Source organism: Pseudomonas laurentiana (assembly GCF_014648275.1).
GTDB lineage: Bacteria > Pseudomonadota > Gammaproteobacteria > Pseudomonadales > Pseudomonadaceae > Aquipseudomonas > Aquipseudomonas laurentiana.
The window spans coordinates 1-115,343 of record NZ_BMQU01000010.1 but is presented as its reverse complement, the minus strand read 5'-3'; the positions used below and the strand labels follow the sequence as shown (position 1 = coordinate 115,343).

The following is a 115,343-nucleotide window of genomic DNA, read 5'->3' as shown; positions in this document are numbered from 1 at the left end:
AGCTCTCTGGTGGCCAACAGCAACGTGTGGCAATTGCGCGCGCACTGTCGATGGACCCGATCGTCATGCTGTTCGACGAACCGACCTCGGCACTGGATCCGGAGATGGTCAACGAGGTGCTGGACGTCATGGTAGAGCTGGCACACGAAGGCATGACCATGATGTGCGTCACCCATGAGATGGGTTTTGCTCGCAAGGTTGCCAACCGGGTGATCTTCATGGACCAGGGCCGAATCATCGAGGACTGCCAGAAAGAAGAGTTCTTCGGTAATACCGATGCGCGCCACGAGCGCACACAGCACTTCCTCAGCAAGATCCTGCAACACTAATGCACCAATGCTGCCTGTCCGGTGTTCACCGGGCAGGCAGCGCTGGTCGTACCAAGGCCACTGTGATGAAATGCGACCCTACGCTCTTTCGCCCAGCCAAGCCTGCACTTGCCGTGAAACCTCGTCTGATCCGTCAACTGTTCCTGCCACCACTGATCCTCCTGATGATGATCGGCCTGGGCGTGGCTGGCTTCATGATCAGCGAACACAATGGCATCCGCACCTTGAGCGAAACCGGCGAGCGCCAGCTTGAGCTGCATGCGCGAGCGGTCGAGAGCGAGATCAGCAAGTACACCTACCTGCCGAGCCTGCTTGAACTGGAACACAGTGTTTCCAGCCTGCTGAACGAGCCGGATGGCGAGCATCGCCAGGCCGTCAATGAATACCTCGAAGGCCTGAACCGGCGCAGCCGCAGTCGGGCCATCTATGTCCTGGACACTACCGGTCGGGTCCAGGCCACCAGCAACTGGCGCGATGTCGACAGTTACCTGGGTGAAGACCTGTCCTTCCGCGCCTACTTCCAGGATGCCGTGCGCGGCCAGCCTGGGCGTTTCTATGGTATTGGCAGCACCACGGGCGAGCCCGGTTACTATCTGGCCCATGGCTTGGAAGAGCATGGCAAGATCATTGGTGTTGCGGTGATCAAGGTACGCCTGGAAGCCCTCGAAGAACGCTGGCAACGGGCGCGCCTGGAGGCTTTCGTCAGTGATGAAAACGGCATCATCATCCTGTCCAGCGACCCCGCACGGCGCCTGAAGTCCGTACGTCCGCTGACACCGGAAACCAAGGAACGCCTGGCTCGCAGTCTTCAGTACTACTGGTGGCCGCTGAACGAGCTGCAGCCGCTGGCGCGCGAGAAGCTGGGCGACGGCGTGGAAAAACTGAGTTTCCCAGCCAATGCTGAACTCGGTGACGGTCACCATGAAGTGGCCTATCTGGCCCAGACCCGCGGTCTGAGCGATACCCCTTGGCACTTTACCCTGCTGACACCACTTCAAGACCTGCGCCGCGAGTCCATCGTTCAGGGCGTACTGGCGGCTGTGGCCTTTGCCCTGCTGGCCATCCTCCTGATTGCCTGGAACGAACGGCGGAAAGTGATCGCCACTCGCCTGGCCGCCCGGGAAGCCCTGGAAGAAGCCAATAGCCAACTGGAACGCAAGATCGCTGAACGAACGGCTGACCTGCGCGCCAGCAACGAGCGCCTCAAGGGCCAGATCCGCGAGCGCCGCCATGCCGAACAGACACTGCGCCATGCTCAGGACGAACTGGTTCAGGCCGGAAAACTGGCGGCCATCGGCCAGATGTCAACCAGCATTGCCCACGAACTCAACCAACCACTGGCGGCACTGCGCACACTGTCAGGCAACACCGTACGCTTCCTCGAACGTGGTGCACTGGAAACCGCCAGTACCAACCTGTTGACCATGAACGACCTGATCGACCGCATGGGTCGCATCACTGCCAGCCTGCGTTCCTTTGCCCGCCGCGCGGATGACGGCGGTCAGGCATCCTTGAGCAAGGCGGTGGAGGCAAGCCTGCAGGTGCTGGGCAACCGTATCGCGAGCTGCCAATTGCAGGTCCACAATGCGTTCGACAATCAGCAATTGGCCATCGACCAGACGCGGCTGGAGCAGATTCTGGTCAACCTGATCGGCAATGCCCTGGATGCCATGGCCGCACAGCCGCAGCCACAGCTCTGGCTGGAGGGCGAACTGTTGAATGACAAGTACCGACTGCGCGTGCGCGATAACGGCCACGGCATTGACGACGAAGCACGTAAGCACCTGTTCGAACCTTTCTTCACCACCAAACCCGGAGAGCATGGCCTGGGACTGGGCCTGACCTTGTCCGCCAGCCTTGCTGCCGCTGCCGGTGGCAGCCTGAGTGTCGAGCATCCCGCCAGTGGCGGCACCGCGTTTGTCCTCAGCCTGCCCCTGGTAGCCGCCTCCACAGAACCTGCCGAGTCCTTATGAACCAAGCGCCACTTACCGTACTGATCGTCGAAGATGACCCGCATGTGTTGCTCGGTTGCCAGCAGGCATTGGCGCTGGAAGACATTGCCAGTGAAGGCGTTGGCAGTGCTGAAGAGGCGTTGCAACGGATCGGCGATGACTTCGCTGGAATCGTCGTCAGTGATATCCGTCTGCCGGGTATCGACGGCCTGGAGCTGCTCAGCCGGCTCAAGGCGCGCGACCGCAGCCTGCCCGTGGTACTGATCACTGGCCACGGTGATATCGACATGGCGGTGGGCGCCATGCGTAACGGTGCCTATGATTTCATGGAGAAGCCCTTCTCACCGGAACGTCTGGTCGACGTGGTGCGTCGTGCCCTTGAACAACGCGGGTTGGCCCGTGAGGTGTTTGCCCTGCGCCGCCAACTCGCGGAGCAAAGCACGCTGGAAGGACGGATCATTGGCCGCTCACCGGCCATGCAGGAACTGCGTGAGCTGATTGCCAACGTGGCCGACACCTCCGCCAACGTGCTGATCGAAGGCGAGACCGGTACCGGCAAGGAGCTGGTTGCGCGCTGCCTGCACGACTTCAGCCGCCGTCAGGACCAACCTTTCGTGGCCCTCAACTGTGGTGGCCTGCCAGAGAACCTGTTTGAAAGCGAAATCTTCGGCCATGAAGCCAACGCGTTCACCGGTGCCGGCAAACGCCGAATCGGCAAGATTGAACACGCCAATGGTGGAACACTGTTCCTCGATGAAGTCGAGAGCATGCCCATCAACCTGCAGATCAAACTGCTGCGAGTCCTTCAGGAACGAACCCTGGAACGCCTGGGCTCGAACCAGAGCATTGCTGTAGATTGCCGGGTCATTGCCGCAACCAAAGCCGACCTTGACGCCCTTGGTCAATCCGGCCAGTTCCGGAGTGACCTGTACTACCGTTTGAATGTGGTGACGCTGGAACTGCCGCCACTGCGTGAACGCCGCGAAGACATCCTGCAGTTGTTTGAGCACTTCCTGCTGCAGTCCTCACTGCGTTTTGACCGCGAAGTTCCGGAGCTCGACAGTCAGACGCTGTCGCGCCTGATGGCGCACGACTGGCCGGGTAACGTTCGCGAATTGCGCAACGTCGCCGAGCGCTATGCCCTGGGCCTGCCAGCGTTCAAAAAAGCCGGCGCCAGCCCCGCCCAGGGCCTGGGCTTTTCCGAGGCCGTCGAGGCATTCGAACGCAACCTGCTCAGCGACGCCCTGCAACGCACCGGTGGCAACCTCAGCCAGGCCAGCCAGGAATTGGGCATGGCCAAAACCACCCTGTTCGACAAGGTCAAGAAGTACGGCCTGGGCTGATGCCCCCCTGATTAGAGAATCAACGTGGACCTGCTACTCAAAGCCTGCCTGGGCGCCGCTGTCGTGGTGATACTCGCGGCCCTGGCCAAAACCCGCAACTACTACATCGCCGGGCTCGTACCGCTGTTCCCTACCTTCGCCCTGATCGCCCATTACATCGTCGGCAAGGGCCGCTCCGTGGACGATCTGAAGACCACCATCCTGTTTGGCATGTGGTCGATCATCCCCTACTTCGTCTACCTTGCCACGCTCTACCTGCTGGTAGACCGCCTGCGTCTTGAAGCCTCACTGGCCCTGGCCGCTGTTGCCTGGCTGATTGCAGCAACGGTACTGGTGAGCGTCTGGGTGCGCTTTCACTAAAGCTGAGCCCAGTGGCTGAGGTCTTCGCGATGCTGACGCAGATAAGGCAATACGGCCTCTAGCAAAGGCGCCTTGAACGGCTCCTGAAACCGGTGAGCCAGGCCAGGAATCAAACGCAACTGGCTACCCTGAATGTGCGCCGCCAGGTGCACGCCATGCATCACTGGCAGCAGTGGATCAGCGGTGCCATGCACGACCAGCGTCGGTAGCCGCAAGCGGTTGAGCAGTTCGACACGGCTGGGTTCGGCGAGAATCGCCATGATCTGCCGCTTGACCCCCTCAGGGTTGAAGGCACGGTCGTAGGATGCCGCTGCCTGCTGCAACAATACCTGTCGGTTGTCGATCACCTGCGGGCTACCCAAGGCGGCAAGCAAATCAGCTTGCTGCTCAATGGCGGCATCCCGATTAGGTGCTCCGCGCCGGGCCAGTTGCTCCACCAGTGCCGGGTTCGGCGCAGGCAACCCGGAAGCACCGGAGCTGGACATGATCAGCGTCAGGCTTTCTACCCGCTGCGGCGCGAGGTCAGCCAGGTGTTGAGCGATCATTCCGCCCATGCTCACACCCAGGACGTGAAAGCGCCTGACCTGCAACGCATCCATCAAACCCAGGCCATCCTCGGCCATGTCCGTCAGGGTGTACGGCGCCGACACCGGCAACCCGAGTTTGTAGCGCAGTGCTTCATAGGTCAGGTTGGCGCTGACCGGCAACTGATTCCAGGTCGACAACCCGACATCACGGTTGTCGTAGCGAATCACACGAAAGCCCTGCTCGCACAACGCAACCACGACCTCATCCGGCCAGTGGATCAGTTGCCCGCCCAGGCCCATGACCAACAGCAGCGCAGGGTCGGAGCGACGCCCGATACTTTGATAGGCCAGGCTGACCTGAGCCAGTTCAACCCGTTCAGTCGGCACGTTGACGTCACAGCGTGACGCGGCGAAGGCCGGAACGCCGCACACCAGTGCGACAAAAAAGAAAAATGCCCGCATGACAGAAGCACCAGAATGCAGATCCCCAGTAGAACGCGAGTCTGATGACTTTCATTCGGGCGCGCTGCCACAAAACCGTGACCGTTTCATGACAATCGCCAAGTGGTCGGACCTGCGGCGATCGCCGCAGGCCCAGCGCCTCACGCAAGCTGGCTACGCAACTGCCGTGCCGCTGCCACCATGTTCACCAAGGCCGCCTCGGTTTCCGGCCAAGCACGTGTCTTCAGGCCGCAATCGGGGTTTACCCAGAGGCGCTTGGCCGGAATACGCTTGGCTGCGTTGCTGATGAGCTTGACCATCTCGGCGGTGTCTGGCACCCGTGGCGAGTGAATGTCATAGACCCCGGGGCCAATGTCGTTGGGGTAGTCGAACGCTTCAAAGGCATCCAGCAGCTCCATGTCCGAGCGCGATGTCTCGATCGTGATGACGTCGGCATCCATCGCCGCAATCGCCTCGATCACATCATTGAACTCGCTGTAGCACATATGCGTGTGGATCTGGGTATCGTCACGTACACCACTGGAACACAGCCGGAAGGCCTCTACCGCCCAGTCGAGGTAGCCCTGCCATTGCGCCTGACGCAGCGGCAGGCCTTCGCGGAAAGCAGCCTCGTCGATCTGGACGATCTTGATGCCGGCCTTTTCCAGATCCTGCACTTCATCACGAATCGCCAGAGCCAATTGCTGTGCCTGAACCTTGCGCGAGACATCCTCACGCGGGAAGGACCACATCAACATCGTGACCGGGCCTGTCAGCATGCCTTTCATGACCTTGTCGGTCTGGCGTTGAGCGTACGCGATCCAGGCCACGGTCATGGCCTGCGGCCGACTCAGGTCACCGTAAATGATCGCCGGTTTGACGCAACGCGAACCATAGCTCTGCACCCAGCCGAAACGGGTAAATACGTAGCCATCCAGTTGCTCGGCAAAATACTCGACCATGTCGTTACGCTCGGCTTCACCATGCACCAGCACATCCAGCCCCAGGCGCTCTTGCACCTGTACCGCATGACGAATTTCGCTGTGCATGGCATCGGTGTAGTCGCTGGCCGATAGCTTGCCTTGCTTATAGGCCTGACGTGCCAGTCGAATCGCCGACGTCTGCGGGAACGAACCAATGGTGGTGGTCGGGAAGGCGGGCAAATTCAAACGCTGCCGCTGCGCGTCGATTCGTTGGGCAAAGGGTGACTGACGCTGACTGTCGCGGGCACTCACCGCTGCGACTCGCGCCTGAACCTGCGGCTTGTGAATACGTGACGATTGCGCCCGGCTGTGTTTCACCGCGCGGCTGTTGCTCAAGGCGGCCTGCACGTCAGCGTCCTGCAGATTGTTCAGCGCCTTGGCCAGCACGGCGATTTCACCGCACTTTTGTACGGCAAAGGCCAGCCAGCTTTTCAACTCGGCATCGAGCTTGTCCTCCCGTGCCAGGTCCACCGGGCTGTGCAGCAGCGAGCAGGAACCGGCCACCCAGAGGTTATTGCCAAAGCGCTGACGCGCCTGCTGCAGTTGCTCCAGCGCCTGGTCCAGGTCGCAACGCCAGACGTTACGGCCATTGACCACCCCCAATGACAGCACCTTGTAGCTCGGCAGGCGATCAAGCACGGCCGGAAGTTGTTCCGGCGCACGTACCAGGTCGACGTGCAGGCCCTCCACCGGCAGGCTGACGGCCAGCCCGAGGTTGTCTTCCAAAGCGCCGAAGTAGGTCGCAATCAGCTTTTTCAAGGGTGAGTACTGAAGGATGTGATAAGCGCGCTCAAAGGCGTTCTTCCACGCCTGCGGCAGATCCAGGCACAAAATCGGCTCGTCGATCTGCACCCACTCCACGCCTTGGCGAGCCAGGCGGCTGAGAATCTCACCGTACACCGGCAGCAGTCGCTCAAGCAGATCGAGCTTGTCGAAGGCCTCGCCCTTGGCCTTGCCCAGCCACAAGTAGGTCAATGGACCGATCAGGACCGGCTTGACCGCATGACCCAGCGCTTGGGCTTCAGCAACCTCATCGAACAATTGCTCCCAACTGAGCAAGAAACGCTGATCGGCGCTGAACTCCGGCACCAGGTAGTGATAGTTGGTGTCGAACCATTTGGTCAGTTCCTGAGCGTACTGGGCTTGCCCCTGCGAACTGCCACAGCAGGTCGTGGCACCACGCGCCATGGCAAACACGGTATCAAGGGTTGGCAGGCCGTCGGCCCCTCTGGTCGCGGCAAAACGCTCGGGAATCGCTCCAAAGGCTACCGAGTGCGCCAGTACCTGGTCGTACCAGGCGAAGTCACCGACCGGCAGCAGTTCGATACCCGCGTCTTTCTGAACCTGCCAATGGCGTGCACGCAGCTCACGGCCAACCGCCAACAGCCCGGCCTGATCCAGGTCGCCCTTCCAATAGGCCTCCAGGGCTTTTTTCAATTCACGGTCAGCGCCGATGCGCGGAAAACCAAGGTTGTGGGCCAGTGCCATGACAAAACGTGCTCCCTGTAAAAGATGACGCTATTGTCGACAGCCGAGGCAACTTGAGACAAACTCAATAAATTCGTGTTCATCTCAAAGTTTACTCATGGAGCCTTCCGGTGCTTGAAATTCGTCACCTGAAAACCCTGCACGCCTTGCGCGAGGCCGACAGCCTGGTAGAGGCAGCAGAACGCCTGCACCTGACCCAATCGGCGCTATCGCATCAATTCAAGGAGCTGGAAGAGCGCCTGGGCATGCAACTGTTCATGCGCAAGACCAAACCCTTGCGCTTCACCAGTGCCGGCCTGCGCCTGCTGCAACTGGCCGACGCTACCCTGCCCTTGCTGCGCAGCGCCGAGCGCGATATCGCACGTCTGGCCGGCGGCACGGCGGGTCGCTTGCACATGGCCATTGAATGCCATAGCTGCTTTCAGTGGTTGATGCCGACCATTGACCAATTCCGCGACGCCTGGCCGGAGGTCGAACTTGACCTGGCTTCGGGCTTCGCCTTTGCCCCGCTGCCCGCGCTGGCACGTGGCGACCTGGACCTGGTGGTGACCTCCGACCCGCTGGAGTTGGCCGGGATCACCTATGTTCCGCTGTTCACTTACGAGGCCATGCTGGCCGTCGCCAACCAGCACCCTCTGGCGAGCAAGAGCTATGTCGTCCCTGAAGACCTGTCCAGCGAAACCCTGATCACCTACCCGGTAGAACGCGACCGCCTGGATATCTTCACCCGCTTTCTGGAGCCGGCCGACATTGAGCCAGCGCAGGTGCGCACCGCAGAACTGACGGTCATGATGATGCAGTTGGTCGCGAGCGGCCGCGGCGTCTGCGGCATGCCGCACTGGGCGCTGCACGAGTACAGTTCACGTGGGTATGTGAAGGGCAAGCGCCTGGGTGAGAAGGGCCTGTTCGCCACGCTGTACGCGGCAGTGCGTACCGATATGCTCGACGCACCCTACATGCGCGACTTCCTGCTGACCGCCAAGGACACCTCCTTCTCCACCCTCGACGGCGTCAGCGCGGTGCGTTGAGGGATCAGGCAGGACCGTGGGTCAACGTTCTGTAGAGGGGCAGAATCCAGTCCCGGGTCAAGGGGGCCAATTCAAGGTTGACGGTAGCGCTCGCATCGACCCAGACAGCCTCCTCGATTTCTGCTGCAGGTTCGACACACGCATGGGTGTGAACCCGAAACAGCTCCGCCTGCACCTCAAACCCAGGCTCATTGGCCGCGGGTGCGCTGAACGAGCCAAGGTAGCCTGCTTGCAAGGGGTCGATCTGCAAGCCCAGCTCCTCGTGCAGTTCACGGGCCAAGGCATCGACAGGTCGCTCATGGGCTTCAATCTTGCCGCCTGGCTGCATGAACGCCTGTGTACCACGCTTGCGCACGAGAAGGGTTTGCCCCTGCGGGTCGATCAACAGGGCAGCAGCTATACGAATGATCTGGGTCATGGTCGGCTCATCTCGGGGAACGCGCAATGATACACCCAAGCCCCGCAGCGGCTGACCGTAGGCTGGCATTTGAATCCTGAACCGGGCTATGGTCCAGGATTGCCAGGCCCTGAGCCTGACCGAGCCATCGCAAGGACCCCGTATGAGCCTGTCACTTCTCAGCCGCTATGCCTTTTTTGTCTGCTGTGTACTGTTCACCCTCGCCAGTCTGCCGTTTCTTGGGAACGACGGACTATGGCCCTTTACCCTGACCACGTGCGTACTCAGCATTATCGGCCTGGTCGATTTGCTGCAAAGCCGCCATGCCGTCAGGCGCAACTACCCCATTCTGGGCAACATCCGCTATCTGGTCGAAGGCATTCGCCCGGAAATCCGCCAGTACCTGCTGGAGGCCGACAGCGATGCCCTGCCGTTCTCACGCGCGCAGCGTTCACTGGTGTATGCACGCGCCAAGAACGAAGCCTCGGACAAGCCTTTCGGTACGCTGATCGATGTCTACCAATCGGGCTTTGAGTTCATTGGCCACTCCATGCGCCCGGCGCCACTGAGCGACCCGAACAGCTTTCGGGTCATGGTCGGTGGCCCGCAATGCACGCAACCGTATTCAGCCTCGGTGTTCAACATCTCGGCCATGAGCTTTGGCGCACTCAGCGCCAACGCTATCCGCGCGCTGAACCAGGGCGCCAAACTCGGCAACTTCGCCCACGACACTGGCGAAGGCAGTATCAGTCCCTATCACCGCGAGCATGGTGGCGACCTGACGTGGGAACTGGGCAGCGGCTACTTCGGTTGCCGTACCGCGGATGGCCGATTCGACCCTGAGCGTTTCGCTGAACAGGCCCGTAATCCGCAAGTACGAATGATCGAGATCAAGATGAGCCAAGGCGCCAAGCCGGGCCACGGCGGCATCCTGCCCAAGCATAAGGTCACCCCCGAAATCGCCGAAACCCGTGGCGTACCGATGGGCGAAGACTGCATCTCGCCGTCGCGACACAGTGCGTTCTCAACCCCAATCGAGCTGATGCACTTCATTGCTCAGTTGCGTGAACTCTCCGGCGGCAAGCCAGTCGGCTTCAAGTTCTGCCTGGGTCACCCGTGGGAGTTCATGGGGATTGCCAAGGCCATGCTGGAAACGGGCATTTTGCCGGACTTTATCGTCATCGACGGCAAGGAAGGTGGTACGGGCGCAGCGCCCGTGGAGTTTACCGACCATATCGGCGTGCCCATGCGTGAAGGCCTGCTGTTCGTACACAACACATTGGTCGGCCTGAACCTGCGCGACAAAATCAAGCTGGGCGCCAGCGGCAAGATCGTCAGCGCCTTTGACATTGCCAGTGTCCTGGCCATCGGGGCCGACTGGGCCAACTCGGCGCGCGGCTTCATGTTCGCCATCGGCTGCATCCAGTCACAGAGCTGCCACACCAACAAGTGCCCAACCGGTGTCGCAACCCAAGACCCACTGCGCCAGCGCGCCCTGGTGGTTCCTGACAAAGCCCAGCGGGTGTTCCACTTCCACCGCAACACCCTCAAGGCCCTCGCCGAAATGCTCGCGGCTGCAGGCCTCGATCACCCCTCACAACTGCAAGCCAAACACCTGGTACGGCGTATGTCCGCGACCGAGATCAAACTGTTCTCGCAACTGCATGTATTCCTCAAGCCCGGGGAACTGCTGACCGGTGAAGTCAGCGGCGAGTTCTACCAGCGTATGTGGCGCATGGCCCGTGCAGACAGTTTTGACGCGCAGACAGACGTAGCCTGACTCAACGGGCAAAACCGCTGGCTTAAAAAACGAACCCCCGCTAAAAAGCGGGGGTTCGTCAGCAGCCTGATCCGGCCAATGTGCCGGTTCTTCGTATCAGGACGCGGAACGCGCCACGGCCACACCGTCCTCTTTCGGGGACAGCTTGAACACGTAGTACAGCACCGTCAGCAGCACCAGGAAGGCTGGGCCGACGTACAGCGCAATACGGGTTTCCTCAAAGTACGCCATCAGGCCTACCACCAGGATCAGGAACGCCAGCGCCAGGTAGGAGCTCAGCGGCCACAGCCACATGCGGAACTGCAGGCGATCACGTTCGGCCTTGGACAAGCCGGCACGGAACTTCAGTTGCGCCAGCAGGATCATGACCCAGGTCCAGATCGCACCGAAGGTGGCGATAGCGGTAACCCAGACGAACACTTTTTCCGGTACCAGGTAGTTGAGCAGTACACCCAGCAGCAATGCCGCGATCGACAGCAGCAGGGCATTGCGCGGTACGCCGTTGCTCGAGGTACGGGCAAAGGAAGCAGGTGCCTGGCCGTTCTGAGCAAGGCTGTAGAGCATACGACCCGTACTGAAGATACCGCCGTTGCAAGACGACAGTGCCGCAGTGATCACGACGAAGTTGATGATACCGGCAGCGGTCTTGATGCCCAGACGTTCAAAGGTCATCACGAACGGGCTGCCCTGGCTGCCAATTTCGTTCCATGGGTAGATCGACAGGATCACGAACAGTGCGCCGACGTAGAACAGCAGGATCCGCCAGAACACCGAGCCAATGGCATGCGGGATGGTCTTTTGCGGGTTACGTGCTTCGCCTGCAGTCAGGCCGATCATTTCTACGCCCAGGTAGGCGAACATCACCATTTGCAGCGACATCAGCACGCCAGTCACGCCATTAGGCATGAAGCCGCCATTGCTCCAGAGGTTGGAGATGCCCAGTGCGACGCCATTGTTACCGAAGCCGAAGGCGATCACGCCGATACCGCCCAGTACCATCGCGATGATGGTGACGATCTTGATCAGGGCAAACCAGAACTCGAACTCGCCGAAGGCCTTGACCGCGATCAGGTTGACCCCACCCATGCTTGCCAGGGCCGCCAAGGCCCAGATCCAGCGTGGTACATCCGGGAACCAGATGCCCATGTAAATGGCCACCGCGGTGATCTCAGCAACACAGGTCACCAACCACAGGAACCAGTAGTTCCAACCGGTCAGGAAACCTGCCAATGGGCCGAGGTAGTCTTGTGCGTAACGGCTGAAGGAGCCGGCGACCGGGTTGTGGACGGCCATTTCACCGAGGGCACGCATGATCACCAGGATCGCCAGACCGCCGATGATGTACGACAGCATGATCGCAGGCCCGGCCATTTCGATGGCCTTTGCCGACCCCAGGAACAGGCCGACACCGATACAGGCACCCAGTGCCATCAGGCGGATGTGACGCTCTCCGAGTTCTCGCTTGAGTGGACCGCCTTGGGCGGTCTCACCGTGAGAAGGGTGGTTGCCGACTGACATAGAAATACAACCTCATTTTGTTATTGGATATAAACCGATCGTGCTGGCATGGCACCGCCGATAGGCAGGTACGAAGCCTTGCCGGGCCTACCTTTTGGGTGGACCCGTCAGCCCGCAAAACAACACGTGGGCTGAGCAAAAGGGGCGAGCAGTATAAAAAGGCCATCGCAGGTCTTTTCACTATAAAAACCAGGATCTTTGGCGAGAAGTCTCGGCAAAATCCGCTTATACGGAGTGGCATTCCCCGTACTTACCCCTCCCTCAAAAACAGGGCGGCTAAAATAGCACCAAACCAGGGCATTACAACCACAACCAAAGGCGCATGTTCCTATTCCACCAAGAGAAATACCGGACAAGCCTCTACAAATTTTTCACCCAGGCTGCTCAGCGTCTAAGCTTCAGGCAAGCAAGACGAATACACGTAGCCGAGCTAAAGACTATGGGCGCACTGTGGCAATCGGAACCAACAACGACAGAAGCCCCTTCTGAACGTCTGGAAGACGTGCCCCCACCAAAGAGCCCTCGCAAGCGCCGCGTCTGGTGGCGGCTGCTATGGCCCCTGTGGCTGTTGCTGCTGATTGCCCTGATCGTATTGGGCTATGCGATCGCTGAAGAAATGCAGACTTCGCGTTTGCAATCACGTGAGTTCAGCCACTTTGCAGCGACACTCAGTTACTCGATGCAAAAGGGCCCAAGTGATGCCGTGATCTATCCGGGCGACGGCCCATTCGACAAACGCCTGGGCTACAGCGCACTGGGCGACTTCTTGCCTCGCCTGCTGAAGCGCGACTACCTCATCAGTGAGCAAACGCGCTTTTCCCCCGAACTGATGAACTATGCCAAGCACGGCTTTTTCGTGCCTTACACCGAAAAAATTCAAGCTGGGCTGTCGATCACTGACTGCAAGGGCGACGCGCTTTATCAGTATCACTACCCACAACACCTCTACCCTGACTTCGCCTCGATCCCGCCGGTGATCGTCCACAGTTTGCTGTTCATTGAAAACCGCGACCTGCTTGACCCCAACGATCCCAATGCAAACCCGGCAGTCGACTGGCCACGCTTCGCCAAAGCGGCTTATACCCAGGTGGCCAAGTACCTTGCCCTTCCCGGCCAGTCGGCGGGTGGCAGTACCTTGGCCACTCAACTGGAAAAGTACCGGCACTCTCCTGACGGGCTGACCGTGTCTGGCAGCGAGAAAATCCGGCAGATGATTTCAGCCAGTGTCCGCGCCTATCAGGGCGGCCCGCAAACCCTTGAAGCCCGGCAACGTATCGTGCGCGACTACCTCAACAGTGTTCCGCTGTCGGCAGTCCCCGGGCACGGTGAAGTGCATGGCATGGCCGAAGGCTTGAGGGTCTGGTACGGCGCAGACTTCGCTCAGGTCAACCAGTTGCTGTCCTCCACTGACAATGACCCGGCCAGCCTCGCTGCACGGGGATTGGCGCTGCGTCAGGTGCTCTCCTTGATGATCGCCCAACGTCGGCCATCATACTTTTTGTCCAAGGGCCGCAACGACCTGGCAGAGTTGGCCGACAGTCACGTGCGACTGCTTGCGGCGAACAACATCATTGATCGCTCATTGGCTGATGCGGCACTGGCCAGCAAAGCGATCTACCGTGACTGGGTTGCCCAGCCGACCATCGTGCCCATCGTCACCAACAAGGGCATCAGCCTGGCTCGCGCACGGCTGTCGGCGATGCTCAATCGCCCCCTGTACGACCTGGACCGGCTTGATCTCTCAGTAACCAGTACGCTGCAGTCCAGCCTGCAAGATCAGATCAGCGAATACCTCAAAAACCTCGCTGACCCGGCCTTCGCGGAAAAGATCGGGCTATTTGGTGAACGCCTGCTGACCCCCACTACCACAACCCAGGTACGTTACAGCTTCACCCTCTTTGAACGGACCCCGGACGGCGCACGGGTGCGGGTGCAAACCGACAGCACAGACCAGCCCTTCGACATCAACGAAGGCAGCAAGCTGGAACTGGGTTCGACTGCCAAACTCCGGGTACTGACTACGTACCTGGAGATCGTTACCGAACTGCATGATCGCTATGCCGACAAAACCCCGGCCGAGCTGAAAAAAGTCGAGGTGCCCGAATTGGACCGCATTACCGGCTGGGCAGTGGACTACCTGATTCAGAACAAGGACCGCAACCTCAGCGCGATGCTCGATGCCGCACTGGAACGCAAGTACTCCGCGAACCCAGGCGAAGCCTTCTTTACCGGTGGTGGCCTGCACGTGTTCAACAACTTCCGCCGCGAAGACAATGGACGCCTGCCGAGCCTCAAGGATGCGTTGCGCGAGTCGATCAACCTGCCCTTCATTCGCCTGATGCGCGACCTGGTGCGCTACAGCACGTACCAGTCACCGAACAACAGCGGCCAACTGCTCAAGGACGATGCCGACCCGCGTCGCCAAGAGTATCTGGCGCGTTTTGCCGACCGCGAAGGCACCGACTACCTCAAACGGTTCTGGAAAAAGTATCAGCGCAAAACGTCCCAGGAGCGCCTCGACACCTTCCTCGACAGCCTGAATGTCACCCCCATTCGTTTGGCCGCCGTGCACCGTTATCTGTTTCCCGAAGCAGACCAGGCAACCTTCAACGCCTTCGTACAGGCTCACCTGAAGAAAGACACTTCAGCCGACAAACGCAAGAAAGACGCACTGACCGATAAGCGTCTGGAAGAAATGTACATCAACTACGGACCGGGCCGTTACGACCTCCCCGATCAGGGCTACATCGCCCGGGTGCACCCACTGGACATGTGGCTGCTGGGCTACCTGCTGAAAAACCCCGGCGCGCAATTCAAGGATGCCGTAACAGCCAGCCATTTCGAGCGCCAGGAAGTCTACAGCTGGCTGTTCAAGAGTCGGCACAAAGGCGCCCGCGACAGCCGCATCCGGACCCTCGTGGAAATCGAAGCGTTCCTCGACATCCATCAGCGCTGGAAACGTGTCGGCTATCCCTTCGACCATCTGGTGCCATCGCTGGCCACCGCCATCGGCAGCTCCGGCGACCGCCCTGCTGCACTGGCCGAGCTCATGGGCATCATCTTGAACGACGGCGTACGCATGCCCACCTTGCGTATCGACACCCTGCACTTCGCCGCCAACACGCCTTATGAAACCCTCCTGATCAGTGACCCGGATCGCGGCGAACGGGTGTTGCCGGCCGAGGTCGCCAAGGCCCTGCGCGGAGCACTCTCCCAAGTGGTCGATGCCGGTACGGCACGTCGGGTATCGGGTAGTTTCAAACTGCCTGACGGTACACCGCTGGTCATGGGTGGCAAGACCGGCACCGGCGACAACCGAATAGAAAGCTTCGGAGCAGGCGGACGCATCCTCGGATCGCGGTCACTGAACCGTACTGCGACATTCGTGTTCTACATCGGCGACAGCCATTTCGGCACCCTGACCGCCTTCGTCCCAGGGCGAGCCGCCGAATCGTTCAAGTTCACCTCAGCCTTGCCGGTACAAGTGCTCAAGGGCATGGCGCCACTTCTGATGCCCTACCTTGTGCCGGGCACCCATACGTTGTGCAACATACCCACGCTCACCGCTCGGCAAGGCGCAATGACTCAGTGACCGTGAAAGCGCTTGGCTGTGGTGAAACTCTTGCGCCAGTAGCGATTGCTTAACGAATCGATACGAATCGCCTTGCCGCTGCTTGGCGCATGAATGAACCGTCCCTCGCCAATGTACAAGCCGACATGGCCAATACGACCTTGGCCGTTGCGATTAAAGAACACCGCATCACCGCGCTTGAGTTGCGGCGGGCTTACGGTCTTGCCCTGCCCTTTGAGCATGGATGAGGTGGTACGAGGCAAGCTGATACCCACCTCACTGCGATACAAGTAGACCAACAAGCCGCTGCAATCAAACCCACCCTTTTCCGACATTCCCCCCCAACGGTAAGGCACGCCGATGAGTTCATGGGCACGCTCGACCAGCCGGTCGAGGTTCGCCTCGAGAGCCTGGCGGGCCACGTAATCGTGCCCACCCTTAGGGGTAACCAAATGAACATTCGCCTGGGCAAAAAATGAAAGCCCCCAGAGCAGGCCTACACGCAAGAAAAAACCAACCACGTCATATACCCCTGAAGGGTGAGAGAAACGCGGCAGATCTTAGAGGCCACACGGGCAAGCAGGAATAAAGGTAATCCGAGGGTTATGTAAGAAAAACCCTAGGACCACCTGCGCAATTCCCCCTGCCAAAAAGCAGTGCGAGCACACCGACCGCTTGCATTAAGATATATCTTGAGTAGTATCTAAAAGCCTATCTCAAGATATATCTCAAAACAGGACACCTCCTATGCGTGATCATCCCCCCCACCGTGAACACGGTGACCGCCATGACGGATTTGAACGTCGCGGCGGTCGCGAACGTGGCGAGCGAGGCCCGCGAATCTTTGCCCCCGGCGACCTCAAACTACTGCTGCTGTCGATGCTCGCTGAACAGCCTTGCCATGGTTATGACCTGATTCGCCGAATCGAAGCCCTGTTCGACGGTCGCTACAGCCCAAGCCCAGGCGTCATCTACCCCACCCTGACCTTCCTAGAAGAGAGTGAGTGGATCATCGGCCAGGCCGAGGGCAGCAAAAAGCGTTACAGCGCTACGGCAGCAGGCCTCCAGGCCTTGGCCGAGCAAGCCATTGCCCTGGACGGCGTGCGCATGCGCCTTGAGGTCAGCAAGCGCTCCATCGGTGTGCATGACCGCCCTCAGGAAATCCACGAAGCCGTACACAACCTGCGCCACGCCCTGCAAATGCACAGCGGACGCTGGAGTCCCGAAGAAATCGTGCGAGTGCGCAATCTGCTCAACGACACCGCCAAAGCGATTGTTGCCGGCCCGGCAATGACCCCACAGGAGAGAACCGAATGACGGATAACCCCAACGCCACGATTCACCGCGTCAACCACGAAATCAAACGCCGTTGCCTGCAGGTACTGCGTGTCACCGACCTGACCCCGCGTATGCGCCGTATTACTTTGGGCGGCCCTGAACTTTCGGGTTTTCTCAGCATGGCCAGCGATGACCACATCAAATTGCTGTTTGCCTGCTCGCCGCAAGAACAGGCCGCACTGAACAATCCCGGACTCGATCCGAGCGGCGTCAAACCGACCATGCGCGAATACACCCCGCGCCGTATCGACGACGTGGCAGGCGAGCTGGATATCGACTTCGTGTTGCATGGCGACGGCCCGGCCTCTACCTGGGCGGCTCAGGCAACAGTGGGCCAGACGCTGAACATCGCAGGGCCACGCAGCTCCATGGTGGTGCCGGACATATTCGACAGTTACCTGTTGATCGGTGACGAAACCGCCATTCCGGCAATTGCCCGACGCCTTGAAGAACTACCGGCCACGCGTAACGCACTGGTGGTCATTGAAGTGGAAAATGCGCTGGAACAACAACCACTGACAAGCCCGGCAAACCTGCAGATCATCTGGGTTCAGCGTCACCAGCAGGACCTGCTTGAGGTCCTGAAACACCTGCCCCTGCCCGCAGGTGAACTGTACACCTGGGTTGCCCTGGAAAAGGCACTGACCCGCCAGGCGAAACGCCTGCTGGTGGAAGACAAAGGGGTACAGGAAGACCGACTCAAAGCGGTTGCCTACTGGCGCCTGAACGAAGACGATAACGACAACGCGTAATACCGTGGCATCAGGGTTGCGCTCTGGCTGCTGCCAGACGCCTGCCCTGCCATTGATCGAGGTTCACCAACAGCAGCCCTAGCGCAACAAAGCCCAGCAGAATCGCCAGTGCATTGAGCATCACCTGGGCATACCCCAGTGTGGCGACATCAATGAACGGATAGGGATAGACGCCAATTTCGTGCCCACGCAGCAGCACATAGGCAAAGTAACCCAGCGGGTAAAGCAACCACTGTAAAATCTGTATTGCCCGCAAACTGCCCTTGGGTACACAACACCACCAATACCCCAGGTACAACAGCGGCATGACATCATGCAGCAGTTCATCGACCAGCCATTGCCAGCCTTGCGGCTGCCACAGGTGGCGCAACAACAGGCTGTATGCCACCCCCACCAACGCAATGCTGACTGCAACCGCTGAACTCACCGAGGGCCGCAGAAAGAACTGCCGCGCCGGACCTTCCCTGCCAAACGCCGCCTGGCTGAGCACCACGGCAACCAAGGTGTTGCTGAGTACGGTGAAGTAGCTGAAGACATTCACCAGCCCGCCTATCAGGCTGGCCTGCGCCTGCCAGCGCCCCCACAACACCAGGTACATCTGAATGGCCAGTGCAGCCCACCCCAAACAGGCCAGCAGCCCTACCCAGGGCACTCGCTGCTCCAGGCGCATCGGTTAGCGACCGCGCTGCATCTTGACGTACAACTGCTCGACCCTTTCCCGCGCCCAGGGCGTGCGCCGCAGGAATGTCAGGCTCGACTTGATACTGGGATCGCTCTTGAAACAGCGCAAATCAATACGCTGAGCCAGCCCTTCCCATTGGTAACGCGCAACAAGGGCATTGAGGATTTGTTCCAGGGTCACGCCATGCAGAGGATTTTGATTACCGGCAGTCATGCCTGTGCTCCAGCCAACGAAAGGTGCGCACCTTAGCCGAGCCTTGGCTCCACGTCTGCTTTTTCAGCAGTGCGCTCACTCAAACCTCGACCTGTATCCGACAGTCTAGTGCGCTGGAACGTTCTGACGTACATCGCCTCAAACTCAGCCAGCAGGGCGCTGTATGGAAGTCGATCTGTACACACCGCCCCCCTGCTGAAGGACTTTTACAGAAGCGGCAACAGTACCTCACGCTGATTGGACTTTTTTTCTTACACATTCATCTATATCCTGCCCGCCGCACGCTGAAACGCTTCACTTTCCCTTATTAGCAGTTTTGTCTCCGGTGATAGAGCACATTCGGAGGCGTTGCCGTTTTTCCAACAATCAAAAGATAGCGCTATCTCATGCCTCAGTTTTCACCTTCCCGTCTTTCTTCCTGCGTACTGCTGACAGGTCTGACACTTGCCGCAATCGCCCCGCACAGCTGCGCCGCGATGCTGGACAGTGACTCACCCTGGATGCTTGGCGACTGGGGCGGCACCCGCACAGAACTGGCCGAGCGCGGCTACGATTTCACCTTGGGTTACGTCGGCGAGATGGGCAGCAACCTGCAGGGTGGCTACGATCACAACAATACCGCCCGCTACAGCGACCAGTTCACGCTGGGTACCCACCTGGACCTGCAGAAGATCCTCGGCTGGAATGCCGCCGAGTTTCAACTGACCGTCACCGAGCGCCACGGTGACAACATCAGCAACGACCGCATCAATGACCCCCGCGTAGGTGGCTTCACCTCGGCACAGGAAGTCTGGGGCCGCGGCGAGACCTGGCGACTGACCCAACTATGGGTCAAGCAACAGTATTTCGATGGCGCACTGGATGTGAAGGTGGGCCGCTTCGGCGAAGGCGAGGACTTCAACAGCTTTCCCTGCGACTTTCAGAACCTGGCGTTTTGTGGCTCCCAGGTCGGTAACTGGGTGGGAGGCATCTGGTACAACTGGCCAGTCAGCCAATGGGCCATGCGGGTCAAGTTCCGACTCAGCCCTGAACTCTATGCACAGGTTGGTGCTTACGAGCAGAACCCCTCCAGCCTTGAAAGCGGCAATGGCTTCAAGCTCAGCGGCAGCGGCACCCAAGGCGCAGTGCTGCCAGTAGAACTGGTCTGGACCCCTACTTTCAGCGGCCTGAAAGGGGAATATCGCGCTGGTTACTACTACAGTAGTGCCAAGGCAACCGATGTTTATAAAGACAGCAACGATCAACCGGCAGCACTCAGCGGCCAGGCCTATCGCAGCAGTTCGAGCAAGCATGGCTTCTGGTTGGGTGCGCAGCAACAGGTGACGTCGCTGGCCAGCGACCACTCCCGTGGCTTGAGCGTTTTCGCCAACGCTACGCTGCATGACAAGAAGACCAATGCCATCGACAACTATGTTCAGGCAGGTGTGGTGTACAAGGGCCCGTTTGATGCCCGTGCCAAGGACGATATTGGTTTCGCCCTTGCGCGCGTGCACGCCAACCCCGCCTACCGCAAGAACGCCCAGGCCAGCAACGCGGCCCAGGGACTGGATGACTACGACAACCCCGCCTTCCTGCCAGTTCAGGACACCGAGTACAGCGCCGAACTGTACTACGGCATTCACTTGGCCAACTGGCTCACCGTGCGCCCGAACCTGCAGTACATCCGCCACCCCGGCGGTGTCGGGCAGGTCGACGATGCGCTGATAGGCGGTCTGAAAATCCAGAGCAGCTTCTGAACATGAACCACCCCGAATTTTATCCGAGCTGCGGCTCGAACTGTTTCCACTGTACGGAGAACACACGATGAGCACTGACGGTGCCTTGAGTAGAACCCGCTGGCTGCCGAGACTGCTCGGCATTCTGCTGTTGCTGATGGGCCTGGCACTACTGGCCGGTGGCATCAAGCTAAGCCAGCTTGGCGGCTCGCTGTATTACCTGATTGCCGGTATCGGCTTTGCCCTGTCCGGCATTCTGTTGCTGGCGTTACGCCGCAATGCACTCGGCCTGTACGGCCTGGTTCTGCTGGGTAGCACCCTCTGGGCACTGTGGGAAGTGGGCCTGGATTGGTGGCAACTGGTACCGCGTCTGGCCCTGTGGTTCGCCCTTGGGGTTGTCTTGCTGCTGCCATGGGCACGCCGGCCTCTGCGTGGCCAACCGGGCAAAGTGAACACCGGCTTGTTGAGCCTGGCTGTCGTGTTGTCGGGTGCTACGGCCATCGCCAGCCAATTCACCCACCCGGGTGAAATCAACGGCAAGCTGGGCCGCGACAGCAGCGACATGGCCAGCACCGCGCCGCAAATGCCGGACGGTGAATGGCAGTCCTATGGACGCACTGAGTATGGTGACCGTTACTCGCCCCTACGCCAGATCACGCCCTACAATATTCACAAGTTGCAAGAAGCCTGGCGCATCCGTACCGGCGATCTGCCCACCGACAACGATCCGGTGGAACTGACCAACCAGAACACCCCGCTCAAGGCCAACGGCATGCTCTATGCCTGCACCGCCCACAGCAAAGTACTGGCCCTGGACCCGGACACCGGCGCGGAAATCTGGCGTTTCGACCCGCAGATCAAAAGCCCGGTCGGCTTCAAGGGTTTCGCCCACATGACCTGCCGGGGTGTGTCGTATTACGACGAGAACAACTACGTCAACATGGACGGCAGCCCGGCGCCAAAGATCTCCGAAGCCGGCATGGCCGTCGTCCGCGCCTGCCCTCGCCGCCTTTACCTGCCCACCGCCGATGCGCGCCTGATCGCACTGAACGCTGATAACGGCAAAATCTGTGAAGGCTTCGGCAACCAGGGTGTCATCGACCTGACCACCGGTATCGGTCCGTTCACCGCTGGCGGTTACTACTCAACCTCACCTGCAGCCATCACCCGCCAACTGGTGATCATTGGCGGCCACGTCACCGACAACGAGTCGACCAACGAGCCGTCCGGCGTCATCCGCGCTTACGACGTACACGACGGGCACCTGGTCTGGAACTGGGACGCCGGCAACCCTGAGGCCACTGCGCCACTGCCTGCGGGCAAGTTCTACACCCGCAACTCACCCAACATGTGGTCGTTGGCCAGCGTCGATGAAAAGCTCAACATGGTCTACCTGCCACTGGGCAACCAGACGCCAGACCAATGGGGCGCCGACCGCACCCCAGGCGCAGAAAAATTCAGTGCGGGCATCGTTGCCCTGGACCTGAGCACCGGCAAGGTACGCTGGAATTACCAGTTCACCCACCATGACCTGTGGGACATGGACGTCGGCAGCCAGCCGACCCTGCTCGACATGACCAGCGCCGATGGCGTCAAACCGGCCCTGATCGCACCAACCAAACAGGGCAGCCTGTATGTCCTCGATCGTCGTGACGGCACGCCAATCATACCGATCCAGGAAGTCCCGGTACCTCAAGGTGCGGTCGAAGGCGATCACACTTCGCCCACCCAGGCACGTTCGGACCTCAACCTGCTGGGTCCTGACCTGACCGAACAAGCCATGTGGGGCGCCAGTCCATTTGACCAGATGCTTTGCCGCATCCAGTTCCGCGAACTGCGCTACGAAGGTCAGTACACCCCACCATCGCTGCAAGGCAGCCTGGTCTACCCTGGCAACGTAGGCGTGTTCAACTGGGGCAGCGTCTCGGTTGATCCGGTTCGCCAACTGCTGTTCACCAGCCCGAACTACATGGCCTTCGTCTCCAAGCTGGTGCCACGCGCCGATGTTGCCGCTGGCAGCAAGCGCGAAAGCGAGACCAGCGGCGTGCAACCCAACACCGGCGCGCCGTATGCCGTGATCATGCACCCCTTCATGTCGCCGCTCGGCATCCCCTGCCAGGCACCTGCCTGGGGTTACGTTGCCGGTATCGACCTGAACAAAGGCAAAGTGGTGTGGAAACACAAGAACGGCACCAGCCGCGACAGCTCACCGCTGCCCATTGGCCTGCCGATCGGTGTACCGAGCATGGGCGGCTCAATCGTGACGGCCGGTGGCCTGGGCTTCCTAAGCGGCACGCTTGACCAGTACCTGCGCGCCTACGACGTCAACACCGGCAAAGAGTTGTGGAAGTCGCGCCTGCCGGCAGGTGGTCAGGCAACCCCGATGACCTACACCGGCAAAGACGGTAAACAGTACGTGCTGGTAACGGCTGGCGGCCATGGCTCGCTGGGCACCAAGATGGGTGACTACGTAATTGCTTACAAATTGGCCGACTGATGCCAATTGAGAGCGCCCCGCGCAAACCGGGCACTTTCATGTGATTGAACGGCTACCCTTTAGGTGGCCGTTTTTTTTGCAAGGTGCCGGCACAGCCAGCGCCATTGAAACCGCCGTTCACCCGCCCCATCTAAGCACCATAGTCATTTACGCAGGTGCCCCATGAGCGACCAGCAGGATCTCCCGGAAACTCCCAAGGAACACGCCGAAGTCGAACATATCGAAGCCAGCCACAGTGGCCGCACCCACCTTGCATTGCCCGGCCAGCAACTGCCGGACAAGGTCTACATCATCCCGATTCACAATCGGCCGTTCTTCCCGGCACAAGTACTGCCGGTCATCGTCAATGAAGAACCCTGGGCAGAAACCCTCGATCTGGTGGCCAAGACACCCCATCACGCGTTGGCGCTGTTCTTCATGGACACGCCACCTGATGACCCTCGGCACTTCGATACATCGACGCTGCCGACCTACGGCACCCTGGTCAAGATCCATCACGCCAGTCGCGAAAACGGCAAACTGCAATTCGTTGCCCAAGGCCTGAGCCGTGTGCGTATCCGAGGCTGGCTCAAGCACCATCGACCGCCCTATCTGGTCGAAGTAGATTATCCCCATCAGCCCAGCGCGCCCACCGACGAGGTGAAGGCCTATGGTATGGCGCTGATCAACGGGATCAAGGAGCTGTTGCCGCTCAACCCGCTGTACAGCGAAGAACTGAAGAACTACCTCAACCGGTTCAGCCCCAACGACCCGTCCCCCCTCACCGATTTCGCCGCCGCACTGACCTCGGCCACCGGTAACCAACTGCAGGAAGTGCTCGATTGTGTGCCCATGCTCAAGCGCATGGAGAAGGTCCTGCCGATGTTGCGCAAGGAGGTCGAAGTCGCGCGCCTGCAGAACGAGATTTCCGCCGAAGTGAACCGCCAGATCGGTGAGCATCAGCGAGAGTTCTTCCTCAAGGAACAACTCAAGGTCATCCAGCAGGAACTGGGGCTGACCAAGGACGACCGCAGTGCCGACCTCGAACAGTTCAAACAGCGCCTGGAAGGCAAAACCCTGCCAAACGCCACGCAGAAGCGTATCGATGAAGAACTGGGCAAGCTGTCGATCCTTGAGACCGGCTCACCGGAGTATGCCGTCACCCGCAACTACCTGGACTGGGCAACTGCCTTACCCTGGGGCGTTTACGGCAAAGACAAGCTTGACCTCAAGCATGCGCGCAAAGTGCTGGACCTTCACCATGCCGGCCTTGACGACATCAAGGAGCGAATCCTCGAATTTCTTGCGGTGGGTGCCTACAAGGGCGAAATAAGCGGTTCGATTGTCCTGCTCGTCGGCCCGCCAGGCGTCGGCAAGACCAGCATCGGAAAATCTATTGCAGAATCCCTGGGACGACCGTTCTACCGCTTCAGCGTTGGCGGCATGCGTGACGAAGCCGAGATCAAGGGCCACCGGCGCACCTACATCGGTGCCCAACCGGGCAAACTGGTGCAGGCCTTGAAGGACGTCGGCGTCATGAACCCCGTCATCATGCTCGACGAGATCGACAAGATGGGCCAGAGCTACCAGGGCGACCCCGCCTCGGCCCTGCTGGAAACCCTCGACCCGGAACAGAACGTCGACTTCCTCGACCATTACCTGGACCTGCGCCTGGACCTCTCCAAGGTGTTGTTCGTCTGCACCGCCAACACCCTCGACTCGATTCCAGGGCCATTGCTCGACCGTATGGAGGTGATCCGCCTTTCCGGCTACATCACCGAAGAAAAAGTGGCTATCGCCAAGCGCCATTTGTGGCCCAAGCAACTGCAGAAAGCCGGGGTCGCCAAAACCAGCCTGAGTATTACCGACAGCGCCCTGCGCGCGGTCATCGAGGGCTATGCTCGCGAAGCCGGCGTACGCCAGCTTGAAAAGCAATTGGGCAAACTGGTGCGTAAAGCCGTGGTGCAGTTACTGGAACATCCCGACACGACCATCAAGATTGGCGCGAAGGACCTCGAAGCCTCACTGGGCATGCCGGTGTTTCGCAGTGAACAGGTGTTGGCGGGAAAAGGCGTCATCACCGGCCTGGCCTGGACCAGCATGGGGGGCGCGACCTTGCCAATCGAGGCGACACTGATCCATACCCTGAACCGCGGCTTCAAACTGACCGGTCAGTTGGGCGATGTCATGAAGGAGTCCGCCGAGATCGCCTACAGCTATGTCAGCTCGCACCTGAAGCAGTTCGGTGGCGACCCGACATTCTTCAACGAAGCCTTTATCCACCTGCATGTGCCGGAAGGCGCAACCCCCAAGGACGGCCCAAGTGCGGGCGTGACCATGGCCAGTGCCTTGCTATCCCTGGCCCGCGACCAGGCACCGAAGAAAGGCGTGGCCATGACTGGCGAACTGACGCTGACCGGGCATGTACTGCCCATTGGCGGCGTACGCGAGAAGGTGATTGCTGCACGCCGCCAGAAAATCTTTGAACTGATCCTGCCCGAGGCCAACCGTGGCGATTTTGAAGAGTTGCCGGACTACCTCAAACAAGGTCTGACCGTGCACTTTGCCAAGCGTTTCAGCGACGTTGCCAACGTGTTGTTCTGAACACTGCGACGTCTGTGGGGGCCAGCCTTGCCGGCAGTGATAGCGATGCAATGCCGCGTGCTGCGCGGTGCCTGCATCGCTGGTGAGGCAGGCTCCTACATGTGTGGGCGCTTCGGTTATGCTGCGTCTTCGTCGTTCATTCGGAGCCATCATGACCCTTGCCCGCCTGCTCGTTCCCGTGAGCCTCGCCCTGCTCAGCGCCTGTGCCCAACAACCACGGCAAAACATCACGCTGGAAAAAACGGGGGACTGCCCCGTCCAGCTGCGAACGGATCAAACCCTCACCCTGACGCTGCCCAGCAATCCCACCACGGGCTACCGCTGGTTGCTGCAAAACCCTGCCGCCAGCATCCTCCGCAGCCTGGGCCCTGAGGTCTACAGCAACCCCGAAGGCACTGGGCTGGTCGGTAGCGCCGGACAGTCGGTGTGGCGCTTCCAGGCGAAGGCTGCTGGCGAGGGTCACTTGATACTGGTCTATCAACAACCCTGGGCACCGGAAGTACACCCCGCACAGACCTTTGACTGTGCAATTACGGTGAAGTGAGGCGCACTTGTCAGCCGGCCATGCATACCGCTGCCAGTTTGGCTAAAATGCCGGCCCTTTACCGCTGAACGCCTGGACTGCCCGTGAGCAAAGAACCCGACCGCCTATTCGCCCAGCCGCTTGGCCAGGTGCCCGACTTCGCCTTCAACGAAGACGTGGTCCGAGTGTTCCCGGACATGATCAAGCGTTCAGTCCCCGGCTACCCGACCATTGTCGAGAACCTCGGCGTGCTGGCTGCGCAGTTTGCTCAACCGCATACCGCCCTGTACGACCTCGGTAGCTCGTTGGGCGCTGTTACCCAGGCACTGCGTCGGCATGTACGCCAGGACGGCTGCCGCGTCATCGCTGTGGACAACTCCGCAGCCATGGTCGAGCGCTGCCGTCAGTACCTCACGGCCCAAGACTCAATGTTCCAGGAGCTGCTGCCGGTCGAGGTGATCGAAGGCGACATCCTGGCCCTTGAGTTCCAGCCCGCCTCGGTGGTCGCGATGAACTTCACCCTGCAGTTCATCGCACCTGAGCAACGCCTCGCCCTGCTGTCACGCATTCGCCAGGCCTTGCTGCCCGGTGGCGCCCTGATCCTCTCGGAAAAACTGCGCTTCAACGACCCTCAGGAACACGCCCTGCTCACCGACCTGCATGTCGCGTTCAAGCGCGCCAATGGCTACAGCGAACTGGAAATTGCCCAGAAACGCAGTGCCATCGAAAACGTGATGAAGCCCGACAGCCTGGAAGAACACCGTGAGCGTCTACTCGCAGCGGGCTTTTCCAAGGTCGTGCCGTGGTTCCAGTGCCTTAACTTCGCCTCGCTGATTGCCCTGCCATGATTGATCTTTCCCCTCTGGTCCGCCGCCTGGCGGGCACCCCTCTGGCTGAATGGTCCCAGGGCCTGCAGGCACAACTCGATGCCAAGCTGGAAAAAGGCCATGGCGATCTGGAACGTTGGCAAGCGGCGCTCGATGCCCTGCCCGCGCTCGTACCTGAGCAGGTCGACCTGCTCAACGGCCTGCGCCTGGACTGCGACTGCGAGCCTGCTGTTCGTGAGCAGATGCGCACCGCACTGATGGGCTTGTCGCCATGGCGCAAGGGCCCGTTCGACCTGTTCGGTGTTCATGTCGACACCGAATGGCGTTCGGACTGGAAATGGGAGCGGGTCGCACCGCACCTGGACTTACGCGGAAAACGTGTATTGGATGTCGGCTGCGGCAATGGCTACTACCAGTGGCGCATGCTCGGTGCCGGTGCCGACAGCGTCATTGGCGTCGATCCCAACTGGCTGTTCTTCTGCCAGTTCCAAGCCGTGCAACGTTACCTGCCGGAACTGCCGGCCTGGCACTTGCCGTTCGCCCTGGAAGACCTGCCAGCGAACCTCGAAGGCTTCGATACCGTATTTTCCATGGGTGTGTTCTACCATCGGCGCTCGCCAATCGAGCACCTGCTGGCGCTCAAGGACTGCCTGGTCAAAGGTGGCGAGTTGGTGCTGGAAACCCTGGTTATCGAAGGTGATGAACAGCAGGTACTGGTACCTGAAGACCGCTACGCACAGATGCGCAACGTCTGGTTCCTGCCTTCGGTACCGGCGCTGGAACGCTGGCTGCGTCGCGCCGGGTTCAGCGACGTGCGCTGCGTAGATGTCAGCGTCACCAGCATCGAGGAACAGCGCAGCACCGAGTGGATGCGTTATCAGTCGCTCAGCGACTTCCTCGACCCCAACGATCACAGCCGCACCATCGAAGGTCTGCCTGCACCACGCCGTGCGGTGCTGGTCGCGCGCAAGTAACGCTCAATGCTGCGCCACCGACCCGGTTACCGGGTCTGCGGCGCACATTGACCGCCGGCGGGTCAGCCGCGGCTGGCGGCCAGAATCAGCGACTTCATCTCGGCCACCGCCGACTTGAAGCCGACGAACAGGGCATGGGCGACCAGCGCGTGCCCGATGTTCAGCTCATTGATACCCTTGATTGCCGCAACCGCTTCGACGTTGTGGTAGTGCAAGCCGTGCCCAGCGTTCACGATCAGGCCCTGAGCAACACCAAAAGCCACGCCGTCGGCGATGCGCTTGAGCTCTTCAGCCACTTCAGCGGGTGTTTCGGCATCGGCGTAACGACCGGTATGCAGTTCAATGGCCGGGGCACCGACACGGCGAGAGGCCTCGATCTGGCGCTCGTCAGCATCGATGAACAAGGACACTTCCGAGCCGAGGCGCGACAGGCGTTCGACAGCGGCCTTGATCCGCGCTTCCTGACCAGCAACATCCAGACCACCCTCGGTGGTCAGCTCCTGGCGGGTTTCAGGCACCAGGCAGATATGCGCCGGGCGAATACGCTCGGCGAATGCCATCATTTCCTCGGTAACGCCCATCTCGAAGTTCATCCGCGTTTGCAGCACGTCCTTGAGCAGCAGGACGTCGCGCTCCTGGATGTGACGGCGGTCTTCACGCAAATGGACGGTGATGCCATCGGCACCGGCTTCCTCGGCATCCAGCGCGGCCTTGACCGGGTCCGGGTAACGCGTGCCACGGGCCTGGCGCAGGGTCGCCACGTGGTCGATGTTCACGCCGAGAAGAATGCGGTTGCTGTGGGTCACGAAGAAACTCTCCTGAAAATTGAGCCTCACAGCATACGACGAGCTTACGGCTTGCGAAACAGTTCGCGACTGACCAATGGCTTTCCACCCAAATGAACAGCCAATGCCTGACGCATCAAACGCTTGGCCGCACTCAAGGCGCCAGGTACGCTCCAGTCGGCCTCAGCCATGGCGGCCAGCTCCACGCCGTTGAACAGGCCCGGCTGGAACAGATAAACGCGTTCAAGGCCCGCATCCACCTGCAACCGATACAAGCCATCGGCAGCCAGCGGCTCACCCGCAAGGTCCCGATCCAACTCGAAGGCATACCCCAGCTCATCCAGCAGGCGCCACTCGAACGAGCGCAACAACGGCTCCAGGGCGCGCCCGGCGGCCAATGCCTGCAACGTTGCGGTGTAGTGCTCGAACAGCAGCGGGTGTGGATCTTCCGCTGGCAACAAGCGGGTCATCAATTCATTGAGGTAGAGGCCACTGAACAGGGCATCACCATGCAACCAGACGCCGATGCCGTTACTTTCCATGCGCCCGACGTTCTTCAGTTCACCCCGACCACGGAATTCGACCTCCAGCGGTACGAAGGGGCGCGCCAAGGTTCCGGCCTTGCCACGTGCGCGACGCAGCACTGCGCGCATTCGGCCCTGAGGCGTAAGGAAGTCCACCAGTGCACTGGTTTCGCGGTAGGCCCGACTGTGCAGGACATAGGCCGGTTGGCCGACGGATAGTTCCATGAATTGAACTTCAGAAAGGAGTCGGCCCGACACCGGACGGTATCGGGCCTGAAGGCTTACAGGTCGCCGTAACCCAGCGAGCGCAGGGCGCGCTCATCATCGGACCAGCCGCCTTTGACCTTGACCCAGAGGTTGAGCATGATCTTGGCGTCGAACAGCAACTCCATGTCCTTGCGCGCCTCGGAGCCAATGCGTTTGATCCGCTCGCCCTTGTCGCCAATGATGATCTTCTTCTGACCATCACGCTCGACCAGAATCAAGGCATGGATATGCAGGATCTTGCCCTGCTGCTTGAACTCTTCGATTTCCACGGTGATCTGGTACGGCAACTCGGCACCGAGTTGACGCATGATCTTCTCGCGCACCAGTTCAGCGGCCAGGAAACGGCTGCTGCGGTCGGTGATCTGGTCTTCCGGGAAAAAGTGCTCGTTTTCCGGCAAGTGCTTGGCGATCAGAGCTTCCAGTGCATCGAGGTTGTGCCCCTGCTGCGCGGAAATCGGCACGATCTCGGCATTCGGCAGTTGCTCCTGCAACCACTGCAGGTGCGGGATCAGCTCGGCCTTTTCTTCGATACGGTCAGTCTTGTTGATGGCCAGGATCACCGGGCCCTGCACGTACTGCACGCGCTCCAGCACCAGTTGGTCTTCATCGGTCCAGCGGGTGCGATCCACCACGAAGATAACCACATCAACATCTTTCAAGGCCGCCGAAGCGGTCTTGTTCATGTAGCGGTTGAGCGCCTTCTCGTTGCTCTTGTGCATGCCGGGGGTATCGACGTAGATCGCCTGGATATCACCCTCGGTCTTGATCCCGAGCATGTTGTGACGCGTGGTCTGCGGCTTGCGCGATGTAATCGCCAGCTTTTGGCCAAGGATGTGGTTAAGCAACGTCGATTTGCCCACGTTGGGGCGGCCGACGATGGCGACATAGCCGCAACGGGTAGTATTCGTATCAGTCATTGCCATTCTCCACGCCCAGGGCGATCAGGGCTGCCGCCGCGGCGACCTGCTCGGCAATACGCCGGCTTACGCCCTGCCCTCGGCTTTTTTCAGTCAACAGGGCCACTTCACACTCGACGAAAAACGTCCGGCAATGCGGTTCACCCTGGATATCCACCACTTCATAGCGGGGCAGTTCGCAGGCCCGTGACTGCAAGAACTCCTGCAGGCGGGTTTTCGGATCCTTGTTGGTATCGACCAGCGTGAGGCTCTCGAACTCACCGGTCAGCCAGTCCAGCACCCGATCACGCGCAGTGTGCATGTCCGAATCGAGGTAGATCGCGCCGATCAGCGCTTCGAGCGCGTCGGCCAGTATCGACTCACGACGGAAACCACCGCTTTTCAGCTCGCCGGACCCCAGACGCAGGTACTCGCCGAGGTCGAAACCACGCGCCAGTACGGCCAGGGTCTCGCCCTTGACCAGCCGTGCACGCAAGCGCGACAGCTGGCCTTCACGGGCTTGCGGGAAACGCTCGAACAGCGCCTCGCCAGCAACAAAGTTGAGAATGGCATCGCCCAGAAACTCCAGGCGCTCATTGTTACGCCCGGCGTAACTGCGATGCGTAAGGGCCAGCAGCATCAGCTCCTGGTTCTTGAAGGTGTAGCCGAGCTTGCGCTCGAGGCGGCTCAAGGAAACGCTCACAGTGTACCCACGCTCGGTTTGTGGCCGATTTTCTGCGCCTGGGACTCAGCCCGGCACCCACACTTATCGGATTGGCTCGTGGCCGTCAGGTTTAACGCGTTGTTCAAATCCGGATCCTGAAAGACTATTTGGCTTCATGCCCTTCCGACCCAGTGATTCGGGGATGTCCAAAGACACCCTGAACACAGCCTATGCCAGAAAAGCATTCGGCGCTGTCCCAGGACAGCGCCGTTTAGGTGTTACTTGATCAGCCCAACCCGCGAAAGGCTCGGCAAATGACTCAATTTCGGCTCAGGCCAACTCATCCAGACAGCGAAGGCCTTGCCGACGATGTTCTTGTCCGGAACCATGCCGTGCAGTTCTCTTGGGATGTTGGGGTCATCCCAATAGCGGCTGTCGTTAGAGTTGTCGCGGTTGTCGCCCATCATGAAATAGTGCCCGGCCGGGACTACCCACTGTTGGTCCGGCGGCATCCGGTAGCGGCCCATTTCCTTGCGGATCAGGTGCTCCACCTCACCCAGCTTTTCCTTGTACAGCTCGGCGCTGCCCAAGGTGCCCGGCTCGGTGCCCACCAGTTGCTCGGCAATCGGCTGACCATTGACGAACAGCTTCTTGTCGCTGGTGTAACGGATCTGGTCACCTGGCAGGCCAACCACCCGCTTGATGTAGTTGACGTTCGGGTCGCTCGGGTAGCGGAACACCATCACATCGCCGCGCTGCGGGTCACCTACTTCGATGACCTTCTTGTCGATCACCGGCAGACGAATGCCATAGGAGAACTTGTTCACCAGAATGAAATCGCCCACTTCAAGGGTCGGTTTCATCGACCCCGAAGGGATCTGGAACGGCTCCACCAGGAACGAGCGCAACACCAGTACGATGAACAGCACCGGGAAGAACGACTTGCCGTATTCAACCAGCAACGGTTCCTTGTTGAGCTGCTCAAGTACCGACATATCGGGCTGGCTGACGCTGCCCTGATAGTTGCTGATCGCTGCCCGCCGGCGCGGAGCCAGAAACAGCAGATCAAGCAAGGCCAGCAGACCGCAAACGGCAACGGCGATGACTAACAACAGCGGGAAATTTAGCGACATAGGACCTAGCTATCCAACCTGAGCACGGCCAGGAAGGCTTCTTGTGGAATTTCCACGTTGCCGACCTGCTTCATGCGTTTCTTACCGGCCTTCTGTTTTTCCAACAGCTTGCGCTTACGGCTCACGTCGCCACCGTAACATTTAGCCAGTACGTTCTTTCTGAGCGCCTTGACAGTAGTCCGTGCGACGATCTGCCCGCCAATGGCGGCCTGGATGGCCACATCGAACATCTGCCGAGGAATCAGTTCTTTCATCTTCTCGGTCAATGCACGACCTTTGTAGTGCGCATTGTCACGGTGCACGATCAGGGCCAGGGCGTCGACCTTGTCGCCGTTGATCAGCACGTCGAGTTTTACCAGGTTCGCCGACTGATAACGGTCGAAGTGATAGTCCAGCGACGCATAACCACGGCTGGTGGACTTCAAGCGGTCGAAGAAGTCCAGAACCACTTCGTTCATCGGCAAATCGTAGCGCACTTGTACTTGCGAACCGAGGAACTGCATGTCGCGCTGTACGCCGCGCTTCTCGATGCACAGGGTAATGACGTTACCCAGGTGCTCCTGAGGCACGAGGATGGTCGCCTGCACGATCGGCTCACGGAAATCCTCGACTGCAGAGATATCCGGCAGTTTCGACGGGTTATCAACGTAGATCGTTTCGCCGGTCTTGAGTTTGACCTCGAAGATTACGCTTGGCGCGGTGGTGATCAGATCCAGGTCGTATTCGCGCTCCAGGCGCTCCTGGATGATCTCCATGTGCAGCATGCCAAGGAAGCCGCAACGGAAGCCGAAGCCCAGTGCATCGGAGCTTTCCGGCGAGTACTGCAGCGACGAGTCGTTCAGGGTCAGCTTCTGCAATGCATCTCGAAAATCTTCGAAATCATCGGAACTGACCGGGAACAGGCCAGCATAAACCTGTGGCTGAACCCGTTTGAAACCTGGCAGCACCTCAACCTCAGGGGTTGAGCTCAGGGTCAGGGTATCGCCCACTGGCGCACCATGAATGTCCTTGATGCTGGCGATGATGAAGCCCACTTCACCGGCCTTGAGGTCGACGGTCTGGGTATGTTTCGGGGTAAATACACCGACGCTGTCCACCAGGTGGACCTTGCCGGTCGACTTGACCAGAATCTTGTCGCCTTTCTTCACACGACCGTGGCGTACACGCACCAGGGACACAACGCCCAGGTAGTTGTCGAACCAGGAGTCGATGATCAGGGCTTGCAGCGGTGCTTCGATATCACCGGTCGGTGCAGGAATGGTGTGCACCAGGCGCTCAAGCACCTCTTCCACACCCAGACCGCTCTTGGCACTGCAGGCAACGGCGTCGGTAGCGTCGATACCGATGATCTTCTCGATTTCTTCCTTGACCCGCTCCGGGTCAGCCTGAGGCAGGTCCATCTTGTTCAGGACCGGCATGACCTCAAGGCCCTGCTCGATGGCGGTGTAGCAGTTGGCAACCGACTGGGCTTCCACGCCCTGGCCAGCATCGACCACCAGCAAGGCACCTTCACAGGCGGCCAGCGAACGGCTGACCTCATAGGTGAAGTCGACGTGGCCAGGGGTATCAATGAAGTTCAGTTGATAAGTGACACCGTCCTTTGCCTTGTAGTGCAACGTGACGCTGTGAGCCTTGATGGTGATCCCGCGCTCGCGCTCCAGGTCCATGGAATCGAGTACCTGGGCTTCCATCTCACGCGCGGACAGGCCGCCGCACATTTGGATGAAGCGGTCGGCCAGCGTCGACTTGCCATGGTCAATGTGGGCGATGATGGAGAAATTGCGGATATGACTCAAATCACTCACGGGTCAACACTCAAAAAGGCTGCGGAACGAGGCCCGCCGAAAAATAGCCGGGAATTGTACCTGATGCTCGGCATGGGCGTCACGTGAACAACGATTTTGCGCTGTAGGAACACCCCCCGCCGGCGATGCGTTTTATGCCCAAAAGGCGACGGTATGCACCGCCATCGCCGGCCAGACAGGCGACTACAGAGGGCTTGAGCCTTGCCAAAGACACAAAAAAGGGCGGCCAGGCCGCCCTTTTCGATCAACCGGGCTTACTCAGCCAACTTGAAGGTGATGAAACTGGCACGGCCCTGACGCAGCACGCGCATGGACACCGAACGGTTCTTCGGCAGTTCCTTGGCAATTTCAGTGAAGCTCTTGGCCGACATGATCGCCTGGTTGTTCAGATGGGTAATCACATCCCCCGGACGCAGACCAATCATTGCAGCCGGACCGTCCTGAACCTCCTTGATGACGACACCGCCCTTCAGGTCCAGCGCCTTCTTCTGCTCGGCATTCAGGTCCGCCACGGAAACCCCCAGGCGGTTGCTGCTACGCTCGACGCCACCGTTGGCACTGGCAACAACTTCCTGATCATCATCCGGCAGTGCACCAATGGTAACGTCCAGGTTACGACGCTTACCGTCACGGACCACTTCCAGGCTGGCCTTGGCACCCTCTTTCAGGCCACCCACCAAGTGCGGCAGATCAGCGGACATGATGATCGGCTGACCGTTCAGGCTCAGGATAACGTCACCCACCTGCAGGCCACCCTTGGCGGCCGGGCCATCCTCAAGCACTTGGGCAACCAGCGCACCGGCCGGTTTGTCCAGGCCGAACGACTCTGCCAGATCCTTGTTGACCTCCTGAATGACCACGCCCAACCAGCCACGGCTGACTTTGCCGTCTTTCTTCAACTGGTTGGAGACATCCAGTGCCACATCGATCGGGATCGCGAACGACAGGCCCATGAAACCACCGGAGCGGGTGAAGATCTGCGAGTTGATCCCGACCACCTCGCCATTCATGTTGAACAGCGGACCACCGGAGTTGCCCGGGTTGATGGCCACGTCAGTCTGAATGAACGGTACATAGGTGTCGTTAGGCAGCGTACGCCCCTTGGCACTGACGATACCCTTGGTCACCGAATGGTCGAAGCCGAACGGCGAACCAATAGCCAGTACCCACTCACCGACCTTGAGCTTCTCCGAGTCACCCAGCTTGACGGTTGGCAGGTTCTTGCCATCGATTTTCAAGAGCGCAACATCGGTACGCGGGTCGGTGCCCACAACTTTGGCCTGGAACTCACTGCGGTCTGACAGACGAACCATGATCTCGTCGGCATCGGCCACTACGTGATTGTTAGTCAGTACATAGCCATCGCTGGAGATAATGAAGCCCGACCCCAGCGACTGCGCTTCGCGCTGGCGATCGCCGCGCGGCGAGCGAGGCCCCTGGGGCATGTTGCGCTCAAAGAAATCACGGAACATCGGCGGCAAGCCTTCCAGATCGGGCATCTGCCCACCGGCGAGCTGACGATCCGGCATTTTCTGCCGGGTACTGATATTGACCACCGCCGGCGAAGCTTGCTCGACCAGGGTAGTGAAATCCGGCAGAGCTTCAGCCTGTGCGGTGACCACCTGACCGAGCATCAGCACGGCGGCGAACAACGATAGGTACGATTTCAAGCGTGGTATTGACATACGGCTCCCGTCACAACAAGCGTGGTTAAGCAGTAGGGACCTGCGAACGCAAGAAGCCCGGCGGCACCCGCGAAGGCGACGGACAGGCTGGATGCATAGGCATTCTTGATGCTGCAACAGCAGAAAAGGCCAGACCCCGAAAGGTCTGACCTATAGAAAATTCCATCAGATTTTGCAAACTGCAAAGCTTACCAATCATGTCAGTCCCTGGTCGTTGCGCCACTCATCCTTGTACATCCAAGAACGTGATCATTGCTTGGCCTGGGCCTCCTGCGCACGCATCGACAACGCCACGCGCTCCGCCGTGCCAATAGGGATTTCACCGACAACGGTCACGGCCATATCCCCCTTGGGTGTCGTCAAGCGACGCGAAACAGCGACCGTCGGCCCAAGCTGGGTGCGCGCATCGACAGCGCCACCCTCGCCAGAAGGCTCGACAAACACCGAGAAGCGCGCCAGCCCATCGTCATACATAAGGCTACTGACGGTTCTTTTTCCGTTCTGGCTTTTACGTACCGAGCTGTTGACCAGTTCAAACCCTGGCGGCAACCAGTCCGAGCGCCAGCCTGTCGCACGCTCGACAGCCTCTACAGAAGCCTGCTCAACCGGTTTGCAGTTATCACTGGGCTGCAACTGAGTGTCACTCGGCCCATTGGCAGTGTCCAGATGCGTGAACTGGAAACGCTCCAGCAACTGCCCCTTGTCATTGATCATCAATGATTTGAGAGGCAAGCCGGTGTCCCGATCAAGGTGAAGTTCAAACGCATAACGATGCTGATCACGCGGACTGAGAGTCACGATGGTGACGTCATGGCCGGCGACACGCGAATGGCCAGCAATGCCCAGGTCATACCAGTTCATCAGCTTCAGCGGATCAAGCACGCGACCGGGCACGGCCGGCACACTGCTCACTTCCGCCAGCAAGGCCCCGCTCACGCAGCGGGTGATGCCGTCAACACGCACGACTTCCTGAGCCGCCCCATCGAGCTGCACCAAACGCTCACTGACCTTGCCATCCTGAACGCGGTGCCAGACCTCGTGGGTAGAGAAACTGCCGTTACGTTCGTAGACGAAGGTGCCCTGATAACTCTGTCGTTGCTCGGCTTTCGCCAAGCGACTCAGCCAGTCGGCAGCCTCCGTGGAGGAATTGGCGGCAAACGCCGGGCCCGTCAACCATACACCGAGCAGGAGCGGTATGAGAGGTAGCGCGCGCATGATCCTCCTTACTTACTTAGCGATTTTCCAGGCTGGCCGCACGGGCATAAGGCAAGGCGCTTTCAGTACCCTTCAGGGCTGCTTCCTGGGCATGCTGACGCAAGTATCCTGGCAAACGTTGATCCTGCCAGCCGGCTTGCCCCTGCAACACACCATTGGCCATCGGCCCTGGCTGATCGGCACTTTCACTATAGCCTGCCAAAACAGCAGGACCCTGCACTTGTGGCACAGAAAGGCCTTGCTGAGGTTGCTGGGCCGCCAATTGGGCACCGGTGATCTCGTCCTGGTTGTAAAGACGAACACCTGCCAGCACGGCAACTGTTACCGAGGCAGCAACCGCAAGACGCCCCAGACTGCGCCATGGGCTACGAGAAACCTTGATTGGCGTCGCTTCGTCGGCCAGCGCTGCCGACACGGCAGCAGCGATATCCAGCTGCGGCACCAACAATTCCTTGTGCATGGCTGCGCGAGCAACCTGATACCGCGACCAGGTGGCACGGGCTTCGGAATCGTCGACGGCATTCAATACCCGACGCAACTCCAACTCGTCCGCTTCGTTATCCATTACCGCGGACAGCGATTCCTGCAAAGCTTCACGACTCATGGCGGTTCCTCTCTTGGCTGTCGCCGCTGTCTCAGGTTTCCTGCAGCAAAGGCTGCAGGGCTTTATCTATGGCCTCCCGAGCGCGGAATATTCGGGAGCGCACGGTACCCACAGGACACTGCATGACACTCGCAATGTCCTCGTAACTCAGACCATCGAATTCACGTAAAGTTAACGCTGTACGCAAATCTTCTGGCAGTTGCTGGATGGTTCGATGAACAGTGTCTTCGATCTCATCACGCAACAACGAGCGTTCTGGGGACTCGAGATCCTTGAGACCATGATCGCCGTCGTAAAATTCCGCATCCTCGGAACTTACATCGCTGTCTGGTGGCCGCCGACCGCGCGACACCAGGTAATTCTTTGCCGTGTTGATGGCAATGCGGTAAAGCCAGGTATAGAACGCACTGTCACCACGAAAATTGCCCAGTGCCCGATACGCCTTGATGAACGCTTCCTGGGCCACATCCTGGGCTTCATGGGTGTCGTGCACAAAACGCACGATCAACCCGAGAATCTTGTGCTGATACTTCAGCACCAACAGATCGAAGGCTCGCCTGTCGCCGCGCTGTACGCGCTCGACAAGTTGCTGATCCTCTTCCTGGGTTAGCATGAATACTCCTCGGTGGACCTGGAGGAGTGCTGCAACAGCCATCGCTCAGGCTTGCAAACATAGACTCGGGCTTTTCGCAAAAGTTCTCCCCCTCCAAGCAAGTTTCCTGCAGCCTGTCGTCAGCCCGCACGAAAAACGCCGCACGGTCGTCGCCGGCTGCGTCGGTAGTCTGGTCGTCGAAGACATGGGCAAAGCGGCTAACCCAAGCCCTGCCTGCCATCGACGCGGCGCCCTGTGATGCAGGCAGCCTTCTATGGATATCCGAAATTCAAGGAAAGTTCCCGCTGCCGACTGGGATACCTCATACGCAAAATCGGCAGATAGCATGGAAAAACCGGGTATTGGGCTGTTATAAAGACTGCCCATTTCGATTCACGATAGTTTCACAATGCCATAAAAGCCTGACTATTGTGCCGATCCCCCTCTTTATATACTAGGGGGCACCCACGCCCTCTTGGTCGCCCCGCGCGGAAGTTCCAGACATGAGCCAACAGTTTCAACATGACGTCCTAGTGATTGGCAGCGGCGCTGCCGGCCTGAGCCTGGCACTCACCCTGCCAGCGCACTTGCGCATTGCCGTTCTCAGTAAAGGCGAGCTCGCCAACGGCTCGACGTTCTGGGCCCAAGGCGGTGTAGCCGCCGTGCTCGACGACACCGATACCGTGCAGTCTCATGTTGAGGACACTCTCAACGCTGGCGGCGGGCTGTGCCATGAAGATGCCGTGCGTTTCACGGTCGAACACAGCCGCGAAGCCATCCAGTGGCTGATCGATCAAGGCGTACCTTTCACTCGTGACGAGCATGCCGGCGTCGACGACGGCGGTTTCGAGTTTCACCTCACCCGTGAAGGCGGCCACAGCCACCGCCGCATCATTCATGCCGCCGACGCTACCGGCGCAGCAATCTTTACCACCCTGCTCGCCCAGGCCCGGTTGCGCCCCAACATCGAGCTGCTTGAGCAGCGGGTCGCGGTTGACCTGATCACCGAGCGGCGCCTGGGCCAGGACGGTGATCGCTGCCTGGGCGCCTACGTCCTGAACCGTTCGACAGGCGAAGTCGACACCTACGGCGCACGCTTTACCGTGCTGGCTACCGGGGGCGCCGCCAAGGTCTACCTCTACACCAGCAACCCCGATGGTGCCTGCGGCGACGGTATCGCCATGGCTTGGCGGGCGGGCTGCCGAGTCGCCAACCTTGAGTTCAACCAGTTCCACCCGACCTGCCTGTATCACCCGCAGGCCAAGAGCTTCCTGATTACCGAAGCGCTACGTGGCGAAGGCGCACTGCTCAAACTGCCCAACGGTGAGCGCTTCATGCCGCGCTTCGACCCACGCGCCGAACTGGCGCCACGGGATATCGTCGCCCGCGCCATCGACCATGAGATGAAACGCCTCGGGGCAGACTGTGTCTACCTGGACATCAGCCACAAACCCGCCGAGTTCGTCAAAAGCCACTTCCCCACCGTTTACGAACGCTGCCTGACCTTTGGCATCGACATCACCACCCAGGCGATCCCGGTAGTCCCGGCCGCTCACTACACCTGCGGCGGCGTACTGGTCGACCAACAGGGCCATACGGATGTACCTGGCCTCTACGCCATTGGCGAGACCAGTTTCACCGGCCTGCACGGCGCCAACCGCATGGCCAGCAACTCGCTGCTCGAGTGTTTCGTGTATGGGCGCTCGGCCGCCGCCGACATCATCAGCAAGCTGGGCCAGGTAAGCATGCCGGCAGCATTGCCGTGCTGGGATGCCAGCCAGGTCACCGACTCGGACGAAGATGTGATCATTGCGCACAACTGGGACGAATTGCGGCGATTCATGTGGGACTACGTCGGCATCGTGCGCACCAACAAGCGCCTGCAGCGCGCCGAACACCGGGTGCGTCTACTGCTCGACGAAATCGATGAGTTCTACAGCAACTACAAGGTCAGCCGCGACCTGATCGAACTGCGCAACCTGGCCCAGGTCGCCGAGCTGATGATTCGCTCGGCCATGCAACGCAAGGAAAGCCGTGGCCTGCATTACACACTGGACTATCCAGAGATGCTGAAGGACGCCCGCGACACTATTCTGCTGCCGCCCACCTACGCCGACTGAACTTCAGTCGCACGCGCAGGCGCCGGTGCTGAACCGGCTCCAGCGCGTCGAAGGGAATGCACAGGCTTTCCGTCCAGCGGCGCCCTCTGCGCCTGAAGCGCAGCAGCACCAAACCCGGCAACGCCAGGCTGTCACGGCACAACTGCACCGACTGCCAGCCCTGCGCCGGGCTCCACAAATGCCAGCCATGGGTATCCCGACGCAGCCGGGTGAAGGCACTGGGGTGATTCAATACGACATGTCGCGGCAATACCCAGACGCCATGCAACACGCACAAGGCCGCACCGAGTAGGCGCACGATAACGGGAAGGTCCAGCAGAATCAGGGCAAGCAGCGCCGACAGCTGGCCGAACACGTAGGCCGCCAGCAACCCTCGGGAGGCTTGCCAGCGACACTCGAAGCGGTCACTTGGGCTGGACACGGTCCAGAATCATGCGAACCATACGCTGCAGCTCAGGGTCTTCGGACTCGGTGCGTTCCATGAACCAGCCGAACATGTCCTGATCTTCGCAAGCCAGCAGATTGCGGTAGCACTCGCGGTCCGCTTCGCTCAGGGTCGCATAGACCTCCTGGGTAAACGGCACCAGCAGTACGTCCAGCTCAAGCATGCCACGGCGGCTGTGCCAAAAGAGCCGGTTGAGTTCAGATTGTTCGACCATGGAGCCCTCCTCAAATAGGCCGCCAGTATACAAGGGTAGCCAACACCCGGCACAAGGCATTGGTCTAGTTCACCTACCTATTTTCCCAACGGCGCTCTATGATGAGCCCCAGTCTTATCACCCTGCGATGACCCATGGCCGATTCAGCTTTTTTCTGCACTCTGTCTCATGAGGGCGTCCTCGCCGTCCGCGGCTCGGACGCCGGCAAGTTCCTGCAAGGGCAACTGACCTGCAACATCAATTATCTCAATGAACACACGTCCAGCCTGGGTGCCCGCTGCATGCAGAAGGGCCGCATGCAATCGAGCTTCCGCATCCTGCCACACGGTGACGGTTATGTACTGGCCATGGCCAGCGAACTGATCGAGCCGCAGTTGGCGGACCTCAAGAAATACGCGGTGTTCTCCAAAGCCAGGCTCACTGACGAAAGCGCCGACTGGGTTCGCTTCGGCCTGAGCCACGGCGAACAGGCCCTGCAAGAGCTTGGCATTACCGCGCCAGCCAAGACCGACGAAATCGTTGCCCATGACGAGCTTCTGGCGATTGCCATCTCGGAAGGCCGCATTGAACTCTGGTGCCCGGCCACACGCGCCGATCAGGTCCGCAATCACCTGACCGCTCATCTGGCAGCAGGCGACCTGAACGACTGGTTGCTCGGCCAGGTACGCGCCGGTATTGGCCAGGTCATGGCACAGACCCGTGAGCTGTTCATTCCACAGATGATCAACCTGCAAGCCGTAGGTGGCGTCAGCTTCAAGAAAGGCTGCTACACCGGCCAGGAAATCGTCGCGCGCATGCAGTATCTGGGCAAGCTCAAGCGCCGCCTGTACCGCCTGGCACTGAATGACGGCCCATTGCCAGAGCCTGGCAGTGCACTGTTTTCTCCGGTACACGCCTCGTCCGTAGGCGAGGTGGTGCTGGCAGCCCATAGCGAGCATGGCGCTGAACTGCTGGCAGTCCTTCAGGCCGATGCTGCTGAAGACGGTAACCTGCACCTGAACAGCCTTGAAGGCCCCAGCCTGCAGTTGCTGTCATTACCTTATGAACTGGACCGCGACCGCGAAATCCAGCGTTGAGCCAGCCCAGCCCTGCCGACCTGAACGACAGGGCCATCATTGAATGCGGTAGAGAATCACGATGAACACGCTGGCCAAGACGGTTGAAGCCCAATTGCTCACCGCCATCGACAATGACGACCTGGTGCTGCCGACGCTGCCAGAAGTGGCCCTGAGCATTCGCGAAGCGGCCGAAGACAGCGAGATCAGCGTCAGCACCCTGAGCAAGGTGATCCGCCGTGACGCAGCCCTGTCGGCGCGCCTGATCAAGGTGGTCAACAGCCCGTTGCTGCGTGCGTCCTGCGAAGTCACCGACTTGCAGGCAGCGATCACCCGGCTAGGCATCAACTACAGCTGCAACCTGGCCATTGGCCTGGTGATCGAACAGATCTTCCACGCACGCTCAGAAGTCGTCGAACAGAAAATGCGGGAAATCTGGGCAAAAAGCCTGGAAGTTGCGGGCATCAGCTACGAGATATGCGTGCGCTTCACCAACCTGAAGCCAGATCAGGGCGCCCTTGCCGGGCTGGTTCACCAGATAGGCGTGCTGCCCATCCTCACCTATGCCGAAGAACACAACGAACTGTTGTCCGATCCGGTCTGCCTGAATCACATCATCGAGCAGATTCATCCAGTGCTCGGCGACAAGATCCTCAGCGTATGGGAGTTTCCCGAGCAACTGGCCAGGTTGCCAAGCCTGGCCCAGGACCTCGACCGCCGCACCCCGCAGATTGATTACGTCGACATCGTCCAGATTGCTCGTGCCATTAGCGACACCAGCGGTCGCGAGCGTCCCCTGGCCAGCCTGCCGGCCTTCAGCCACCTGCAACTGCCAGCCAATACCCAATTGCTGAGCGCCGACCTGCTGAGTGCTCGGCACATGTTCCGCTAACCTGGGGTAAAACTGACGCGCACTTTCAAGCCACCTCCCGCACCATCGTGCAGGCTGATGTGGGCGAGGTGCGCACGGCAGATTTCACCGACGATTGCCAACCCCAGCCCGGTGCCTTGCGCACCACGCCGGTAGAACCGCTCAAACACCCGTTCACGCTCTGCCGCCGGGATTCCAGGGCCGTCATCCTCGACTTCCAACACCCCAGGCGCCATGACCCGCAGAATCACATTGCCGCCAGACGGCGTATGGGCCAAAGCGTTGTCTAACAGGTTGTTCAGCAGCTCGCTGAGCAATGTGGGTTCGCCACGCAACTGCACGGGAACCGGCGCCTCAAGTGCCAGCGCCACACCACGGGCATGCGCCAATGGCGCCATGGCCATGCCCAGTTCGCGCGCCAACTGACTGAGATCGAGCAACTGTGCCCCGCCTTCGGCAATCGCCCGGGCACCATTCTCCACCCGCGCCAAGGACAGTAACTGATTGGCCAGATGGGTCAGCTTGTCAGTACTCTGAGCTGATGCTTCCAGGGTGTCACGCCACACCTGTGGCTCCTGGGCGCGCAACCCCAATTCGACCCTTGCCTTCAACGCTGCCAGCGGTGTGCGCAGCTCATGGGCCGCCTCGGCAATGAACTGCGCCTGGCGCTCGAACTGCCCGCGCAGGCGCTCAGTGAAGTGGTTCAAGGCGCGAACCAGCGGTCCCAGCTCTCGCTGCACCTGTACCTGTGGCAGTGGTCGCAGGTCGTCCGGCTGGCGCTCTTCCACCGCGCGACGCAAACGCTCCAGCGGACGAAGTGCAGCACTCACCGCAAACCACACCAGAAACAGGGCACCGATTGCCAGCATGCCCAGCCGCAACAACGTGTCGGCCATCAGGCTGCGGGCCATGCGCACCCGTGCCTCTTCAGTTTCCGCGACCCGAATCTCGGCCATGCCATTCATGTTCGGCTCGCTCACGGCCTTGAGCAGGCTGACCACACGCACATCCTGCCCCAGGTACTGGGCATCGTAAAAACGCGCAAGCGCCGGATAGTCATCGGTGCGCGGAGTACCCGGCGGCGGTGGTGGCAGGTTTTCGTAACCGGAGATCAAACGCTGATGAATATCGTTGACCTGATAGTAAATACGCCCGGCACTGTCATAGGCAAAGGTGTCCAACGCCACATAAGGCACATCGGCGCTCAACGTGCCATCACGCTGGGACAGGCCGGCAGCAATGGTTCGGGCCGACGCCAACAGCGTGCGGTCATAGGCCGTGTCGGCAGCCTCGCGACCGTTCCAATAGGCACTCAGGCCGCTGGCCAGCATCAACACCACCAGCAGCAGTGCCAGGTTCCACAACAGCCGCCCGCGCAGGCTGCCCGTGTCACGCATCGCGATGCTCGAGCAGATAGCCGAGCCCCCTGAAGGTCACAATGGCCACTGGCTGCCCATCAAGCTTCTTGCGCAGGCGGTGCACGTAGATTTCGATGGCGTCAGCACTGGCCTCCTCGTCCAGACCAAACACCTGCGCCGCCAGTTGCTCCTTGCTCATGACCCGCCCCGGTCGGGCGATCAACGCTTCAAGCACTGCCTGCTCGCGGGAGGTCAGCGTCAACAACTCATCGCCCAGGGTGAAGCGCCGGGTGTCCAGGTCATAGACCAGAGGCCCGCAGCGCTGTTGGCGCTCGCCCCCCAATACCGTGCGACGCAGCAGCGCCTTCACCCGCGCTTCCAGCTCACTCAACTCAAACGGCTTGGCCAGGTAATCATCGGCGCCCAGGTTCAGGCCATGCACCCGATCCTTGACGTCACTGCGCGCCGTCAGCATCAGCACCGGCAGGTTCTTGCCGCGCGCGCGCAGGCGCGCCAGTACGTCAAAACCATCCATGCGCGGCAAGCCGACATCAAGCACGGCCACCGCGTACTCCTCACTGGCCAGGGCCAGGTCAGCGGCCACGCCATCGTGCAAAACATCGACGGTCAAGCCGATGCCCTTAAGCGCCTGGGCCACGCTTTCAGCCAGTTGCAGATGGTCTTCGACCAGTAGAACACGCATCGATTTCTCCCCGGTTGCGTCGCGGTCAATGGCGCGGAGTGTACAGCCGAGACAGCGACTGTGAAGCCATCGATGCAATGAAAGTGCATTGAAAGGTTAGTGAAAGCTTCAGGTCATAGCATCCTTTCACGGCCCTCTCTGGAAGCCGAAAAGCGAACTTTAAAGCTCGCACTAATAAGAACAATAACGGAGTGTTCCTCAATGCTGTCGATGCAGCTGCAGGCGTTCGCGCCTACCCGTCATTTGCGTACCCGTCCTACCGCCGTTGCCAGCGCACTTGCCCTTGCCGGCGTTGCACCGCTGAGCCAGGCCGCGTTCATCGAAGACAGCAGTGCCAGCTTCGAAACACGCAACATGTACTTCAACCGTGACTTTCGCGATGGCACCAGCGCCCAGCAATCCAAACGCGACGAATGGGCCCAGGGCTTCATGCTCAACCTGGAGTCCGGTTACACCGAAGGGACCGTAGGCTTTGGCATCGATGCACTCGGCATGCTCGGTATCAAGCTCGACTCAAGCCCCGACCGCACCGGCACCGGCCTGCTGCCCACCCACGATAATGGCTATGCTGCCGATGAGTACTCCAAGCTCGGCCTGACCGCCAAGGTGAAAATCTCCGCCACGGAGCTCAAGCTCGGCACGCTGATTCCCGAACTGCCGACCCTGCAGCCCAATGACGGGCGCATCCTGCCGCAAACCTTCGAGGGTGGCCTGCTGTCCTCCAGGGAAATCAAGAACCTGACCTTCACTGGCGGCCGTCTGGAAAAGGCCAAGGACCGCGACGACACCAACAAGGAAGATATCGCCCTCAACAACAAGAACGGTCGCTTTCTCGGCACCGTCGCCGGCAACCACTTCGACCTGGCCGGCCTGGACTACAAACTCACCGACCGGATCACCGGCAGCTACCACTACGCCCAACTCGACGATGTGTACCGCCAGCACTTCGTCGGCATGCTCGCCAGCCAGCCGATGGGCCCAGGTACGTTCGGCGCCGACCTGCGCATGGCCTTCAGCGATGACCAAGGCCAGGCCCGTGGTGGCAAGATCGACAACACCGCACTCAATGGCCTGCTCAGCTATGCCCTGAACGGTCATAAACTCAGCGCCGCCTACCAGCACATGTCAGGCGACAGTGCGTTCCCGTATGTCGACGGCTCCGACCCGTACCTGGTGAACTTCGTCCAGATCAACGACTTCGCCGGCGCCGATGAACGCTCCTGGCAGGTGCGCTACGACTATGACTTCGCCAAACTTGGGGTTCCTGGCCTGACCTTCATGAGTCGCTATGTCAACGGCGACAATGTCAGCCTGGCCAACGGGGGCGAGGGCAAGGAATGGGAGCGCAACAGCGAGTTCAAGTACGTGGTCCAGAGCGGCACCTTCAAGAACGTCGCCATACGCCTGCGCAATGCCACCTATCGTTCGTCTTTCGCCCGTGACGCCGACGAAGTGCGGCTGCTGGTGAGCTACAACGTGGCGCTGTGGTAAGTCCAATAACAACAATGTTCGAGGAGAATGACAATGACCTTTTCCCTGCGCCGTATCGCCCTTGCCACTAGCTGCCTGTTACTGGCCGGCCACGTCCTGGCTGGCGAACCGAAACGTCCTGAATGCATCGCCCCGGCTTCGCCCGGTGGCGGTTTCGACCTGACCTGCAAGCTGGTACAGAGCGCGCTGGTCAACGAGAAAATCCTCACTAAACCGATGCGTGTGACCTACATGCCCGGTGGCGTCGGCGCGGTGGCCTACAACGCCGTGGTTGCCCAGCGCCCCGCCGATGCTGGCACCCTGGTTGCCTGGTCCAGCGGCTCGCTGCTGAACCTGGCCCAGGGAAAATTCGGTCGTTTCGATGAGAACGCCGTGCGCTGGCTGGCAGCGGTCGGCACCAGCTATGGCGCCATCGCGGTGAAAAGCGACTCCCCCTACAAGACCCTCGACGACCTGGTCGCGGCACTGAAGAAAGACCCGAGCAAAGTGGTCATCGGCTCGGGCGGTACCGTCGGCAGCCAGGACTGGATGCAGACCGCACTGATCGCCAAGGCGGCCGGAATCAACCCGCGGGACCTGCGTTACGTGGCACTGGAAGGTGGTGGTGAAATCGCCACGGCCCTGCTCGGCGGGCACATTCAGGTCGGCAGTACGGACATCTCCGACTCCATGCCGCACATCCAGAGCGGCAACATGCGGTTGCTGGCGGTATTTGCCGAAAAACGCCTGGACGAGCCGGAAATGAAAGACATCCCGACGGCCAGGGAACAGGGCTACGACATTGTCTGGCCCGTAGTACGCGGCTTCTACCTGGGGCCGAAGGTCACTGACGAAGAATATGCCTGGTGGAAGGACGCCTTCGACAAACTGCTGGCCTCTGAAGACTTCGCCACGTTGCGTGATCAGCGCGAACTCTTCCCCTTCGCCCTGACGGGCAATGAACTGGACACCTACGTGAAGAAACAGGTGGCGGACTACAAGGCCCTGGCCAAGGAATTCGGCCTGGTTCAGTAACCCGTTTATCCAGAAAGCGTATCGCTGGCAAGGCGCCTGCACCACCGCCCATGGGCGCCAGCGTTGCCAGCGATCCCCTGCCTGCCCCAAAGAGGATTCACCATGATCCTGCAACGACTCTTCGCCTTCGTTTTGTTGGCGGTGTGCGCCGCCCTGGCCGTGATGGCCTGGCCTTACCAGGCCGCCTTTTCGTACGAACCGGTCGGCCCTCGCGCCTATCCGTTGCTGATGCTTGGCCTGATGAGCGCCGCACTGCTCTACCTGCTGTTTCGCCCCACACCCATTGTGCACAGTGACGATGAACCGGCGCTGGATCACGCCACGCTGACCAAGATAGGCGTCTGCGTGCTGCTGTTGCTGGTCTTCGCCGCCACCTTCGAGCCGCTGGGTTTCATCCTCAGCAGCCTCCTGATTGGTGTCCCCATGGCGCGCCTGTACGGAGGCCGCTGGCTGCCCAGCGTCGCCATCATCGGTGTGATGAGCATTGCCCTGTACGTGTTGTTCGACCGGGTAATGGATGTACCGCTGCCCCTTGGCCTGCTCGACGTTCTGGAGAATTGACATGGATACCCTCAGCTATCTGGGCCAAGGCTTCGGCGTCGCCCTGAGCCCCTACAACCTGGTCACCGCCCTGGCAGGCACCCTGATCGGCACCGTGGTCGGCCTGCTGCCTGGCCTAGGGCCGATCAACGGCGTAGCCCTGTTGATCCCCATTGCCTTTGCCCTTGGCCTGCCGCCGGAGTCGGCACTGATCCTGCTGGCAGCGGTGTACCTGGGCTGCGAATACGGCGGGCGAATCAGCTCGATCCTGCTCAACATTCCGGGCGAAGCCTCCACCGTAATGACCACCCTCGACGGCTACCCCATGGCACGGCAAGGATTGGCCGGGGTGGCCTTGTCGCTGTCCGCCTGGAGCTCCTTCATCGGTGCACTGATCGCCACCTGCGGCATGGTGCTGTTCGCGCCGTTATTGGCGAAATGGGCGATAGCCTTCGGCCCCGCGGAATACTTCGTGCTGATGGTCTTTGCCATCGTCTGCCTGGGCGGCATGGCCGGGGACAGGCCGCTGAAAACCTTCATCGCAGCCTTGATCGGCCTGTTCCTGTCCAGTGTCGGGATTGACGCCAACAGCGGTGTGTACCGCTTCACCGGCGACAGCGTGCACATGGCCGACGGCATCCAGTTCGTCGTTCTGGTACTGGGCCTGTTTTCCATCAGCGAGATTCTCCTGCTGCTGGAAAAAACCCACCATGGGCATGAGGCGGTAAAAGCCACCGGACGCATGCTGTTCAACCTCAAGGAAGCGGCTTCGGTGTTCGTGGTGAACATTCGCTGCGGCCTGCTCGGCTTCATCATGGGCGTGTTGCCGGGTGCTGGCGCGACTCTGGCCAGTGCGGTGGCCTACATGACCGAAAAACGCATCGCTGGCGCCAGCGGTACCTTCGGCAAAGGCGACAAACGCGGCCTGGCCGCGCCTGAAACGGCGATTGGCGCATCCTGCTGCGGTGCTCTGGTACCGATGCTGACACTCGGCGTACCTGGCTCGGGCACCACCGCCGTGATGATCGGCGCCCTGACCCTGTACAACATCACCCCAGGGCCACTGCTGTTCGAACAACAGCCCGATATCGTCTGGGGCCTGATCGCGTCGCTGTTCGTCGCCAACATCATGCTGGTCATTCTGAACATCCCGATGATCCGCCTGTTCACCCGCATCCTTGCAGTACCGAACTGGGCGCTGGTGCCGGTGATTGCGATCATTACCGCCATTGGCGTGTATGCCGTCCACGCCACCACCTTCGACCTGTTCCTGATGATCGGCATCGGTATCTTCGGCTATATCCTGCGCAAGCTCGACTTCCCGCTGTCACCGATTCTGCTCGGCTTCATCCTCGGCGGGCTGATGGAACAGAACCTGCGCCGGGCGCTGTCAATTTCCAACGGTGCACTGGACATCCTCTGGGCCAGCCCGATCAGCCTTTCGGTATGGGTACTGACTGCGTTCATGCTGGTACTGCCGTTGCTGCGTATCTGGCGCAAACGCAGCGTACAACGACGAGTCTTGGCCGATGCCTGATTCAGCACGACATGGCGGGTGGGCAACGGTACTGGTCGGCCTGTCAGGCGGTTTTCTCGCCAGCCAGGTCGGCTGGCCATTGCCCTGGATGGTCGGCTCACTGCTGGCCGTCATCCTGATACGCTGCCTGACGCCCTGGCAACTGAAAGAGATCCCGGGTGGCCGTAAAGGTGGGCAATGGATCATCGGTATAGGCATCGGCCTGCACTTCACCCCGACGGTCGTCGAACAGGTGGCGAGCCACTTCGGCCTGATCTTCTTCGGTGCATTGCTTACCAGCCTGTCCAGCGTGGTCGGGGTCTGGCTGTTGCGTCGTACCGGCGAGGATCGGGCCACGGCATTCTTCTCAAGCATGCCGGGCGGCTCGGGGGAAATGGTCAACCTTGGCGCCAGCAATGGCGCGGTCCTCAGCCAGGTCGCAGCGGCACAAAGCCTACGGGTGCTGGTGGTAGTGTTGTGCGTGCCAGCCGCGTTCAAGTTCCTGCTCGGCGACGGTGTACCGCTGCAGCACACCGGCAATGTCGATTGGCACTGGCTGGCTGTGGTACTCCCACTGGGTGGGCTAGTGGCGTGGGCATGGCAACGGCTGCACCAGCCCAACCCCTGGTTGTTCGGCCCATTGCTGGTCGCCGCCAGTGTCAGCATTGGCTGGAACCTGCAGATCGGCTTGCCAGACGGCGCCAGCCAAATCGGCCAATGGCTGATTGGCAGCGGCCTGGGCTGTCACTTCAACCGGGCGTTCTTTCGCCGCGCCCCGTCGTTTCTCGGGCGGACACTGATCGCCACCTCATTGAGCATGTTGATCGCGGGTATGGCCGCGTGGGCCTTGAGCCTCGCCACCCACCTCGATCTGCGCTCACTGACCCTGGGCATGATGCCGGGTGGCATTGCGGAAATGAGCCTGACCGCCGAAACCTTGCAACTGTCGGTGCCACTGGTAACGGCGCTGCAGGTCATGCGCCTGCTATTTGTACTGTTTCTGGCAGAACCCTTGTTTCACCACTGGACCCGGCACACCGAGTGACATGCGCCCTGCGCAATCCGGGAACCCGCCCGGCTTGCGCAACACACAGGCAGTATTTCAGCACCATCCAAGCGTGCCGGAAAAGCCTCAGGCGGTCGGCAGACGCCAATCAATAGGCATCAGGCCACGCTGCTCCAGGAAGCGATTGGTCTGACTGAAATGGCCACACCCGAGAAAGCCGCGGTACGCCGACAAAGGCGATGGATGCACCGAGGTCAGGACCAAATGCTTGGTCGCATCGATCAACTTGCGCTTGCTTTGCGCGTGCGCGCCCCACAACAGGAAAACCAGGTTTGGCTGGTGCTCACTCACCACTTCAATGACCCGGTCAGTGAAATGCTGCCAGCCCTTGTTCGCGTGGGATGCCGCAGTGCCACGTTCGACGGTCATGGTGGTATTGAGCAGCAACACCCCCTGTTCCGCCCAATGCTGCAGGCAACCATGACTGGCGATATCGATGTTCAGGTCGCGCTGCAGTTCTTTGTAAATGTTGAGCAACGACGGTGGTATCGGCGTACCTGGCTGTACCGAAAAGCACAGGCCATGAGCCTGACCGGGGCCGTGATACGGGTCCTGGCCCAGAATCACCACCTTGACCTTGTCCAGCGGCGTGGAGTTCAGCGCATTGAAAATCATCGGGCCTGGCGGGTAGATCTCTTTGCCTGCAGCATGCTCCTGGCGCAGGAAATCCCGTAGTTCCTGCATGTAGGGCTGGTCGAACTCGCTGCGCAAGGCCTGCTTCCAGCTGGGTTCGAGTTTGATGCGGTCGTCGTCGGTCATGGTGTCATCCAAAAAACAATGGGGCGGACACTAGGAAACCCGTTCGTGCTTGTCAATCGATCCGACCGACGACCGGCACGATCACCAGCAACGACCATACTTTCGGGATGAACCTATTGAGGCCTCCCCATGAGCGTGGAGTTTGAAGTATTGAGCGGTGCAGATGGCGCTGGCATCGGAATCGCCAGCCTGAATGCGCCGCAGTCACTCAATGCGTTGTCACTGCCGATGGTTCAGGCGCTGTACACGCACCTGCAGGCCTGGGCTGAAGACCCTCGAATCGTCTGCGTGCTGCTGCGGGGTAACGGCGACAAGGCCTTCTGTGCCGGCGGCGAGGTCCGCAGCCTGGCCCAGGCCTGCCTTGACCGACCCGGTGAAGTACCGCCGATGGCCGCGCATTTCTTTGCCGCCGAGTATCGCCTGGACTACTGCCTGCACACCTACCCCAAACCCCTGTTGTGCTGGGGTCACGGCCATGTGCTGGGGGGCGGCATGGGCCTGCTGCAAGCAGCCGCCGTGCGTATCGTCACCCCGAACAGCCGCCTGGCCATGCCAGAAATCAGCATTGGCTTGTACCCGGACGTCGGCGGCAGTTGGTTCCTCTCGCGCCTGCCCGGCAAGCTGGGCCTTTTTCTGGGCCTGACCGGCGCACCGATCAACGCCCACGATGCGCTGGACCTGGGGTTGGCCGACCGTTTCATGAACCCGAATCAACAAGAAAACCTGATAGAAGGCCTGCTGCAATTGAACTGGCAGGAGCAATCCGCCATGCAACTGAACAGCCTGTTGAAAGCCCTGCAACAGGAAGCGCTGCATGCCCTGCCGCCCGCTCAATGGTTGCCTCGCCGTCAGCACCTGGACACCCTGCTTGATGTCGGTGATCCCGTCTGTGCCTGGCGCGCCATCGCCCAGCTAAGACATCAACCCGACATCCTGCTCGACCGTGCCGCACAAACAATGCTTGAGGGTTGCCCGCTCACTGCCTTACTGGTCTGGCAACAGATTGCTCGTGCACGGCACCTGTCATTGGCACAGGTATTCCAAATGGAATACGCCATCAGCCTGAACTGCTGCCGCCACCCGGAATTCGCCGAAGGGGTACGCGCTCGCCTGATCGACAAAGACCAGAAGCCGCACTGGCACTGGCCAGACATCAGCCATATACCTGCTGCGGTGGTCGAGGCGCACTTTCACAAGGTATGGGAAGGCCGCCATCCGCTGGCTGACCTGCAACAGCCGCTCATGTAGGTGCCGTTGCAGGCAAGCCCGCGCAAGGCGGTGCCTTCCAAGTGCCTAGGAGATATCAGCGGTTCCAGTTGCGATCTGACCTGCCATCCCGGTCCTGACCACGGCCATGATCCTGACCACGGCCGTAATCCTGACCCCGGCCATGCTCCTGACCGCGCCCGTAATCCTGACCCCGGCCATGCTCCTGGCCGCGCCCATAATCCTGACCCCGGCCACGGTCATGCGCCTGGCCACGGTCATAACCCCGACCGCCATCACGATCCCGGCGAGAGACATCCCGGTAGCCATGCTCGTCATGACGGTAACGGGCGTCATAACCACGCCCCTGGTAACGATTGTAGTAAGGCTCGGGGGCGGCTCGGTAGTAACGCGGCTCAGGCGCGTAATAACGCTGCTGAGGCACCACATAGTAGCCTCGGCCATACGAGTAGGAAGGCCGGTCGTAGTCCCGATAGGGGTAACGATCTACGGTGTACACGTCGTTGCGGTAGTAGCCATGGTCTCCATAAGGTACGCACGCAGCCATTAATGAACCCAACACTACGATCAGCAAAAGTCGGCGATACATGGCGGCCTCCTGGACCGCGAAACTGCACATCCCAGCGGCGCTGGTCGGCGTCGATCGATAATCATCGACCGGCACAGCATCAGACAGGTAAAAAAGCACCCAGTGCCGTAAATGAAATAATTTGATACAAGGCTTATAGCCTTAAAAATCATCCAGTTATTTTTTTCCAAGACCACTAGAATACAAGCCACTGGTACCAGCAACGGAAATGCCATGCCGCCTCGTTCTGCCTTGTTTTCACAACGTTCGCTGATCCTGGCGTTACTCCTGCTGTTGGGTTGCGGCTTTCTGGCGACCTCCCTGCTCAGCTACTTCGCCTCACGCAGCTCGATCCGTGACAACATCATCAATACCGAGCTGCCACTGACCTCCGATACCCTCTATTCGGAAATTCAGAAAGACCTGGTGCGCCCCATCCTCATCTCATCGATGATGGCCAACGACACCTTCCTGCGCGACTGGGTACTGGCGGGTGAACACGAGCCTGAGCGCATGACCCGCTACCTGAACGAGGTAATGGCTCGCAATCGTGCCTACACCGCGTTTTTCGTCTCAGACCTTACCCACACCTATTTTCAGTCCCACGGCGTACTCAAGCAGATCGACCTGCAGGAGGCCCGTGACGCCTGGTACTTCCGCCTTCGAAGCCTCGATGCGCCTTATGAAATCAACGTCGACCTGGACATGGCCAACCAGGACAACATGGCCATCTTCATCAACTACAAAGTCCTTGATTACCAGAACAACTTCATCGGTGCCGCCGGTGTCGGGCTAAGCCTCGAATCGGTCATCAAGTGCATCGACGACTACCAGAAACGCTACAAGCGCAGCATCTACTTTGCCGATCGCCAGGGGCGCATCGTGGTCACCGGATCGGACGGTGGCCCCCAGGGCATGCGGGCCGGGCAACACTTGAGCGAAGTCAAAGGGCTGGGCGACCTGGCTCAACAAATGCCGCTCCCGGTGAGCGGAAGCCGCGAGTACCAGAGTGCCGACGGCCACAACCAGTTCCTGAACGTCCGGTTCATCCCCGAGCTGAACTGGTACCTGTTCGTCGAAAAGCATGAAGATGGCCGCCTGGACAGCATCCTCCAGTCGCTGTACATCAACCTGGCCATCTGCGCGATGATCACCCTGGTGGTGCTGTCGTTGGTCAATGCCATGATCAAGCGTCACCACGAGCGTATCCAGTCCCTGGCCACCCTCGACAGCCTGACCGGCCTGCCAAACCGCCGAGCCTTCGACCTGCTTGCCGCACAGGCCTTGCTCGAAGCCCAGCGCGAGCCCAAGCCACTGGTGGCATTGCTGCTCGACCTGGACCACTTCAAAGCCCTCAATGACACCTACGGCCACCTGGCAGGCGACGAAGTACTGCGCCAGTTCGCCCGTGTACTGGAGAGCTGCCTGCGCGTGTCCGACATCATCTGCCGTTGGGGTGGCGAAGAGTTCGTCGTATTGCTCCAGGGCAGCGAGCATCAGCAAGCCATCAGCGTTGCCGAAAAAATCCGCCAAAGAACCGAGCAACTGGCGTTCAATTATGCTGATGCCAACATCAAGCTAACCGTCAGCATCGGCTTGAGCAGCCTTCAGCCGGACGATACGCTACACACCCTGATCGGCCGCGCCGACCATGCGCTTTACCGCGCCAAGCAAAGCGGGCGCAACCGCGTCTGCACGGATCACGCATGAACGACAGCACCCTCTGCCCGGCCTGTGGTGCCCGCAACCACTGCAGCCTCGCCAACCCCAGCAGCGCCACGCACGACTGCTGGTGCTACGGCGTCAGCATCGACCCGCAGGTACTAGAAGCGCTGCCAGCCGAGCTGCGTGACAAAGCCTGCCTGTGCCCGCGCTGCGCCCAGGTAGAAGACCAACTGCAGGCAGCCAAGGACGCTGCAAAGCGCTAAACTGCGCACCCGATACTGGCCCCTCCTCGCCCCATGCGCCTCGACCGTTTCCTCAGTAACCTGCCCTGCTACAACCGTCAGCACGTTCGCCTGCTGCTGGCAGAGCGCCGCGTACGTGTCGATGGCATCCCGGTCACCGAACCTCGGCATGATGTGCGCGAGTTCAGCCGAATCGAAGTCGATGATCAGCTTGTGCAAGCCGGCCGACCACTGCGCTACTTCATGCTGCACAAGCCCGCGGGTTGCGTCAGCGCCACGGTCGACCCACAGCACCGCACGGTCCTCGACCTGCTCGACGAGCCGGACAAACACGACCTGCACATCGCCGGACGCCTAGACTACAACACCACCGGCCTGCTGCTGATCACCAACGATGGCCTATGGTCCAGGCGCCTGACCCAACCGCAGACCAAACTCCCCAAGGTCTACTACGTTGAAACCGAGCAGGTCATCGGCGAGCACTACATCGAAAAGTTTCGTGAAGGCTTCTACTTCGCCTTTGAAGACCTCACCACGCAACCGGCCGACCTGACGATACTCGGCACGCACAGCGCTCGCCTGAGCATCGTTGAAGGCCGCTATCACCAGGTCAAACGGATGTTCGGCTTCTTTGACAACAAGGTCATGCGCCTGCACCGCGAACACATGGGCCCCCTGCAACTCGACCCGGCGCTGCAGCCCGGCGAGTACCGCGCCTTGCGCCCCGACGAAATCAACGCGCTCTGACGTCACGACCGCCTGGCAGAAAAATATCGCCAATTACACCAATGGCACTTGCAGGTTCGGCACATGGCTGCTTGAACCCAAACGTCGGTCTGCATGTGACTCGCCAGTCACAACCGCAGTCAAAGACACCTTTTTGCCGGCTACCAGCACCTCGAAGTGATGGAGTCCGGCGGATTGCCCGCCTAGAACAATACCCGTCGACCAGCCTGTAGCGGATCGACAAGGGCCCTCAGTTTCACTTCAAGGCGTATGCCTACCTGTCATAAAGAACGTGCAAACTTGCTTGCGCGATTACCCTTTCTTGCGCCAGGAGTCGACGACATGAGGCCAGAAATTGCTGTGCTGGATATACAAGGTCAGTACCGGGTTTACACGGAGTTCTATCGCGCAGACGCCGCCGAAAAGACGATCATCCTGATCAACGGATCGCTGGCAACCACTGCCTCGTTCGCCCAGACGGTGCGTAACCTGCACCCGCAATTCAACGTTGTGCTCTACGACCAGCCCTACTCGGGCAAGTCCAAGCCGCACAACCGCAACGACCGTCCGCTGACCAAAGAGATCGAAGGCCAGATCCTTCTGGAACTGATCGACCACTTTGCTGCCGATCAGGTGATGTCCTTCTCCTGGGGCGGCGCCTGCACCCTGCTTGCCTTGGCCCACAAGCCACGGCGTATCGAAAAGGCGGTGATCAGCTCGTTCTCGCCGGTGATCAACGAACCGATGCGCGACTACCTTGAGCGCGGCTCGTACCACCTGAGCAAGTACGAGCGATACGAAGTCGGCGCCCTGGTCAACGACACCATCGGCAAGCACCTGCCGTCGCTGTTCAAACGCTTCAACTACCGGCATGTCAGCAGCCTGGACAACCACGAATACGCGCAGATGCACTTCCACATCCACCAGGTGCTCGAACACGACCTGGACAACGCCCTGCGCTCGGCCCGTGTCATCGACATCCCGGTGCTGTTCATGAACGGTGAATGGGACGAATACACCACCACCGAGGACGCCCAGCAGTTCAGCAAACACGTGCGCAACAGCCACTTCAGCCAGATCCAGAGCGCCGGCCACTTCCTCGACATGGAACACAAGGCCGCCTGCCGCGACTCGCGTGAAGCACTGTTGAGCTTCCTCACCCCCACGCCCCGGGAACACCGCGTACGCACATCGTTTACCCTCGGAGAACATGCCTTTGCCCTCTGAGCATCGGGGTCACCGGTAACGCAGCAACCTGCATCAAACGCCTCCAGGCGCCCGCAAGATGCAAACCTTGCGTTACCGGCCGACCGCACAACACGCGTGAAGAAAGGCTTCAATTCCCGTCGCACTTCTGGTACAAAGTCGTCCTGCAGAGCGGGTGTCGTATAATGGCATTACTCCAGCTTCCCAAGCTGATAACGAGGGTTCGATTCCCTTCACCCGCTCCATTTTCGCTTCTGAAAAAATCCATCTGACTCTATAAGCTACTGAAAATAAGGAATTGTTCCTTAGCATCAGTCCAGCCTGATCTCCCCCCTCCCCCCGCAACTACGACTATTCCAATCCTTTAGTACATCAATACGACTACGCCAACGCCTGTTGCACCGCGCGAAAGTACGACATAGACTTCAACTACGCCAATGACGCACATCCAAGGACGGCATGATTTTCATCGAAACAACCATTTTCACAGCGGATGTGAAGACTCACCTCGAAGATGAAGAGTACCGGAAGCTCCAGCACTACCTTGCAGAGCATCCAGAAGCAGGTGATCCCATTGAGGAAACCGGGGGATTGAGAAAGATCCGCTGAGCCGCAAAAGGAAAGCCAGTACTAAAAAGCATCAACCAAGGGTGGAAATGATGGGCAAAAATCTCTTCGATCGTCTTGTTAACAGCATGACTGAGATGGATGAGATCGCCCGCGGTGAGCGCACGCCATCCCGGGAATTCCGGGTCGACGCTGTGCACGTAAAAGCAATCCGCGAAGCGACAGGTCTTACCCAAGAAAAATTTGCAAAACGAATCGATGTGCCCGTTGGGACCCTCAGGAACTGGGAACAGGGACGTCGTGTTCCAGAAGGGCCAGCACGTGCATTACTGCGTGCGATTCATAATGATCCTACTCATGTGCTTGCCGCGCTGGCAGAAGCATAAAGCCCCCGCCACATGGCAGGCTCAGGTTACAGACGCCCCCGTTTTTTAGCGGGGTGTTTGTCTAGCCCTGCGCATTTGCCTCTCGCCTGACTCAAAACAACGCCAGTCGCTTTACTGTCGAAATTTCTTGCAACGTTTCTGCAATCGGGTACAAACAAATCATCTCGCTGCACCCTGACCGGGCGCCCTGTCCGCCGCAGTGTTTCGGCGCTAGGGATTGAACGCGGCGTTGTTCTGAAACAGTCGAAAGGACCCGTTCATGTTTCTCTCCCGCTGGCTTCCGGGCCTGGCCAATTTGCTGCATTACCGCGCCGAGTGGTTTCGCCATGACCTTCAGGCCGGGCTGTCTGTTGCCGCGATTCAGATCCCTATCGCCATTGCCTATGCGCAGATTGTCGGCCTGCCGCCGCACGTGGGGTTGTATGCCTGCATCCTGCCGATGATTGTCTATGCCTTGATCGGCAGTTCGCGACAGTTGATGGTCGGGCCAGATGCGGCCACCTGTGCGATGGTTGCCGGGGCCATTGCGCCGTTGGCGATGGGCGACCCGCAGCGGCTGGCGCAGTTGTCGGTGATTGTCACAGTACTGGTGGGGCTGATGCTGATCGCTGCCGGGGCGGCACGGGCCGGGTTCATTGCCAGCTTTTTCTCGCGACCTATTCTGATTGGCTACCTGAACGGGATCGGCCTGAGCCTGCTGGCCGGTCAGTTGGGCAAGGTGCTCGGTTTTCAGATCGAGGGCGACGGCTTCATTCTCAGCCTGATCAACATGCTGCAGCGCCTCAACGAAATCCATTGGCCCACGTTGGCCATTGGGGTTGCCGGGCTGATTGCACTGATCTGGCTGCCCCGGCGCTTTCAACGCTTGCCGGCTGCGCTAGTGACTGTGGCCATCGCCACGCTGGCGGTTGGCGTGCTGCGGCTGGACCACTATGGGGTGGCCATTCTTGGCGCGGTGCCAGCCGGGATGCCGGAACTGGCGTGGCCGCAAACCAACCTCGCCGAGATGAAAAGCCTGATGCGTGACGCCCTGGGTATCGCGACGGTAAGTTTCTGCAGTGCGATGCTCACCGCCCGCAGTTTCGCCGCACGCCATGGCTACGCGATCAATGCCAACCATGAGTTTCTTGCGCTGGGCGTGTCAAACCTCGCCGCCGGGGTATCCCAAGGCTTCGCCATCAGCGGTGCCGACTCGCGCACGGCGGTCAACGACATGGTAGGCGGCAAGAGCCAACTGGTGGGCATTATTGCCGCCCTGATGATCGCGGCGATCTTGATGTTCCTCACCGCGCCCCTGGCCTGGATTCCCCAGGCTGCGCTGGGTGCCGTGCTGCTGATGGCGGGTTGGGGGCTGATCGATGTGCAGTCGCTGCGCAAGATCCACGCACTCAGCCGCTTCGAGTTCTGGCTGTGTGTGCTCACCACCGTCGGCGTGCTGGGTGTTGGTGTGCTGCCGGGCATTATCATTGCCGTGACCCTGGCCATCCTGCGCCTGCTGTACAGCATCTATCAGCCAACCGATGCCGTACTCGGCTGGCTGCCCGGTGTCGAAGGCCAGGTCGACATCCGTCACCATGAAGATGCCCGCACCGTCCCGGGCTTGGTGGTATACCGCTTTGACGATGCGATTCTGTTCTTCAACGCCGACTATTTCAAAATGCGCCTGCTCGATGCGGTGCAACGTGAACACCAACCCCGTGCGGTGCTGTTCGACGCAGAAGCCGTCAGCGCCATCGACGTCAGCGGCATCGCAGCCTTGCGCGAGGTGCGGGACACCCTCAAGGCACAGGGCATTCTGTTCGGCATTGCCCGTGCACGCGGCAAGTTTTTGCGCATGCTGGTGCGCTCGGGGATCGCTCGGGAGCTGGAGGATCGATTGCTGTTTGGCTCGGTACGGGCCGGCATTCGCGCCTACCGCGTATGGCGCAATCGGAACAAAGAGCTGTTTGCATCAGAGTAAGCGAAACTTCCTACAGAACCTTGGGAAGCGCTGACCTTGTTGAACAACGGCACGCCCACTAGCCTTCGGGAGTCGCTGCATATTCAGCGACCAGATGTGGAAGTCTGGACCCTCTATAGGCGTGTATTCCCTGACAGGTGAATGCTGGCGTACTTTTATGCCTGTATGATTTGTTATGGCGGCTACGCGCAGGGCACCCGTTGTGGTGCGCCGGATTCCTATAGACCGGTCTTCCACCCTGCGTGTGGCTGCCACCCTCATGTGGAAGTGAGTCAGGGCAGCTCCTCTATGTCTATAGGAGCTTTACCATGATCAAGATTGTTCCCGACCCACCGCGTTGCGCGCCCTATAAAACGGCCTCGCTGCCTTTTGGTTCCTGCGACGCAGGGCACCCGCCGTTGTTTTCCGTTAACGAAGGCATTAGTGCCGAAGACGCGCTGGTGCATGCCTCCTTGCAACTGAAGGCGGGCATCGATGCCGTCAACCAGACCTGCTTCTGCCAGGAGCGCACCCCGGAAGGCTTGCGCTGGGCCTCGCTGCACGCGATGGAGGCGGCCAAGGCCTTGATCGACGCCCTGCTCGACGGGTTCGAGGCACAGGCCATGGAGCGCTGACACCCCACTGACGCCATCGCAGGCAAGCCTGCATCCCACACGGTTTGATCGGAGCCTGTGGGAGCGGGTCTTGCCCGCGATGCAAGCGCCGCGCACTCACTGATACCCCACCGGCGTCATCAACCAGCCACATGACGCACGTTGAGCTTCCGAAGACTCCAGAACTTTATGACCTCAGACACCACAACCAAAACAATCATCAACAGCGGGCTATAACCTGGAAAAAATTGAACGCCTACCAATAAAACCGAAACCGAAGGCACAATAAAAAACAGCCTCAAAGGCAACTGTGAGTACGCGACCCACCTGGCTGCATCTCGCCGGGTCAAAAATAAAAAACAGCTAACAAATATCGATAACTGCAACACCCAGCTCAGCGCAACCATTGCCACCTGAGCGGAGCCTAGCTCACCCAGCAATGCCAATGTATTTTCCAGATCCGTTAGGTAGGGTATTTTTTTATGACGGAGGCTACCCAATACATACCAGACAAGATAAAGCGCATCTAGCCCGCCCCATACAAACCACACCACCGACTTGCAGTCACTGTTTTCGACTTTCATTGTTCATCGGTTCTCCGCTCATACACGGTGTCTGCAGTAGCAGGAACCCAGTGCCAAGACTTGCCGGTTTCTCGCCACTCGTCCTCGGATTCCTGAAAGCGCTGCTTTATGCGTCGTAAGGACCCGTAGGCATGCATTGCCGAGCCCGTTTCATAGGAAAGCTCATCATTAGCGAGCGGAACCCACTCTTGAATCAGAGTACGAGTAGTATTTGTAAAGTCCTTCCCATCAGAGAAAATCAAGCGTCCCTCATCAATTAACGAACCAGATCGATTGATCAGTACAGCGAGCGTGTTCCTGATACCATCGTAATCAATTTCTTTTTTTACCCATTTCCCAGCCCCGAACTGAGTACTGGCTTTTCTATTATCACGCCCCATTATATTAGCCATCGTCAAGGGCTCACCCTGTTTCAACTCATCATTCGTGAGTTTGGCTGGTGACCTGGCGGGTGTACCAAGCGAAAAAGATTTACCGGTCAGGTGAGCATATATGCCGAAGGTATCCTGACTCAGGGGACTGAATGGACTATTAGTAACCAGTAGCCAGTCACCTCGACTGACGGCTTCAAGAATGCGAGCTTTATCCTGTTCATACAAACACTGCTCAATGGAAGATCCGGACTCACTGATAAGATCAATCAGCCCGTCTATTTCCATAGGATAAAAAAGTGAACGTTCTACATCAGATAAAGCGAAAAAAGGACTTTCAATTCGAGCAAGGCTAAAGGCGCTCATGTCGCGCCGGCGAATCAGTCGTTTCATTTGAACACCAAAGGTGAGGGGGGCGTCTTGTTTTGTAGTCGCAACGAGGTTGATACCACTGAAACCCTCACTCCAAACGCCAACCCTTTCCCAATAACGCGTATGAAATTTCCGAAAATTCACTCGTTGAGCCAAAAAGAATCACTCGCTTCTCTCTGACGCGATGCAGGTACCCCGCCAAAGCCATCACTGACAAGCCTGCATCCCACAGGGAACTGCAGGCTTGCCCGCTATCGCCCCCCCCCACGATTAACCCGCCAGCAACCCCGGCAAGGCATGCACCAGCGCATTGATCGCGAAACCAATGAACATCAACCCGCAGGCCCGGGTAATCCACAATTCATACCGCACATACAGCGTACGCACCTGACGCGCGCCCACCAACGCCACCAGAATCGCATAGGCCAGCAAGCCACCCACAAAGCTGAGCACGATCAACAAGGGCAGCATCGACCAGGTCAGGGCCTCGGCACGGCTGGATAACAGTGCTGTAAAGGTGGCAACGGCCACCGGGTACGCCTTGGGGTTGGTCAGGCCGAACACCACGCCGTGCCAGAACGGTTGACGCACAGGCCCCTGCTGACCTTCTTCAGTAGACGGGCGGCTGCGCAAGGCGCGCAGACCAAGCCAGAACAGGTACAAGCCGCTGATTACGCCCAGACCATCGAACAACAGGCTGCCCACCTGGCGTGCGCCAACAATGGCCACCAGTGCAGTGCCACACCAGAGCACATCCCCCAGCAAGTGCCCACAGAGAAACCCGGCACCCGCCCGTCGCCCACGTGCTGCGCCGATACCGAGCACCGCCAGGACACCGGGGCCAGGGGTAATGCCGTAGATAAAGCCGGAGGCGAGCACAGCAAATACGAGCGAAAACGTCATCGGAACACGGGGCCTGTATAGAACACGGCACGTGAGTCTACGCGCGCTTCCAGGTGGCAGCCAGCCACTCAATACCCCAAGGATTCAAGAATCGGCGCTTCATCTTGCGGCAGTGAGCGCCCCAGAAAGCGCTGCAACTCACCGCTGCGGTTGGTGAAGATGCCATCGACTCCTGCCGTCAGCACCTTTTGAAAGTCCACCGCTTGATCAACCGTATAGGCATGTATCAGCAGCCCTTTATCATGGGCCATCCAGATCATTCGGGGTTGCACAAGGTTGGCGTAACTCTGCTCACCACCCCCGGTCAGCGCCACCGAGGCACCCACCCCAATCGCACCGCCGGCCTTGGCATAGTCGAGCCAGCGCTCGAATTCGGCGTTGTCTTTAGGGCGTTGTCGCGCGAGGAAGGCGGCTTGATCGGTTTCCCCTGACTCAGCGAAGGTTTGTGCCTCGGCGGGTTCAACGTAGCCCTTGCCCAACCACAACAACAGCATCTTGGGTACCTGCGGCATGATCCTATGCAGCAAGGCCAGGCTGTCGCGGTCGAAGGTTTGCAGCACCACCCGACCTGGCGTGTGCAGCCAGCCACGGGCCTGCAGCCGGTCATGCAGGTTCTGCTCAATACCGGGGAACAGCTCAGGCGCTTTGGTTTCAATGTAGAGGCCCGGCACCCGTTGCGGATTGGCCTCGGCAATGTCCAGCACATCGTCCAGGGTGAGGATCTGCAACCCGGCATACGCCGGGCGTGCGCGTGCAGGATAGGCCTGGTTGAACCAGGTGCCCATATCCAGTGTTTTCAGTTCCGCCAGAGTGAAGGCGCTCACTGGGCGGTCCTTGCGTTCAGGGAAGCGCTGGGCCACGTCGCTGGTGCGTAACAGGTTGCTGTCATGCACCACGACCAGCATACCGTCGCTACTGCGCTGAAGATCAAGTTCAAGGTAGTCAGCGCCCAATTCACGTGCCAGTGCATAGGCCGCCGCGGTCGACTCCGGGGCATCGAAAGAAGCGCCGCGATGAGCGATCACCGCTGGGTACGCGATACCTTGTGCGGCCGCCAAGCCTGCGCCGTCGGCAGCCTGAGCCGTCATCCAAGGCAGCAGCAAGACACTCAAGGCGGCAACAATGCGGTGTATCGACATGGGCTTCTCTCAACCGGTAGACGCCTCCAGCATAGTCGCCCACGCTGATGACAAGCGGGGTGTGCGTGATACAGTCGCGCCCATTCCCTTGCACGATCTGTCTGTGAGCACCGCATGCCCTCTGCCAACTTCGACGCCACCCTCGCCGCCTGGCCTGAACTGGCCTCACGCCGCCCTTGCAGCGGGCTGCTGCTGGGCAACGGTGCCAGCCGCATGGTGTGGCGCCCGTTCGCCTATTTCTCGCTGTTTGAACTGGCCCAGCGCGTACGTAACAAGCCCTTGGGGCTCACCGATCAAGCCTTGTTCAAGTCCATGGGTACCGAATTGTTTGAGCCGGTGCTCACGGCGCTGAACACCACGGTGCGGGTCAATGCAGCCCTGGCCATCAGTTCGTCGGCACCGCTGAACCGCTATTACGCAATCAAGGAAGCGCTGATTCATGCCGTGCGCAGCGTACATATTCCGTGGAAGCTGCTACCTGCCTCGACCCTGCGCACCCTCAACCAGGCACTGCGCAATTACCGCAGCATCTATTCGAGCAACTATGACCTGCTTGCTCATTGGGCAATGAGCCACGCGCCCGAAGGGTTTCAGGAGCTGTTCGATGAAGAGGGTGTGTTTGATGTACGCCGCAGCCGCGGTGAAGGCCATCGCGTGCTTTACCTGCATGGCGGCCTGCACCTGCTCAAGCAACAGGACGGCAGCACCCGCCAGCGTAGCGCCCGTGAGAGCGCCCTGCTCGATGGCTTTGCGGTGAACACCCCAGGCGATGTGCCGCTGTTCATCAATGAAAGCAGCAGCGACGACAAGCTGCGCGCAATTCGTACGTCGGACTACCTGAGCTGGTGCCACGGTGAACTGGCCTGCCATGACGGTGGCCTGTGTATTTTCGGGCACCGCCTGGACAGTTCCGACCGGCATTTAGTGGAAGCCATCAAGCAGGCCAACCCCGGCCACCTCGCCATCGCGGTACACCCACTCAGCGAGGCGGCGATCATTGGCCAGAAGCAGCACTATGCGGGGTTGTTTGCCGAGCGCCCGGACATCGAACTGTGTTTCTTCGATGCCAGCAGCCACCCGTTGGGGCAGGCTGAGTTGGCGGTGGCCGTCCCTCCTGCCAGCAAGCGTCGCCGCTAAGTCGCTAGACGGGCACCGGTCACGCACGTTCGCACAGGACTGTATGCGTCGATTTGTGCCCAACTGTAACAAGACCGTACCCAGCGCCTGTGGCTCAATGGACGGACTTATCTGCCCAAGGCGTTCCCGCATGTCTACCCGTGAAAACACCGGCATGGCCCTCGGCCTGCTCGGCGTGGTCATTTTCAGCCTGACCTTGCCCATGACCCGTATCGTCGTGCAGGAACTGCACCCACTGCTCAATGGGCTGGGCCGGGCGCTGGTCGCCGCCATTCCCGCCGCCGCGCTGTTGCTGTGGCGCCGTGAAAAATGGCCGACCTGGCAGCAAGTAAAAGGGCTGAGCCTGGTGGCGCTGGGGGTCATTCTTGGGTTCCCGGTGTTCTCTGCGTGGGCCATGCAAACCGTACCGGCGTCCCACGGGGCGCTGGTCAACGGCCTGCAACCGCTGTGCGTAGCGGTATACGCAGCCTGGTTGTCCCACGAGCGCCCGTCAAAAGCCTTCTGGGCCTGCGCCGCACTGGGCAGTGTGTTGGTGCTGGCCTACGCCATGATCATGGGAGCCGGACAGATTCAGGCCGGTGACCTGCTGATGCTTGCCGCCATTGCAGTGGGTGGCCTGGGGTACGCCGAAGGTGGGCGTCTGGCCCGTGAAATGGGCGGTTGGCAGGTGATCTGTTGGGCGCTGGTACTGGCCAGCCCGTTGTTGCTCGGGCCGGTGGTGTACCTGGCGCTGCAGCACCAGGGCGAGGTCAGCAGCAAGACCTGGTGGGCCTTCGGTTATGTTTCGCTGTTCTCGCAGTTCATCGGCTTCTTTGCCTGGTACGCCGGCCTGGCGCTGGGCGGCATCGCCCGGGTGAGTCAGGTACAGTTGCTGCAGATCTTCTTCACTATCGCCTTTTCCGCGCTGTTCTTTGGCGAACACGTCGAGCCGATTACCTGGGTGTTTGCCACCGGGGTGATTCTGACCGTGGTACTGGGCCGACGCACACGGGTGCATCCAGCCCAGCGACCCGCGAAGGTTTAGGCCGCAAGCAAACCGTCAGCCCGCAGCAGGGTTTCCAGGCAATGTTCCTGGACGCCATAGAACGCTTTGAGTTCCTGGATTCTGGCCATCAACACGCTCGCATCGACCGGATCGCGACGCTTGATCGCCAGGATCATCTTGTTCTTGTTGGTGTGTTCAAGGGAGATGAACTCAAACACCTTGGTTTCATAGCCGCAGGCTTCCAGATACAAGGCACGCAGGCTGTCGGTCAGCATTTCAGCCTGCTGGCCCAGGTGCAGGCCATATTGCAGCATCGGTTTGAGCAAGCCTGGGGTGTGCATTTGCGGACGAATCTGTTTGTGGCAGCACGGCGAGCACATGATGATGGCCGCACCACAACGGATACCGGTGTGAATGGCGTAGTCGGTGGCGATGTCGCAGGCATGCAGGGCGATCATCACGTCGATGGCGCTGGGCACGACGGTACGCACGTCGCCATGCTCGAAATGCAGGCCCGGGTGTTCCAGTTGCGCGGCAGCCTTGTTGCACAGCTCGACCATGTCCTGGCGCAGCTCGACGCCGGTGACCTGAGCGTCACGCTGCAAGGTGTTGCGCAGGTAGTCATGGATGGCGAAGGTCAGGTAGCCCTTGCCCGAGCCGAAGTCCGCGACGCGCAGTGGTTGCTCCGCGCCCAGGGTCGAGCTGCCGAGGGCATGGGAAAACACCTCGATGAACTTGTTGATCTGTTTCCACTTGCGCGACATGGCTGGAATCAGCGCATGCTGCTTGTCGGTGACCCCCAGGTCGACCAGGAAGGGGCGGCTCAGTTCCAGGTAGCGTTTCTTCTCCCGGTCATGCTCGCCTGCCGGTGCCTGGCGTGCCTGCTGTGCTGCGCTGTGGTGCAGCATCGGCTTGCCTTTCTTGCTGAACTCCAACTGGGCTTCATCGCTGAGGCTCTGCAGGTGGGCGTTGCGAAAACTGCCTGGCAGCAGTTCAGCCACCAGTGCCAGGGCTTCGTCGACCGGCAAATTGCGGGTGATGTCGCGGGTCTGGTAGCGGTAGACGAACGACAGGCAGGCCTGGCCCTTGACGGTCAATGGCTTGGCGATCACCCGTTGCAGGGCTTCTTCAGTGCCGACATGGCGCGCCAGCACCAGTTTGATCAGGGCATTCTGCTCAAGGCAGGTGGCGAGCAGGGCCAGAAACTGCGCACGCGCATCCGGCGCGGCCTGGGCGGTAGGGGTATCGGACATCAGGAGTGGGTGCCTCGGAATGCGGGGACGCGCCAGACGGCGCCAGTGCCGGGCATTTTACGTGGATGACCGGCGCAGGCACAGCTTTTGTCGATGATTGCCCTGCCCTTACGGCAACATCACCAATCGATTGGGCAATTCATTACGGGTCTGCGTCAGCGGGACATGGGCACTGAGCTGTACGCCACAGGCCTGGATACAGTCAAGAAACCCCTGCAAGGTCTGGCCTTGCCCGACCTGCTCGGTAAAGCGCTGAACGATGCTGTCCCAGACCTGATTGTCCAGATGCCGCGAGATGCCTTCGTCGACCAGAATCTCTACATAGCGCTCGGCCTCACTGACAAAGATCAGCATGCCGGTGTTGCCCATCGTGCGGTGCAGGTTCTGTTCAAGGAACTGTCGCCGGGCCAGGTTCGAGGCCCGCCAATGGCGTACAGCGCGCGGAATCAAGCGGGTGGTCAGGCGCGGCAGGCGAAACACCAGGCTCAGCACGATGAAGGTCAGCCATTGGAAGATCAGCAGGCCATGCCCACCCGGCCAGCCGCTGAGGTAATGGATAACGCCCGGCAGCACCAATGCTGACAGGCTGGCCCAGAGCAACGGGATATAGGTGTAATCGTCAGCACGGGCTGCAAGCACCGTGACCAGTTCCGCATCGGTACTGCGTTCAACCTGGGCAATCGCCTCGGCGACCTGCCGTTGTTCAAATTCACTGAGCAATGCCATGCACTGTGGCTCTTGTTGATGAGTTGTCTACCAGCCGCCCGATGAGCCGCCACCGCCAAAACCGCCGCCACCACCACTGAAACCGCCCCCGCCCGAACCACCGCCGAAGCCGCCAATACCACCACCAAAACCGCCGCCGCGCCTGCCGCGACCACCGCTCAAGCCGAGGCCCTGCAAGGTGAACGCGAGGACTACCAGCAGGATAAACAAGCCGATGGTCCAGCCCCGCGAACCACCCTCAGCCTCGCCGCCCGTCGCCTGGTCCGGCTCGGCCAGGGGGTTGCCGCCCAACACCTGAATAATGGCCGCCGTGCCTTGGACGATACCTTGGCTGAACTCACCTCGCCGGAACGCCGGGGTGATGATGCTGTTGATAATGACCGAAGCCTGGGCATCGGTCAGGCGCTCTTCCAGCCCGTAGCCGACTTCAATGCGCAGCTTGCGCGCCTGCGGCACGACGATCAGTAACGCGCCATTGTCCTTGCCGCGCTGGCCGATACCCCAGTGCCGCCCTAACTGGTAGCCGTAGTCTTCAATGCTCATGCCTTGCAGGTCAGGCAGGGTGACGACAACCACCTGCTCGCCGCCGCTGGCTTGCTCATGGGTCGCCAGCATCTGGGTGAGCTGGGCAATACTGGCCGCGTCGAGCAAATGAGCCTCGTCCACCACCCGCCCGGTGAGCGCCGGAAAGCTGGGTTCGGCGCGCAGCACCACGGCTGCACAGAGCAGTGCCAGCAGCACAGCAGCCTTGAACAGGCGCATCAGAATTTCACTTCAGGGGCTTTGTCGGCATCGGCACTGGTCGCCTCGAAGGTCTCACGCAACGGCATGTCGCTGTACATCAGGCTGTGCCAGATACGCCCGGGGAAGGTGCGGATCTCGGTGTTGTAGCGCTGTACTGCGGCGATAAAGTCTTTGCGCGCCACGGCGATCCGGTTTTCCGTGCCTTCAAGTTGCGACTGCAGGGCCAGGAAGTTCTGGTTCGACTTGAGCTCCGGGTAACGCTCGGAAACCACCATCAGCCGGCTCAAGGCACCGCTGAGTTGAGCCTGTGCGGCCTGGAACTGACGCAATTTCTCCGGATCGTTCAGGGTACTGGCGTCGACCTGAATCGAGGTGGCCTTGGCCCTGGCCTCGATAACCGCGGTCAGGGTGGTTTGCTCTTGCTTGGCGTAGCCTTTTACCGTTTCCACCAGATTGGGAACCAGGTCGGCGCGCCGCTGGTACTGGTTCTGCACTTGCGCCCAGGCTGCCTTGACCTGCTCGTCATACTGCGGAATGTTGTTGATCCCACAACCGGCCAACAGGCTGGCGAGCATCAGCAACACCCAAAGGCGTGTCGCTTTGGCATGAACTACCTGCATTGTCATCGTGCTCCTTGATTACCCGTAAAAGTCCAGACATCAGGCATAATCCCCGGCCATCGCTGGATTGCGATGGCACAATCGGCTAAAAGATCCCAGCCCATTACAACAATAGCTGCTCCCCCAATTTCGGCTGTGCAGTATCCCTGGTGATTACTGCTCTGAGCCATGAGAACGAATAGTCATGAACAAACTCTGTTTGCTGGGCCTGCTTGTCAGCCTGGCCAGCCATACCGCCTTTGCCGATACCACGACCGAGCCGCAGAAGAACAAGCAGGCGTTCATTGCCGACCTGATGCAGCAAATGACGCTCGAGGAAAAAATCGGCCAGTTGCGCCTGATCAGCATCGGCCCGGAAATGCCCCAGCCGCAGATCCTCAAGGAGATCGCCGCGGGCAATATTGGCGGTACGTTCAACTCCATCACCCGCAGCGAGAACCGTCCGCTGCAGGATGCTGCGGTCAAGAACAGTCGGCTGAAGATCCCGATGTTCTTCGCCTATGACGTGATCCACGGCCATCGCACCATTTTCCCGATCAGCCTGGCGCTGGCCTCCAGCTGGGACATGGACGCTATCCACACCGTCGCCCGCACCTCGGCAGTAGAAGCCACTGCCGACGGTATCGACATGACCTTTGCACCGATGGTCGACATCGCCCGTGACCCGCGTTGGGGCCGCAGCAGTGAAGGCTTCGGTGAAGACACCTACCTGGTCTCACGGATTTCCAAGGTGATGGTCGAGGGCTTTCAGGACAACAGCCCGGCATCGGCCACCAGCCTGATGGCCAGCGTGAAGCACTTCGCCTTGTATGGCGCGGTGGAAGGTGGACGCGACTACAACACGGTCGATATGAGCCCGACCAAGATGTACAACGACTACCTCCCGCCTTACCGCGCGGCTGTCGACGCGGGTGCAGGCGGGGTCATGGTGGCGCTCAACTCGATCAATGGAATACCGGCCACGGCCAACACTTGGTTGATGAATGATCTGCTGCGCAAGGAGTGGGGCTTCAAGGGCGTCACCGTCAGCGACCACGGTGCGATCTTTGAACTGATCAAGCACGGCATTGCCCGTGATGGTCGCGAAGCCGCGAAGCTGTCGATCAAAGCCGGCATCGACCTGAGCATGAACGACTCGCTGTATGGCCAGGAACTGCCTGGCCTGCTCAAATCCGGAGAGATCAACCAGGCCGATATCGACAATGCCGTGCGCGAAGTGCTGGGCGCCAAGTACGACATGGGCCTGTTCGACAACCCGTACCGACGCATCGGTATTGCCAGCGAAGACCCGGCTGACACCTATGCCGAAGGGCGCCTGCACCGCGACGTGGCCCGTGACGTGGCACGCCGCAGCATGGTCTTGCTGGAAAACCGCAACCAGACCCTGCCCTTGAAAAAACAGGGCACCATCGCTCTGGTCGGGCCGCTGGCCGATGCCCCCATCGACATGATGGGCAGTTGGGCGGCGGCAGGCCGCCCACGTCATTCGGTTACCTTGCATGACGGCATGCGCCGTGTGCTGGGCGAACGTGCCCGCGTAATCTACGCCAAGGGCGCGAACATTACCCACGACAAGGCGATCCTCGATTACCTGAACTTCCTCAACTTCGATGCGCCGGAAATCGTCGACGATCCACGCCCGGCGTCGGTGATGATCGACGAAGCGGTCAAGGCCGCGCAGCAAGCAGATGTCGTGGTTGCCGCAGTGGGCGAGTCGCGGGGCATGTCCCATGAGTCGTCCAGCCGCACTACGCTGGAAATCCCTGCCAGCCAACGCGCCCTGATCACAGCCCTGAAAGCCACCGGCAAACCACTGGTGCTGGTGCTGATGAACGGTCGGCCACTGTCGCTGACCTGGGAGCGCGAGCAGGCTGATGCCATGCTCGAAACCTGGTTCAGTGGCACCGAAGGCGGTAACGCCATCGCCGACGTATTGTTTGGCGACTACAACCCTTCCGGCAAACTGCCAATGACCTTCCCGCGTTCGGTGGGACAGGTACCAATGTACTACAACCACCTGAGCATCGGTCGCCCTTACACGCCGGGCAAACCGGGCAACTACACCTCGCAGTACTTCGAGGAGCCCAACGGCCCGCTCTACCCGTTCGGTTATGGCCTGAGCTACAGCGATTTCAGCCTGTCGGAGCTGACGCTGTCCAGCAAGACCCTGAAGCCTGGGCAAACACTCGATGCCAGCATCCGGGTGAAAAATACCAGCAAGCGTGACGGCGAAACCGTGGTTCAGCTGTATGTGCGTGACGTCGCGGCGTCGATGAGCCGGCCGATCAAGGAACTGAAAAACTTCCAGAAAATCAGCCTCAAGGCGGGCGAAGAACGCATCGTTCATTTCACCCTCAGCGAAGACGACTTGAAGTTCTATAACGCCCAGTTGAAGTTCGCCGCAGAGCCTGGCGAGTTCAATGTTCAGGTCGGGCTGGATTCAGAGGCTGTGAAGCAGCAGAGTTTCGAGCTGCTGTAAGCTGTCGCCGCGATGTTCAAGGGGAAGTGCCGGGACGCCTTCCCCATTGCCGGAATTCTGTTTGCCATGCCTATTTCCTTTCGCGCCATGCGCTTGGGCTTGATTCTGTTCGTGATGCTCGCAGGGATGCTATTGAGCACGGCATGGGCCTGGCAGCATGCCCAGCGCCAGGCCCTGCTGGAAGATGCCACCAGAGCGAGCCAGCAACTGGGCCTGTACGCCAACTCGCTGCACACCCTGATCGAACGCTACCGCGCCTTGCCCGCGGTGCTGGCCCTCGACCCGGAACTGATCGCGGCCCTCAGCGGGCCGGTCACGGCCGAAGTTCAGGACGCCCTCAACCACAAGCTGGAGCGCATCAATGATGCGGCCAACTCCTCGACCCTGGAACTGCTGGACCACACCGGCCAGGCCATTGCGGCCAGCAACTGGCGTTTGCCCAGCACTTACGTTGGGCAGAACTACGCGTTCCGGCCGTACTTCAAACAGACCCTGAACCAAGGCAGTGGACGCTTCTATGCCGTAGGGGTGACTAGCGGCATCCCCGGCTACTTCCTCTCCAGTGCAGTCAACGACGGCAACGGGCGCGTTCTCGGTGCCATGGTGGTCAAACTGGAGTTCCCGGAGCTGGAGCGGGAGTGGCGCCAGGGCAATGATGTCCTGCTGGTCAGCGATGCCCGTGGCATTACCTTCATCGCCAACCAGGACGGTTGGCGCTATCGCGAACTACGGCCGCTTGGCGCCGAAGACCGCCAGGAACTGGAACAAACCCGGCAGTACGACAAACAGTCGCTGGTGCCGCTGAAGCATCAACCGCTAAACCGCTTTGATGACAGCAGCCAACTGGTCAGTGTCCAAGGGCCTGCTGGCACCAAGGACTACCTGTGGGAAAGCCTGCCGCTGGGCACCGAAGGCTGGACCCTGCACCTGTTGCGTCGCCCTCAGGTAACCGAAGATGGGCGCAACGCGGCGCTGGCCGCTGCCGCGTTGTGGCTGAGCCTGTTCTTTGCACTGTTGTTCATCAACCAACGCTTGCGCATGGCACGCCTGCGCCGACGTAGCCGCCAGGAGCTGGAACGCCTGGTCGAAGCCCGCACCCGCGACCTGCGCACGGCTCAGGAAGGCTTGGTGCAGTCTGCCAAACTGGCTGCCCTGGGGCAGATGTCGGCAGCCTTGGCCCATGAGATCAACCAGCCGCTGACCACCCAGCGCATGCAACTGGCTACCCTGCGCCTGCTCCTGGACAATGAAAACCTTGATGAAGCCCGCAAGGCGCTGGAGCCACTGGAACAGATGCTGACGCGCATGGCTGCCCTGACCGGGCATTTGAAAACCTTCGCTCGCAACAGCCCCAGCGGCCTGCGCGAACGCCTGGACCTGGCCACGGTGGTGGATCAGGCCATGCAGCTACTCGATCCGCGTATCCGTGCCGAAGGCGTCAGTACCGCCCTGTACCTGGCCCGACCAGCGTGGGTACGTGGCGATGCGATCCGCCTCGAACAAGTGCTGATCAACCTGCTGCGCAATGCCCTCGACGCCATGCTGGATAAACCGTACAAGCGTCTGGAAGTACGCATCGAGCTCGACCAGCAACACTGGAAATTGAGCGTGCTGGACAGCGGTGGTGGCATTGCCGATGAGCACTTGGCCAACGTGTTCGACCCGTTCTTCACCACCAAGCCGGTGGGTGACGGACTTGGCCTGGGTCTTGCTATCTCCTACGGTATCGTCCATGAAATCGGTGGCCGCCTGCAGGTTGAAAACCTGCCCGGTGGTGCCCGTTTCATCCTGACCCTGCCCAGCGATCCGGAGCCTGCATGTTGAATTCGGTGATCGTCGTTGATGACGAAGCCAGCATCCTTACTGCCGTGGAGCAATGGCTGACCCTGTCGGGTTTCAGCGTTCAGCTGCACAGCCGCGCCGACGCGTGCCTGGCGCAATTGCCGGAACACTTCCCTGGCGTCGTGGTGAGCGATGTGCGCATGCCTGGCATGGATGGCCTGCAACTGCTGGAACAGCTGCAAGCACGCGACGCCGACCTGCCCGTGATCCTGCTGACCGGCCATGGCGATGTGCCGATGGCCGTACAAGCCATGCGCAAGGGCGCCTATGACTTTCTGGAAAAGCCCTTCAGCCCCGAAGACCTGCTCAGCAGCCTGCGTCGCGCCCTGGAAAAACGCCAGCTAGTGCTGGAAAACCGCTCGTTACATGAACAGGCCGACCTCAAGGCGCGGCTGGAGTCCACGTTGCTTGGCATGTCCCAAGGCATGCAGCAGTTACGCCGTCAGGTACTGGAGCTGGCCGCGCTACCGGTCAACGTCCTGATACGCGGCGAAACCGGCAGCGGTAAGGAGCAGGTTGCCCGTTGCCTGCACGATTTCGGCCCTCGTGCGAACAAGCCTTTTGTCGCGCTGAACTGCGCGGCGATCCCCGAGCAGTTGTTTGAAGCAGAACTGTTCGGCCACGAAAGCGGTGCCTTCACGGGGGCTCAGGGCAAGCGTATCGGCAAACTGGAATACGCCAATGGCGGCACGGTGTTCCTCGACGAAATCGAGAGCATGCCGCTGGCTCAACAGGCCAAGCTGCTACGCGTATTGCAGGAACAGAAGCTTGAACGCCTGGGCGCCAACCAGAGCATCACCGTCGACCTGCGAATCATTGCCGCGACCAAGCCCGATCTGCTCGAAGAAGCCCGTGCCGGGCGCTTTCGTGAAGACCTTGCCTATCGCTTGAACGTCGCCGAACTGCATCTGGCGCCATTGCGCGAACGCCGCGAAGACATTCCGCTGCTGTTTCAGCATTTCACCCGGACTGCCGCCGAACGGCTGGCCCGCACCCCGCCGCTGCTCAGCGGCGCACAACTGGGCAGCCTGTTCAGCCACGATTGGCCAGGTAACGTGCGCGAGCTGGCCAATGCCGCCGAGCGCCATGCCTTGGGCCTGACAGCCCCTCAACCGCTGCTGGTAGAAAGTGGGCAGGCACTGGCCGCGCAGACAGAAGCCTTTGAGGCCCAATGCCTGCGTGCGGCACTGACGCGCCACAAGGGCGACATCAAGGCGGTGCTCGAAGAACTGCAACTGCCTCGGCGCACCCTCAACGAGAAGATGCAACGCCACGCTCTGCAGCGCGAAGACTTTCTCGATCGGCCTTGAATCACTAAGCGGATTCTTGCCTACCACCTCCCAATTGATAAGCGGATTTCCGCTCACTACATGGGCTAACCCCTTCTAGAACGGGCCTCCGGCCTCTGGCACAGCTCCTGCTATGGCACAGGCAGCTGCGCTTCGGCGCGCTCCACAAAAACAACGAGAAGGATCCATCATGGATAATTCAAGCACCCTGCCTGTCGGGGCGGCCATTGCGCCTGCCGCAGAAAAAACCACTGCCAGCCGGCTCAAGTCGATCTTCAGTGGCTCCATCGGCAACATGGTCGAGTGGTACGACTGGTACGTCTACGCCGCATTCTCGCTTTACTTCGCCAAGGCCTTCTTCCCTGCTGGCGACTCCACCGCCCAACTGCTCAACACCGCCGCGATCTTCGCCGTGGGCTTCCTGATGCGGCCTATCGGCGGCTGGCTGATGGGCTTGTACGCCGACCGCAAGGGGCGCAAGGCTGCACTCATGGCTTCGGTCCTGCTGATGTGCGCCGGCTCGCTGCTCATCGCCCTGACGCCCGGCTATGAAACCATCGGCGTTGCGGCCCCTGTATTGCTGGTCGTCGCCCGTTTGATGCAGGGCCTGTCGGTAGGCGGTGAATATGGCACCTCGGCCACCTACCTCAGCGAGATGGCCAGCAAGGAGCGCCGTGGTTTCTTCTCCAGTTTCCAGTACGTGACGCTGATCTCCGGCCAGCTCATCGCCCTGGCGGTGTTGATCATCCTGCAGCAAACCCTGACTACCGAGCAGCTCTATGCCTGGGGCTGGCGCGTACCGTTCGTGATCGGCGCGCTGTGCGCAGTGGTTGCGCTGTACCTGCGTCGTGGCATGGAAGAGACCAGTTCGTTCACCAAGAAGGAGAAGTCCAAGGAAAGCCTGATGCGCACACTGATACGTCATCCCAAGGAGCTGATGACGGTGGTTGGCCTGACCATGGGCGGCACCCTGGCCTTCTACACCTACACCACCTACATGCAGAAGTACCTGGTGAACTCGGTGGGCATGACCATCAGCGACTCGACCACCATTTCAGCGGCCACGATGTTCCTGTTCATGTGCCTGCAGCCAGTGATCGGCGGCCTGTCCGACAAGATCGGCCGTCGTCCGATCCTGATTGCCTTCGGTGTATTGGGAACACTGTTCACCGTACCGATCCTCAGCACCCTGCACACCATCCAGACCTGGTGGGGCGCGTTCTTCCTGATCATGGCTGCACTGATCATCGTCAGTGGCTACACCTCGATCAACGCTGTGGTCAAAGCCGAGCTATTCCCTACCGAGATCCGTGCCTTGGGCGTTGGCCTGCCCTACGCACTGACCGTATCGATTTTCGGTGGTACCGCCGAATACGTTGCGCTGTGGTTCAAGAGCAATGGCATGGAAGCCGGCTTCTACTGGTACGTCACCGCCTGCATCGCCTGTTCGCTGCTGGTGTATGTCTTCATGAAGGACACCCGCCAGCATTCACGAATCGTCACGGACTGATACACGCTGAACACTGCAAATGCTGAAGCCTTTGTGGGATGCAGGCTTGCCTGCAATGGCCCCAGCGGAGTGTCAGCAAGTGCGCGGGCCTGCATCGTTGGCAAGCCAACGTCCCACACAGGGATAAGCGCCAGAACACAAAAAAGGGGCCATTACTGGCCCCTTTTTTTGTACTCAGTGCCTCAGGAGAGTTCAGCGACGACCTGACGCTGCCCACGTCCCTGGTAGTACGAGGCCGCGACAATCAACACCAACAGCACACCGCCCAGCACCAGCGATGAACCGACGGTGCCAAAATCCAACCCGCCCTTTTCATGCGGCTTGGTCAGGAAGTCACCCAAGGTGGCGCCGAATGGCCGAGTCAGCACAAACGCCACCCAGAACAGCAACACACCCGACAACCGCGTCCAGTAACGCGCCAATACCACCAGACCAATCGCCGAGCCGATCAGCAACGCACCACCGGCAAAGCCAAGGCCGGAGTCGTCGGCCAGGTAGTCTCCCAACGCTGTCCCCAGGGTGTTGGAGAACAAAATGGCGGCCCAGTAGAACAGCTCGCCGCGCCGTGTCTGGACATGGCTGACGTTGAGCGAGTCGCCGCTGAAACGCCAGGCAACAAAAATCGCCGCAAGTATGCCGATCAGGATCATCGAGCCACTGGCATAGCCCAGGCCCAGTGTACGGTCCATGAAGTCAGACATCGTTGTGCCGGCCGTACTGGTCGACAAAATCACCAGCCAGTACAGCACCGGGCTGTAGGTGCGGGAAAACAGTTGTGTAACCAGGGTCGCGAGAAAAATGCTGATCAGAATGACCGAGCTGAGGGCATAGCCAACGTTCAGGGTCATTGAAAGCAAGTCACCGGCGGTCTCGCCCAAGGTGGTTGCACAGATCTTCATGACCCAGAACGCCAAGGTTATCTGAGGAAGTTTATTCATGCGGTCACCGCTCCAGGAAAAAGTGCGGCAAGGCTGCGCAAATACGAATGAAAAACCAGTCGAGCAGAGATGAAAAATTTGTTGGATTTTTTTGTTTCACCATATGAATCGAATTAATCGATTTATATCAGTTATTTTTTGCGCTTTTTAATCAATTTAATAGGCGTAACATCACTCCCATAGAAACACACACCCTCACCCACCCGGAGCAACAACGATGAAAAGCAAACTGATCTTGACCCTCGCCCTCTCGGTTCTGGCTGCCAGTGCATTTGCTGAAGATGGCTTTGAACGTACTCATGCACACGGCTTCGCCACCGAACACAGCCAATCGGCTGGCTACGTCGAGGACGGTTTCGATCGGACGGGCGCTGGCAAATTTGCCGAAGACGGTTTTGACCGCACTGGTGCGGCAAAATTTGCAGAAGACGGCTTCGACCGCACTGGCGCGGCAAAATTTGCAGAAGATGGTTTTGACCGCACCCAGGCTCACCGCTTCAGCTGATAGAACGGCAACGACACGCTCAACGCCCGGCTTCGGCCGGGCTTGGTCGTTTTCAAGGGCAGCAGACCTTGGCACACTAACAGGCCGTGTAACTGCTAGCAGACCCTTGATGTACTACTACGAACCCGCAAAAGGCCATGGCCTGCCCCACGATCCCTTCAATGCCATTGTCGGCCCGCGCCCGATAGGCTGGATCTCTAGCCAGGACGCCGAAGGCCGCCTGAACCTGGCGCCTTACAGCTTCTTCAATGCGTTCAACTACATCCCACCGATCATCGGCTTCTGCAGCGTCGGGCGCAAAGACAGCCTGAACAACATCGAGCAGACCGGCGAGTTCGCCTGGAACCTGGCTACCCGGCCGTTGGCCGAAGCCATGAATCAGAGCTGCGCAGCGGTAGCGCCGCACGTCGACGAGTTCGCCTTGAGTGGGCTGACGCCGGCCGCCTCGAAGGTGATCGCCGTACCACGTGTGCAGGAAAGCCCCGTGTCATTCGAGTGCAAGGTGACTCAGATCGTCCAATTGCAACGTGCCGACCAGGCACTGGTGCCGAGCTGGCTGATTCTGGGCGAGGTGGTGGCCGTGCACATCGCCGAGCACCTGCTCAAAGACGGTATCTACGACACGGCAGCCGCCGAGCCAATCCTGCGGGGCGGCGGCCCGGCGGACTACTTTGAACTGGGCAATCTGTTCAAGATGGCCCGTCCGCAGGTGTAAGTTACCAAAGCAGTTCGGCGTCCTCACTGACGCCAACCAGACGCTCAAGCTCGCCACACGCGGCGGTGTCAGCGTCATGGGCGGTCTTGAAGGTCTGGCCCGGCAGCACTTTGTGGAAGCGTGGTGCACCACCGGCGCCCAGACCTTTTACCGCGATGGCGGCACTGTAACCGCCCTCTCCCGGAACCACGGCCGAAACGGCCTCGTACTGCGCAAACTCTCTACGTGCCATAAGGTTGAAACCTGCCTCGGTGACTGGAAAACCGCCATTCTAACCTGTGTGCGCCTCACCGAACGTCTGTACGTCGAGACTGTCGAGTAGCTGAGCCTGAAGCAGATCACCAAACAGCGACAAGGTCGGCGAAGCGAAGTAATCAGCCATCGCTGCTGGATCGTACCAGGAGCCACTGAGCAGCCAGAGCTGGGTATCACTGGTTGAGCGTTGCAGGCTGAAGCTCAGGCAGCCCGGTGCCTGGCGCGAGGGCTCAAGCAGTTGCTGCAGACGCTCGCCCAACTCCGCCGAGCGGCCGAAACTGGCACGGACAAATGCAAGGTGGCTGACCGGTTGAGGTGACGTCATGGGGCGGTTCTCCTGAAGGCGGCCAGAGGGAAATTGCCAGGTTGCACAGCGTAGAACCGCACGCACACGCAGCGATAGGCAATTCCTGCTGATGACTTGCCTGATTCTGCACAGAATCATCACCCGTGACGGTTCACCCTCAGACCTGATCGAGCCGGCGTCGAAGGGTTTCAGGCAAGCGTCCAGCGCGTTCGTGCAAATGAATGACACCGCCCACGCAGGATCAGGCAAGAACCCGACAGCATCCGACTAGCATCGTCACTTGCACAAACCTATGCTTGGTCTGGTCACCCCAGGAAGCTGTCGCATGTCATCTCAAGCCCCCGTCCCCCCTCAGCTGGAACCTGCATTTGAGCAGCAACGACTGGAACTGGCGGACCTGATCAAGCGACACGCGATAAGCCCGATCGGCGCTGCGTCGGCCATCAACGACCTGTACCTGGTGCGCTATGAGGAACGTGTGCGCTCAATGCCTACGCTCGCGCAACCGGCGCTGTGCATCATGGCCCACGGCAGCAAAGAGGTTCACCTCGGCGACGAGTGCTACACCTATGACCCGCTGCATTACATGGTGGTGTCCGTGGCCTTGCCCATCAGCGGCGTGCTGCTGGATGCAAGCCCGGACAACCCGACGCTTGGCGTGCGCCTGGATATCGATCCGGCTGAAATCCACAGTCTGATTGCCGAAGCCGGCCCCACGAGCGTGCCATCCCCGCGTTCAGCGCGCGGCCTGTTTATCGAACGCATCGACAGCGAGCTACTCGATGCCTTGCTGCGCCTGGTCCGGCTGCTCGACACCCCCAGAGACATTGCAGTACTGGCACCGCTGATACGCCGCGAGATTCTCTACCGGCTGCTGCGTGGGCAGCAGGGTTACCGGCTCTATGAAATAGCCATGGCCACTAGCCAGACACACCGTGTCTGTCAGGCAATTCAATGGCTGAATGAACACTTCCACCACCCGTTGCGCATTGACGAACTGGCCCGGGAAGTGAACCTCAGCACGTCGACGCTGCATCATCGCTTCAAGGCCATGACCTCGATGAGCCCCCTGCAGTACCAAAAACAACTGCGTCTGCAGGAGGCCAGGCGGTTGATGCTCAACGATGGACTGGAGGCCTCGGTAGCGGCCTATCGTGTCGGCTACGAGAGTCCGTCACAGTTCAGCCGTGAGTACAGCCGCCTGTACGGGGCACCGCCATTGCGGGACCTGGCCCGCCTGCGCAGTGCCTTATAAGCCGGCCTTGCCGGCACCCACGGTGAAGCGCTGGCGAGAATGGGCTGGTTTCTCTACCTCGTCCAGCATGGCGATGGCGTAGTCGGCAAAGGTGATCCAGCTCCTGCCGTCAGCGCCGATCAGCAAGTGATCCTTGCCCAGCGTGTACACACCTGTACGCGCGCCTTCAACGAACTCGGCCGAGGGTGAGAGGAAGGTCCAGTCCAGTTCGTGCTCCTGGCGCAAGGTGTCCAGGTAATGGCCACCTGCCGTAGCTTCAGCTTTGTAGGCTTCCGGGAAGTCCGGACTGTCGATCACTTTATGCCCGGATGGCAGCAGCAGGCTACCGGCCCCGCCGACGACCAGCAGGCGCTTTACCCCGGCCCGTTTTACCGGTTCGATGATCGCCTGCGGTTTGATTCCGGAGAAATGCGCCGCGCTAAGCACCACGTCATGGCCCACCAGCGCCTGCTCCAACGCGGCAGCATCAGTGACATCCAACTGGCGTGTTGTCACGCCTGGGCGTCCGGCCAGGGATGCGGTATTGCGAGCGATGGCCGTGACGCTATGGCCTCGGCGCAACGCTTCTTCCAACAGTTGGCTACCCGCACGGCCAGTAGCACCAATGATTGCGATCTTGCTCATGGAAAACCTCCGATCAGAATGGCGATGAAGTCATCAATGAGGCATAGCTTAGTTGCACGATCCATCGCAAAAAATGCGATGCTTGGACATAGTTTGTTTCTGAAACCGGGCAAATCATGGATCGTCTGACTGCAATGCGAGTGTTTGTGACCGTGGTCGACCTCGGGAGCCAATCGGCCGCAGCCGACCATCTGGAGCTTTCCCGCCCGGTTGTATCGCGCTACCTGGCAGAGCTTGAGGACTGGGTCGGTGCCCGCCTGATGCAGCGCACCACGCGCAAACTGAGCCTGACGGCTGCGGGCAACGAAACCCTGCCGCGCTGCCGACAAATGCTGGAGCTGGCCGGTGACCTGCAGACGGCAGTCAGACGACCGGACGATGCACCACACGGCGAACTGCGCATCAGTGTCAGCACGTCGTTCGGCCATGCTCAGTTGGTCGAAGCCATCGCCGACTATGTGAAACGCTACCCCGCCGTGAAGATCGACCTGCAAATGCTCGACCGCACCGTCAACCTGGTGGATGAACGTATCGACCTGGCCATCCGCACCAGCAATGACCTGGACCCCAACCTGATTGCGCGGCGCCTGACGGTCTGTCGTTCAGTGATCTGTGCTTCCCCAGCGTACCTGCGCGAGCACCCGGCACCGCAACAGGTCGAGGACCTGACCCGGCACAACTGCCTGACCCACTCCTACTTCGGTCACAGCCTCTGGCATTTCGAGGTACACGGCGAGGCGGTTTCGGTTCCGGTACAAGGCTCTATCAGCGCCAATGAGGCGCTGACGCTGCAACGGGCCACCCTGGCTGGGGCAGGTATCGCAATGCTGCCCACCTACCTGGTGGCCGAGTCGCTGCGCAGCAACGCGTTGATCCGGGTGCTGCCCGATGCCAAGCCACGCGAGCTGAACCTGAATGCGGTGTACACCTCACGCAAGCACATGCCCGCGACCTTGCGCAGCATGCTCGACTTTCTCGCCGAGCGCTTCAGTGCTGAACCGGCGTGGGACATCGGCCTGTAGCACGTTATGCCGCTGGTTGATTAGAAAAGTCGGCGCACCCGAGTAAACTGATCACTCACTTTTACCCAAGGTTTGTCCGTGAACGCCCCTTTGCCCCCAACCGTGCTGCGTAGCGTACTGATCGCCCTGATGCTGGCGATTTTCCTCGGTGCACTGGACCAGACCATCGTTGCCGTGTCGATGCCTGCCATCTCGACCCAGTTCGACAATGTCAGTCTGTTGGCCTGGGTGATTTCCGGCTACATGGTAGCGATGACCGTGGCCGTGCCTATCTACGGCAAACTGGGTGACCTGTATGGGCGCCGACGGATGATTCTGTTCGGGATCGGTCTGTTTACCTTGGCCTCGGTGTTCTGTGCCCTGTCTCAGAGCATGGAACAACTGGTCGTTGCGAGGGTGCTGCAGGGCATCGGTGCTGGCGGGATGATCTCTGTCAGCCAGGCAATCATTGGCGACATCATTGCACCGCGCGACCGTGGCCGCTACCAAGGTTATTTCAGCAGCATGTATGCCCTGGCCAGTGTGACCGGGCCGGTATTCGGTGGTTACCTGACCGAATACCTGTCCTGGCATTGGGTGTTCTGGTTGAACCTGCCGCTGGGCCTGCTTGCCTGGTGGATCGCCCGACGCACCTTGCGTGTTCTGGTGATCCCTCAACGGGCGGCGGTGATCGATTACCTGGGCAGCGTGCTGTTGATTGCCGGGCTCGGTACCCTGCTGATGAGCATCACCCTGATTGGCCAGGGCTATACCTGGAACAGCAGCGAAATGCTCGGTTTGCTGGGCACTGCCATCGTAGGGCTGGTGCTGTTCGTCGCCCACCAGCAGCGAACACCTGAGCCCCTGTTGCCATTGAAGCTGTTTGGCAATCGCACAGCGACACTGTGCTGGTGCACCATTTTCATGACCAGCTTCCAGGCTATTTCGCTGTCCATGCTGATGCCCTTGCGCTTTCAAAGCATCACCGGCGCAGGTGCCGATAGTGCGGCGCTCTACCTCATGCCACTGGCCATCGGTCTGCCTATCGGCGCCTATACGGGCGGGCGGCTGACAGCGCGCAGCGGTCGTTTCAAACCACAGATCCTGACCGGTGCGCTGTTTATGCCACTGGCGATCATCGGCATGGCGTTGACACCTCCTGACGCCTGGCTGGCCAGTGCCACATTCATGTTACTGACTGGCATCGCCTCAGGCCTGCAGTTCCCAACGTCGCTGGTTGCCGCGCAGAGCGCCGTTGAACCGCGTGATATCGGCGTCGCCACCAGCACCACGAACCTGTTCCGTGCACTTGGCGGTGCCATCGGTGTGGCGACCATGTCAGCACTGCTGCTGGCAATGCTGGGGCATACAGGCCCGCTTCAGCCTGGCGTGAGTGAACACGGTCTCACCAGCAACATCCTGCTCGACAGCCTGAACACCGTGGAGGGTCCGGCGTTACAGGTCCTGCGCGGTGCGCTAAGCCTGACCTTCCGCGATGTCTTGCTCGGTAGCGCCGTGATCTCGTTGCTTGGCCTGAGTGCCGCCCTGATGTTGCCCAATCAGCAATTGCGTGGCCGCGCCTAGGCGCTCCGACGTTGAGCCCAGGCCACCGCCAGCCCACTGAGGCAGATGATGGTAATGCCAACCACACCAAACACGTCCGGCGTGTGGTTGAAGACCAGGTAGCCAAACATCCCGGCGAACAGGATCTGTCCATAACTGAACGGGGCCAGCATCGCCGGAGCCGCATGCCGGAAGGCCTGGGTCAGCAGCATGTGACCCAGCATGCCGCAGGTCCCGAGGCCAATCATGAACAGGCCGTGGGTCAGGCTGGGCACGGTCCAGAAAAACGGCACCAACGCCGTCATGATCAGACTATTGAGAATGCCCGTGAGGAAGTTGCTGGTGGTCGGGCTGTCAAAACCGCTGAGCTTGCGCGTCAGTAACTGGTAACCACCGAAACAGAGTGCCGAACACAGCGGCAGGATAATCGCCGGGGTGAACAACGCACCGCCTGGGCGCACGACGATCAACACCCCGACGAAACCACCCAGCACCGCCAGCCACTGGCTACGGCTGACCTTCTCACCCAGCAGGGGTACCGACAGCGCCGTCACCAGCAAGGGGGCAAGGAAGTTGACTGCCGTGGCCTCGGCCAACGGGATGTAACGCAGGCCGGTGGTGAAGAACAGGCTGGTACCGATCAGGCACAACGCCCGCGCCAACTGCAACCCCGGGCGCCGCGTACGCACCACCGCCGAAAACCCGGCACGCGGTACAAACACCGCGAGCATCAGCAACGTGTGCACGACATAGCGTGCCCATACCACCATCACGATGGCGTAGAAACCGGACAGGTATTTGGACAGGGCATCATGGCTGGCGAACAGCAGCACCGCCAGGCAAATCAAGGCAATACCTTTGAGCGGCCGTTCAGTACCGCCAAGCATCGGGTTCAAGGTACTCATGGCGGGACTCGATGAAAAACAATTAATTAGCCTGCTAACTACAAGAGCGCAGACAATCCGTTAAAACGGAGCCCGACGACTTCATCAGATTGGCGCGCTGGAAACAACTGGACGCAATTGCTCACAATCCTTCACAAACTCTTATTTGCGCAAGGCAGGACTCAAGCGCAGCATATCAAGCCCGGTGTCTACCCACAGTTCGGCATCCTTGTGCAAGTCGAAGCTCTCGGGTAGCAGCAGCCAACGCTTGATGATGCCATCTATATAAGCATGTATTGCAATGGCTGCACGCTCCGGGGCCAGATCGGCCGGGAGTTGGCCGCGCCTGATTGCATTGGCCAACGACAGGGAAATGTGCGCATGGCAGTCGATGAGCGAGTTCTGGCGCTGCTGGCGAATGTCGCACATATCGTCGGCGAACTCGCACTTGTGATGCAGAATTTCATTGATACGCCGCGTCTTCGGGTCAAGCACCAAATGCTGCATGAGTTGAATGAGCAGTTTGCGCATGCAGCCAAGCGGGTCGACCTCCTCCTCGCTCTCGCTCGCCTTTGCCAGCTCATCGAGCGGTTCGCGCAAGGTGTCGAGCATCGCCTGAACCAGCTCGGCCTTATTGTTGAAATGCCAATAGATGGCCCCCCGGGTCACCCCCGCCAGCTCTGCAATATCGGCCAGGGTGGTACGCGCCACCCCGCGCTTGTAGAAGGCTTTTTCCGCAGCCTCGAGAATCTGGCTACGGGTTTCCTGGGCTTCCTCTTTGGTTCGACGGACCATGGCAGTGCAACCTCATCAAAGGGCCGAGCGCAGTGGGCGCTCGGGTTCTGGGCCGGGCAAGCGATTGTTGGGCCAGTTCCCGGGGGTCAATTCAGGTCTCGCTGCGGTCGGGTAGACAGAACGAGAGGTGTTTACAAACAACCGTGAATGTAAGTATATTCGTTAGTAAGCTACTTATCCACTCGATGCCATTTATTCTCTCATTCAATTTCCACTACTCTTGAGCGTCTTCAGCTCTCAGCGACCCGAGGATCTCCATGCATTTCAAACCAGCTGTTACCGCTCTGGTTTCCGCCGTCGCCCTGACAACCCTACTCAGCGGCTGTAAAAAGGAAGAAGCGGCGCCAGTCGCGCAAGCACCCCAGGTCGGCGTGGTCACTCTTCAACCTCAAGCCTATACCCTGACCTCAGAGCTGCCGGGACGTACCACTGCGTACCGGGTCGCAGAAGTTCGCCCTCAGGTTAACGGCATCATTCTCAAGCGTCTGTTCACCGAAGGCAGCGAGGTCAAGCTCGGCCAGCAGCTGTATCAGATCGACCCGTCGGTGTATGAGTCGACCCTGGCCAGTGCCCAGGCCAACCTGCAATCGACCCGTGCGCTGTCCGAGCGCTACAAGCAGCTGGTTGACGAACAGGCTGTCAGCCGTCAGGAATACGACGACGCGCAAGCCAAACGTTTGCAGGCTGAAGCGGCCCTCAAGAGCGCCCAGATCGACCTGCGCTACACCAAGGTCCTGGCGCCGATTTCCGGTCGGATTGGCCGCTCGGCAGTCACCGAAGGCGCACTGGTGAACAATGGCCAGACTGACGCCATGGCCGTCATCCAGCAACTTGACCCGATCTATGTCGACGTCACCCAATCTTCGGTCGAACTGCTTACTCTGCGCCGCGAACTGGAAAGCGGTCAGCTGGAGAAAGTCGGCAACAACGCCGCCAAGGTTCAACTGACCCTTGAGGATGGCAGCAGCTATGCCCATGCCGGTCGCCTGGAGTTCTCCGAAGTCTCGGTCGACCCCACCACTGGCTCGGTAACCCTGCGTGCAGTGTTCCCTAACCCTGACCATAACCTGCTGCCAGGGATGTTCGTTCATGCCCAGCTCAAGGCCGGTATCAAGAACGCAGCGATCCTTGCGCCGCAACAGGGCGTGACCCGCGACCTGAAGGGTGCCCCAACCGCATTGGTCGTCAATCAGGACAACAAGGTTGAGCTGCGCCAGCTCAAGGCAAGCCGTACCGTCGGCAATCAGTGGTTGATCGAAGAAGGCTTGAACCCGGGCGACCGCCTGATCACTGAAGGCCTGCAGTTCGTCAAGCCTGGTGTCGAGGTCAAGGCACGCGAAGCGACCAACGTCCAGTTGGCCAAGCCAACCCAGGCCAATGCGGCGACTGCCGGGGCCAAAGGGGAGTAAACCATGTCGAGATTCTTTATCGATCGCCCGATCTTCGCCTGGGTGATCGCCTTGGTGATCATGTTGGTCGGCGCACTGTCGATCCTCAAATTGCCGATCAACCAGTACCCGAGCATCGCGCCACCGGCAATCGCCATCGCCGTGACCTACCCGGGTGCTTCGGCGCAGACGGTGCAGGACACCGTGGTCCAGGTAATCGAGCAGCAGCTCAACGGGATCGACAACCTGCGTTATGTGTCCTCGGAAAGTAACTCCGATGGCAGCATGACCATCACGGCAACCTTCGAGCAGGGCACCAACCCTGATACCGCGCAGGTCCAGGTACAGAACAAGCTGAACCTGGCGACCCCATTGCTGCCGCAAGAAGTGCAACAGCAGGGTATCCGCGTCACCAAGGCAGTGAAGAACTTCCTCATGGTGATCGGCCTGGTGTCCGAAGACGGCAGCATGAGCAAGGATGACCTTGCCAACTACATCGTCTCGAACATGCAGGACCCGATCTCGCGTACTGCCGGTGTCGGTGACTTCCAGGTATTCGGTGCCCAGTACGCGATGCGTATCTGGCTCGACCCGGCCAAGCTGAACAACTTCCAGCTGACCCCTGTCGACGTGAAGACGGCCGTTGCCGCACAGAACGTCCAGGTGTCCTCCGGCCAGCTCGGCGGCCTGCCGGCCCTGCCCGGCCAGCAACTGAACGCCACCATTATCGGCAAGACCCGCCTGCAAACCGCCGAGCAGTTCGAGAAGATCCTGCTCAAGGTCAACCGCGACGGCTCGCAAGTGCGCCTGGGTGATGTCGCCAAGGTAGGCTTGGGTGGCGAGAACTATGCCGTCAGCGCCCAGTTCAACGGCAAGCCGGCCTCGGGCCTGGCAATCAAGCTGGCAACCGGCGCCAACGCCCTGGATACCGCCAAGGCACTGCGCAAGACCATCAGCTCGCTGGAACCGTTCTTCCCGCCTGGCATGAAGGCGGTATTCCCGTATGACACCACGCCAGTGGTCACCGAATCGATCAGCGGGGTTATCCACACCCTGATCGAAGCCATCGTGCTGGTGTTCCTGGTGATGTACCTGTTCCTGCAGAACTTCCGCGCCACGGTCATCACCACCATGACCGTACCGGTGGTGTTGCTGGGTACCTTCGGCATCCTCGCGGCTGCCGGCTTCAGCATCAATACCCTGACCATGTTCGGTATGGTACTGGCCATCGGCTTGCTGGTGGACGACGCCATCGTTGTGGTGGAGAACGTCGAGCGGGTGATGTCCGAAGAGGGCCTGTCGCCCAAGGAAGCCACCAAGAAATCCATGGGCCAGATCCAGGGTGCCCTGGTCGGTATTGCGCTGGTGCTGTCGGCAGTACTGCTGCCCATGGCGTTCTTCGGCGGCTCCACCGGGGTAATCTACAAGCAGTTCTCCATCACCATCGTCTCGGCCATGGCGCTGTCGGTACTGGTAGCACTGATCTTCACCCCGGCCCTGTGCGCAACCATGCTCAAGGCGGTGCCAAAAGGTGAACATCACGTTGCCAAGCGTGGCTTCTTCGGCTGGTTCAACCGCAACTTCGACCGCAGCGTACGCAGCTACGAACGCGGTGTGGGCAGCATGCTGCGGCACAAGGCGCCCTACTTGCTGGCCTACGTGATCATCGTCGTCGGCATGGTCTGGCTGTTCACCCGCATTCCAACGGCGTTCCTGCCCGAAGAAGACCAGGGTGTACTCTTTGCCCAGGTACAAACACCGGCAGGATCCACCTCCGAGCGTACCCAGGTGGTCATCGACGAGATGCGCGCCTACTTGCTGGAAAACGAAGCCGATACCGTGAGCTCGGTGTTTACCGTCAACGGCTTCAACTTTGCCGGTCGCGGCCAGAGTTCTGGCCTGGCCTTCATCATGCTCAAGCCATGGGACCAGCGCTCCGCTGAAAACAACGTATTCAACTTGGCCAAACGTGCCCAGCAGCATTTCTTCACGTTCCGAGATGCCATGGTGTTCGCGTTCGCCCCTCCTGCAGTACTGGAGTTGGGTAACGCCACCGGCTTCGACGTCTTCCTCCAGGATCGCGCCGGCATCGGCCACGCCAAACTGATGGAAGCCCGTAACCAGTTCCTCGGCATGGCGGCCCAAAGCAAGGTGCTGACAGCGGTACGTCCGAACGGCCTGAACGATGAACCGCAATACCAGTTGACCATCGACGATGAACGCGCCAGCGCTCTGGGTGTGACCATTGCCGAGATCAACAGCACGCTGTCGATTGCTCTGGGTGCCAGCTACGTCAACGACTTCATTGACCGCGGTCGGGTCAAGAAGGTCTACATCCAGGGTGAACCTGGGTCACGGATGAATCCGGAAGACCTGCAGAAGTGGTACGTGCGCAACTCGATCGGTGAAATGGTGCCATTCTCCTCCTTCGCCAAAGGCCAGTGGATCTATGGTGCACCGAAGCTGTCGCGCTACAACGGTGTTGAAGCCATGGAAATCCTCGGTGCCCCGGCCCCTGGCTACAGTACCGGTGAAGCAATGGCTGAAGTCGAGCGCCTGGCAGCACAATTGCCCGCTGGTGTCGGCTATTCGTGGACCGGTCTGTCGTACGAGGAACGCTTGTCCGGGTCGCAAGCTCCGGCCCTGTACGCCCTTTCGCTGCTGATGGTGTTCCTCTGCCTGGCAGCGCTGTATGAAAGCTGGTCGATTCCGATTGCCGTCATGCTGGTCGTCCCACTGGGGATCATTGGTGCACTGGCCGCTACCAGCCTGCGCGGTCTGTCCAACGACGTGTACTTCCAGGTTGGCCTGCTGACCACTATCGGGCTTGCGGCGAAGAACGCGATCCTGATTGTCGAGTTCGCCAAGGAATTGCATGAACAGGGCCGTAGCCTGATCGATGCCGCGGTGGAAGCCTGCCGGATGCGGCTGCGCCCGATCATCATGACGTCGCTGGCGTTCATTCTCGGCGTGGTACCTTTGGCTATCTCCAGCGGTGCGGGCTCGGGCAGCCAGCATGCTATCGGTACCGGGGTCATTGGCGGGATGCTGACCGCCACGGTACTGGCCATTTTCTGGGTACCTCTATTCTTTGTCAGTGTGTCGTCGCTGTTCGCCAGCAAAAAGCGTGAAGCCGACGCCACCCCCGAAACTCCACGCTATGAGGCTGGGCAATGAGTAAGTCCCTGTTGTCCCTGGCGGTCACCGCTTTCATTCTTGGCGGCTGCTCGCTGATCCCCGATTACCAAACGCCCGAGTCGCCGGTGGCGGCTCAGTGGCCACAAGGCCCGGCCTACTCGCCGACCGAGTCGGCCGAGGTCGCGGCAGCCGAGCAAGGCTGGCGCCAGTTCTTCCATGACCCGGCTCTGCAACAGCTGATCCAGACGGCGCTGGTCAACAACCGCGACCTGCGGGTGGCGGCACTGAACATCGACGCCTACCGGGCGCAGTACCGCATTCAGCGTGCAGACCTGTTCCCGGCCGTCTCGGCCAATGGCAGTGGCAGCCGCCAACGCGTTCCCGGCGACGTGTCGAGTACCGGTGAAGCGAACATCAACAGCCAGTACTCGGCTACGCTCGGCGTCAGCGCCTATGAACTGGACCTGTTCGGACGTGTCCGCAGCCTCAGCGAGCAGGCCCTGGAAACCTACCTGTCCAGTGAGCAAGCCCGTCGCTCGACACAGATCAGCCTGGTGGCCAGTGTCGCCAACGCCTACCTGACCTGGCAGGCAGACCAGGCCCTGCTCAAACTGACCGAGGAAACCCTCAAGACCTACGAGGAAAGCTACCAGCTGACCAAACGCAGTAATGAAGTCGGCGTCTCGTCTGCCCTGGACCTGAGCCAGGCGCGGACGTCAGTGGAAGGTGCCAGGGTCAAGCTGGCCCAGTACCAGCGCCTGGTCGCTCAGGACCTGAACAGCCTGACCGTGTTGCTCGGCACCAGCGTGCCGGCCAACCTCCCGGCCAGCCAGGAACTCAACGCGGACCTGCTGAACGAGGTACCGGCTGGCCTGCCCTCCGAACTGCTGCAACGCCGTCCGGACATCCAGGAAGCCGAGCACCTGCTCAAGGCTGCCAACGCCAACATCGGTGCAGCACGGGCGGCGTTCTTTCCAAGCATCAGCCTGACGGCTAACGCCGGTACCCTCAGCCCGGACATGGGCGGTCTGTTCAAGGGCGGCTCGGGCACCTGGCTGTTCCAGCCGCAGATAAACCTGCCGATCTTCAATGCCGGTAGCCTGCGCGCCAGCCTGGACTACTCGAAGATCCAGAAAGACATCAACGTCGCCAAGTACGAGAAGACCATCCAGACCGCGTTCCAGGAAGTTGCCGATGGCCTGGCAGCACGCCAGACCTTCAACGAACAACTTCAGGCGCAGCGCGACCTGGTCGCCGCCAACCAGGACTACTACCGCCTGGCCGAGCGTCGCTATCGCATCGGGATCGACAGTAACCTGACCTTCCTCGATGCCCAGCGCTCGCTGTTCAGCAGCCAACAGGCGCTGATCGCCGACCGCCTCCTGCAACTGGTCAGTGAGGTGAACCTGTACAAGGCCCTTGGTGGCGGTTGGTATGAACAGACCGGCCAGGCGCAACAAGCCTCAGCGCAAACCACGCAGAACTGATAGCCGTTGCGGCACTGCCTGCGAAGCTGTCGCGGGAATGCGACACCTCCTGAAAGCCACCCTCGCGGTGGCTTTTTTGTGCCTGCATGCAAAGGTAACTGCCTGACCTGCATCGACTGTCGGCGCGGGCACCTGTAGGGCTATTGCAGCACCGCGAACGCCCAGAAAATTATGTACCACCTAGTTAGTGTTCGTTTATCGCACATTACCGTTTGCGGTGAATTGATTCGACCCCTCCGCTCACAGCACCATCCTTTCGCCGCTTTGAAACACTGACGACTCAGCTCAGCACCTCGATCCGTGACGACTGAACGTTACGGTTGAAGGCCTCGGCCCAATAAAAACAAGAGACACCACAATGAACACCTTCCAACCCGCACGACACTTGTTTTCCGGTTTATTGATCACCACCTGCGCGCTGCCTGCACTGGCCAGCGAAGGCGGTTTTGTCGAAGACGCCAAAGCCACGCTCAACCTGCGCAACTTCTACATCAATCGCAACTTCGTCGACCCGGCAAACAAACAAGGCAAGGCCGAGGAATGGACCCAGAGTTTCATCCTTGATGCCAAGTCGGGCTTCACCCAAGGCACTGTCGGCTTCGGTGTCGATGTATTGGGGCTGTACTCGGTCAAACTCGATGGCGGCAAGGGCACCGCCGGCACTCAATTGTTACCGGTTCACGATGACGGGCGCCCGGCCGATAACTTCGGGCGCCTGGGCGTAGCCTTGAAAGCAAAGGTCTCCAAGACTGAATTGAAGGTTGGCGAATGGATGCCGGTGCTGCCGATTCTGCGTTCGGACGATGGCCGCTCACTGCCGCAAACCTTCCGCGGTGGCCAGATCACCTCCCAGGAGATTACCGGCCTGACACTCTATGGTGGCCAGTTCCGTGGCAACAGCCCACGCAATGATGCCAGCATGGAAGACATGTACATGAACGGCAAACCCGCCTTCACGTCCGATCGCTTCAACTTTGCCGGTGGCGAATACAGCTTCAATGAAAAACGGACATTGATCGGCCTGTGGAATGCCGAGCTCAAGGACATCTACAACCAGCAATACATCAATCTGGTTCACAGCCAGCCGCTGGGTGACTGGACCCTGGGCGCCAACCTCGGTTACTTCATTGGCAAGGAAGACGGCGCTGAACGGGCCGGCAAGCTGGATAACAAGACCGCTTCGGCGTTGCTGTCGGCACGCTACGGCAGCAACACCTTCTATGTCGGCCTGCAGAAGGTCAGTGGCGACAGTGCCTGGATGCGGGTGAACGGCACCAGCGGCGGCACCCTGGCCAACGACAGCTACAACTCCAGCTTCGACAACGCCAAGGAGCGCTCCTGGCAATTGCGCCATGATTTCAACTTTGCCGGCCTCGGTGTACCTGGTCTGACCTTGATGAACCGCTATATCAGCGGCGACAACGTGCAAACCAGCAGTGTTGATAATGGCAAGGAATGGGCGCGGGAATCGGAGCTGGCCTATGTCATCCAGTCCGGCACCTTCAAAGACCTCTCGTTCAAATGGCGCAACTCGACCATGCGCCGAGACTTCAACACCAACTCCTTTGACGAGAACCGCCTGATCGTCAGCTACCCGATCGGCATTCTGTAAGCACCGCAACACCTGGCTTGGCGAGACGCCGACCGGGTTCGCCAGTTGTTAGAGGCGAGCCGGGTCGGGGATCTCGATTCAACCAGAGCCCCGACGCGCTACCTCCCCTCCCGGCAGCAAGCTATCCTGCACGAAATGCGCAACCGCCCACACCTGTAGCCTTGAATCGGCGGCATACGCCAGGTATGACGATTGTTCATTCGACGCTCGACGGGAGGAACAACAATGAAAAGCCTCGCTACGTACCTCAGTCAGTACGCCGCGTACCACCGCGATCCGCGCAACATTGCCACGCACTTCATTGGGATCCCGCTGATCGTCGTTGCAGTGACCGTACTGCTGTCACGCCCGGGTCTATCGCTGATGGGGATGTGGTTGTCACCTGCACTGCTCGCAGCCTCGGCTTCGGCCTGGTTTTACCTGCGACTGGACCCACACTTTGGCCTGGTGATGGGCGCTTTGCTCGGCCTGTGCCTATGGGCTGGTGAGCGACTGGCGGCACAAAGCACTGCGGTCTGGTTGAGCGCAGGATTGGGGCTGTTCGTGGCCGGCTGGGCCATCCAGTTCGTCGGGCATTATTACGAAAAGCGTAAACCGGCGTTTGTCGATGACATCAGCGGGCTGATCATCGGGCCGTTGTTCATCGTGGCAGAAGCGGCGTTCATGCTTGGGCTACGGCCCGACTTGAAAGCAGCTGTGGAAGGTAGCGCCGGGCCGGTGACCTGGCGCTAGAAGGGCATGGCGCTGTAAGGGCCCGCGCCCGCAACGGACGTGGGAACGTCCGAGTGCAGGCCCCGGTTTTGCCCGTTTTCACGTCACTCGCGCGACTCAACCCCCAACTCATCCCACACCGACTCCGCCAGGTGGAACGTGGCATTGGCCGCCGGAATCCCGCAGTAGATCGCGCTCTGCATCAGCACTTCCTTGATCTCTTCACGGGTGACGCCATTGTTGGCTGCCGCTCGCAAATGCAGCTTCAGCTCTTCATTGCGGTTCATGCCAATCAACATCGCAATGGTGATCAGGCTTCGGGTATGCCGCGGCAAGCCCGGACGGGTCCAGATATCGCCCCAGGCATGACGGGTGATCATTTCCTGGAACTCGCTGTTGAAGGCCGTCAGGTTATTCAGGCTGCGATCGACGTGTGCGTCGCCCAGCACTGCACGACGGACCTTCATGCCTTCTTCGTAACGCTGTTTCTCGTCCACACCTAGCTCCTCAACGGGCCAACAGGAAGTCAATGACACGACGACTGAACGGTTCACCCACTTCAACGTTGGACAGGTGCGCAGCATGGAACTCAGCGTACTCGGCACCGACTACGTTGTCCTGGATAAACAGGCCGCCAGACGGCGGGGTCACCGCGTCGGCGCTGCCGGAAATCACCAGCAGCGGTACCTTGATCTCGCTCAACTGGTCGCGGAAGTCGGCATCACGCACCGCCGCGCAGTTCGCCGCGTAGCCCTGCGGCGAGGTCGCCGCGAGCATGTCGGTGATGCGCTTGGCCTGGTCGGGATGGGCTGCGGCGTAGGCCGGGGTGAACCAACGTTCAATGGACGCATCCCGCAGGCCAACCATGGCAACTTGACCGTCACGCAGCACGGTTTCGATGCGAGGGTTCCAAACCTCCGGCGCACCGATTTTGGCTGCCGTATTGCAAACGATCAGTCGGTTCAGTCGATGGCCAGCATTAATACCCAGCCATTGGCCGATCAGACCGCCCATGGACAGGCCACAGAAATGTGCGCGCTCGATCTGCAAGGCATCGAGCAAGGCCAGTACGTCCCGACCCAATTGTTCAATGCTGTAGGGACCCTCGGTCACCAACGACTGGCCATGACCACGGGTGTCGTAACGCAGTACACGAAAGTGCGCGGCGAACGCGGGCAGTTGGGTGTCCCACATGTGCAGGTTAGTGCCCAGGGAGTTGGACAACACCAGCACCGGCGCCCCTTCCGGGCCATCGATTTGATAGTTCAGTACGCCATCGGCAAGTTGTACGCTAGCCACAAAAGTCTCCTTCAGGCACTCAGTCGGGTATGTTCAGCCACGGCACGCTCAACCCAGACACGCGCCTGGCCGAGGTAGTGCGCGGGGTCCAGCAGACGATCGAGTTCATCTGCCGACAGTTCGGCGCTCACCTGCGGGTCATCGCCGAGCACGGCGCGCAGGTGGCGTTGTTCAGCCACTGCACGCTTGCAGCAGCTCTCCAGCAGGTGGTGGGCATGGTCACGCCCCAAGCGTTGCGCCAACACGATGCTTACCGCTTCAGCCAAGACCAGGCCTTGGGTCAATTCCAGATTGCGGCGCATCCGCGTGGCATCGACTTCCATGCCATCGGCAAGGATCTGTGCCTGATGCAATGCACCGGACACCAGGCAGCAGATCTCCGGCAGTGTTTCCCATTCGGCGTGCCACAGGCCCAGGCTGCGCTCATGCTCCTGTGGCATGGCGGCGAACAAGGTCGACAGCAAGCCTGGCACCCGGGTCGCTGCACCGATTAGTACCGCCGCCCCCACCGGATTACGCTTGTGCGGCATGGTCGAGGAACCGCCCTTGCCCGGAGCAGAAGGCTCAAACACTTCGGCGGCCTCGGTTTGCATCAACAAGCTGACATCACGGCCCAACTTGCCCAAGGTGCCCGCGATCAGGGCAAGCACTGAAGCGAACTCCACCAAGCGATCTCGTTGGGTGTGCCAAGGCTGCTCGGGCAAGCTCAGGTGCAACTGCTCAGCCAGTGCTTCGGCAACCCGCAAACCATTTTCGCCCAAGGCAGCCAAGGTTCCAGAGGCACCGCCGAACTGCAGGCAGAAGACCCGAGGCTTGAGCTCTTGCAAGCGTTGACGATGCCGCGTCAGGGCACCCAGGGTGCCGGCAATTTTCATTCCCAGCGTCACCGGGGTGGCATGTTGCAGCCAAGTGCGCCCGGCCAGTGGTGTATCGGCATGGGCCAGGGCCTGGCGTGCCAAGGCTTCGCACAGTTGGGCAAGGTCAGCTTCGATCAGGCTGAGCGCGTCACGCAGTTGCAGTACCAGACCGGTGTCCATCGCGTCCTGGCTGGTCGCCCCAAGGTGAACGAAACGCTCGGCTTGCGGTGTCTCACTGGCGATCACCTTGCCCAGTGCCTTGACCATTGGAATTGCCGAGTTACCCGCCACGGCGATGGCTTCAGCCAAGGCGCCGAAATCGTAGTGATCGGCCTGGCAAGCCGCTTCTATGGGCGCTACTGCCTCCTGTGGGATAACCCCGACAGCGGCTTCGGCACGGGCCAGCGCAGCTTCAAAATCAAGCATGCCCTGCACTCGACCACGGTCGGAAAATACCTCGCGCATGGCAGGTGCAGTGAAATAGGCATCGAACAATTGGTTGCCCGGTCGTTGAGTCATGGCAGGTCCTTCAACAAGACGCGCCCCAAGGGCGCGCCAGTGGATCAATGATCGTTATGCAAATACGCCGCCTGCTTCGGCAGGCGCAGGCTGAACAGGAAGGCAATCGCCATCATCGCGGTAACGTACCAGTAAAAACTGTTTTCCATGCCCAGGGATTTCAGCCCCAGCGCAACATACTCGGCAGAACCACCAAACAGTGCATTGGCCACGGCGTAGGCCAGGCCAACCCCCAATGCGCGCACCTGCGGCGGGAACATCTCAGCTTTGACCAGGCCGCTGATCGAGGTATAGAAACTGACGATGGCCAACGCCAGGGTGATCAGGACAAAGGCCAGAAACGGGCTGGTGACAGTCTTCAGCACCAACAGGATCGGCAGCGTGCACAGCGTGCCCAACGCGCCAAACCACAGCATCGAGTTACGCCGGCCAATGCGGTCGGAGAGCATGCCGAACAGCGGCTGCATGCACATGTACAGGAACAGCACGCCGGTCATGATGAAGCTGGCGGTCTTGGCGTTCATCCCGGCAGTGTTCACCAGGTACTTCTGCATGTAGGTAGTAAAGGTGTAGAAAATCAGCGAACCACCAGCGGTGTAACCCAGCACAGTGATAAAGGCCGCCTTGTGATGACGGAACAACCCAACAAGGCTGCCCGCCTCTTTATCGCTACGGGTAGCCGCGCTGCTGGTTTCTTCCAGCGAACGGCGCAGGAACAGCGAGATCAAGGCCGCACAGGCACCGATTACGAAGGGGATTCGCCATCCCCAGGCACGCAGTTCATCTTCACTGAGCAGCTGTTGCAGGATCACCACCACCAACACCGCAAGCAGTTGCCCGCCAATCAGCGTCACGTACTGGAACGAGGCGAAAAAACCTCGTTGGCCGCGCAGGGCGACCTCGCTCATGTAAGTCGCGGTGGTGCCGTACTCCCCGCCCACCGACAAGCCCTGGAACAGTCGGGCAAGCAACAGCAGAGCCGGTGCCCATGCACCGATGCTGCCATAGGTCGGCAGGCAGGCAATGGCGAGTGAGCCGGCGCACATCATCAGCACCGAGATCATCATCGAGTTCTTGCGACCATGACGATCGGCAACCCGGCCAAACAGCCAGCCACCAATCGGGCGCATCAGAAAACCTGCGGCAAATACCCCGGCAGTGTTGAGCAACTGCACCGTGGGATCGTCGGAGGGGAAGAAAGCGGGCGCAAAGTAGATCGCGCAAAAGGCATAGACATAGAAGTCGAACCATTCGACCAGGTTGCCTGAAGAGGCGCCGACAATGGCGAAGATACGTTTACTGCGCTCTTCCCCGGTGTAGTAGGTTGAAGTCATGACTGCTTACTCTTGGAGGGTTCTGAAAGTCTAGACAGGCTTGGCGATACCCTCGCTCCACATAACAATCACCCCATCGCCCTGACCTTGCGTGGAGGCCGGGCGATGAGGTTATTGATTTACACGCGCTCGATCGCCAGCGCCAAACCTTGACCAACCCCTACACACATGGTTGCCAGGCCTTTGCGGCCGCCAGTTTTTTCCAACTGGTGCAACGCGGTCAGAATCAAGCGTGCGCCGCTCATACCCAAAGGATGCCCCAGGGCGATGGCGCCACCGTTAGGGTTGACCTGCGGTGCATCATCGGCCAGGCCCAGTTCACGCAGCACGGCAAGGCCTTGGCTGGCGAATGCTTCATTGAGTTCGATGACGTCGAAGTCAGTCACAGCCAGGCCAAGACGCTCGACCAGCTTACGTACGGCCGGTACCGGGCCAATGCCCATGACACGTGGGGCGACACCGGCACTGGCCATGCCCAGCACGCGCGCACGCGGTGTCAGGCCGTGTTTCTTCACTGCTTCGGCGGACGCCAGGATCATCGCAGCGGCACCGTCGTTGACGCCTGAGGCATTGCCTGCCGTAACGGTCTTGTCCGGGCCATTGACTGGCTTGAGCCGGGTCAGTGCTTCCAGCGTGGTATCGGCACGCGGGTGCTCATCCTGGTCAACGATCGTTTCGCCCTTCTTGTGGGCGATACGTACCGGTACGATTTCCTCGGCGAAGAAACCGGCGGCCTGTGCCTGGGCGGTACGCTGCTGGCTACGCAGGGCGAAGGCGTCCTGATCGGCACGCGACACCTGATAGTCATCGGCTACGTTGTCGGCGGTCTGCGGCATGGCATCGACACCGTACTGCGCTTTCATCAACGGGTTGATGAAGCGCCAGCCAATGGTGGTGTCTTCCAGCTTCATGTTGCGCGAGTAGGCGCTATCGGCCTTGCCCATGACGAACGGAGCACGCGACATCGACTCGACGCCACCGGCAATTGCCAGCTCCATCTCGCCGCTGGCGATGGCACGGAAGGCTGTACCGACCGCGTCCATGCCCGAAGCACAAAGACGGTTGAGGGTTACGCCCGGCACACTTTCCGGCAGACCCGCCAGCAACAGTGCCATGCGGGCAACGTTGCGGTTGTCTTCACCGGCCTGGTTCGCGCAGCCCAGAAAGACTTCATCGATCTGGTCCCACTGCACTGACGGGTTACGCTCGATCAGCGCCTTGAGCGGCACGGCGGCCAGGTCATCGGCACGCACACTGGCCAAACCGCCACCGAAGCGACCGATGGGGGTACGAATTGCATCGCAAATAAAGACGTCACGCATCAGGCTTCTCCTGGCGCTTGGCCATGAGCGGCGGCCGTACGTGCTTCCAGGTCACGCAGGGCGGTCAGTTCAACTTCGCTCGGCTCGGTGGTCTGTGCCACGTTGTCGGCAAAGCGGATGGGCCAGCCGGTCGCAGCAACGATCTGCTCACGGGTGACACCCGGGTGGATAGACGTCACTACAAACTCATTGGTACCGGCTTCCGGCTCCATGATGCACAGGTCGGTGATGATGCCTACCGGCCCTTCGCCTGGCAGCCCCAGGCGCTTGCGCGAGTCGCCGCCTTCACCATGGCCGACTGATGTGATGAAGTCGAGCTTGTCGACGAACGCACGCGACGACTGCTTGAGGATGATCAGCACTTGCTTGGCGGAGCCGGCGATCTCTGGTGCGCCACCCGCACCTGGCAGGCGAACCTTGGGATTATGGTAGTCACCCACCACCGTGGTATTGATGTTACCGAAGCGGTCGACCTGCGCAGCACCGAGGAAGCCCACGTCAATACGTCCGCCCTGCAGCCAGTAGCGGAAAATTTCGCCGGTCGGCACCACTGTATCAGCGGTTTCGGCCAGTTCACCATCACCGATGGACAGCGGCAGAACGCTCGGTTTGGCACCAATCGGACCAGACTCATAAATCAGTACCACGTCCGGGGACGAGGTCAACCGCGCCAGGTTGGCGGCCTTGGAGGGCAGGCCAATGCCAACGAAGCATACGGCACCATTGCGCAGACGACGGGCTGCGGCGACGGTCATCATTTCATTGGTGGAGTAGCTCATTATTCAGCCTCCGAAGCGCTGGCCAGTTTTGCCTTGAATGCGTTGAAATCAGCAGTACCGCGGATGTATTCGTCGATCCAGGCGGTGAAGCTCTCACGGCTGCGGGCAATCGGGTCCCAGGCCTGATAGAAACGGTTATCACGCTCGTAGTAGCCATGGGCATAGGACGGGTGTGCACCACCAGGGACCAGGCAGACAGCAGACAGCGCCCAGGTCGGCAGGACGCAGGCGTTCATCGGAGCGTTCAGGTCATCGACGATTTCTTCGACCGTGACGATGCAGCGTTTGGCAGCCAAGGCGGCCTCTTTCTGCACACCGAGGATGCCCCACAGCAGCACGTTGCCCTTGCGGTCGGCTTTCTGCGCGTGGATCACCGTGACATCGGGGCGTACCGAAGGCACTGCAGCCAGCACTTCACCCGTGAATGGGCAGGTGACGCTCTTGATCAGCGGGTTGACCTTCGGCAGGTCGGAACCGGCGTAAGCACGCAACACAGCGAACGGCAGGCCGGAAGCACCCGCAACATAGGCGTTGGCCAGGTCAGCGTGGCTGTGCTCTTCAATCTCCATGGCGTGTGGCCATTGTTTTTCCACCGCATCGCGCAAACGGTGCAGGGAACCAACGCCTGGGTTACCGCCCCAGGAGAAGATCAGCTTCTTGGCACAACCGGCACCGATCAGCTGGTCGTAGATCAAGTCAGGCGTCATGCGAACCAGGGTCAGATTCTTCTTGCCCTGACGAATGATTTCATGACCGGCTGCGGTCGGGATCAAATGTGTGAAGCCTTCGAGAGCGACGCTGTCGCCATCGTTGACGAACTGCTTCACGGCGTCGTGGAGCGAGAGGATTTCAGCCATTGCAGACTCCTGGTATTCGCTGAAGTCGAGGGAGGATTGACCTCAGATTAAGGCCGTCCAGAACGTGGTTCAATCCGATAATCGACTAAGTGTTCGATAATCGAACCAATTGTGCCCACGCTCATGGCAGGCAGCCCTTCCTGCAAGCGCTGCCTGCAGGAAGGGCGAGAAGGTCAATTCGGGTGTCAACATTGCCGGCGTTGAGACGCCGTTCGGTATCAGGTCGCGTCGGCGTGGCTAACCATGCCCTTGACGATCACTGCCACAGTGGCCAGGCCTGCAGGAATCACCAGCGCTGTCAGTACCTGCTCGAAGTTCCAGCCAAGGCCTAGCAACGTAGCGCCCATCCAGGCACCGAGGATCGCGCCGAAACGGCCAATACCCAGCATCCACGACACGCCTGTGGCACGCCCCTGAGTGGGATAGAACCGTGCGGCCAATGACGGCATGGCCGATTGCGCGCCGTTGACGCACATGCCGGCAATCAATACCAACGTGGCCAGCAGGGTGATGTTGCCAAGGCTCTGTCCTACCGCGTAGGCAAAGACACCCGCCAACAGGTAGAACCCCCCAATGACCTTGTGCGGGTTGAAACGGTCCATCGCCCAACCCACCGCGACGGCGCTCAGTACACCGCCAAACTGGAACAGTGCACCAATGAACGCAGCCTGTTCCATGCTGGCGCCACTTTCGCGCATCAGGGTCGGCAACCAACTGGTCAGCAGGTAAACGATCACCAGACCCATGAAGTAAGTCAGCCACAACAGCAGGGTGCCAACACTGTAGGTACCGGAAAAAATCACCGCGAACACATTGCGCGCCCTGACCGTCTTTTGCTCTGGAACACTGAAACTCGCGGCTTGGGCCACCAGGATCAGGTCAATCGGTGCAAGGGTCTTGCGCACCTTGTCGGTACCGCGGTTGCGTACGACCAGATAACGAGCCGACTCCGGCAGCCAGGCCAGCAGCACCAGCGCCAACAACAACGGTAGAACACCGCCAATCAGCAACAGGCTATGCCAACCGAACAGGGGAATCAGCTTGGCAGAAATGAAACCGCCCCCCGCCATACCCAAGTTGAAACCGCAGAACATGCTAGTGACCAGCAATGATTTGTGCCGCTCGGGGGTGTACTCAGACAACAGCGTGGTGGCATTCGGCATACCGGCGCCAAGGCCAAGGCCGGTCAAGAAGCGCAGCACCAGCAACTGATCGACATTGCTGCTGTAGGCCGACGCCAGGCTGAAGGCCCCGAACAGGACGACCGCCCCCACCAGGACGACCTTGCGCCCAAAACGGTCTGCCAGCGGCCCGGAACCCAGCGCGCCGAAAACCATGCCAATCAGCGCGGCACTCATGACCGGGCCAAGACTGGCACGGTCGATCCCCCAATCCTGGGACAGTGCGGGGGCAATGAAGCCCATCGCAGCCGTATCCAAACCGTCAAGGAAGACAATCAGGAAGCAAAGAATAACGACACGCCATTGATAGCGCGACAGCGGTTGTGCATTGATGAAGGACTGCACATCAAGGCAGTTTCCAACAGAAACCTGGGGACTGTTCATTATTGTTATCCAGAAAAAATGCGTGAAAGTACGCGTGCACGCCTGAGCGGCACAAACAATCGGGAGACGCAGTTTTTTTGGCTATCAGCTTCCGCGCAGGACGCTGTCGGACAGATGTGCGGGAATAGAAAGGGATGTAATCATGGGGGCTTGGCCTCTCGCTCATTATTATGTTCGACCAGCTAGGCTGGTCGATGCGAGGGACATTAATCAGACGCTAAATACCGCGCAATTCGCTAAGCGCAACTCTGTGCGTTTATCGAACAACATTCGAACTACCCTTCAGGCAAACAGTTGCGCGCTCAGATCACGACTGGCCGCCAGCATGATGGGCAGGAAGCGTTGCTCCAGTTCGCTGCGACTAACCCGCCCGGCATGGGTACTGACATTCAAGGCGGCCAGCACCTGACCCGACGAATCGTAGACCGGCACGGCAATGGAACGCAGGCCCTGCTCCAGCTCTTGGTCGACGATGCACCAACCTTGCTGGCGGACCTGCTGCAAGCATTCGAGCAGCGCCTCTGGGTCACGGATGGTTCGACTGGTCTTGGCCTGCAGGTCAGCATGCTCCAGGTACTCGTGCAACGTCGCATCGTCGAGTGCCGCCAGCAGAATCCGCCCCATGGAAGTGCAATACGCGGGCAACCGCCCGCCCACCGACAGGTCTACCGATATCAGCCGCTGCACCGTGGCCGAACGTGCGATGTACAGGATGTCGTCGCCTTCCAATGTGGCCATGTTGCAAGCCTCATGCAGTTGGTCACTCATGCGATCCAGATAAGGCTGGGCAGACACGGCCAACGGCGTGGAAGACAGGTAGGCATGCCCCAGGGTCAACACTTTGGGGAGCAACGAGTAGGTGCGCCCGTCCGTGGTCGCATAGCCCAGTTTGATCAAGGTATGCAGGCAGCGGCGCACTGCAGCCCGCGGTATTTCGGTACGATGACTGATCTGGGCGATGGTCAGGTGACGCTTGCGCTCCTGGAACGCTTGCACGACCGCCAACCCCCTGGCCAACGAGGTCATGAAGTCTGGATCGCCGGTGAATGCCTGAATACGCTTGGCCGGCGAAGCCACGATCGGGGGTGCCAACGATGCGAAAGAGCTGCGCAGTTGGTCGTTGAGTCCGGGCCCTTTGGGCTGTAGTTCGTCGTTCATGGCTTACCTCGGTAAAACGCTCACGAGTGCGATTATCGAACCAACGACCGATAATCGCAATTGACCGCAACCCACAATTGCTTATACCTTTCTCCAGCCACCATGTGGCTTCTTGGAGAGACTGGTCAGGTACCCACCGTAGAAGTCCCAGGCACGGCCTTGCTCTCGAAGCGAGGCCGTTTTTTATTTCTTGCAGCGACTCAACAGCATTGTGAGCGCACGTACAGGCCCGTCTTCATTTACGGACACGCATGTGCAACAGCACTTTATTGTTGAAGCCGACGCAGTACTGAACGATAGAGTTATTCAACTCGCTTGCTATAATCCAACTTCCGTTCGGATGATACGGTAATGCACACGGTCACTTGGGTCTCAGGCAAATAGCTCGACGACAGTGCCTTGACGCTTCAGAATACACACCGTCATCCGTTGACCCGGAAATAGGATTGCCTGCATGCGCCCTGTATTTCAGACGCCATTAGCGTGCAGGAATACGGTGTGCGGTGTCGCAACCGTGTTAACGCCAAAGTGTCATTTCAACTATCAGGTAACAACTGTGACGAAAGATGAACTGCGCGCGGAACTTGAGCGCCAGGAACAACGTTACAAGGAAGTTTACGGTGGTGAAGTCACCACCTACGCTGCCCAGCCCGACCCGGAACGCAAACCGTGGCGCAAACGTGCCAGTGTTCTCGACCAGGCTTTTGCCCAGGAGCTGCAAAAAATGGAAAAGGAGCTCAAGGCCGAGGAGCCTTAGGGTCGTTTTCCAACCGCCTGCCCGCCTTGCCCTGAAGGGTCATGTCGGGTGCGCGCGCAGCGCCATAGCTGGAGGAGTCTTGCGCTGGATCAGTTAACGGTTACGTAATTTCACAAAATTCATACGAACGTATGATTTTTTTGAGTTCGTTTAAAATCCTTGATTTCGCGGCATTTAACCGCAATTTCACCGACATTTATCCGCCTGAACCCGCCAACCCTCTTTTTTCATTGCCGCGAGCAGTCGCTGGACAGGTACTTACCGGCCAGCAGCTAGTGCATCGATTACCGATGATTTCTGGCATAATCGCGCCCCCTTATGACCGGGTCAGAAAACCTTCATGATCGAATTATTCAGCGGACTTGATGCCTGGGTCCTGGTAAGCCTGTTGCTTGCCTTGACCTTCGTGCTCGCATTCGAGTTCATCAATGGCTTTCATGACACCGCCAACGCGGTTGCCACAGTCATCTATACCAAAGCCATGCCGCCGCACCTGGCCGTGTTCTTTTCCGGCCTGTTCAACTTTCTCGGTGTTCTGCTCGGCGGCGTCGGGGTGGCTTATGCCATCGTTCACCTGCTGCCCGTAGAACTGCTGATCAATGTGAACACCGGGCACGGGCTGGCCATGGTCTTTTCCCTGCTGGCTGCGGCCATCGCCTGGAACCTGGGCACCTGGTACTTCGGGATTCCGGCGTCCAGCTCCCATACCCTGATCGGCTCGATTCTCGGCGTGGGCCTGGCCAACGCGATGCTCAACGACATTCCGCTGGGTGAAGGCGTGAACTGGCAGAAAGCGATCGATATCGCCATGTCGCTGGTATTGTCGCCAATGGCCGGCTTCCTGGTCGCTGCACTGGTGCTGCTTGCCCTGAAATGGTGGCGCCCGCTGTCGAAGATGCACAAGACCCCGGAAACACGCCGCCAGGTCGACGACAAGAAACACCCACCGTTCTGGAACCGCCTGGTACTGGTGATTTCGGCCATGGGTGTCAGCTTTGTGCATGGTTCCAACGACGGCCAGAAAGGTATCGGCCTGATCATGCTGGTACTGATCGGTATCGTACCCGCGCAGTTCGTCCTCGACCTGAACAGCACCACCTACCAGATCGAGCGTACCCGCGACGCAACCCTGCACCTGAGCCAGTTCTATCAGCGCAACAACGCGACCCTTGGCGAGTTCCTCGCCCTGGGCAAGGCAAAGGATGGCGACCTGCCGGAGCAGTTCAGCTGCAACCCGCAGCAGACCGAACCGACCATCAATGCCCTGACGCAATCGCTCGCGGGCGTCTCCGACTACCACTCGCTGTCGCCTGAAAAGCGCGTAGAAGTGCGACGCTATCTGCTTTGCCTGGACGACACCGCGAAGAAAGTCGGCAAGCTGCCAAACCTCCAAGCGCGTGAAAAGGCCGACCTGGAAAAACTGCGCAAAGACCTCACGGCAACCACCGAATATGCACCTTTCTGGGTCATCCTGGCTGTCGCATTGGCACTGGGTGTCGGCACCATGGTCGGCTGGAAACGCGTTGTACTGACCATTGGCGAGAAGATCGGCAAGCAAGGCATGACCTATGCTCAGGGCATGTCCGCACAGATCACCGCAGCCTGCGCCATCGGCATGGCCAACGTGTTCAGCCTGCCAGTGTCGACCACCCACGTGCTGTCTTCCGGTGTTGCCGGCACCATGGTCGCGAACAAAAGCGGCCTGCAAGGTGGCACCGTGCGCACCATCCTGCTGGCCTGGGTCCTGACCCTGCCGGCATCGATGGCGCTGGCAGCCGGGCTGTTCTGGCTGGCGTCCAAAGCCATCGTCTGATCAACGCCACACACCGCAAGAAAGGCGCCTTAGGGCGCCTTTTTTATGCCTGAGAAAATGTCACCGCTAGCGGCGCTTGCTCCCCAGTAGCGACCCCATCAACCCCCTGACCAACTGCCGACCCAGTTGACCCGCAGCCTGGCGCACAGCCGACTTGATCGCCTGCCCGGCAGCGCTCTGTAAAAACTCTCCAGCCTTATCGGCAAAGCTATCCTCAGCGGCGGCAGGCGCCTGCTCCGCTGCCGGCACAGCACCCTTGCGCGCTATCAGCATTTCATAGGCCGATTCGCGGTCGATCGGCTTGTCGTAACGCCCAGCCAATGGCGACGTCGCAATCAACTGCGCTCTCTGCGCATCACTCAATGGCCCGATACGAGATTGCGGTGGCGCTATCCGTACACGCTGAACCATCCCGGGCGTTCCCTTCTCCTGCAGGGTTCCTACCAATGCTTCACCGATTTCCAACTCAGTGAGCACCGACAGCGTGTCAAACGCGGGATTAGGCCGAAAGCCATCCGCCACAGCCTTGAGCGATTTCTGCTCTTTTGTCGTAAACGCCCGCAAGCCATGCTGGATACGCAACCCCAACTGAGCCAGTACATCGTCAGGCAGATCTGCGGGCGACTGGGTGACAAAGTACACCCCGACGCCCTTGGAGCGAATCAGCCGAACCACCTGCTCCAAACGCTCCTGCAATGCCTTGGGTGTCCCGTTGAACAGCAAGTGCGCCTCATCGAAGAACAATGCCAGCAGGGGCTTGTCCGCATCGCCACGCTCGGGCAATTGCTCAAACAGTTCAGCCAGCAACCAGAGCAGAAAGGTTGCATACACCTTTGGTGCCTCATGCACCAGGCGACTGGCATCCAGCAAGTGAATGCGTCCACGTCCGTCGGCGGCTGGCTGCAGGAGGTCTTCAAGCTGCAGTGCCGGCTCGCCAAACAATGCCTCGGCGCCCTGTTGCTCAAGGCTGGCCAGACGGCGCAAGAGCGCCTGGCTGGAACCGGTGGTCATCAGGGCAGCATCGTCCCCCAGCACCTGCGGGTTGTCCTTCAAATGCGCGAGCAGTGCCTTGAGGTCCTTGAGGTCCAACAGCAGCAACCCTTCGCGGTCCGCCACTTTGAACGCGGCATACAACGCTGCTTGCTGGCTGTCCGTCAGTTCCAGCAGGTTACCCAGCAGTAGCGGCCCTATCTCGCTGAGCGTGGTGCGCAAGGGGTGGCCCGACTGGCCGTGAACATCCCACAAGGTCACCGGATAGGCTTGCGGACGATGCTCAAGCCAAGGCATCGAGGCGATGCGTTCGGCCACCTTCCCCTGCGGATCACCCTCTGCGCCGAGACCGCACAAGTCACCTTTGACATCAGCAGCAAACACCGCCACACCGGCGTCGCTGAAGGCCTCGGCCAGATGCTGCAACGTGACGGTCTTTCCTGTGCCCGTGGCACCTGCCACCAGCCCATGACGGTTGGCCAGACGCAGTGCCTGAGCGACGGGCTGACCATCGAGATCAGCCCCCAGTACGAGGTGCGCGGAGTCAGTCATTATTTTTCTTTCCCCTGTTCAAGCTTTGCATGAAAGCGGTCGATAGCTAGGTGTGATAGACCGCACCAAAAGCCAGAAAAAGCCCCGACAAGGACATCGGACCCGGCACTGCTTTGAAACTGATACTTGTGCGACAGACCCGGATTAGAAGACCTTAGCGGACATATACGTTATGAACAAAAGCCTCCGTTTCAGCCATAAGATCCTAATGGCCGCTTCATTGATCGTCATGATCGCCTTCGCCCTCTTTACCTTATACAACGACTATCTGCAGCGTAATGCGATTCGCGATGATCTGAAAAACTATCTTGAGGAAATGGGCGAATCGACGTCGACCAACATCAAGAACCTGTTTGACGGTCGTATTCTGCTGGTACAAAACGCCGCCCAGAACATCGCCGCCTTCCCCAATCAGGAAGCAATCGGCACGATACTCGGCCAACAGTCGCTTGTTTCAAGCTTCCTGACGGTTTACCTGGGCGACATCAATGGTGGTTTCACCATTCGTCCGCTGACCAAGATGCCCGAGGGTTACGACCCACGCGTACGTCCTTGGTACAAGGACGGCCTGGCCGCAAACGGCCCGATCCTGACCGAACCTTACATCGACGCCAGCACCGGCAAGATGGTGATTTCCGTCGTGGTTACGGCAGCGCGCAATATCGGCGTGGTCGGCGGTGACCTGGCCCTCGATGGCCTGACCGAAATCATCAACTCGTTGAACTTCGGCGGCATGGGTTATGCGTTCCTGGTAAACGACCAGGGCAAAATCCTGGTGCACCCAGACAAAAACCTGGTGATGAAGTCGCTGTCGGACCTGTTCCCACAGAACACCCCGAGCCTGACCAAGGAAATGAGCGAAGTCGAGCTCAATGGCCGCACCCGGGTACTGAGCTTTGCACCTGTCAAAGGCTTGCCGTCAGCCAACTGGTACATCGGCCTGTCCATAGACAAGGAAAAAGCCTATGCCATGCTGAGCAAGTTCCGCACTTCCGCAATCATTGCCACCGTGGTGGCCATTGTTATCATCATGGCCCTGCTCGGCCTGCTGATTCGCATGCTGTTGCAACCACTGAACATCATGACCAAGGCAATGGAAGACATTGCTGAAGGTGAAGGCGACCTGACAAAACGACTGAATATTCACAACCATGATGAGTTCGGCACACTCGGCAAAGCCTTCAACCGTTTCGTCGAGCGCATTCATGGCTCCATTCGCGAAGTGTCCTCGGCGACCCAACAGGTCAACGAAGTGGCATTGCGCGTCATCAGCGCCTCGAACTCGTCGATGGTCAACTCTGACGAGCAGTCCAACCGCACGAACAGCGTTGCTGCGGCAATCAATCAACTGGGCGCAGCCGCTCAGGAAATCGCCCACAACGCTGCGCAGGCCTCACAACAAGCCAGTTCCGCACGGCACCTGGCCGAAGAAGGTCAGCAGGTGGTCGACCGCAATATCCAGGCCATGAACCGCCTGTCAGACCTGATCTGCACGTCCAGCGCCCACATCGAGACGCTCAACAACAAGACGGTCAACATTGGCCAGATTCTCGAAGTGATCACCAGCATCTCCCAGCAAACCAACCTGCTGGCGCTCAACGCCGCGATCGAAGCCGCACGGGCGGGCGAGGCCGGCCGTGGTTTTGCGGTGGTTGCCGATGAAGTCCGCAACCTGGCGCACCGCACTCAGGAGTCGGCGCAACAGGTGCAGAACATGATTGAGGAGTTGCAGGTTGGCGCCCGTGAGTCGGTTGACACCATGAGCCAGAGCCAGCGTCACAGCCAGGACAGCGTATCGATCGCCAATCAGGCAGGCGAGCGCCTGAGCAGCGTGACGCAACGCATCGGCGAGATCGACGGTATGAACCAATCGGTGGCCACCGCTACCGAAGAGCAGACGGCCGTTGTCGACTCGATCAACATGGACATCAATGAAATCAACATGCTTAACCAGGAAGGCGTCGAGAACCTGCAATCGACCCTGCGCGCCTGCTCGGACCTGGAGCAGCAGGCTACCCGCCTGAAACACCTGGTCGGCAGCTTCCGCATCTGACGCAACCTGCAGGCAGCGACACTCGTCGCTGCCTGCCCTGCCCCGCACGCCACATAGACCACACACGCTGTCGCTGGCGCGAAACGCTAGTGGACCGCGCCTGTCGAAATCGTGCTGAACCGCCGACTAGTTGAACACCACGGTTTTGTTACCGTGCACCAGCACGCGGTCTTCCAGGTGATAACGCAGGCCACGAGCCAGCACCATCTTCTCGACATCACGCCCGAAGCGAACCATGTCTTCAATGGTGTCGCTATGGCTGACGCGTACCACATCCTGCTCAATAATCGGGCCGGCATCCAGCTCTTCAGTGACGTAGTGGCAGGTTGCGCCAATCAGTTTCACACCCCGTACCGCCGCCTGATGGTAAGGCTTGGCGCCAACGAACGATGGCAAGAAACTGTGGTGAATATTGATCACCCTCTGTGCATATTCCTGGCACAACTGTGGCGGCAGGATTTGCATATAGCGCGCCAGCACCACCACATCGGCAGCATGCTCTTTGACCAGGCGCGATACTTCGGCAAATGCAGGCTGCTTGTCCTGAGGGTCGACCGGTACGTGGAAGAACGGAATGCCATGCCACTCAACCATGCTGCGCAGGTCGTTGTGGTTGGAAATGACACACGGAATTTCGCAATCCAGCTCATTGCTGTGAAAACGGTGCAGCAGGTCAGCCAGGCAGTGGGATTCGCGACTGGCCATCAACACCACACGCTTCTTCTGGTCAGTGTCGGTGATCCGCCACACCATGGAAAACTCTTCGGCAATGGGTGCAAACGCCTCGCGGAAAGCCTCGATACCGAACGGGAGGGTTTCAGCGCGAATTTCGTGACGCATGAAGAACCAGCCACTCAACTCATCGGAATGGTGGCTCGCTTCGTTGATCCAGCCGTTATAGGACGCCAGGAAATTACTGACTTTGGCGACGATGCCGACGCGGTCGGGGCACGCAATCACCAGCCGATAGGTGCGCATGAAAATGGACTCCAGAACTTCGCAAAGGCGCTCATTCTAACGACTGCCCAGCAAAACTGCAGTAATGATTGCAACTGTTACGCCGATCGGTGGACGATGCCGACACGGTCTGCAACCACTGGCGCTAAGCCAGCTACGACAAAAAGTTACTTGTTCCAAGACGCTTAAAGTTTGTAAATTTTTACCTGACAGTCTCCAGACATTAAAACTCATTCATGTGTTTTTCGAGTTTAATGTTTACTTGACGAAAACGCCTGACTATTATTGCCGCACTGTTTCCATTTTCCCCAAGGATTGCCCCATGTCCCTGATCAACGAATACCGCGCTACAGAAGAAGCCATCAAAGAACTGCAAGCCCGTCTGAAAAACCTGTCGGAAGACGACAAGCTGCAGAAAGAGCTGGAGTTCGAAGGCAAATTGCGCGAGCTGATGGGCGAGTATCAAAAGTCGCTGCGTGACATCATTGCCCTGCTCGACCCAGAGGCCAAACTGAACAAAGCGCCACGTGGTGCTGTGAAAACCACCGGCACCAAGCGCGCGCGCAAGGTCAAACAATACAAGAACCCACATAACGGCGAAGTCATCGAGACCAAAGGCGGCAACCACAAGACGCTGAAAGAGTGGAAAGCCAAGTGGGGCGGTGACGTGGTAGAAGGCTGGGCTACTCTGCTCGGTTAATCGCGACGGACAACGCCTGTTGTCCGTAATAAAAAACGCCAGCGTGCTGGCGTTTTTTTGTGCGCAATATTTTACATCTGCAAACGAACTTTAAGAGCCTGAACATAGTCACGCCATGCACCGAGCACTCCACGCTGTTGCTCAGTTGCCTGCGGCCAGCAGGCCTCTAGCGCCTGCTCAAAGCCGGAGAGCGTGTTAGGCGCCCCCATGGCCTCACTGAGCAGGCGTTGCCGACAAAACTCAAGCCAACGCTGATGCTCTTCACTGTTCAAGGTTTCAGGAAAGTTTCGCGCGCGGTAACGGAACAACAGCTCCGGTAACCGCTCATCGTCAAACATCCATTGCCCACTGACCAATTGTTGCGGATCAACACTACGCACCTGCTCGCACACGCGACGATCACGTTCGCCCAAAAAACCGTCATACAATTGCTGCTCCGGGTCTTCACTGGGCGAAAAGTCCTCGGTCGCATACACCGCTTTTAACTTGTCTTGAACAATCATCTGATTACATTGCAGCTCAGCGGCCCTGCCGTGATACAGCGACATATCCAGCGCCAACCGCTGTTGATCTTCATTGCGCAGTACTGACAACGGTGCAATCACCGGACAACGATTGACGTGAATCAACTTCAAGGGCACCGGCAGCTGCCCTTCAGCTAATGCTTCACGCCGCGTGTATAAACGCTGACGTAATACCTCGGCGTCTTCCTCCAACAACGGTTGCGGATCCAAGTGCAGGTCACAGACGATCAGCGCATTGCGATTACGCGGATGCCACGCCAATGGCAAGACCACCCCAAGATAGTTACGTGCAGCGGAGAAACGCCCGGAAATATGCACAAAGGGCTGCATCAGTCGAATATGGTCGAGTACGCTCTGTTTGCTGCGCAGTTGAAACAGCCAATCGTATAACCTTGGCTGCTTCTGCCTGACCAACCTTGCCATCGCAATAGTGGCACGCACATCGGACAAGGCCTCATGCGCCTGTCCATGACCAATACCGTTGGCCGCGGTCAGTAATTCAAGCCTCAGGCTGATTCGTCCGTCTTGCTCAGGCCAATTGATACCCTCCGGACGTAAGGCACAGGCGGCCCGTACCGTATCGATCAGGTCCCAACGGCTGTTGCCGCCTTGCCACTCTCGCGCATAGGGGTCAAAAAAGTTGCGGTAAAGGCTGTAGCGCGTAACTTCATCGTCAAAACGCAAGGTGTTATAGCCCGCACCACACGTGCCCGGGCGCGCCAGCTCGGCATGGATACGCGTCATGAACTCAGCTTCGCCAAGGCCGTGGTCCGCAAGGTGCTGCGGCGTGATCCCGGTGACCAGGCAGGCGGCCGGGTGCGGCAGGATATCGTCGCTGGGTCGGCAGTAGAGATTGATCGGTGCCTCGATCTCGTTAAGCTCAAGGTCGGTGCGTACACCGGCAACCTGCAACGGGCGATCGCTACGGGGGTTGATGCCGGTGGTTTCGTAATCGTGCCAGAAGATGCTGGAGCTCACGGAAATTCCCTGCTCAGAAAATCTTCCGAGTCTACCTCATGCCGAAGCGCTCAACGGGTAGAAGCTGAAGTAGTTCCGCAGTGCTAGCACCAGGTGATCGTATTCACGAGGGGGATTCAGCAGCATGAAACCCGAGTCGTAGTGACCTGGCGTCTGGTCCTCATGACACCAGAGACAACTGGCGGTCAGATTGATCAAGTGCTGGGCACCGTCAATGCCGGGCAAACGGATCTGCAACTCAAAGTCCGGCCCGACCAGCAGGGGCAACTGGCTGATCAGCATCAAGCCGTCTTCCGATACATTACCCAGGTAGCCAATAGGCTGGTCAGTGAGACGGTTGAAAACCTTGAGGAAATAAGGGAGCTGGTGCCGCTCGATATGGCGCTCGGTAAACATGGTTCGAACCACTGTCGGAGACCCTTGAGCAGGGTCGCGCTAGTACCGCCGATGGGGAGGCGCTCGCCTTACAAGACTAGCGCAACATACCCCATACGTCACAATCGAACCGTAACACTTTAGCACTAACGCCAAGGGGTGACTGTTGCCGGACGCGCAATCGCTTCCTCACCCGCACGGTAGTGACCCAGGCGCTCCAGCGTCTGCAAACGCGCACGGGCACGGAACGCATACTCGTTCTGCGGGTAACGCTGCATGATGTACTGGTAGGTCTGCACCGCATCCGGGTAGAGCTTCTGGCGCTCCAGGCACTGCCCGCGCAACATCGACACTTCAGGCTGCACGAACGGCCGGGCTCGGCTTGCGCGCTCGACCTGAGACAGTTCGAGCATCACGCGCTCGCAGTTGCCCCGATCATAAGCCCGGTAGGCATTGTTGAGATGGTGGTCCATCGACCAGCGGGTACAGCCAACGACACTGGTCGCCAAGGCTAAAACAATCAAGGCTCGCATGGGGATTCTCCTGTGATGTGCAGTGTATCGGCTTTTCACCGCAAATCTGAAGACACGCGGCCAGACGCCTGTCCTGCTGTTCAAACGCCCCCACTCCGCCAGCAAGGTAGTTCACAGGAACAATGACTACAGGCTTTTTCAGGAGTAGCCTTTCGCAGCGCTTCACTAAAGGAGTCTGTGCATGACCATCCGCCGTACCAAAATTGTCGCCACCCTTGGCCCCGCCAGTAATTCACCGGAAGTTATCGAGCAACTGATCCTCGCCGGTCTGGATGTCGCGCGCCTGAACTTCTCTCACGGCACCCCAGCAGAGCACAAGGCTCGCGCCCAGTTGATCCGTGAAATCGCCGCCCGCCTCGGTCGCCATGTAGCCCTGCTCGGCGACCTGCAAGGCCCGAAAATTCGTATCGCCAAGTTCGCCAACAAACGGATCGAACTCAAGGTCGGTGATCGCTTCACCTTCTCTACTGCTCACCCTTTGACCGAAGGCAACCAGGACATCGTCGGCATCGACTACCCGGACCTGGTCAAGGACTGTGGCGTAGGCGATGAACTGCTGCTCGACGATGGCCGTGTGGTCATGCGCGTCGAAACCGCCACCGAGGACGCGCTGCACTGTTCCGTGCTGATCGGTGGCCCGCTGTCTGACCACAAGGGCATCAACCGTAGAGGCGGTGGCCTGACCGCGCCGGCCCTGACCGAGAAAGACAAAGCCGACATCAAGCTGGCGGCCGAAATGGACCTGGACTACCTGGCCGTTTCATTCCCGCGTGACGCCAGCGACATGCAATATGCCCGTCGTCTGCGCGATGAAGCCGGTGGCAAAGCCTGGCTGGTGGCCAAGATCGAACGCGCAGAAGCCGTTGCCGACGATGAAACCCTCGACGGCCTGATCGCAGCCAGTGACGCCGTCATGGTTGCCCGGGGTGACCTGGGCGTTGAAATCGGCGACGCCGAACTGATCGCGATCCAGAAGAAGATCATTCAGCACGCCCGCCGCAACAACAAGGCCGTGATCGTCGCCACCCAGATGATGGAGTCGATGATCCAGAACCCGATGCCGACCCGCGCCGAAGTGTCCGACGTTGCCAACGCCGTCCTGGACAACACTGACGCGGTGATGCTTTCGGCAGAAAGTGCTGCCGGTGCCTACCCGGTCGAAGCCGTCCAGGCCATGGCACGCATCTGCCTGGGCGCGGAAAAGCACCCGACCAGCCAGAAGTCCAGCCACCGCCTGCACACCCGCTTTGAGCGCTGCGACGAAAGCATCGCCTTGGCGGCCATGTACACCGCCAACCACTTCCCCGGTGTCAAGGCGATCATCGCCCTTACCGAAAGTGGCTACACCCCTCTGATCATGTCGCGCCTGCGCTCTTCGGTGCCGATCTTTGCCTTTTCGCCACACCGTGCCACCCAGGCGCGTGCCTCGATGTTCCGTGGTGTGTACCCGGTAGCGTTCGACCCGGCAGCCCTGCCAGCCGACAAAGTCAGCCAGGCCGCAGTGGACGAGTTGATCCAGCGTGGCGTGGTTCAGCAAGGCGACTGGGTCATCCTGACCAAGGGTGACAGCTACCACACCATTGGTGGCACCAATGGCATGAAGATCCTGCACGTCGGCGACCCGATCGTCTAAGGTCAAGCCAGCCCCTCAAAAGCCCTGCCCTGAAAAGCAGGGCTTTTTCGTTTGTGCAGCCTGCACGCCTTCGCCCCAACACCCACCGATTCGAACCCGCACTTTCGGAATTGCCCTACATCAATTCCGGGACATCTTTGTTAGCGTTCGACGCCTTTACCCAGCGTGCGCTGACAGATACTGCCCAGGCAACGCTTGAGCGCCCAGCTGACCGAACCGCCCCCAACAACAAGGAGCGCATGGAATGAGCGCCGAAAGGAAAGCCTTTGTCTGCCAGTTGGCCGAAGCCGACCGTGCCGCCAGGGCTCACCCCCATGTCGACATCAACAGCCCGGTGGAGCCTTGCCAAGCCTCGCAGCCCGAAATCTTCGTC

Annotated in this window: 104 protein-coding genes, 1 tRNA gene and 1 pseudogene (1 of these 106 running past the window's edge); 55 read left to right on the top strand and 51 right to left on the bottom strand. The window is 59.8% G+C overall.

Translation table 11 applies throughout. The features are described 5' to 3' along the window. The 4 genes from IE038_RS12420 to IE038_RS12405 form a co-directional block, all read left to right on the top strand. A protein-coding gene (locus IE038_RS12420; protein WP_189395706.1) for an amino acid ABC transporter ATP-binding protein crosses the window boundary here: on the top strand, positions 1-329 show its 3' portion. It extends 406 nt beyond the left edge of the window; 329 of the gene's 735 nt are visible here — the last part of the coding sequence; its start codon lies off the left edge, out of view; its stop codon occupies positions 327-329. A 65-nt stretch (positions 330-394) separates the two neighbouring features. Continuing rightward, complete coding sequence (aauS, locus tag IE038_RS12415) at positions 395-2,302, top strand: two-component sensor histidine kinase AauS (protein ID WP_163934829.1); 1,908 nt, start codon at positions 395-397, stop codon at positions 2,300-2,302. Then, on the top strand, positions 2,299-3,624 hold the full coding sequence (aauR, locus tag IE038_RS12410; RefSeq protein ID WP_163934826.1) for a two-component response regulator AauR: 1,326 nt from the start codon (positions 2,299-2,301) through the stop codon (positions 3,622-3,624). The genes aauS and aauR overlap by 4 nt, the downstream gene beginning before the upstream one ends. Positions 3,625-3,648: 24 nt before the next feature. Then, entirely contained in the window at positions 3,649-3,984 is a 336-nt protein-coding gene (locus IE038_RS12405; protein ID WP_163934823.1) for a GlpM family protein, read from the top strand. On the opposite strand, the gene IE038_RS12400 is transcribed toward IE038_RS12405, so the two are convergent. Next, a complete protein-coding gene (locus IE038_RS12400) occupies positions 3,981-4,973 on the bottom strand; it encodes an alpha/beta fold hydrolase (RefSeq protein WP_163934820.1) in 993 nt (330 codons plus the stop codon). The two genes, IE038_RS12405 and IE038_RS12400, sit on opposite strands and share 4 nt — an antisense overlap. 140 nt (positions 4,974-5,113) lie before the next feature. Beyond that, entirely contained in the window at positions 5,114-7,423 is a 2,310-nt protein-coding gene (gene metE, locus IE038_RS12395; RefSeq protein WP_163934817.1) for a 5-methyltetrahydropteroyltriglutamate--homocysteine S-methyltransferase, read from the bottom strand. A gap of 110 nt (positions 7,424-7,533) precedes the next feature. On the opposite strand from metE, the gene metR reads away from it, so the two are divergent. Next, a complete protein-coding gene (gene metR, locus IE038_RS12390; RefSeq protein WP_163934814.1) occupies positions 7,534-8,451 on the top strand; it encodes a transcriptional regulator MetR in 918 nt (305 codons plus the stop codon). 4 nt (positions 8,452-8,455) lie between these two features. On the opposite strand, the gene IE038_RS12385 is transcribed toward metR, so the two are convergent. Beyond that, complete coding sequence (locus IE038_RS12385; RefSeq protein WP_163934811.1) at positions 8,456-8,869, bottom strand: NUDIX hydrolase; 414 nt, start codon at positions 8,867-8,869, stop codon at positions 8,456-8,458. Positions 8,870-9,011: 142 nt separating this feature from the next. Between IE038_RS12385 and IE038_RS12380 the strand changes: the two genes are divergently transcribed. Then, positions 9,012-10,628 (top strand): FMN-binding glutamate synthase family protein, encoded by a 1,617-nt coding sequence (locus IE038_RS12380; RefSeq protein ID WP_163934808.1) that lies wholly within the window; start codon positions 9,012-9,014, stop codon positions 10,626-10,628. Positions 10,629-10,724: 96 nt separating this feature from the next. On the opposite strand, the gene IE038_RS12375 is transcribed toward IE038_RS12380, so the two are convergent. Beyond that, positions 10,725-12,146 carry an amino acid permease gene (locus IE038_RS12375; RefSeq protein ID WP_189395705.1) on the bottom strand — a complete coding sequence of 474 codons (1,422 nt, stop codon included), beginning with the start codon at positions 12,144-12,146 and terminating at the stop codon, positions 10,725-10,727. 439 nt (positions 12,147-12,585) lie between these two features. On the opposite strand from IE038_RS12375, the gene IE038_RS12370 reads away from it, so the two are divergent. After that, positions 12,586-15,738 (top strand): transglycosylase domain-containing protein, encoded by a 3,153-nt coding sequence (locus tag IE038_RS12370; protein WP_189395704.1) that lies wholly within the window; start codon positions 12,586-12,588, stop codon positions 15,736-15,738. On the opposite strand, the gene IE038_RS12365 is transcribed toward IE038_RS12370, so the two are convergent. Beyond that, positions 15,732-16,169: a C40 family peptidase gene (locus IE038_RS12365; RefSeq protein WP_229775657.1), complete on the bottom strand. Its 438-nt coding sequence runs from the start codon at positions 16,167-16,169 to the stop codon at positions 15,732-15,734. The two genes, IE038_RS12370 and IE038_RS12365, sit on opposite strands and share 7 nt — an antisense overlap. A 295-nt stretch (positions 16,170-16,464) precedes the next feature. Between IE038_RS12365 and IE038_RS12360 the strand changes: the two genes are divergently transcribed. Next, on the top strand, positions 16,465-17,034 hold the full coding sequence (locus tag IE038_RS12360) for a PadR family transcriptional regulator (protein ID WP_163939865.1): 570 nt from the start codon (positions 16,465-16,467) through the stop codon (positions 17,032-17,034). Next, the gene (locus IE038_RS12355; RefSeq protein WP_189395703.1) at positions 17,031-17,807 is read left to right on the top strand and encodes a siderophore-interacting protein; all 777 of its coding nucleotides are present in this window, start codon (positions 17,031-17,033) and stop codon (positions 17,805-17,807) included. Before IE038_RS12360 ends, IE038_RS12355 begins: the two co-directional genes overlap by 4 nt. 10 nt (positions 17,808-17,817) lie before the next feature. On the opposite strand, the gene IE038_RS12350 is transcribed toward IE038_RS12355, so the two are convergent. Together IE038_RS12350 and IE038_RS12345 are read right to left on the bottom strand one after the other, a co-directional pair. Then, entirely contained in the window at positions 17,818-18,477 is a 660-nt protein-coding gene (locus IE038_RS12350) for a Pr6Pr family membrane protein (protein WP_407682225.1), read from the bottom strand. A gap of 3 nt (positions 18,478-18,480) precedes the next feature. Next, positions 18,481-18,702, bottom strand: a complete 222-nt coding sequence (locus IE038_RS12345) for a VF530 family protein (protein ID WP_065759344.1) — start codon at positions 18,700-18,702, stop codon at positions 18,481-18,483. 386 nt (positions 18,703-19,088) lie between these two features. Between IE038_RS12345 and IE038_RS12340 the strand changes: the two genes are divergently transcribed. From IE038_RS12340 to cmoB, 6 genes are all read left to right on the top strand, one after another. Further along, a complete protein-coding gene (locus tag IE038_RS12340; protein WP_163937499.1) occupies positions 19,089-20,438 on the top strand; it encodes a carbohydrate porin in 1,350 nt (449 codons plus the stop codon). A 67-nt stretch (positions 20,439-20,505) separates the two neighbouring features. After that, on the top strand, positions 20,506-22,914 hold the full coding sequence (locus IE038_RS12335) for a glucose/quinate/shikimate family membrane-bound PQQ-dependent dehydrogenase (RefSeq protein WP_163937502.1): 2,409 nt from the start codon (positions 20,506-20,508) through the stop codon (positions 22,912-22,914). A gap of 162 nt (positions 22,915-23,076) precedes the next feature. After that, complete coding sequence (gene lon / locus IE038_RS12330) at positions 23,077-25,497, top strand: endopeptidase La (RefSeq protein ID WP_189395702.1); 2,421 nt, start codon at positions 23,077-23,079, stop codon at positions 25,495-25,497. 151 nt (positions 25,498-25,648) lie between these two features. Beyond that, positions 25,649-26,041 carry a protease inhibitor I42 family protein gene (locus IE038_RS12325; protein WP_163937505.1) on the top strand — a complete coding sequence of 131 codons (393 nt, stop codon included), beginning with the start codon at positions 25,649-25,651 and terminating at the stop codon, positions 26,039-26,041. Between the two features lie 83 nt (positions 26,042-26,124). Further along, positions 26,125-26,868 carry a carboxy-S-adenosyl-L-methionine synthase CmoA gene (cmoA, locus tag IE038_RS12320; protein ID WP_065759349.1) on the top strand — a complete coding sequence of 248 codons (744 nt, stop codon included), beginning with the start codon at positions 26,125-26,127 and terminating at the stop codon, positions 26,866-26,868. After that, positions 26,865-27,821, top strand: coding sequence for a tRNA 5-methoxyuridine(34)/uridine 5-oxyacetic acid(34) synthase CmoB (gene cmoB, locus IE038_RS12315; RefSeq protein ID WP_163937508.1), 957 nt, complete (start codon positions 26,865-26,867; stop codon positions 27,819-27,821). The genes cmoA and cmoB overlap by 4 nt, the downstream gene beginning before the upstream one ends. Positions 27,822-27,883: 62 nt before the next feature. Here the strand turns inward: cmoB and pdxJ are convergent, their stop codons facing one another. The 10 genes from pdxJ to rpoE all read right to left on the bottom strand — a co-directional run bounded on the left by pdxJ (position 27,884) and on the right by rpoE (position 38,012). Further along, entirely contained in the window at positions 27,884-28,627 is a 744-nt protein-coding gene (pdxJ, locus tag IE038_RS12310) for a pyridoxine 5'-phosphate synthase (protein WP_163937512.1), read from the bottom strand. Positions 28,628-28,671: 44 nt separating this feature from the next. Then, complete coding sequence (gene recO / locus IE038_RS12305; RefSeq protein ID WP_163937515.1) at positions 28,672-29,355, bottom strand: DNA repair protein RecO; 684 nt, start codon at positions 29,353-29,355, stop codon at positions 28,672-28,674. A 56-nt stretch (positions 29,356-29,411) separates the two neighbouring features. Next, positions 29,412-30,314 (bottom strand): GTPase Era, encoded by a 903-nt coding sequence (era, locus tag IE038_RS12300; RefSeq protein ID WP_065759353.1) that lies wholly within the window; start codon positions 30,312-30,314, stop codon positions 29,412-29,414. After that, the gene (rnc, locus tag IE038_RS12295; protein ID WP_065759354.1) at positions 30,307-30,996 is read right to left on the bottom strand and encodes a ribonuclease III; all 690 of its coding nucleotides are present in this window, start codon (positions 30,994-30,996) and stop codon (positions 30,307-30,309) included. Before rnc ends, era begins: the two co-directional genes overlap by 8 nt. A 239-nt stretch (positions 30,997-31,235) precedes the next feature. After that, complete coding sequence (gene lepB / locus IE038_RS12290; RefSeq protein WP_189395701.1) at positions 31,236-32,090, bottom strand: signal peptidase I; 855 nt, start codon at positions 32,088-32,090, stop codon at positions 31,236-31,238. 5 nt (positions 32,091-32,095) lie between these two features. Continuing rightward, entirely contained in the window at positions 32,096-33,895 is a 1,800-nt protein-coding gene (gene lepA / locus IE038_RS12285) for a translation elongation factor 4 (protein WP_065759356.1), read from the bottom strand. A gap of 254 nt (positions 33,896-34,149) precedes the next feature. Next, positions 34,150-35,529 carry a DegQ family serine endoprotease gene (locus tag IE038_RS12280; protein ID WP_407682248.1) on the bottom strand — a complete coding sequence of 460 codons (1,380 nt, stop codon included), beginning with the start codon at positions 35,527-35,529 and terminating at the stop codon, positions 34,150-34,152. A gap of 300 nt (positions 35,530-35,829) precedes the next feature. Further along, the gene (locus IE038_RS12275) at positions 35,830-36,795 is read right to left on the bottom strand and encodes a MucB/RseB C-terminal domain-containing protein (RefSeq protein WP_163937521.1); all 966 of its coding nucleotides are present in this window, start codon (positions 36,793-36,795) and stop codon (positions 35,830-35,832) included. Between the two features lie 16 nt (positions 36,796-36,811). Further along, complete coding sequence (locus tag IE038_RS12270; protein WP_163937524.1) at positions 36,812-37,399, bottom strand: RseA family anti-sigma factor; 588 nt, start codon at positions 37,397-37,399, stop codon at positions 36,812-36,814. Positions 37,400-37,430: 31 nt separating this feature from the next. Next, positions 37,431-38,012 (bottom strand): RNA polymerase sigma factor RpoE/AlgU, encoded by a 582-nt coding sequence (gene rpoE, locus IE038_RS12265; RefSeq protein ID WP_065759360.1) that lies wholly within the window; start codon positions 38,010-38,012, stop codon positions 37,431-37,433. Between the two features lie 482 nt (positions 38,013-38,494). Here rpoE and nadB point away from each other — a divergent pair, with 482 nt between their 5' ends. Next, on the top strand, positions 38,495-40,111 hold the full coding sequence (nadB, locus tag IE038_RS12260; RefSeq protein WP_163937527.1) for an L-aspartate oxidase: 1,617 nt from the start codon (positions 38,495-38,497) through the stop codon (positions 40,109-40,111). Here nadB and IE038_RS12255 read toward each other — a convergent pair. Continuing rightward, positions 40,080-40,532 (bottom strand): protein YgfX, encoded by a 453-nt coding sequence (locus IE038_RS12255; protein ID WP_163937530.1) that lies wholly within the window; start codon positions 40,530-40,532, stop codon positions 40,080-40,082. The genes nadB and IE038_RS12255 overlap by 32 nt on opposite strands. Further along, entirely contained in the window at positions 40,516-40,770 is a 255-nt protein-coding gene (locus tag IE038_RS12250) for an FAD assembly factor SdhE (RefSeq protein WP_065761106.1), read from the bottom strand. Before IE038_RS12250 ends, IE038_RS12255 begins: the two co-directional genes overlap by 17 nt. 134 nt (positions 40,771-40,904) lie before the next feature. Between IE038_RS12250 and ygfZ the strand changes: the two genes are divergently transcribed. Continuing rightward, positions 40,905-41,846 carry a CAF17-like 4Fe-4S cluster assembly/insertion protein YgfZ gene (ygfZ, locus tag IE038_RS12245; protein WP_163937533.1) on the top strand — a complete coding sequence of 314 codons (942 nt, stop codon included), beginning with the start codon at positions 40,905-40,907 and terminating at the stop codon, positions 41,844-41,846. Between the two features lie 61 nt (positions 41,847-41,907). Next, positions 41,908-42,717, top strand: a complete 810-nt coding sequence (locus tag IE038_RS12240) for an HDOD domain-containing protein (protein ID WP_163937536.1) — start codon at positions 41,908-41,910, stop codon at positions 42,715-42,717. Here the strand turns inward: IE038_RS12240 and IE038_RS12235 are convergent. Together IE038_RS12235 and IE038_RS12230 are read right to left on the bottom strand one after the other, a co-directional pair. Further along, on the bottom strand, positions 42,714-44,093 hold the full coding sequence (locus tag IE038_RS12235; RefSeq protein WP_163937539.1) for a sensor histidine kinase: 1,380 nt from the start codon (positions 44,091-44,093) through the stop codon (positions 42,714-42,716). The two genes, IE038_RS12240 and IE038_RS12235, sit on opposite strands and share 4 nt — an antisense overlap. Beyond that, on the bottom strand, positions 44,086-44,757 hold the full coding sequence (locus IE038_RS12230; RefSeq protein WP_163937542.1) for a response regulator: 672 nt from the start codon (positions 44,755-44,757) through the stop codon (positions 44,086-44,088). Before IE038_RS12230 ends, IE038_RS12235 begins: the two co-directional genes overlap by 8 nt. A gap of 201 nt (positions 44,758-44,958) precedes the next feature. On the opposite strand from IE038_RS12230, the gene IE038_RS12225 reads away from it, so the two are divergent. From IE038_RS12225 to IE038_RS12205, 5 genes are all read left to right on the top strand, one after another. Beyond that, positions 44,959-46,248 carry an OprD family porin gene (locus tag IE038_RS12225; protein WP_163937544.1) on the top strand — a complete coding sequence of 430 codons (1,290 nt, stop codon included), beginning with the start codon at positions 44,959-44,961 and terminating at the stop codon, positions 46,246-46,248. 33 nt (positions 46,249-46,281) lie between these two features. Further along, complete coding sequence (locus IE038_RS12220; RefSeq protein WP_065761112.1) at positions 46,282-47,262, top strand: Bug family tripartite tricarboxylate transporter substrate binding protein; 981 nt, start codon at positions 46,282-46,284, stop codon at positions 47,260-47,262. Between the two features lie 102 nt (positions 47,263-47,364). After that, positions 47,365-47,823 (top strand): tripartite tricarboxylate transporter TctB family protein, encoded by a 459-nt coding sequence (locus IE038_RS12215; protein WP_163937546.1) that lies wholly within the window; start codon positions 47,365-47,367, stop codon positions 47,821-47,823. A 1-nt stretch (position 47,824) separates the two neighbouring features. Next, the gene (locus tag IE038_RS12210; RefSeq protein ID WP_163937549.1) at positions 47,825-49,339 is read left to right on the top strand and encodes a tripartite tricarboxylate transporter permease; all 1,515 of its coding nucleotides are present in this window, start codon (positions 47,825-47,827) and stop codon (positions 49,337-49,339) included. Beyond that, positions 49,332-50,363 carry an AbrB family transcriptional regulator gene (locus IE038_RS12205; RefSeq protein WP_163937552.1) on the top strand — a complete coding sequence of 344 codons (1,032 nt, stop codon included), beginning with the start codon at positions 49,332-49,334 and terminating at the stop codon, positions 50,361-50,363. The genes IE038_RS12210 and IE038_RS12205 overlap by 8 nt, the downstream gene beginning before the upstream one ends. A gap of 87 nt (positions 50,364-50,450) precedes the next feature. On the opposite strand, the gene ung is transcribed toward IE038_RS12205, so the two are convergent. Continuing rightward, positions 50,451-51,143 carry a uracil-DNA glycosylase gene (gene ung / locus IE038_RS12200; protein WP_163937554.1) on the bottom strand — a complete coding sequence of 231 codons (693 nt, stop codon included), beginning with the start codon at positions 51,141-51,143 and terminating at the stop codon, positions 50,451-50,453. A 129-nt stretch (positions 51,144-51,272) separates the two neighbouring features. Between ung and dspII the strand changes: the two genes are divergently transcribed. Continuing rightward, positions 51,273-52,391 carry an enoyl-CoA hydratase/isomerase DspII gene (gene dspII, locus IE038_RS12195; RefSeq protein WP_189395700.1) on the top strand — a complete coding sequence of 373 codons (1,119 nt, stop codon included), beginning with the start codon at positions 51,273-51,275 and terminating at the stop codon, positions 52,389-52,391. 55 nt (positions 52,392-52,446) lie between these two features. Here dspII and IE038_RS12190 read toward each other — a convergent pair whose 3' ends face one another. Further along, a complete protein-coding gene (locus IE038_RS12190) occupies positions 52,447-52,959 on the bottom strand; it encodes a hypothetical protein (protein WP_189395699.1) in 513 nt (170 codons plus the stop codon). A 213-nt stretch (positions 52,960-53,172) separates the two neighbouring features. On the opposite strand from IE038_RS12190, the gene IE038_RS12185 reads away from it, so the two are divergent. The 9 genes from IE038_RS12185 to IE038_RS12145 all read left to right on the top strand — a co-directional run bounded on the left by IE038_RS12185 (position 53,173) and on the right by IE038_RS12145 (position 60,304). After that, entirely contained in the window at positions 53,173-54,648 is a 1,476-nt protein-coding gene (locus IE038_RS12185; protein ID WP_189395698.1) for a sensor domain-containing diguanylate cyclase, read from the top strand. Beyond that, the gene (locus IE038_RS12180) at positions 54,645-54,866 is read left to right on the top strand and encodes a cysteine-rich CWC family protein (RefSeq protein ID WP_189395697.1); all 222 of its coding nucleotides are present in this window, start codon (positions 54,645-54,647) and stop codon (positions 54,864-54,866) included. Before IE038_RS12185 ends, IE038_RS12180 begins: the two co-directional genes overlap by 4 nt. Positions 54,867-54,899: 33 nt before the next feature. Continuing rightward, positions 54,900-55,592: a pseudouridine synthase gene (locus tag IE038_RS12175; RefSeq protein ID WP_163937560.1), complete on the top strand. Its 693-nt coding sequence runs from the start codon at positions 54,900-54,902 to the stop codon at positions 55,590-55,592. Between the two features lie 321 nt (positions 55,593-55,913). Then, positions 55,914-56,798 (top strand): alpha/beta fold hydrolase, encoded by an 885-nt coding sequence (locus tag IE038_RS12170; RefSeq protein WP_163937563.1) that lies wholly within the window; start codon positions 55,914-55,916, stop codon positions 56,796-56,798. Positions 56,799-56,948: 150 nt separating this feature from the next. After that, positions 56,949-57,022, top strand: a tRNA-Gly gene (locus IE038_RS12165). Positions 57,023-57,236: 214 nt separating this feature from the next. Beyond that, complete coding sequence (locus IE038_RS12160; protein ID WP_163937494.1) at positions 57,237-57,386, top strand: hypothetical protein; 150 nt, start codon at positions 57,237-57,239, stop codon at positions 57,384-57,386. Between the two features lie 50 nt (positions 57,387-57,436). After that, positions 57,437-57,730: a NadS family protein gene (nadS, locus tag IE038_RS12155; RefSeq protein ID WP_189395696.1), complete on the top strand. Its 294-nt coding sequence runs from the start codon at positions 57,437-57,439 to the stop codon at positions 57,728-57,730. 259 nt (positions 57,731-57,989) lie between these two features. Then, the gene (locus tag IE038_RS12150) at positions 57,990-59,690 is read left to right on the top strand and encodes a SulP family inorganic anion transporter (protein WP_163939873.1); all 1,701 of its coding nucleotides are present in this window, start codon (positions 57,990-57,992) and stop codon (positions 59,688-59,690) included. 308 nt (positions 59,691-59,998) lie between these two features. Next, positions 59,999-60,304, top strand: a complete 306-nt coding sequence (locus IE038_RS12145) for a DUF3077 domain-containing protein (RefSeq protein ID WP_189395695.1) — start codon at positions 59,999-60,001, stop codon at positions 60,302-60,304. A gap of 119 nt (positions 60,305-60,423) precedes the next feature. Here the strand turns inward: IE038_RS12145 and IE038_RS12140 are convergent, their stop codons facing one another. The 4 genes from IE038_RS12140 to IE038_RS12125 all read right to left on the bottom strand — a co-directional run bounded on the left by IE038_RS12140 (position 60,424) and on the right by IE038_RS12125 (position 63,652). Beyond that, positions 60,424-60,867 (bottom strand): hypothetical protein, encoded by a 444-nt coding sequence (locus IE038_RS12140; protein ID WP_189395694.1) that lies wholly within the window; start codon positions 60,865-60,867, stop codon positions 60,424-60,426. Then, positions 60,864-61,631 (bottom strand): hypothetical protein, encoded by a 768-nt coding sequence (locus IE038_RS12135; RefSeq protein WP_189395693.1) that lies wholly within the window; start codon positions 61,629-61,631, stop codon positions 60,864-60,866. The genes IE038_RS12140 and IE038_RS12135 overlap by 4 nt, the downstream gene beginning before the upstream one ends. A 249-nt stretch (positions 61,632-61,880) precedes the next feature. Continuing rightward, positions 61,881-62,513, bottom strand: a complete 633-nt coding sequence (locus tag IE038_RS12130; RefSeq protein ID WP_163937665.1) for a LysE family translocator — start codon at positions 62,511-62,513, stop codon at positions 61,881-61,883. Between the two features lie 68 nt (positions 62,514-62,581). Beyond that, positions 62,582-63,652, bottom strand: a complete 1,071-nt coding sequence (locus IE038_RS12125; RefSeq protein WP_189395692.1) for a glycerophosphodiester phosphodiesterase — start codon at positions 63,650-63,652, stop codon at positions 62,582-62,584. Positions 63,653-63,766: 114 nt separating this feature from the next. Here IE038_RS12125 and IE038_RS12120 point away from each other — a divergent pair, with 114 nt between their 5' ends. Together IE038_RS12120 and IE038_RS12115 are read left to right on the top strand one after the other, a co-directional pair. Further along, positions 63,767-64,789: a DUF4917 family protein gene (locus IE038_RS12120; protein ID WP_163937668.1), complete on the top strand. Its 1,023-nt coding sequence runs from the start codon at positions 63,767-63,769 to the stop codon at positions 64,787-64,789. Positions 64,790-64,919: 130 nt separating this feature from the next. After that, a complete protein-coding gene (locus IE038_RS12115; RefSeq protein WP_163937671.1) occupies positions 64,920-65,813 on the top strand; it encodes a DMT family transporter in 894 nt (297 codons plus the stop codon). Here the strand turns inward: IE038_RS12115 and IE038_RS12110 are convergent. The 4 genes from IE038_RS12110 to IE038_RS12095 all read right to left on the bottom strand — a co-directional run bounded on the left by IE038_RS12110 (position 65,810) and on the right by IE038_RS12095 (position 69,117). Next, positions 65,810-67,027 carry a class I SAM-dependent methyltransferase gene (locus tag IE038_RS12110; RefSeq protein WP_163937675.1) on the bottom strand — a complete coding sequence of 406 codons (1,218 nt, stop codon included), beginning with the start codon at positions 67,025-67,027 and terminating at the stop codon, positions 65,810-65,812. The two genes, IE038_RS12115 and IE038_RS12110, sit on opposite strands and share 4 nt — an antisense overlap. A 108-nt stretch (positions 67,028-67,135) precedes the next feature. Continuing rightward, positions 67,136-67,753, bottom strand: a complete 618-nt coding sequence (locus IE038_RS12105) for a TPM domain-containing protein (RefSeq protein ID WP_163937678.1) — start codon at positions 67,751-67,753, stop codon at positions 67,136-67,138. 27 nt (positions 67,754-67,780) lie between these two features. Then, a complete protein-coding gene (locus tag IE038_RS12100) occupies positions 67,781-68,515 on the bottom strand; it encodes a TPM domain-containing protein (protein ID WP_189395691.1) in 735 nt (244 codons plus the stop codon). Continuing rightward, on the bottom strand, positions 68,515-69,117 hold the full coding sequence (locus IE038_RS12095; protein ID WP_189395690.1) for a LemA family protein: 603 nt from the start codon (positions 69,115-69,117) through the stop codon (positions 68,515-68,517). Before IE038_RS12095 ends, IE038_RS12100 begins: the two co-directional genes overlap by 1 nt. Positions 69,118-69,301: 184 nt before the next feature. Between IE038_RS12095 and bglX the strand changes: the two genes are divergently transcribed. The 4 genes from bglX to IE038_RS12075 all read left to right on the top strand — a co-directional run bounded on the left by bglX (position 69,302) and on the right by IE038_RS12075 (position 76,237). Then, complete coding sequence (gene bglX / locus IE038_RS12090; protein ID WP_189395689.1) at positions 69,302-71,596, top strand: beta-glucosidase BglX; 2,295 nt, start codon at positions 69,302-69,304, stop codon at positions 71,594-71,596. Between the two features lie 66 nt (positions 71,597-71,662). Continuing rightward, positions 71,663-73,420, top strand: coding sequence for a sensor histidine kinase (locus IE038_RS12085; RefSeq protein ID WP_163937684.1), 1,758 nt, complete (start codon positions 71,663-71,665; stop codon positions 73,418-73,420). Beyond that, a complete protein-coding gene (locus IE038_RS12080; RefSeq protein ID WP_189395688.1) occupies positions 73,414-74,748 on the top strand; it encodes a sigma-54-dependent transcriptional regulator in 1,335 nt (444 codons plus the stop codon). The genes IE038_RS12085 and IE038_RS12080 overlap by 7 nt, the downstream gene beginning before the upstream one ends. Positions 74,749-74,917: 169 nt before the next feature. Continuing rightward, positions 74,918-76,237: an MFS transporter gene (locus tag IE038_RS12075; RefSeq protein ID WP_163937687.1), complete on the top strand. Its 1,320-nt coding sequence runs from the start codon at positions 74,918-74,920 to the stop codon at positions 76,235-76,237. A 182-nt stretch (positions 76,238-76,419) separates the two neighbouring features. Here the strand turns inward: IE038_RS12075 and IE038_RS12070 are convergent, their stop codons facing one another. Beyond that, positions 76,420-77,175, bottom strand: coding sequence for a COG4705 family protein (locus IE038_RS12070; protein ID WP_163937690.1), 756 nt, complete (start codon positions 77,173-77,175; stop codon positions 76,420-76,422). Between the two features lie 217 nt (positions 77,176-77,392). Between IE038_RS12070 and IE038_RS12065 the strand changes: the two genes are divergently transcribed. Next, on the top strand, positions 77,393-77,680 hold the full coding sequence (locus tag IE038_RS12065; RefSeq protein ID WP_189395687.1) for a hypothetical protein: 288 nt from the start codon (positions 77,393-77,395) through the stop codon (positions 77,678-77,680). Positions 77,681-77,789: 109 nt separating this feature from the next. Further along, positions 77,790-78,395, top strand: a complete 606-nt coding sequence (locus tag IE038_RS12060) for a flavin reductase family protein (protein WP_189395686.1) — start codon at positions 77,790-77,792, stop codon at positions 78,393-78,395. Position 78,396: 1 nt separating this feature from the next. Here IE038_RS12060 and IE038_RS12055 read toward each other — a convergent pair whose 3' ends face one another. Further along, complete coding sequence (locus IE038_RS12055; protein WP_163937693.1) at positions 78,397-78,627, bottom strand: hypothetical protein; 231 nt, start codon at positions 78,625-78,627, stop codon at positions 78,397-78,399. A gap of 39 nt (positions 78,628-78,666) precedes the next feature. Further along, complete coding sequence (locus IE038_RS12050; protein WP_163937696.1) at positions 78,667-78,975, bottom strand: antibiotic biosynthesis monooxygenase family protein; 309 nt, start codon at positions 78,973-78,975, stop codon at positions 78,667-78,669. 307 nt (positions 78,976-79,282) lie between these two features. Between IE038_RS12050 and IE038_RS12045 the strand changes: the two genes are divergently transcribed. Further along, entirely contained in the window at positions 79,283-80,212 is a 930-nt protein-coding gene (locus IE038_RS12045) for an AraC family transcriptional regulator (protein WP_189395685.1), read from the top strand. On the opposite strand, the gene IE038_RS12040 is transcribed toward IE038_RS12045, so the two are convergent. Then, on the bottom strand, positions 80,207-80,836 hold the full coding sequence (locus tag IE038_RS12040) for an NAD(P)-dependent oxidoreductase (protein ID WP_163937702.1): 630 nt from the start codon (positions 80,834-80,836) through the stop codon (positions 80,207-80,209). The two genes, IE038_RS12045 and IE038_RS12040, sit on opposite strands and share 6 nt — an antisense overlap. Before the next feature lie 116 nt (positions 80,837-80,952). Between IE038_RS12040 and IE038_RS12035 the strand changes: the two genes are divergently transcribed. Then, positions 80,953-81,858, top strand: coding sequence for a LysR family transcriptional regulator (locus IE038_RS12035; RefSeq protein ID WP_163937704.1), 906 nt, complete (start codon positions 80,953-80,955; stop codon positions 81,856-81,858). Positions 81,859-81,930: 72 nt separating this feature from the next. Beyond that, on the top strand, positions 81,931-83,421 hold the full coding sequence (locus IE038_RS12030) for an MDR family MFS transporter (protein ID WP_438810768.1): 1,491 nt from the start codon (positions 81,931-81,933) through the stop codon (positions 83,419-83,421). On the opposite strand, the gene IE038_RS12025 is transcribed toward IE038_RS12030, so the two are convergent. Both IE038_RS12025 and IE038_RS12020 read right to left on the bottom strand, forming a co-directional pair. Continuing rightward, on the bottom strand, positions 83,418-84,305 hold the full coding sequence (locus IE038_RS12025) for a DMT family transporter (protein ID WP_163937707.1): 888 nt from the start codon (positions 84,303-84,305) through the stop codon (positions 83,418-83,420). The genes IE038_RS12030 and IE038_RS12025 overlap by 4 nt on opposite strands. A gap of 141 nt (positions 84,306-84,446) precedes the next feature. Further along, the gene (locus IE038_RS12020; RefSeq protein WP_163937710.1) at positions 84,447-85,079 is read right to left on the bottom strand and encodes a TetR family transcriptional regulator; all 633 of its coding nucleotides are present in this window, start codon (positions 85,077-85,079) and stop codon (positions 84,447-84,449) included. Positions 85,080-85,336: 257 nt separating this feature from the next. Here IE038_RS12020 and IE038_RS12015 point away from each other — a divergent pair, with 257 nt between their 5' ends. From IE038_RS12015 to IE038_RS11995, 5 genes are all read left to right on the top strand, one after another. Next, the gene (locus tag IE038_RS12015) at positions 85,337-86,488 is read left to right on the top strand and encodes an efflux RND transporter periplasmic adaptor subunit (RefSeq protein WP_189395684.1); all 1,152 of its coding nucleotides are present in this window, start codon (positions 85,337-85,339) and stop codon (positions 86,486-86,488) included. Between the two features lie 3 nt (positions 86,489-86,491). Then, positions 86,492-89,644, top strand: a complete 3,153-nt coding sequence (locus tag IE038_RS12010; RefSeq protein WP_163937281.1) for an efflux RND transporter permease subunit — start codon at positions 86,492-86,494, stop codon at positions 89,642-89,644. Continuing rightward, the gene (locus tag IE038_RS12005; protein ID WP_189395683.1) at positions 89,641-91,092 is read left to right on the top strand and encodes an AdeC/AdeK/OprM family multidrug efflux complex outer membrane factor; all 1,452 of its coding nucleotides are present in this window, start codon (positions 89,641-89,643) and stop codon (positions 91,090-91,092) included. The genes IE038_RS12010 and IE038_RS12005 overlap by 4 nt, the downstream gene beginning before the upstream one ends. Positions 91,093-91,450: 358 nt before the next feature. After that, entirely contained in the window at positions 91,451-92,704 is a 1,254-nt protein-coding gene (locus tag IE038_RS12000; protein WP_163937278.1) for an OprD family porin, read from the top strand. A gap of 225 nt (positions 92,705-92,929) precedes the next feature. Beyond that, positions 92,930-93,436 (top strand): Mpo1 family 2-hydroxy fatty acid dioxygenase, encoded by a 507-nt coding sequence (locus IE038_RS11995; RefSeq protein WP_163937275.1) that lies wholly within the window; start codon positions 92,930-92,932, stop codon positions 93,434-93,436. Between the two features lie 83 nt (positions 93,437-93,519). On the opposite strand, the gene pcaC is transcribed toward IE038_RS11995, so the two are convergent. The 9 genes from pcaC to pcaR form a co-directional block, all read right to left on the bottom strand. Further along, on the bottom strand, positions 93,520-93,912 hold the full coding sequence (gene pcaC, locus IE038_RS11990) for a 4-carboxymuconolactone decarboxylase (RefSeq protein ID WP_189395682.1): 393 nt from the start codon (positions 93,910-93,912) through the stop codon (positions 93,520-93,522). Positions 93,913-93,922: 10 nt separating this feature from the next. After that, positions 93,923-94,714: a 3-oxoadipate enol-lactonase gene (gene pcaD / locus IE038_RS11985; RefSeq protein WP_189395681.1), complete on the bottom strand. Its 792-nt coding sequence runs from the start codon at positions 94,712-94,714 to the stop codon at positions 93,923-93,925. A gap of 11 nt (positions 94,715-94,725) precedes the next feature. After that, entirely contained in the window at positions 94,726-96,090 is a 1,365-nt protein-coding gene (locus IE038_RS11980) for a 3-carboxy-cis,cis-muconate cycloisomerase (protein ID WP_189395680.1), read from the bottom strand. Positions 96,091-96,134: 44 nt separating this feature from the next. Continuing rightward, a complete protein-coding gene (locus tag IE038_RS11975; RefSeq protein ID WP_163937272.1) occupies positions 96,135-97,424 on the bottom strand; it encodes an MFS family transporter in 1,290 nt (429 codons plus the stop codon). Positions 97,425-97,543: 119 nt separating this feature from the next. Continuing rightward, complete coding sequence (pcaF, locus tag IE038_RS11970) at positions 97,544-98,749, bottom strand: 3-oxoadipyl-CoA thiolase (protein WP_189395731.1); 1,206 nt, start codon at positions 98,747-98,749, stop codon at positions 97,544-97,546. Continuing rightward, positions 98,746-99,528 (bottom strand): CoA-transferase subunit beta, encoded by a 783-nt coding sequence (locus tag IE038_RS11965; protein ID WP_189395730.1) that lies wholly within the window; start codon positions 99,526-99,528, stop codon positions 98,746-98,748. Before IE038_RS11965 ends, pcaF begins: the two co-directional genes overlap by 4 nt. Next, complete coding sequence (locus IE038_RS11960) at positions 99,525-100,382, bottom strand: CoA transferase subunit A (protein ID WP_163937265.1); 858 nt, start codon at positions 100,380-100,382, stop codon at positions 99,525-99,527. The genes IE038_RS11965 and IE038_RS11960 overlap by 4 nt, the downstream gene beginning before the upstream one ends. A gap of 218 nt (positions 100,383-100,600) precedes the next feature. Then, complete coding sequence (gene pcaK, locus IE038_RS11955) at positions 100,601-101,947, bottom strand: 4-hydroxybenzoate transporter PcaK (protein ID WP_163937262.1); 1,347 nt, start codon at positions 101,945-101,947, stop codon at positions 100,601-100,603. A 282-nt stretch (positions 101,948-102,229) separates the two neighbouring features. Further along, the gene (pcaR, locus tag IE038_RS11950; protein WP_065758708.1) at positions 102,230-103,105 is read right to left on the bottom strand and encodes a pca regulon transcriptional regulator PcaR; all 876 of its coding nucleotides are present in this window, start codon (positions 103,103-103,105) and stop codon (positions 102,230-102,232) included. A gap of 556 nt (positions 103,106-103,661) precedes the next feature. Between pcaR and IE038_RS11945 the strand changes: the two genes are divergently transcribed. Then, on the top strand, positions 103,662-103,862 hold the full coding sequence (locus IE038_RS11945; protein WP_065758709.1) for a hypothetical protein: 201 nt from the start codon (positions 103,662-103,664) through the stop codon (positions 103,860-103,862). A gap of 340 nt (positions 103,863-104,202) precedes the next feature. Continuing rightward, positions 104,203-105,675 carry an inorganic phosphate transporter gene (locus IE038_RS11940; protein ID WP_163937259.1) on the top strand — a complete coding sequence of 491 codons (1,473 nt, stop codon included), beginning with the start codon at positions 104,203-104,205 and terminating at the stop codon, positions 105,673-105,675. Between the two features lie 66 nt (positions 105,676-105,741). Here IE038_RS11940 and IE038_RS11935 read toward each other — a convergent pair whose 3' ends face one another. Then, complete coding sequence (locus IE038_RS11935; RefSeq protein ID WP_189395679.1) at positions 105,742-107,217, bottom strand: helicase HerA-like domain-containing protein; 1,476 nt, start codon at positions 107,215-107,217, stop codon at positions 105,742-105,744. Between the two features lie 172 nt (positions 107,218-107,389). On the opposite strand from IE038_RS11935, the pseudogene IE038_RS25290 reads away from it, so the two are divergent. Together IE038_RS25290 and IE038_RS25285 are read left to right on the top strand one after the other, a co-directional pair. Then, positions 107,390-108,412, top strand: a pseudogene (locus tag IE038_RS25290) (HAMP domain-containing protein); the annotation flags it as partial. Between the two features lie 93 nt (positions 108,413-108,505). Beyond that, a complete protein-coding gene (locus tag IE038_RS25285; RefSeq protein WP_371917216.1) occupies positions 108,506-109,270 on the top strand; it encodes a methyl-accepting chemotaxis protein in 765 nt (254 codons plus the stop codon). 126 nt (positions 109,271-109,396) lie between these two features. Here IE038_RS25285 and purU read toward each other — a convergent pair whose 3' ends face one another. Next, on the bottom strand, positions 109,397-110,248 hold the full coding sequence (purU, locus tag IE038_RS11925; RefSeq protein ID WP_189395677.1) for a formyltetrahydrofolate deformylase: 852 nt from the start codon (positions 110,246-110,248) through the stop codon (positions 109,397-109,399). A 301-nt stretch (positions 110,249-110,549) separates the two neighbouring features. On the opposite strand from purU, the gene mvaT reads away from it, so the two are divergent. After that, a complete protein-coding gene (gene mvaT / locus IE038_RS11920; protein ID WP_065761853.1) occupies positions 110,550-110,927 on the top strand; it encodes a histone-like nucleoid-structuring protein MvaT in 378 nt (125 codons plus the stop codon). 71 nt (positions 110,928-110,998) lie between these two features. Here the strand turns inward: mvaT and sbcB are convergent, their stop codons facing one another. The 3 genes from sbcB to IE038_RS11905 form a co-directional block, all read right to left on the bottom strand. Continuing rightward, positions 110,999-112,429, bottom strand: coding sequence for an exodeoxyribonuclease I (gene sbcB / locus IE038_RS11915; protein ID WP_189395676.1), 1,431 nt, complete (start codon positions 112,427-112,429; stop codon positions 110,999-111,001). 36 nt (positions 112,430-112,465) lie between these two features. Continuing rightward, a complete protein-coding gene (locus IE038_RS11910) occupies positions 112,466-112,825 on the bottom strand; it encodes a PilZ domain-containing protein (protein ID WP_163939418.1) in 360 nt (119 codons plus the stop codon). Between the two features lie 125 nt (positions 112,826-112,950). Then, a complete protein-coding gene (locus IE038_RS11905) occupies positions 112,951-113,337 on the bottom strand; it encodes a tetratricopeptide repeat protein (protein ID WP_189395675.1) in 387 nt (128 codons plus the stop codon). A 181-nt stretch (positions 113,338-113,518) separates the two neighbouring features. On the opposite strand from IE038_RS11905, the gene pyk reads away from it, so the two are divergent. Then, entirely contained in the window at positions 113,519-114,970 is a 1,452-nt protein-coding gene (gene pyk, locus IE038_RS11900; RefSeq protein WP_189395674.1) for a pyruvate kinase, read from the top strand. Positions 114,971-115,343 lie beyond the last annotated feature (373 nt).

Coding starts and splice junctions, on each gene's coding strand:
- aauS (WP_163934829.1), top strand. CDS start 395: ATGAAATGCGACCCTACGCTCTTTCGCCCAGCCAAGCCTGCACTTGCC.
- aauR (WP_163934826.1), top strand. CDS start 2,299: ATGAACCAAGCGCCACTTACCGTACTGATCGTCGAAGATGACCCGCAT.
- IE038_RS12400 (WP_163934820.1), bottom strand. CDS start 4,973: ATGCGGGCATTTTTCTTTTTTGTCGCACTGGTGTGCGGCGTTCCGGCC.
- metE (WP_163934817.1), bottom strand. CDS start 7,423: ATGGCACTGGCCCACAACCTTGGTTTTCCGCGCATCGGCGCTGACCGT.
- IE038_RS12385 (WP_163934811.1), bottom strand. CDS start 8,869: ATGACCCAGATCATTCGTATAGCTGCTGCCCTGTTGATCGACCCGCAG.
- IE038_RS12380 (WP_163934808.1), top strand. CDS start 9,012: ATGAGCCTGTCACTTCTCAGCCGCTATGCCTTTTTTGTCTGCTGTGTA.
- IE038_RS12375 (WP_189395705.1), bottom strand. CDS start 12,146: ATGTCAGTCGGCAACCACCCTTCTCACGGTGAGACCGCCCAAGGCGGT.
- IE038_RS12370 (WP_189395704.1), top strand. CDS start 12,586: ATGGGCGCACTGTGGCAATCGGAACCAACAACGACAGAAGCCCCTTCT.
- IE038_RS12360 (WP_163939865.1), top strand. CDS start 16,465: ATGCGTGATCATCCCCCCCACCGTGAACACGGTGACCGCCATGACGGA.
- IE038_RS12355 (WP_189395703.1), top strand. CDS start 17,031: ATGACGGATAACCCCAACGCCACGATTCACCGCGTCAACCACGAAATC.
- IE038_RS12350 (WP_407682225.1), bottom strand. CDS start 18,477: ATGCGCCTGGAGCAGCGAGTGCCCTGGGTAGGGCTGCTGGCCTGTTTG.
- IE038_RS12345 (WP_065759344.1), bottom strand. CDS start 18,702: ATGACTGCCGGTAATCAAAATCCTCTGCATGGCGTGACCCTGGAACAA.
- IE038_RS12340 (WP_163937499.1), top strand. CDS start 19,089: ATGCCTCAGTTTTCACCTTCCCGTCTTTCTTCCTGCGTACTGCTGACA.
- IE038_RS12335 (WP_163937502.1), top strand. CDS start 20,506: ATGAGCACTGACGGTGCCTTGAGTAGAACCCGCTGGCTGCCGAGACTG.
- lon (WP_189395702.1), top strand. CDS start 23,077: ATGAGCGACCAGCAGGATCTCCCGGAAACTCCCAAGGAACACGCCGAA.
- IE038_RS12325 (WP_163937505.1), top strand. CDS start 25,649: ATGACCCTTGCCCGCCTGCTCGTTCCCGTGAGCCTCGCCCTGCTCAGC.
- cmoB (WP_163937508.1), top strand. CDS start 26,865: ATGATTGATCTTTCCCCTCTGGTCCGCCGCCTGGCGGGCACCCCTCTG.
- recO (WP_163937515.1), bottom strand. CDS start 29,355: ATGGAACTATCCGTCGGCCAACCGGCCTATGTCCTGCACAGTCGGGCC.
- era (WP_065759353.1), bottom strand. CDS start 30,314: ATGACTGATACGAATACTACCCGTTGCGGCTATGTCGCCATCGTCGGC.
- lepB (WP_189395701.1), bottom strand. CDS start 32,090: ATGTCGCTAAATTTCCCGCTGTTGTTAGTCATCGCCGTTGCCGTTTGC.
- IE038_RS12280 (WP_407682248.1), bottom strand. CDS start 35,529: ATGCTCGGTCAGGTGGTCACCGCACAGGCTGAAGCTCTGCCGGATTTC.
- IE038_RS12275 (WP_163937521.1), bottom strand. CDS start 36,795: ATGCGCGCGCTACCTCTCATACCGCTCCTGCTCGGTGTATGGTTGACG.
- IE038_RS12270 (WP_163937524.1), bottom strand. CDS start 37,399: ATGAGTCGTGAAGCTTTGCAGGAATCGCTGTCCGCGGTAATGGATAAC.
- rpoE (WP_065759360.1), bottom strand. CDS start 38,012: ATGCTAACCCAGGAAGAGGATCAGCAACTTGTCGAGCGCGTACAGCGC.
- nadB (WP_163937527.1), top strand. CDS start 38,495: ATGAGCCAACAGTTTCAACATGACGTCCTAGTGATTGGCAGCGGCGCT.
- IE038_RS12250 (WP_065761106.1), bottom strand. CDS start 40,770: ATGGTCGAACAATCTGAACTCAACCGGCTCTTTTGGCACAGCCGCCGT.
- ygfZ (WP_163937533.1), top strand. CDS start 40,905: ATGGCCGATTCAGCTTTTTTCTGCACTCTGTCTCATGAGGGCGTCCTC.
- IE038_RS12240 (WP_163937536.1), top strand. CDS start 41,908: ATGAACACGCTGGCCAAGACGGTTGAAGCCCAATTGCTCACCGCCATC.
- IE038_RS12235 (WP_163937539.1), bottom strand. CDS start 44,093: ATGCGTGACACGGGCAGCCTGCGCGGGCGGCTGTTGTGGAACCTGGCA.
- IE038_RS12230 (WP_163937542.1), bottom strand. CDS start 44,757: ATGCGTGTTCTACTGGTCGAAGACCATCTGCAACTGGCTGAAAGCGTG.
- IE038_RS12225 (WP_163937544.1), top strand. CDS start 44,959: ATGCTGTCGATGCAGCTGCAGGCGTTCGCGCCTACCCGTCATTTGCGT.
- IE038_RS12220 (WP_065761112.1), top strand. CDS start 46,282: ATGACCTTTTCCCTGCGCCGTATCGCCCTTGCCACTAGCTGCCTGTTA.
- IE038_RS12215 (WP_163937546.1), top strand. CDS start 47,365: ATGATCCTGCAACGACTCTTCGCCTTCGTTTTGTTGGCGGTGTGCGCC.
- IE038_RS12210 (WP_163937549.1), top strand. CDS start 47,825: ATGGATACCCTCAGCTATCTGGGCCAAGGCTTCGGCGTCGCCCTGAGC.
- IE038_RS12205 (WP_163937552.1), top strand. CDS start 49,332: ATGCCTGATTCAGCACGACATGGCGGGTGGGCAACGGTACTGGTCGGC.
- ung (WP_163937554.1), bottom strand. CDS start 51,143: ATGACCGACGACGACCGCATCAAACTCGAACCCAGCTGGAAGCAGGCC.
- dspII (WP_189395700.1), top strand. CDS start 51,273: ATGAGCGTGGAGTTTGAAGTATTGAGCGGTGCAGATGGCGCTGGCATC.
- IE038_RS12190 (WP_189395699.1), bottom strand. CDS start 52,959: ATGTATCGCCGACTTTTGCTGATCGTAGTGTTGGGTTCATTAATGGCT.
- IE038_RS12185 (WP_189395698.1), top strand. CDS start 53,173: ATGCCGCCTCGTTCTGCCTTGTTTTCACAACGTTCGCTGATCCTGGCG.
- IE038_RS12180 (WP_189395697.1), top strand. CDS start 54,645: ATGAACGACAGCACCCTCTGCCCGGCCTGTGGTGCCCGCAACCACTGC.
- IE038_RS12175 (WP_163937560.1), top strand. CDS start 54,900: ATGCGCCTCGACCGTTTCCTCAGTAACCTGCCCTGCTACAACCGTCAG.
- IE038_RS12170 (WP_163937563.1), top strand. CDS start 55,914: ATGAGGCCAGAAATTGCTGTGCTGGATATACAAGGTCAGTACCGGGTT.
- IE038_RS12160 (WP_163937494.1), top strand. CDS start 57,237: ATGATTTTCATCGAAACAACCATTTTCACAGCGGATGTGAAGACTCAC.
- nadS (WP_189395696.1), top strand. CDS start 57,437: ATGGGCAAAAATCTCTTCGATCGTCTTGTTAACAGCATGACTGAGATG.
- IE038_RS12150 (WP_163939873.1), top strand. CDS start 57,990: ATGTTTCTCTCCCGCTGGCTTCCGGGCCTGGCCAATTTGCTGCATTAC.
- IE038_RS12145 (WP_189395695.1), top strand. CDS start 59,999: ATGATCAAGATTGTTCCCGACCCACCGCGTTGCGCGCCCTATAAAACG.
- IE038_RS12140 (WP_189395694.1), bottom strand. CDS start 60,867: ATGAAAGTCGAAAACAGTGACTGCAAGTCGGTGGTGTGGTTTGTATGG.
- IE038_RS12135 (WP_189395693.1), bottom strand. CDS start 61,631: ATGAAACGACTGATTCGCCGGCGCGACATGAGCGCCTTTAGCCTTGCT.
- IE038_RS12130 (WP_163937665.1), bottom strand. CDS start 62,513: ATGACGTTTTCGCTCGTATTTGCTGTGCTCGCCTCCGGCTTTATCTAC.
- IE038_RS12125 (WP_189395692.1), bottom strand. CDS start 63,652: ATGTCGATACACCGCATTGTTGCCGCCTTGAGTGTCTTGCTGCTGCCT.
- IE038_RS12120 (WP_163937668.1), top strand. CDS start 63,767: ATGCCCTCTGCCAACTTCGACGCCACCCTCGCCGCCTGGCCTGAACTG.
- IE038_RS12115 (WP_163937671.1), top strand. CDS start 64,920: ATGTCTACCCGTGAAAACACCGGCATGGCCCTCGGCCTGCTCGGCGTG.
- IE038_RS12110 (WP_163937675.1), bottom strand. CDS start 67,027: ATGTCCGATACCCCTACCGCCCAGGCCGCGCCGGATGCGCGTGCGCAG.
- IE038_RS12105 (WP_163937678.1), bottom strand. CDS start 67,753: ATGGCATTGCTCAGTGAATTTGAACAACGGCAGGTCGCCGAGGCGATT.
- IE038_RS12100 (WP_189395691.1), bottom strand. CDS start 68,515: ATGCGCCTGTTCAAGGCTGCTGTGCTGCTGGCACTGCTCTGTGCAGCC.
- IE038_RS12095 (WP_189395690.1), bottom strand. CDS start 69,117: ATGCAGGTAGTTCATGCCAAAGCGACACGCCTTTGGGTGTTGCTGATG.
- bglX (WP_189395689.1), top strand. CDS start 69,302: ATGAACAAACTCTGTTTGCTGGGCCTGCTTGTCAGCCTGGCCAGCCAT.
- IE038_RS12085 (WP_163937684.1), top strand. CDS start 71,663: ATGCCTATTTCCTTTCGCGCCATGCGCTTGGGCTTGATTCTGTTCGTG.
- IE038_RS12080 (WP_189395688.1), top strand. CDS start 73,414: ATGTTGAATTCGGTGATCGTCGTTGATGACGAAGCCAGCATCCTTACT.
- IE038_RS12075 (WP_163937687.1), top strand. CDS start 74,918: ATGGATAATTCAAGCACCCTGCCTGTCGGGGCGGCCATTGCGCCTGCC.
- IE038_RS12070 (WP_163937690.1), bottom strand. CDS start 77,175: ATGAATAAACTTCCTCAGATAACCTTGGCGTTCTGGGTCATGAAGATC.
- IE038_RS12065 (WP_189395687.1), top strand. CDS start 77,393: ATGAAAAGCAAACTGATCTTGACCCTCGCCCTCTCGGTTCTGGCTGCC.
- IE038_RS12060 (WP_189395686.1), top strand. CDS start 77,790: ATGTACTACTACGAACCCGCAAAAGGCCATGGCCTGCCCCACGATCCC.
- IE038_RS12055 (WP_163937693.1), bottom strand. CDS start 78,627: ATGGCACGTAGAGAGTTTGCGCAGTACGAGGCCGTTTCGGCCGTGGTT.
- IE038_RS12050 (WP_163937696.1), bottom strand. CDS start 78,975: ATGACGTCACCTCAACCGGTCAGCCACCTTGCATTTGTCCGTGCCAGT.
- IE038_RS12045 (WP_189395685.1), top strand. CDS start 79,283: ATGTCATCTCAAGCCCCCGTCCCCCCTCAGCTGGAACCTGCATTTGAG.
- IE038_RS12040 (WP_163937702.1), bottom strand. CDS start 80,836: ATGAGCAAGATCGCAATCATTGGTGCTACTGGCCGTGCGGGTAGCCAA.
- IE038_RS12035 (WP_163937704.1), top strand. CDS start 80,953: ATGGATCGTCTGACTGCAATGCGAGTGTTTGTGACCGTGGTCGACCTC.
- IE038_RS12025 (WP_163937707.1), bottom strand. CDS start 84,305: ATGAGTACCTTGAACCCGATGCTTGGCGGTACTGAACGGCCGCTCAAA.
- IE038_RS12020 (WP_163937710.1), bottom strand. CDS start 85,079: ATGGTCCGTCGAACCAAAGAGGAAGCCCAGGAAACCCGTAGCCAGATT.
- IE038_RS12015 (WP_189395684.1), top strand. CDS start 85,337: ATGCATTTCAAACCAGCTGTTACCGCTCTGGTTTCCGCCGTCGCCCTG.
- IE038_RS12010 (WP_163937281.1), top strand. CDS start 86,492: ATGTCGAGATTCTTTATCGATCGCCCGATCTTCGCCTGGGTGATCGCC.
- IE038_RS12005 (WP_189395683.1), top strand. CDS start 89,641: ATGAGTAAGTCCCTGTTGTCCCTGGCGGTCACCGCTTTCATTCTTGGC.
- IE038_RS12000 (WP_163937278.1), top strand. CDS start 91,451: ATGAACACCTTCCAACCCGCACGACACTTGTTTTCCGGTTTATTGATC.
- IE038_RS11995 (WP_163937275.1), top strand. CDS start 92,930: ATGAAAAGCCTCGCTACGTACCTCAGTCAGTACGCCGCGTACCACCGC.
- IE038_RS11980 (WP_189395680.1), bottom strand. CDS start 96,090: ATGACTCAACGACCGGGCAACCAATTGTTCGATGCCTATTTCACTGCA.
- IE038_RS11975 (WP_163937272.1), bottom strand. CDS start 97,424: ATGACTTCAACCTACTACACCGGGGAAGAGCGCAGTAAACGTATCTTC.
- IE038_RS11960 (WP_163937265.1), bottom strand. CDS start 100,382: ATGGCTGAAATCCTCTCGCTCCACGACGCCGTGAAGCAGTTCGTCAAC.
- pcaK (WP_163937262.1), bottom strand. CDS start 101,947: ATGAACAGTCCCCAGGTTTCTGTTGGAAACTGCCTTGATGTGCAGTCC.
- pcaR (WP_065758708.1), bottom strand. CDS start 103,105: ATGAACGACGAACTACAGCCCAAAGGGCCCGGACTCAACGACCAACTG.
- IE038_RS11940 (WP_163937259.1), top strand. CDS start 104,203: ATGATCGAATTATTCAGCGGACTTGATGCCTGGGTCCTGGTAAGCCTG.
- IE038_RS11935 (WP_189395679.1), bottom strand. CDS start 107,217: ATGACTGACTCCGCGCACCTCGTACTGGGGGCTGATCTCGATGGTCAG.
- IE038_RS25285 (WP_371917216.1), top strand. CDS start 108,506: ATGGTCAACTCTGACGAGCAGTCCAACCGCACGAACAGCGTTGCTGCG.
- purU (WP_189395677.1), bottom strand. CDS start 110,248: ATGCGCACCTATCGGCTGGTGATTGCGTGCCCCGACCGCGTCGGCATC.
- mvaT (WP_065761853.1), top strand. CDS start 110,550: ATGTCCCTGATCAACGAATACCGCGCTACAGAAGAAGCCATCAAAGAA.
- IE038_RS11910 (WP_163939418.1), bottom strand. CDS start 112,825: ATGTTTACCGAGCGCCATATCGAGCGGCACCAGCTCCCTTATTTCCTC.
- IE038_RS11905 (WP_189395675.1), bottom strand. CDS start 113,337: ATGCGAGCCTTGATTGTTTTAGCCTTGGCGACCAGTGTCGTTGGCTGT.
- pyk (WP_189395674.1), top strand. CDS start 113,519: ATGACCATCCGCCGTACCAAAATTGTCGCCACCCTTGGCCCCGCCAGT.